We start from the raw sequence: 115343 nt of genomic DNA, 5'->3' as shown, positions 1-115343 counted from the left end.
TGCTGACCATTATTCCAATTCCAACCTAGGGGGAAGCCATGGCCGAGCAGATCGAATTTGACCAAGCTCACCTCACCCTCCAAGAAATCACTGAAGCCTTAGATAATGGCCGCTTTGTCCATGTCCGTCGCCAACTGCAGGACATGGAGCCAGAAGATATTGCTCATCTGCTGGAAGCCTCACCACGTAAAGCGCGTGAGGTATTGTGGCAACTGACTGACCCGGAAGATTACGGTGAAATCCTTGACGAGCTGAATGAAGACGTTAAGGATGCGCTGGTGTCGAAAATGGCACCGGAGAAGCTCGCCGAAGCGACCGAAGGTATGGACATCGATGATGTCGCCTACGTATTGCGTAGCTTGCCGGATGATGTGTCACGCGAAGTTCTGTCCCAAATGGATGCCGCGGATCGAATGCGGGTCGAGACCGCTCTCTCCTATCCGGAAGATACCGCCGGCGGTCTGATGAACACCGACGTGATCACCATTCGTGCCGATGTAGATGTCGACGTAGTGCTGCGTTATCTGCGTATGAAAGGCGAACTACCAGAAGCCACCGATGCGCTGTATGTAATTGATGATGAAAGCAAACTGATTGGCCATCTTTCCCTTGTCTCTCTGCTCACTACCCAACCGGATGTGCCGGTCAGTGAAGTGATGGACGATGCGGACGAAGCGATCAAAGTCGATATGAAAGACTCGGACATCGCCAATCTGTTCGAACGGCGTAACTGGGTTTCTGCCCCTGTGGTGGATGAAAATCAGCATCTGGTTGGCCGTATAACCATCGATGACGTGGTCGATATTATCCGTGAAGACGCCGAACACTCGATGATGAGTATGGCGGGTATGGATGATGATGAAGATACCTTCGCGCCTGTCGTCAAATCGGCGCGCAAACGCAGTATTTGGCTCGGTGCCAACGTACTGGCCGCCCTTGCTGCGGCTTCGGTTTCGAACATGTTTGAAGCGACTCTCGAACAAATGGCAGCGGTTGCTGTGTTGATGACCATAGTGCCATCCATGGGCGGCGTGGCCGGTAACCAAACCGTGGCACTGGTGATTCGGGGGCTGGCACTCGGTCACATCGGTGACAGTAACAAACGCGAATTGCTGATGAAAGAAGCTGCAATCGGCCTACTGAATGGCATTACGTGGGCATTGATCATCGGAGCCATCGTCGTGGTGTGGAAAGGAGAATGGATGCTTGGCGGGATCATTTCCGCGGCGATGATGACCAACCTCATCGTGGCCGGCATTGCTGGAGTAAGCATTCCTATTTTGCTGAAAAAGATGAATATCGATCCTGCTCTCGCTGGCGGGATGGCGCTCACCACTGTCACGGATGTGATTGGATTATCCGTCTTTCTCGGTTTAGCGACGTTGCTGCTTGCCAGTTAGTTTCCGATTTCCAAATCTTTAATCCACAAAAAAGCCGACTTTCTGTCGGCTTTTTCATTCAATAGCTCAGAGCTTACTCGCCCGCGACCTTCATTGATTCAATCAAAATAGAACCGGTTTGGATCTGGGAGCGCGTTTCGATATCACTGCCCACTGCGACAATCTGCTGCAACATCTGCTTGAGGTTGCCCGCAATGGTGATTTCAGAAACAGGGTATTTGATTTCACCATTTTCTACCCAGAAACCAGCCGCACCACGTGAGTAATCCCCCGTCACCACATTCACCCCTTGTCCCATCACTTCGGTCACCAGCAAGCCGGTACCCAGCTCTTTGAGCATCTGTTGGTAGTTTTGACCGGTCGATTTCACATACCAGTTGTGAATACCACCCGCATGACCGGTTGGAGTCATGTTCATTTTACGCGCGGCGTAGCTGGTCAGTAAGTAAGTTGCCAACACACCATCCGTGATAATTTCCAGATCTTGGGTACAAACCCCTTCACTATCAAATGGGCTGGAAGCCAAACCACGCATCACATGCGGACGCTCACTGATATTGAACCACGTTGGCAGAATGGTTTTGCCAAGATGATCGAGTAAGAAACTCGATTTGCGATATAAGTTGCCACCGCTGATCGCCATCACCAGATGACCGATTAAGCCCGTCGCCACATCTGCCGCAAACATCACGGGGAACTGACCCGTTTTCAGCTTTTGCGGATCCAGACGGCTCACCGTATTTTCCGCCGCTTGCAAGCCAACGCTTTCTGGCGTCCATAAATCGTCACGGTGACGCGCCACGGTGTAGCTGTAATCACGCTCCATTTCACCGTTGCGACCTTCACCAATCACACTACAGCTAATGCTGTGGCGACTGGAGGCATAGCTAGCCAGCAAACCGTGGCTGTTGCCGTAAACACGAATGCCGAAATGGCTATCGTAACTACCGCCATCGCTTTGCTTAATTTTCTTGCTGTAGCCTAAGGCCGCACGTTCTGCCGCAATAGCAATTTGCGCCGCGACATCAGGATTTGGCTCATCAGGATGGAAGAGGTCAAGATCAGGAATATCCTGCACCATCAATTCTTTCGGCGCAGGGCCGGCATAAGGATCGGCCGAAGTGTACTGAGCAATATCCAGCGCAGCTAATACGGTTTGTCGAATCGCTTTTTCACTCAAATCCGATGTTGAAGCGCTGCCTTTACGCTGAGCGCGGTACACAGTGATACCCAAAGCACCATCGCTGTTGAATTCAACATTCTCAACTTCACACATGCGGGTCGAAACACTTAACCCCGTGCTTTTGGTGATCGCCACTTCAGCCGCATCCGAACTCGCCGCCGCCATCTCTAATGCTTTGGCAACCGCAGCTTCCAGCTCTTGACGCTGCAGCGCAACTCGCTCTTTTACATCCATATTTCATTCAACCATTGGTTATTGATGTTATTAGGATAACAAGAATTTCGCTTTCTCCCCACGATTCTTGCTAAAATAGCCGACATAAGTAACTCATCATGATGAAGAATATGGCACGTAAAAACCAAAAAGCCCCTTGGGAAGAGGAAGAAGAGATCATTTGGGTCAGCAGAACCGAATTGAAAAATGACATGCTGGCTCTACAAAAACTCGGCGAAGAGCTGGTTGAATTAAAACCTTCCGCGTTAGCCAAATTCCCACTGCCAGAAGATCTGGCCGAAGCGATCAAAGATGCGCAGCGTTTTAAAAACGAAGCTCGTCGTCGCCAGTTGCAATACATTGGCAAACTGATGCGCCATATCGACCCGGAGCCGCTACAAACGGCGTTGGATAAACTGCGTAACAAACATTCACAAACTACTGCATTGCTGCACAAACTGGAGCAACTGCGTGATCGCATCGTTGCCGAAGGGGATAGCGCGATTGAAGTGGCGATGGAGCAATATCCAGAAGCGGATCGTCAACGTCTGCGTCTGTTAGCGCGTCAAGCCAGCAAAGAAAAAGCGGGCAACAAGCCGCCAAAATCGTCTCGCGAGATCTTCCAACTGCTCAAAGAAGCGATGTTGGCAAAACAAGAGATCGAAGAAGAGAGTGAAGACGATCTGGATTCAGCGGAATAAAACGCGAGGCCGCAAGCCATCTCGTTTTAACCAACAGCATCAAAAAAGGTTAGCGCAAGCTAACCTTTTTCTTTACGGTCGATGTATATCCGTTCACTCAGCGTCATTTCGGCTCACTCAGTGCCGCCGCCACAAACTGAGCCAGTTCAGGATGAGGATGCTGCGCTGTCACTGCCTGACAATCACTCACCACTTGCACTTTACCTTGGCTCAAAAATGCGATTTTGCTGGCGATGGCACGCGCATCACTAAGATGGTGGGTCACCATCACTACAGTGCGCTGCCGCTCACTGGCTAATTGTTTCACCAAAGCAAGCATCTCTTCACGCAGCAAAGGATCGAGCGCCGAAAATGGCTCATCAAGCAACCAAATCGGATTCGGCTGCACAAAACAGCGCGCGAGTGCCACCCGCTGGCGTTGCCCGCCGGAAAGTTGCTCAGGTAAACGATCTAGGTAGTCGGCAATTCCTACTTGCTGAGCGGCAGCAACCACTTGCTGTTTCTGCTCAGCGTTCAATTTGAGGCCTGGATGTAAACCTAAGCCGATGTTTTCACGCACGGTAAGATGGGCAAACAGGTTGTGCTCCTGAAAGAGCATTGAAAACGGACGTTGATAAGGCGCTAAACCGAGTACCGACTGATCATTGACCTTGATGCTGCCGCTGACGGGTTCGATAAAACCCGCGACCAGACTCAACAAGGTAGATTTACCCGCGCCACTGGGTCCCATCAGCGCAACAATGTCGCCATCAGCCACGTTCAGATCAAACTCGAACCATTCGTGCTCATATTCGTAACGCACTTTTTCTAGAGCTAACATGCTTTTCCTCATTAGCGCTTGGTAAGCGGACGCTGGGCAAACAGCCGCTCAATCACATAAAACCAACCCACACTCATGATCAGCATAGCCAACGCCACTACCGCCGCAGTATCCATCTGATAGCTGCCGAGCAGTTGATACAGATAGAGCGGCAGAGTGCGAAAATCTTGGCTGCCAAACAGGGCAATTGCGCTTAAATCCCCCATCGAGAGCAGAAAACCGATCGCAAACGCATGGGAGAGAGGCTTACGCAGCGCGCGCCACTCCACTAAACGAAATCGACGCCAACCAGACATGCCTAAACTGGCGCACAGCAATTCATATTGCTGTGCCAAGTGCCACATAGGTTGGCTCAAGGTTTTTACTACATAAGGCAGCGCCATTAGCGCGTTGACTGCGACCACAATCCAGTAAGCTAAACTAAACACATCGGTGATATTACGCAGCAGTAAAAAGAGTCCGGTACTCACCACTAATCCCGGCGTCACCAGAATTAAAGTCGCGATCCACTCCACGCCATTCGCGCGGCGATGGGCCGCTTTCAACCGCAAGGCTCGGCTGGTGAGTAACATCGCAACGCCACTGGCCAAAGCCAAGCTACTGGCTAAGCTCGCCACTTGCAAAGAGTGGCTGACTGCAGACCAAAAATCACCGCTCGTCAGTACCTTGCCTAGCTTTGAATTGAGACCTGCCAGCACAACCATCACTAATGGTGGCAATACCAAGGCACATGCAGCGACAATCCAGCTCGCATCCCAAACTTTGGCGCGCCATGAATCACGTATCCAACGCTCAGTCACCTTGCTCGCAGCACTGTTCATGGGTCGGGAATGGGAAAAACGCTGCAGGGTAAAAGTCAGTAAGGTACACAGCAACATCTGCCAAATCGCCAATAACGCGCCAATTTGCAGATCGAAATCGAATTTGATCGCTTGGTAGATCGCGAGCTCAATGGTGGTTGCTTTAGGCCCGCCGCCGAGCGCCATCACGGTTGCAAAGCTAGTAAAGCAGAGCATAAACACTAAGCCCGCCACGTGCGGCAGTTGCTGACGCAGGCGCGGCCACTCGACCCACTTAAACTTCTGCCAACGGCTCATGCCGAGATGGGCACACAGCTTATGCTGCTCACTGGGGATCGCTTCTAAACTTTGCAGCAGCAAACGACTGGCATAAGGCAAATTAAACAGCACATGGGCGAGCAAAATACCGTTAAAACCATAAATGGAAAACGGCAGCGAGAGCCCGACACTGTGCAGCGTTTTGGCCAAAAAACCACTATTACCGTAAATCGCGATTAAACCAAAAATCGCCACCAGTACGGGCAAAACCAGCGTCATCGCGAACAGTTTCAGTAGTAAATCACGACCGGGGAAACGGCGCTGACTGAGGGCATGAGCAACCGGAATTGCCAACCCCACACTGAGCACGGTTGACCAGAAGGCTTGATAAAAGCTGAACTGGGTAACATGCCGATAATAGGCATCTTGCCAGATCAGATTCAGATTGAGCGGTGGCGCTTGCCAGAGCAGCGCCGCTAATGCTGCGAGGACAAAAGTCGCGACACCAGCCGCGACCCAGAAGCCTAATTGAGGAGTTCGATTCAACGCTTAACCTTAAAAGCTCAGCGCTTGCTGCCACTCACGAATCCATGGCTTACGCATTTGCGCGACTTCCTGTGCGCTGAAGGAAAGAGATTGTGTTGGTACCGCCAAAGTATCAAACCCTTTGGGCAGTTCAACCGCCGTCACTGGATACATCCAGTTACCCGTTGGGATCACGCTTTGGAACTCATTACTCAGGATAAATTGCAGGAACTTGTCCGCCAGCTCGCCATTTTTAGTGCTTTTGACTTTGGCGGCGACTTCAACTTGGAGGTAATGCCCCTCGCTGAAATTCGCCGTGGCAAAACGTGCATCATTTTCTGCAATCAAATGATAGGCTGGCGATGTGGTGTAAGAGAGCACCAGATCCGCCTCTCCACCGAGAAACATCGAGTAAGCTTCTGACCAACCTTTGGTCACGGTGACCGTTTTGCTCGCCAGCTGCTTCCACGCTTGTGGCGCTTGGTCGCCATAGACAGATTTCATCCACAGCAGTAAACCCTGCCCGGGCGTTGAAGTGCGCGGGTCTTGGTAGATCACTTTCAGATCATCACGTTTTTCCACCAGCTCTTTTAAGCTGGTCGGTGGGTTAGTCAGCTTCTCTTTGTTGTACACAAAAGCGAAATAACCATAATCATAAGGCACAAACGTGTTGTCACTCCAACCGTTGGGTAGAGTCACCTTGCTGGTATCCACACTGTGAGTCGCCAATAAACCGGTTTGCTTGGCTTCTTCGATAAGGTTGTTATCCAGCCCCAATACCACATCCGCTTTGCTGTTGCTGCCTTCCAAACGCAGACGGTTAAGAATCGACACGCCATCATCCAAAGCGACAAATTGCAGATCGCAGCCACATTGTGCTTCAAACGCTTTTTCAATCGCAGGTGCAGGCCCCCATTCGGCGGCAAAAGAGTCGTAAGTGTAAACGGTGAGGGTTGGTGCAGCAGACGCTGCTGAGGCAACACATAAGGTTGCTAACGCAACCGCAGTCAGTTGAAATTTCAAGGCTCGCTCTCCTTAATGAGCGGCACAGGCTTGAGGGAGGCAGAGAATCGTCCATTATTCCATTCTGCAAACCTAGCTCAATTCCTACGCCAGCATTATCTGGTTCAGGTTCAACCGCGAACATCGCAGTCATTGCGGGTCCCAAGCAGTGCTTGATCTCAGCGCCATTCGGATGAATGGGTGGCCCCCCGTGAGTGGGTTGGATTGTAATGGGAAATCTTGTAATTAGCCAGTGGCGGAAAATCGCGACTGGCCATGTCATGACTCGCCGCGCGCGCGTTGATCATAACCCCAACGCGGCACGAGCGCTTGTTCGATACCAAGATGATCGAGAATGCGCGCCACCATAAAATCGACCAGATCGTCAATCGATTGTGGCTGATGATAATAGCCCGGCGCAGCAGGCATGATAGTAACGCCCATGTGCGAGAGCTTAAGCATATTTTCCAGATGCAAAGTGGAGAATGGCGTTTCACGTACCACCAACAGCAGTTGTCCACGCTCTTTCAGCACCACATCAGCGGCGCGTTCAATCAGATTATCTGACATGCCATGGGCAATTGCGGCCACACTGCCAGCCGAGCATGGACACACCACCATCTGCCTGGGGGCGGCCGATCCCGAAGCCACTGGCGAAAACCAATCTTCTTTTCCGCACACCACCAACTTATCACTGGCGCAGCCCAGATGCTCCACCAAAGCCGCTTGCGCCGCTTCAGGGTTGGCGGGCAGTTTCAAGCCATGCTCGGTCGCCAGCACGACTCGCGCCGCCGAAGAGATCAGTAGGTACACCTGATAATCCGCTGCCAACAAGCATTGCAATAAGCGCAGCCCGTAAGGCGCTCCGGAAGCGCCAGTCCAAGCCAAAGTAATGGTTCGATTGTTGTTCATGCTCACCTTAAATTATTTCTGTTGCAGTGCTGCGAGCAGCTTGCCATGAATGCCTTCAAAGCCGCCGTTACTCATTACCAAAATCTGGTCACCGGCTTGGGCTTCTTTGGCAATCATAGCCACAAATTCATCCATATTGGTGCTCACTTGCGCAGGCTGTTGACACTGTTTAGCGACCTCTTCCACCGACCAAGGAATGTTAGACGGTTGGTAAAGGTAAACGGAATCGGCGCTGTGCAGCGAAGCGGCCAAGGTTTCTTTATGCACGCCCAGCTTCATGGTGGCAGAGCGCGGCTCGAGTACGGCGATGATTTTCTTATCGCCCACCTTGTTACGTAAACCGCCGAGCGTAAGTTCAATCGCCGTTGGGTGATGAGCAAAATCGTCGTATACGGCTATTCCGTTGATTTCGCCTTTCAGCTCTAAGCGGCGCTTGGTGTTGACAAACAGCCCCAGCGCTTCACAAGCCAGCTCTGGCGCAACCCCGACATGACGCGCCGCGGCAATCGCCATCAGTGCATTACTGACGTTGTGATCGCCAACTAAGCTCCAATTCACTTGGCCTACACGTTCCCCTTTCAGCAAAACATGGAATTGAGAACCATCGGCGGTGATTTTTTCCGCTTGCCACTCACCTTGCTCACCACTGAACTCGGTTTCGCTCCAACAGCCACGCTGTAAAACATCGGCTAAAGCGGCATCTTGTTTGGGCGCAAGAATCCGACCATTACCCGGCACAGTACGCACTAAATGGTGAAATTGACGCTTGATCGCCTCTAAGTTATCGAAAATATCGGCATGATCGAACTCTAGGTTGTTCATCACTAACGTGCGCGGATGGTAATGCACGAACTTAGAACGCTTATCGAAAAAAGCACTGTCGTATTCGTCGGCTTCGACCACAAAAAACATGCTCTCCCCCAAACGCGCTGAAATACCGAAATTACCCAACACACCACCGACTAGGAAACCCGGTTGATAGCCGCAGTGCTCTAATACCCATGCCACCATACTCGATGTGGTGGTTTTGCCATGCGTTCCCGATACCGCAATCACCCAGCGATCATGCAGCAGAAAATCTTGTAGCCACTGCGGGCCTGAGGTGTAGCGCAGGTTGTGGTTGAGCACGTATTCCACACAAGGGTTACCACGACTCATTGCGTTGCCAATCACCACCAGATCAGGCTTGGGCTCAAGTTGAGCTGGGTCAAAACCTTCAATGATCTCGATGCCTTGCGCCTCTAACATGGTACTCATTGGCGGGTAAACATTGGCATCGCTGCCGGTAACTTTATGGCCCAATTGACGCGCTAACATCGCGACGCCACCCATGAAAGTGCCACAAATTCCCAAGATATGAATGTGCATAAAAACCCAGCCTTTTTACTGTGCAATTGGAATGACTCCATTATCCCGATCCGCTCGGCAAAAGCGAGTGCGTCATTTCAGCATGATGTAAATACAAAATTGTCGACAATCAAAGTGAGATCTCCGTCGCTTAGTTCAATACCCGTAAAAAGATCTAAGTTTTACAATCCACACCAGACAAGATGCATAGTGCAATCGATTCCACCAGAGGATCCCATCATCTTGTTCAGCCCGTTCGTTGCATTAAAGCAAAGAGAACGCAACAAACTGGTATACCCCCGACCAAAAATAGTGTTAAGGAACCAACATGCAGAAAATGCGCACCCTCGGTGAATTTATTGTTGAAAAACAACATGACTTCCCCCACGCCAGCGGTGAACTTTCCTCTCTTTTAGCCTCGATTCGTTTGGCCGCCAAAATCGTCAACCGCGAAATCAATAAAGCGGGATTGGCAGATATCATTGGCGCGTCAGGCAATGACAACATTCAAGGGGAAGAGCAACAAAAGCTCGACCTGTATGCCAACGAAAAATTCAAAGCCGCACTGGAAGCACGCGATCAGGTGTGTGGTGTGGCGAGTGAAGAAGAAGATGAAGCGGTCGCATTCAACAAAGAGCTCAACAAAAATGCCAAATACGTGGTGTTGATGGATCCACTCGATGGCTCTTCTAATATCGACGTCAACGTCTCTGTCGGTACGATTTTCTCAATTTACCGCCGCGTTTCGCCAGTCGGCACACCGCCGACTCAGGAAGATTTTCTGCAACCGGGCAATAAACAAGTCGCTGCCGGCTATGTGATTTACGGCTCATCGACCATGTTGGTGTACACCACAGGCAATGGCGTGAACGGTTTTACTTACGATCCTTCGCTCGGTACTTTCTACCTATCCCATGAAAGTATGCGCATTCCGGCAAACGGTAAGATTTACTCTATCAATGAAGGTAACTACATCCGCTTCCCGACAGGCGTGAAAAAATACATCAAATTCTGCCAAGAAAATGTGCCAGAAGATGGCCGCCCCTACACCTCGCGCTACATTGGGTCATTGGTGGCCGATTTCCATCGCAACCTGCTTAAAGGCGGTATCTACTTGTACCCAAGCACACAAAGCCACCCGAACGGTAAGCTGCGTCTGCTTTATGAATGCAACCCGATGGCGTTTTTGATTGAACAAGCGGGCGGTTTGGCTTCTGATGGTGTGCATCGCATCATGGACATCAAACCGACTGAATTGCATCAACGCGTTCCTTTCTTTGTCGGTTCTAAGAACATGGTGCATAAAGTCCAAGAATTTTTAGAAACTTACCCTGATTAAGCCAATTCGCGCCGCTCAATGCGGCGCTTTTTCTCGTTGTCAGCTTGGGGATCCTTTATTTTGAGAGTAAACTCACCCCTTCGCTGACCGGTGCATTTTGCGCCTTCGGCAAACTTGAATAATAATAAATCCCGAATTTGAAGTCCGGCCAACAGAAAAGGAAACCGTTAATGAGCTTAAACAATGTGCCAGCGGGCAAATCACTGCCTGATGATATCTATGTAGTGATCGAAATCCCTGCCAATGCTGACCCAATCAAATACGAAGTCGACAAAGAGTCTGGCGCAGTATTCGTAGACCGCTTTATGTCAGCGCCTATGTTCTACCCATGTAACTACGGTTACGTGAACCACACGCTGTCACTCGATGGTGACCCTGTAGACGTTTTGGTCCCAACTCCATACCCTCTGATCCCAGGTTCTGTGATCCGTTGCCGTCCTGTTGGCGTGCTGAAGATGACAGACGAATCGGGTGAAGATGCGAAAGTGGTTGCGGTACCGCACACCAAGATCTCTAAAGAATACGATCACATTCAAGATGTGAACGATCTGCCAGCGCTGCTGAAAGCCCAGATCACTCACTTCTTTGAGCGTTACAAAGAGCTGGAATCAGGCAAATGGGTAAAAGTCGATGGCTGGGAAGATGCCGCTTCTGCTCGCGCTGAAATCCTGAGCTCTTACGAGCGTGCGCAAAACAAATAAGCCCACATTTTGAGCATAAAAAAGCCAGCGTAAGCTGGCTTTTTCTCTGTATGTCAGAACTAGACACGCTGACACCAATCTCCGGAATCAATCAGCGAATGTAAGCGATGGGTTTCTTGATAAATATAGATCCAAGCCGTCCCAAACGGCGTCTCAATGGTGTCACGTCGATACTCAACGGGCACGTCTTCCAAAATATCCAGTTGCGCGAGCGTATGCTCATCCACCAGATAGACTTCACCATGCACCGATTGGTGCCCTTCCACCAACCCCGGATACGCGCCTAAATCATACAGGGCGTATTCAGGTTTGGTTTCAAACTGGCCAAGTAACTGACTCTGCTGTAAGTAAGTATGGTTGCTCTCTCCGTGACGCAAAGTGCCATACACAAAAACGAGGTGCTGCACATCTCTCTCCTTAGTTGAATTCGAACTGATAGAGCAAGTCCACGGCGCTGTCGACACCAGAGACGGCCTCCAGATACAGATCCTGCATCAAACGATAACGAATGGTAAATTCGCCGACTGAATTAAAAATACCTACACCATATTTCACTTGCAAGCCGGGCAGAATATAACCACTTACGGTAACTTGTGAATCATCCCCCGATCCTGCCGTATCTAATTGTAAATCCTGCACCCCAAATGCTTGACCAATTTCGCCGACCAGCTTACCGCTCTGCGCTAAGCTCAGACCAATCAAGGTAGTGGTCATGGCGTTGCCACCCGCTTCGCCATCAATATCTTGTCCACGCAACAAATACGACAGCGCATTCGCTTGTGGCATTGCAGGCTCAGAGAAGATCACCAGCGATGGCTCATCTGAAGGGCCACTCACTCGCACCCCTGCAATCACATCATCTTGGGTATTTTCCGGATTACGGATCGCGGTGATCGCTAAATAGGGCTGATCAACCGGGCCATTCATCAGGATCTTACCCTCTTTGATCTGTAGATCCTGCCCAAACGAGCGGTATTGACCATTGCGAATGTTCACCTCACCTAAAATAAACGGGCCTTTGTCCTTTTGCGTCACATTGAGTCGCCCAACTAAATTGCCTTGCAAACCAAAGGCATTGAGTTGGAAATCATCGCCAATTTGCACATTCACATCCGTTTCCACGGTAAACGGTATCCGCTCTTTATCGGTTAGTGGCTCGAAATCCGTATTCAGCAAAATTTGATCTTTCGATACCCCAATTGCGCTCGGAGGTAGCTCTTCCACCACAATTCGCCCCCACGGCAGTGCCACATTACCTGTCACTCTTGCTAGTTGAGGTTGCATGGTCAAGGTTAAATCAGGGATTACCTTGACTCTCACCATAGGTGGCAGCTCAACCATCATTGAGGGCGCATGCACTCGCGCTTTGAGTCGCCAATCCTCTATCTGCTGCCAATCGGCATCACCATCGACTTCCAGTAAACCATCAGTAGTCTGGATATCTGCATTTAACACTGCCTGATAACCATTAAATTTGAGTGACACTTGACCTGATTGCACATCCACCGGTGAGATCTCACCTTTCACACGAATATCGTTAATCGCAATTTCACCGTTCAATTGCGGATGCAACATTGGGCCATGGAATTGCACATCGGCATTAATGTTCGATTTCGCTTCATTGAGCTCACCAATCAACGGCTGCAAGAAATCCAAATTAAACGTGGTTAATTTGAATGAACCGAGCATGGTTTTCTGCTCGGCGCGCACATCAGCAATCTTGATATTGCCAGAGAGATCGCCGTTATCCGTTGCGTCTAATAACCAATTCGCTTGCAGCTGATTTTTCGCTAGCTGGGCAGAAAATTGTGCTTTATCCCAGCCAAATGTCACGCTTTTATCCAGTTTTTGCGTCACCTGACCTTGGATTAACTCAAGATTGGCTTGCAGCTGTGGCGCAGCTTTCGGAGCCCATTTGGCCCACACTTGTCCGTTTAATCCGCCGCTAAGTTTGGTTCCTTTGGGTAAGACACTGGCGAGCTGCTTAAAATCAAATTGCTTGATCGCCAAACGCGCTTCACCACGCTCACCTAACTCTGCCTCTTCTTCTAAACAGAGTGAGGCCTCTCCTTGTCCCCAGCAGTGAGCAGCCACTTTCACGCGTCCCGTTCGCTGATCAAAAGAGAGCGCTGTCGCCTGTTGTAATAACCATTGCCCTTGCGGTGAATTTAACCACATACGCTCCAGCTCACCTTGCCAGCGCAGTGTTGGCTCGGTACGTAACTGGCCATTCATCGCCAAGCTGGTCGAAGCAATTTCAGAAGCGACATCAAGTGTCACCCCGTGTTTTTTCTGAGAGCCTTGCACCTTTAACTCCACAGAATCAATCCGTTGATCTTGATACTGAATATCGCGCACTTGTAAGGTGAGCTCACCTTGAGGCTCTGGAAGTGGAACGAGATTCCCTTGCAAAGTAACATGCCCAATCGAGCCTAACTCTTGCCACTGCAAGCTATCGGCATCCAGCACCAGCTTGATCCGCGGCTGTTTGAGATCACCTCGCAGCAGCACATCGCCAATCACCTTTCCTTTGGCATCGGGCAGAGATTTACTCAAATCTGGCACATCCAGCTCCACCGACATTCGCCACTGCTTACTCAATTGGCCTTTGGCGGTGAGGGAGTTCGGGCCATGCACTAAAGAGAGCTTCTTAGTTTGTAACGCGATATCCCCTTGCCCTTTAACATCTGAAGCGCTGAGTTCACCTAACACTTTGAGCGGGTAATCACGCAATATGCCATTGATCGCCAAACGCGATACATCCACTTGCCAGCCACCTTGCTCTGTCAAAGAGCCTGAGGTATCGAGCTCACCACTGATCTTGCCTTCTGCTTCAGGCCATTGTAGACCCGGCTGAATATTTTTTAGATTTAATCGCGCCGCCCAATTGAGCGGATTTTTCCAATTCGCCACCGCATTGCCCGTCACTAAGCCGCCAAGTGTATCGACTTTGAGTGATTGCAACGCGACTTCATCCAGATTGCCGTGACCTTGCAGGTCTAAACTCACATTCGGTAAATCTTTGCCCTGTAGCGCACCTTGTAAGGCAAACTGATACTTCGACAATGAACCATTGATGCTCAACTCAGGGAGATCAACTTGATAATCACCTTGCCCCAGCATTGGCCATTGTGCTTTCACCTTGCTCAGCTGCAGATCAAACGGCATATCGCTATCCAGCAGGTTAAAGTGGCCGTTCAACTGCGCTTGAGCTAACGAGTCTAGGCTGGCTTGCAAAGTGAGATCCGCTAAATTACCTTGCGCGGAAAGAGAAAGTGTTTGGCCTTTGAAATCGGCGAGATTCACCTGACTATTCAGATCCAACTGAAGCGGATAATCACCCGCAAGAGTTACCTCCGCATTCAGTTGAGCGTCCAGCTCTGGCATGCTCAACTCAAGGCGAGAGATCGAGACTTGATGTTCCTCCGCACTGGCTTCTAAAACGAGATGATTGACGATGATTGGCGTCTCTTGCTCTAAACGAAAATCGCGAATATCGAAACGCGCCAGCTCAATGTGCAGCGGGATCACCACATCTGGCAATTGCAAAGGTTCCGCTTTATCAGGGGTTGCCGCTTGAGCCGCCACAGGTTCGGTTGAGGCTTCACTCTCAGCTAAAGCAAGACGAATCCCCTGCCACTCGGTTTGCCCGATACGCAGTCGATTTCCTTGCCAAGAGGCACGAGTGGTCAATTGCTGCCACGCCACTCGGTTACCCAGAATATTCAATTCGATATCTTGCAGCGCTAATTGACCTAGGCGAATTGGAAATGGGGTTGATATTTCATCTAACGGCTCAGAGTTCGGTTCGTCCGGTGTTTCTTCACTCTCAGCTAACGACGGGAGCTCAAACTTCACGCCAGAGATGGCCAGCTCATTGATACAGATACTGGGTTCCAATAAGCAGTTGGGGTTAATCGCCAAACTCAGCTTTTGCGCAGAAAAGGCAAGGTTGAGCTCGCTATCTGCATAATTCACTCCATGCAAAGTAAAGCGTGGAAACAACGCGCCCTGCGCTTGCTCGACTTTCAACTGCGGCAGCGCTTGCTGCGCGCCCCACAATACAGCTTGTAAGCCTGAGTTGGTAAACAGCGCACCCGCCAACGCAAGCACCAGCAAGATCACCAACACCAATAGCAACATGGTGAACCATTTGGTCCACTTTAACGCCCGTTTGATCATAACTCTGGCCCTAAAGTGAAGTGGATTTTGAACTCATCGCCCGGCGCAGCATCCAGCCCCCATGCGAAATCGAGCCGAATAGGGCCGACGGGAGATACCCAACGCACACCAACACCCGCTCCTTTTTTCCATTCAGGCGTATCGTTAAACGCATCACCGACATCCATAAACATTGCCGCCCACCAGTTACCCGTTAAACGGTATTGATATTCGATCGAGCTGGTGGCGATGTATTTCGCACCCGTCAAAGCACCACTGGCATCTTTGGGAGAGATAGATTCGTAACCATATCCACGCAAGTTGTTATCACCACCCGCGAAGAAACGTAATGAAGGAGAAAGCTGATCAAATTGATCCGCGAAGTTGGCACCGCCATCAACTCGAATGAGTCCACGGTGATTGCGCGCATAGGTCCGTAACCAAGAAGACCCTGCTTGCACACGCGTAACACGAGTTGAAGAGATCAGCGCCGGGTCACCATATTCAAGCGTGATGGTTTGTTTGTCGCCCCAAGTAAGCAAGCTACCGCTGTTTCGAGTACGAGTGCGTGTGTAAGTCACCCCGGGCAATAAGAATTGGCTGTTATCATCTTGTAAACCCTGGCGATAATTTTCTAATAGATAACGCAAATAAATTGTGCGATGCCAACCGCCATCCAGCTGCCAATGGCGTTCAAGTGATAAGTTAGATTCCAAGCTCTCCGTATCACGCTTATCCAAACGCTTCATCCCGTATTGGATTCGATAGTACTCATTCAACACATCATCAAGTGGGATCTTGTAGCCTGCGGTAATGGTTTGCTCTGGTGCTGAAAGGGAAAAGCTACTATCAAAACTGTGGCCTAAGCTATTAACCCAAGGCTTTTTCCATTTTAGTGATCCTCGCACCCCAACGTCCGTGGAATAGCCTAAACCAGTTTCCAACTGATTACGCGCTTGCGGCGCTAAAGTTACCTTCATCGGCAGCTCTCGCCCCTGCTCCAACTGCGATAAATCTGGCTCCACAAATACCGAAGAGAACCAATCCGTATTGGAAAGATTTTGATTAAACTCACCGACTTGTGACACTAAATACGGATCGCCTTGCTTGAAAGGGCGCAGTGACATCACTCGATTTTCATCGATTTGACTGCCTTCGACCGTGGTTGCTCCAAACAGGTAACGGATCCCGCTATCAAAATGCAAAATAACCCGAGCTTGATTCAGCTCTGGAACCACTTCCAGTCGGCTAGCCTGAAAATCACCATTAAAGTAGCCTTTTTGCAACGCCAAGTTACGAATGCCCGATTTGAGATTGTCATACAAGCTGTGATTGAGCGGTGCATCAACCTGCAAACCACTGCGACGGATCAAACGTTGAAAATCGCGATCGCCTTCGGCTTCACCGCGGATCACAATATCAACCTCGCTCAAACGGGTCACTTCACCCAAAGTTACCGCGGCGCGTAAACGTTGATTATCTTCAGAGACGGTAAAATCAATGCTGGGATGGTAGTAACCGAGCGCATTCAGCGCTTCGGTCATGCTTCTTTCCAATTGAGATTGAAAACGCAGGCTGGTGGAATAGTCTTGCGCCGCGATTGATGAGAGATACGCATCCACGTTATCTTTCTCTGCGCCACTAATTCCAGTGATCTCGAGCTTCACATCGGCGTAAGATACGGCTGAAAACAGCCATAACGAGATTAAAGTGGGGAGTGATTTTCGTCTCATGCTTGATTTAGACTCGTTATACAACGGTGACATTTTTGCTACAGACGCATCATAACGTCAATGCAACCCTTCGTCTGTATGAAAACCGTTAAATCTCCGGTCTGTATCGAAGATAATCAGGGCGTTGCTGCTTGCGATATTCAAAGAGACAGCGCCACCACTTCAGTAAGGAAACATCATGCTCGACAAACAAACCATGGTTACGGCACACAACGCCTTACCCGGTCGTACTACTGCGATGTCGATTGACGATACGCATTTCGTCAATGGCAGCTCACTCACTGCCGCGCCACAATCCGGTCAACAACAAATCTTGATTGGTATGGGCTGCTTTTGGGGCGCTGAACGCCTGTTTTGGCAACTGGATGGAGTGATCTCCACCTCCGTTGGCTACTCAGGCGGTTTTACGCCCAATCCAACCTATGAAGAAGTGTGCAGTGGAAAAACTGGTCATACCGAGGTCGTGCGCGTCATTTTTGATCCAGATCGCCTGCCACTGACCGAACTGCTCCGCGCATTTTGGGAGCGTCACGACCCCACGCAAGGCATGCGTCAAGGCAACGATCGCGGAACGCAATATCGCTCAGCTATTTACACTTTCAGTGAAGATCAGCGCGAAATCGCAGAAGCCTCAAAAGCGGCTTATCAAGCCCTGCTGACAGCGCAACATCGTCCCTCGATTACCACTGAGATTCTGCCCGCAGGAGAGTATTACTTCGCGGAGACGTACCATCAGCAATATCTAGCCAAAAATCCTAATGGTTATTGTGGGCTCGGCGGTACAGGAGTCTGTTTCCCGCCACACACCACACTCTAAACACACCTCAATGAGGGGGATTTCTCTTTCCCCTCATTTGTGTGCTATACCTTTGTTTGCTCAACTTGAGGAAACAAAACCATGAAAAGTAAAACACTTATCGCCTTACTCTTGACATGCTCTCCCACTTTGGCTTTCGCGCACAACCTGACTATCGGCTCACCGATACCTGCGGTTGGTGTCGAAAAGCACGGTGAAATCGTCCTACAAGACAATAACATCAACTATCAAAAATGGCGCTCTGCGGATCTACTTGGCAAGGTACGCGTCATTCAAGCGATTGCGGGCCGTAGCAGTTCAAAAGAGATGAATGCGCCACTGATGGCCGCGATCACCGCCGCGAAATTCCCAGCCGAGAGTTACCAAACCACCACCATCATCAATCAAGACGATGCCATTTGGGGCACCAGCTCTTTTGTGAAATCGTCCGCGCAAGACAGCAAAAAAGAGTTTCCTTGGTCATCTATGGTGCTTGATGAGTTTGGTCTCGTTGCCCAAGCCTGGCAGCTACAAGCGGAATCCTCTGCGATCATAGTTCAAGACAAACAAGGTAACGTGCTGTTTGTGAAAGAAGGGGCGCTCAACGAAGCGGACATTCAAACCGTACTGGGTTTGATTCAGCAAAATCTGTAATCGCCCCAAACGACTTGACGTTGCAGCTCACACTGCTGCAGCTTCAAGCAGGAAGAGGATGCCTTCATCCATCAATCACATCGGGTGAGTAAGGACTAACTTGCTCACCCGTTGACTGAGAGACATCTGCATACAAACTCATCAGAATCATCGCTTGCCTGATTTGTGACTTGTTATATTATAACAAGCCTCAATCACTGTCGGTTTTCAATCACTCTTGGTCGCACACGCTATGTCGTTACCTCAGCTACGCCCAACTCGCTTATCCATAGTGGCTATGCTCTCTGTGGTGCTGGCGCTTTGGTTTAACGTGGCCGTGATTGATCACCAACTTGATCTGCATCCTGAACATCACTTACAGCATGATTGTCAGTTGTTTGCCAGCGCGGCACATGGCCTCAAAACCAGTCAGTGGATATTGCCCAGTTGGCGTCAAAATCCACCACAAGCGAGGGTTGAACAACCGATCCAACGCACTCAAGTGCTGCACTCCTATTTTGCTCGTTCACCACCTGCGGCATAAAACAAATCAAACCGATTATTTCTTTTTTTGTTTTATTAGGAGTTTTTCATGCATTACCCAACAATGATTGCGCTGATGGTTGGCGCGACACTTTCTGGCAACGTATTGGCCGATCATCACACTGACCATCAACATCGTCAGCACGAGGCTCATGTACATGGCCAAGTTGAACTGAACATTGCTCAAGATGGCCATGACCTGCTGCTGGAAATCACCGCACCGGGAGCCGATGTGGTCGGTTTTGAACACGCCCCTCAAGATGACGCGCAAAAACAAGCGCTCGAAAAAGCCTTAGAGACCTTGCATCACCCAGAGAAGCTATTTGCACTCACTGATAAAGCACAGTGCGAAAAACGTGAAGTGTTGATTAAACACACTTTAGGTGGCGAAGAGTACCAACACAGCCACGCTTATGGTGAAGGTGAAGAACACGAGCATCAGCACGGTGAAGGCGAGCATGATCATAAGGCGCACGATCATAAAGACCACGATCATAAGGGTCATGATCATGCCGCTGATGAACATGCGGACCATGATCACAAAGAACACGACCATAAAGGACATGACCACGAAGGGCATGACCATGATGAGCATCAACACGGCTCATTCACCGCTCAATATCAGTTCCACTGTGATGCCGTCGATCAGCTCAAACAGATCGATACCCAATGGTTCCAATATTTCCCAAGCACAGAGAAAATCCAAGCCAACGTGTTAACGGAAAAGCAGCAAAGTGCGCTACAACTGAACGCTAAGCAAACGCTGATCAAACTGTAATGCCACCGCTCGGGATAGGTGACTCTCACCTATCCCTCATTGGAGATGCTTTGATTTTCCCTGCACACATGAGGAGCCATGATGCCTGCTCACCGTTCTGATCCTACTTCATCCGTGATTGAGTTGAATGATGTGGTGTTCTGTTGGCCGGGAGCCAGCTCACCCACCTTGGATATTGCCCATTTACAGATTGCTCGGGGTGAACACCTGTTTGTCAAAGGCCCCAGTGGCTGCGGCAAGTCCACGTTACTTAGCCTTTTAACCGGCATTAATACCGCAACACAAGGTGTCGTCTCTTTACTTGGCAGTGACTTAAGCCGCTTGAGTGCCAGTCAGCGCGATCGCTTCCGCGCCGACCATATAGGCTATATTTTCCAACAATTTAATCTGCTGCCTTATCTGTCGGTGTTAGATAACGTGACCTTACCATGCCACTTTTCCGCGTTGCGTAAACAGCAAGTGGATGGTCCCTTATCGCACAAAGCGCAATCACTGTTGGAAAGATTGCATCTGCCAAGCGCTTTACTGAATAAATCCGTGACCGAACTCAGTATCGGCCAGCAGCAACGCGTCGCCGCGGCGCGAGCACTGATGGGTGAGCCGCAACTCATCATCGCCGACGAACCCACGTCTGCCCTCGATTACGATAACCGTGAAGCTTTTATTGCTCTGCTGCGTGAAGAAGCGGAGCGAGTCGGTTCCACTTTAGTTTTTGTTAGCCATGACCCAACACTGGAAAAGCTTTTTGAGCGAAGTGTTCACTTACCTACTCTCAATCGTGCAGGAGGTTGGCAATGAAAGTTATCCTGAATTTAGCGTGGAAAAGCCTACTCAACCGCAAAGCAACGGCTCTGCTCACCGTGTTAACCGTTGCTATCGCCGTGGTGTTACTGCTCGGGGTAGAGCGCATCCGCACTCAAGCGAAAGAGAGTTTTGCCAATACCATTTCCGGTACCGATTTGATCGTCGGCGGACGCTCAGGGCAGGTTAATTTACTGCTCTATTCCGTGTTTCGGATTGGCAATGCCACCAACAATATTGATTGGAAAAGTTACCAAGAATTTAGCCAGCACCCGGCGGTGAAATGGGCTATTCCGATCTCTTTAGGTGATTCACATAAAGGATTTCGCGTACTTGGCACCAATCACAACTATTTTGAACATTATCGTTACGGAAGTAAGCAACCACTGACTTTTTCCCAAGGGCGAGAGTTCAATGGGTTATTTGAAACCGTGATTGGCGCCGATGTCGCCCAAACGCTTGGCTATCAAGTCGGCAGCCAAATTATCATCGCCCATGGCATCAGTGATGTCGGCTTTAGCCGCCACGATAACCTGCCCTTTACTGTGGTCGGCATTTTGGCTCCCACGGGCACCCCAGTTGATAAAACTGTGCATGTTTCCTTAGAAGCGATAGAGGCGATCCATGTCGGTTGGGAGTCCGGTGCCAATCTTGGCCATCAACCCAGCGCCGAACAACTGGCACAGCGTGATTTCACGCCTAAGCAGATCACCGCCATGCTGGTTGGACTCAAATCAAAAATCCAAACTTTTGCCCTGCAGCGGCAGATCAATGACTATCCGCAAGAGCCGCTCAGCGCTATCATGCCCGGCGTAGCACTGCATGAACTGTGGGGTATGATGTCCGTCGCTGAACAAGCACTGATGGCTGTCTCCGTTTTTGTGGTGGTAGCAGGGTTGCTCGGCATGCTCAGTAGCTTGCTGACCAGCTTACAAGAGCGGCGCAGAGAGATGTCGATCTTACGTGCAATGGGCGCAAGGCCACAGCATGTGTTTGCTTTGCTGGTCAGCGAAGCAAGTGTACTGACACTCGTGGGCATCCTGCTTGGCGTGAGTGTGCTTTATCTGCTACTGGCGCTCGCCGCGCCACTGATTGCAAGCCAGTACGGCATTCAAATTGCGCTGGCTGGGTTAACCGCTTATGAATGGCAGTTGCTCGGCTGCGTACAACTGGCAGGTATAGTGATTGGCTTTATTCCCGCACTGCGCGCTTATCGACAATCGCTCAGTGATGGCATGACCATTCGCTTATAGGAATAAAATAGGTGACTGACTCACAACGAGAAGGATCACAAGGAAGCATTCGATGAAACGTTTTATGTTGATAGCGAGCCTCATCATGGCGCCGCTGTTCTCAACGCCACTATTGGCTAATCAAGACACCACTGCCAGTGAGCAGGATGTGTTACAACTCGACTGGCTCGATCTCATTCCAGAAAATGAGCGCAACTTGTTTGATCAACAAGGTATGCCGATGCCGGATCATAACGGTAATGAACCAGCCAAGCAGCAACAGATTGGCACGGTCCGTAAGGAGCTGAACGGCAGTCGGGTCAAAATCCCCGGCTTTGTGATCCCGCTTGAAGGCGATGATAAAAAGGTCACCGAGTTTTTATTGGTGCCTTACTTTGGTGCGTGTATTCACGTGCCACCACCGCCACCTAACCAGATTATTTACGTCAAGTTTCCTAAAGGTGCTCCGATCCAAGAGCTGTGGGATGTGATTTATGTGATTGGGGAATTGAAAACCGAAGCACTCAGTCATGATCTAGCGGAAACGGCTTATACCATTATCGGTACCGAGATCGCCGAATACGACGATATGTAACCGCAGAGAGAAAACGCTGCGCCCTCCCTGCGCTTGCGCGGGGAGGTTACACCAAATATTTTGATAGATACGCCAGTACCGAGAAATAGCCGATAAATAAGATTAATAGCGATAGGTACTTGGCCAATTTGCGCTCTTTCCAATACTTCATAGCCACCCCACAAAGAACAATAACAACTTTAACAATTTATTATCATTTGTGATAGCACAAAATTGTGCGCTAAGTCAGAGAGTTTCACTGGCTGGTCAGCGGCGAACAGAGTAAATTTTACAGCAGACTAAAAACGCAGCAGAGGCTTTCAGGTAGCGCATGGCGGACAATATGACGCCTGTTGTGATCGAGCATGACTCTCAACAGAGCCAAGAGAAACGAACCCACTCCCATTACGTCAAAGACAGTGGTAGCCGCATTTTGGTTATCGCCCGTCATCACGGCTTAGATGCCCAGCTATTAACAGAATCGCCGGAAAACAGCGCATTAGAACGAGCAGTACATCGTGAGCGACAACGTAAAGAGCAGCGCCAGAAAAACTTAGAGCAGATCATTAAGCTTGCGCACAGCTCTTGTCGTAATGAAAGCGCTGGCGACCCAGACCAAGATTGGCTATATCGCTTTTTTGATATGGCGCAGGACATTCACAATAGCTCCATGCAGCGCCTGTGGGCGCAAGTGCTGAAACGTGAAGTGACCAATCCCGGCTTTACCTCCATGAAAGCGCTGAAGGTACTGCAGGATATGACGCCCAAAGAAGCGCAGATTTTACAACGCGCCGCCGCGCTGGCGTGCAGTTTTGGCTCAGACACCAGCTTGAAATTGCTGATTGGCTACAAAGCGCAAAATAGCTTGTTTAGTCTCGGCAAGCGCATTACCACCCAAGCCATCAATATAGGCAATCATCAACTGCCTTATTCCAGCTTGTTGGTATTGATTGAGCTGGGTCTTTTGCACGCAACGGAATTGGAATCGGGCGAGATTGAAGCCGAACCCGCCCTACTCCTTAGCTATCAGGGTAAAAATCTGCATCTGCAGCCAACCAGCAAAGGCGTGCGCCTGATCTATTATCGTTTTAGCCCAACCGGCAATGAACTGTGTCGACTGCTCGGTAACAAACCCAACATGACTTACTACGATCAACTGGTCGCGCTGCTGACTCAGAAATTCACCGTACAGACCGAAGTGAGCAGCAGCTCGATTCACCACACCGTCTGATGACATGCCGTAAATCAAGCGATCAAAAAAAAGCGACCGGATGGTCGCTTTTTGCTTGTATTGGCTTTGAATCTAAATAGTTAGCCTTGATGCTGAATGATATTACGTTTGGCTAACTCAGTAAGGCACTGAGCCACCAACTCATCCACGCTTTTTTCACCCGCCGGTAAATCGATATCCGGATTGAGCGGCGCTTCATAGGCTGAATCAATCCCGGTAAATTGGCGAATTTCTCCGGCGCGCGCCTTTTTGTACAAGCCTTTCGGGTCACGCGCTTCGCACACATCGAGTGATGTATTGACGTACACTTCAAGAAACTCGCCATTTGGCAACAAGTCACGCACCATTTGGCGCTCAGCGCGATGAGGTGAAATAAACGCGGTCAGCACAATCAACCCCGCATCCGCCATCAGCTTGGCAAGCTCACCAATACGGCGAATGTTTTCCCGCCTATCCTGCTCAGAAAAACCGAGATCACTACACAAACCGTGACGCACGTTATCGCCATCCAGCAGATAGGTGTGATACCCAAGCGCCGCTAAACGGTTCTCAAGCGCTCCTGCCACGGTCGATTTGCCCGCCCCCGATAAACCGGTAAACCAGAGTACCGCAGGGTGCTGCTGTTTCAGCGCCGCACGTTGCGCTTTATCCACCGCATGACGATGCCACACCACATTCTCTGGCTTGGCATCTTGTTCAAAGCGCAGGCTGTCTGCTTGCTTACTCATCCATCCTCACTCACGCTTTATCTAAGCGGCTTAAATCAATCGCTTGCCAATGTGGGAAGTGCTTACGCACCAAGGCATTGAGCTCAAGTTCAAAGGGTGAAAATTGCTCGGTTTGACCCGCAATATTTTGCAAACTGTCACGCACTAAACCCGCGCCAACGGTCACGTTTGTCAGGCGGTCGATAATGATGAAACCACCGGTATCGGCACAATCCAGATACTTATCAAGCGCGACAGTTTGGGTAAACGTCCATTCGCACAACCCAATCCCATTAAGAGGTAAACTCTCGGCATGGTAGGTCGACAAGTTATTGATGTCGTATTGATGACGCACAGCTTTTACTTGACCGACGGTTTTCTTGCCCGCGATTTTAATATCGTAATCACGGCCCACTTGCAGCGGCTGTTCTGTCATCCACACTACATCGGCCAGCAAATGGTTAGTGCTGTCGACTTGCGCACTTTCCAGCACAATCAAATCACCACGGCTGATATCAATTTCATCAGCCAGTGTCAAAGTGACCGCCAAACCAGCTTGTGCTTGAGGCAAATCGCCATCAAAAGTCACAATCCTTGTCACGGTTGAGGTTTTCCCCGATGGCAGCGCTTTGATTTTATCGCCGACTTTCACCACTCCAGAAGCAATCGTACCCGCGAAACCGCGAAAATCGAGGTTAGGGCGATTCACATACTGTACTGGGAAACGAAACGCACCGCTGCTCTTGTCGCGATCAATATCGACATTTTCCAGTAGCTCAAGCAGAGATGGGCCTTGATACCAATCCATCAAACGGCTTTTTTCGACCACGTTATCGCCTTCCAACGCCGAAAGCGGGATGATCTGAATCTCGGTTTCACCTTGCAAGTGCTTAGAGAACTCAAGATATTCTGCGCGGATCTGTTCAAAACGATCTTGCGAATAATCGACCAGATCCATTTTGTTGACCGCCACAATAAAGTGTTTCAATCCAAGTAAGTTGGAGATAAATGAGTGACGACGCGTTTGATCCAGCACGCCTTTACGCGCGTCAATCAAGATCACCGCCAGATCACAAGTCGATGCACCGGTGGCCATATTACGGGTGTACTGCTCATGCCCTGGGGTATCGGAAATGATGAATTTGCGTTTCTGGGTTGAGAAATAACGATACGCCACATCAATCGTGATGCCTTGTTCACGCTCAGCTTGCAAGCCATCCACCAACAGCGCTAAGTCTGGGCGACTGCCCGTGGTGCCAACCCGCTGGCTATCGTTATGGACGGCGGCCAGTTGATCTTCATAAATCTGTTTTGAGTCGTGAAGCAAACGACCAATCAGAGTGCTTTTACCATCATCGACCGAGCCACAAGTTAAGAATCTCAGTAACGATTTGTGTTGATGCTGATTGAGGTAACCTTCAATACCGAGCTCAGCGAGCTGTTCTTTCACTGCATTGTTCATACGCTTCCCTTCGATCCTTAGAAGTAACCTTGACGTTTTTTCAGTTCCATTGATCCCGACTGATCGTGGTCGATCGCGCGGCCTTGACGCTCACTCGACGTCGCCACCAACATCTCTTCAATAATTTCGGTCAGTGTGTTGGCCTGTGACTCAATGGCCCCAGTCAGTGGGTAACAACCTAAAGTGCGGAAACGCACGCTTTTGTGTTCAATCTGCTCACCTTCACGCAGTTCCATGCGCTCATCATCCACCATGATCAGCATGCCATCACGCTGTACAACCGGGCGTACATCAGCCAAATACAGAGGCACTATTTCAATATTTTCCAAATAGATGTATTGCCAAATATCCAGTTCAGTCCAGTTAGAGAGTGGGAACACGCGAATGCTTTCGCCTTTGTTGATTTGGCCGTTATAGGTTCGCCATAGCTCTGGGCGCTGATTTTTCGGATCCCAAGTGTGGTTTTTATCGCGGAAAGAGTAGACACGCTCTTTGGCACGCGATTTCTCTTCATCACGACGCGCCCCACCAAAAGCTGCATCAAAGCCATATTTGTTCAATGCTTGCTTCAAGCCTTGGGTTTTCATGATGTCGGTGTGTTTGGAAGAACCATGCACGAACGGGTTAATTCCTGCAGCGATTCCTTCCGGATTTTTATGCACCAACAGCTCAAAGCCGTATTTTTTTGCCGTTGCATCGCGAAACGCGATCATGTCGCGAAACTTCCAGTCGGTATCAACATGCAGCAAAGGAAACGGAATTTTGCCCGGATAGAACGCTTTACGCGCCAAATGCAACATCACCGATGAGTCCTTACCAATCGAGTACATCATCACCGGATTATCAAATTCTGCCGCCACTTCACGAATGATGTGGATACTTTCTGCTTCCAACTGTTTTAAATGGGTTAAACGTTGTTGATCCATTTTACCTGCTTCCTTTTCGCTTGCCTGACGGCTGGGCGCTGCCCTTAAGCAGCGCCGTAGTGTGAAATTTTAAGTAGTGACCAAGAAGATGAGTGCTGCACCTTACGCTGACTGCGCCGCATCAAGCTGCTGTGTTGCGCCTTGTTCGCCAAACCAGTGCAGCTTGGCGGCAAGCGCGACCACTTCCCCCACCACAATCAGCGCTGGAGATTGCGCTTGGCTGGCTAAACTGGGCAAAGTTTGCAATGTGCCAATCAGCACCTGCTGATTGACTTGAGTGCCACGTTCAATGATTGCCACGGGCGTGCTCGCTTGGCGGCCATGCAACTGGAGCTGTTCAGCGATTGCCGCAGCGTTGCTCAAGCCCATGTAAATCACTAAGGTTTGCTTACCACGCGCCAGCGTTGACCAATCCAAATCCTCGGCTTGCGCTTTTAAATGGCCGGTGACAAACAGCGCTGATTGGGCGTAATCACGATGAGTGAGCGGAATGCCAGCATACGCCGTTGCACCAGCAGCTGCGGTGATGCCGGGGACAACCTGAAATTTCACGCCAGCTTCAAACAGCACTTCTAGCTCTTCACCACCGCGGCCAAACATAAAAGGGTCGCCGCCTTTGATGCGCACCACGCGATAACCTTGACGGGCAAAATCGACCAAGAGTTGATTGGTTTTCTCCTGCGGTACACTGTGATGGCCTGCGCGTTTCCCCACACAGACTAAAATCGTCTCGCTTGGGATGAGCGCCATGATTTCATCGGACACTAAGTAGTCGTAGAGCACCACATCCGCTTGTTGGAGATAACTGAGTGCTTTGACTGTGAGTAGCTCAGGATCGCCTGGGCCTGCGCCCACCAGCGCCACTTCTCCTGCTTGCAGTTGGCTGCGCGCGGCACGCACATAACCTGAGCCTTCTACAACGGCTAAGCGGGGGGTTTTACGAAGGGGAGTTACCGCATCCTGCGCCATAATCTTGATCCTTAATTGGTCTGTTGCAGGCATTATGAGCAGTTACGGTTATTACCTGAAATTCTATAATTTCATTTTTTATTCCAAAAGCTGATATAAGCGGAGCGAAATGGGCATAAAAGCCTAAGCTCAGCAGATTACTCGACGCAGTCAGGACAACGGCAGCATGCCAACTGGGATCCACCGGGCAATTTCAGATAAAGGTATCGCGCTACATCACAATTTAGTTATGAGTGAAACCTTTGTTTCATCGACTTTTGTTACATTTATCGAGTTGTTTTTATTTCCCCTTCTTCACTCATTCTGGAGTCTGTGATGACCATGATGATCAAACCTGTTTCTTTAGCGGTACTTGGCGGCCTGTTAGCTATGGCGGGCCCTGTAATGGCCGATACGATCAAACTACGTATTGTTGAAACCACGGATATTCATACCAATTTGATGGATTATGACTACTACAAAGATAAAGCCTCCAATCAAATTGGCCTGACGCGCGCCGCCACGCTTGTCAAACAAGCTCGCGCCGAAGTCGAAAACAGTGTGCTCGTCGATAACGGTGATTTGATCCAAGGTAGCCCAATGGGTGACTACATAGCAGCGAAAGGCATCAAGGCTGGCGAAGTACACCCCGTTTATAAAGCCATGAATCCGCTAGGTTATGATGTGGGTAACATAGGTAACCACGAATTTAACTACGGCCTTGAGTTTTTAAAAGAGACCATCAACGATGCCGCCTTCCCCTACATCAACGCCAACGTGTTTGATGCCAAAACAGGTCAGCACTTATTCACGCCTTATGTGATTAAAGAGCACAGCTTTAAAGATACCGATGGAGAGGCACATACCATCAAGGTCGGTTATATCGGATTTGTTCCGCCACAAATCATGGTGTGGGATAAGAAAAATCTCGAAGGTAAAGTGACCGCAGCCGATATCAAACAGACCGCAGAAAAACTTATCCCTGAGATGAAAGCCAAAGGTGCGGATGTGATTGTCGCCATCCCCCACTCTGGGATCAGCACCGATGAATACCAAGCTGGCGCAGAAAACTCGGTTTACTATCTGACCCAAGTCAAAGGCATTGATGCGATTGCTTTTGGCCACTCTCACGCAGTATTCCCAGGGAAAGATTTTGCTAATGTACCGGGCGCAGACATCGATAAAGGCACCATTAATGGCGTGACTGCTGTGATGCCGGGCCGTTGGGGTAGCCATGTTGGGGTGATGGATCTGACCTTAGAAAAGCAGCAAGGTCGCTGGGCAGTGACTTCCGGTCAATCCGAAGCTCGCCCAATCTTTGACAAAGCCAATAAGAAAGCGCTTGTCGAAGCCGATGCCACTATGGTGCAAGCGCTGCAACACGATCATCAAGGTACACGCGACTTTGTTAACCAGCCAATCGGCAAAGCGAACGACGTGATGTACAGCTTCTTATCACTGGTGCAAGATGACCCAACGGTACAAATCGTCAACCTCGCGCAGAAAGATTATGTCGAGCGTTTTATCCAAGGCGATCCAAACCTTGATGGTTTGCCAGTGCTTTCTGCTGCTGCGCCTTTCAAAGCCGGTGGCCGTAAAGACGATCCTAACGGTTTCACTGAAGTGGAAGCGGGTGAGCTGACTTTCCGTAATGCCGCCGACCTTTACCTGTACCCGAACACCTTAGTCACCATGAAAGTGAGCGGTCAGCAGCTTAAAGAGTGGTTAGAGTGCTCAGCAGGCCAGTTTAACCAGATTGATGTGACGTCTAGCGCACCGCAATCGCTCATCAACTGGGATGGTTTCCGCACTTACAACTTTGATGTGATTGATGGCGTCAATTACCAGATCGATGTGACTCAGCCTGCGCGCTACGATGGTGACTGCAAACTGATCAACCCAAATTCACAGCGCATCGTGCAACTGACTTATCAAGGTAAGCCGATTGATAACCAACAAACCTTCTTGATCGCCACCAACAACTATCGTGCCTACAGCAACAAATTCCCCGGCACAGGCGCTGAGTTTGTCGCGTTTGATTCACCCGATGAAAACCGCACAGTAGTGGCCGATTACATTGCTCGCGTGAGTAAGGACAAAGGCGAAGTGACGCCAAGTGCGGACAACAACTGGTCATTTGCTCCGATCAGCAGCAAAACCAAGCTGGATATTCGCTTTGAAACCTCACCAAGCGATAAAGCCACCCAGTTTATTAAACAAAAAGGTCAATATCCGATGACCCAAGTCGCCAGTGATGATGTTGGCTTCGCGGTGTATCGCATCGACTTACAAAAATAAGTACCAATAACCCCCTATTGAAACGGCAACCAATACAGCAGCCGCTTCAAGTCACTAGGGTTATCACGTAAAGTAGACAGCCACCTAGAGTGGCTGTTTTCTTTTCTATGAGGCTTTTATGCAAGCACAGTTTCACGCTTATCTAAAACAGCATGGTTTTTCCGATGCCGAATGCACGCAATTGCAAAGTGTCGCTCAGCCACTCGAGCTGCCAACACGACATGTCTTGGTCGCACAAGGAGAAACCACTCCCTTTGCCTATTGGGTGCTCGCAGGGCTATGCCACGCTTGCTATCTCACCGAAGAGGGCAAAAGTTTCAGTAAAGAGTTTTATTGGGAGCAAGACTGGGCGATTGGTTTTGAAAGTTTGCTGCGTGAGCAAGCCTCACCCTTCATGCTGGAAACCTTATCTCCAGTACAACTGATGGGCGTACCGATTGAGGTGTTACGTGAATGGCGCTCTAGCGGTCACCCGCTCTATCAACGCTTACTTGAGACGCAACTGCTGTACAAGGAACAAAAAGAGCGCTTTATGTTGCTCTATCGCCCAGAACAGCGTTACCAAGTGATGTGTGCTCAGTTTCCAGATTTGATGGCACGGCTTTGTGATCATCACATCGCCGCGTATTTGGGGATAACGCCAATTAGCCTCAGCCGCATTAAAGCGCGGCTGAGATAGGACGCGTAATATTATTTGAGTAAGCGAGCGCGGAACTGGCGTCCCTTCATCTTACCGTTGGCAATTTTATTCAGCGCTTTGTGGGCGATTTTCTTGTGCACGGCCACATAAGCACGCATCGGGAACAGGTTAATCTTGCCAATATGCTCCGCGGTCAGTTCGCCATCACTGGTCAGTGCGCCAAGAATATCACCGGGACGCACCTTATCTTTCTTACCACCGTCAATCTGAATGGTCACCATGTTAGCGGCGTAAGGACGCGCGCCTGCAGCAGGTTGCGGCAAGGTTGAAGGTTCAATCGCGATGTCCATGTACTCATCAATTTGCGCTACACGGTAGCTCTCGTTGTCACTAAAGAAGCTAAACGCTAAGCCTTTACTTCCCGCACGACCAGTACGCCCGATGCGATGTACATGCACTTCAGGATCGCGTGACAAATCGTAGTTAAACACCGCATCAAGGTTATCCACATCCAGACCGCGAGCCGCGACATCAGTCGCGACCAGAATAGAAATACTCTTATTAGCAAACTGCACTAGAGCTTGGTCACGCTCACGCTGCTCCATATCACCATGCAGTTCAATCACGCTAAAACCGCTTTGATGCAGGGCATCGGCAACATTTTGTACTTCACGTTTAGTGTTACAGAACACCACCGAAGAAGTCGGTTGATGGTGCAAGAGCAACGTTTCCAGAGCCTCATCACGCGCAGCACTGCCTTCTACTTTGTAGAAGTATTGACGAATGCTTGAAGTATCGTGGGTCGCCTCGACTTTAATCATCAGCGCATTGCGAGTCACGCTTTGCGCAATCTGCTCAATGCTCGCGGGGTAAGTGGCACTAAACAGCAAGGTTTGACGCTCGGCTGGCGCGGCAGCAATGATCGCCTCCAGCGCTTCTTGGAAACCCATTTCTAACATGCGATCCGCTTCATCCAACACCAAGGTATTGAGCTCACTCAGATCGATACGATCCTTACTCAAATGATCCAAAATCCGTCCCGGCGTTCCAACCAAGATATGTGCGCCATGCTCAAGGGATCCGATCTGCGGCCCCATTGGCATACCGCCACACAGCGTCAACACTTTGATATTGTGGATAGCACGCCCTAGCGTACGAATATCGGTCGCGACTTGATCGGCCAACTCACGTGTTGGACACAGCACCAAGGCTTGTACACGAAAGCGCTTCACATTGAGGTTGGATAGTACCCCAAGACCAAACGCAGCGGTTTTACCGGAGCCTGTTTTGCCTTGGCCAATCACATCCTGCCCTTTAAGGATCGCAGGAAGAGATTGCGCCTGAATCGGAGTCATTGTGGCAAACCCCATGGTTTCAAGGTTAGCGAGAAGTTCAGGCTTCAGATTCAAAGCAGCAAAAGAGTTGGCGTTCAAGGGGTGTCCTCAGAGTGACGAAAAAAGAAGCGCTATTATCGTTATTTTGCGCCCGAGCTCCAGTGAATATTGATTTAAATTTTCTTGTTTGCCCTTAACCTTTGTTAACGCTGGTTTTTGCGCAGCCTGCTACAGTACTGCTATTCCTATCCGCCCATACCCAAATGACTTGCCGTTTCAGCTTCTCATAGGAAGTGGATAGATTTCATATTTAAGGAGATAAAGATGATCAACTGGCAATGTATCCCTTTTTGCCAATTAACCACCCAACAGCTGTACGAACTACTCAAACTGCGTGTCGATGTTTTTGTGGTCGAGCAGACCTGCCCCTACCCGGAATTGGATAACAAAGATACACTCAACGAAGTGCATCACCTGCTGGGTTATCAAGATGGAGAGCTCGTCGCTTGCGCACGTCTACTGCCTGCCGGGGTGAGCTATCCTAGTGTTAGCCTTGGCCGTGTGGCGACTAAGGCCAGTGCACGTGGCAATGGCTTAGGACACCAACTATTGCAAACGGCACTTGAGCAGTGTCAAAACTTATGGCCACAACAATCGATTGAAATTGGTGCACAGGAGCATCTGCGCGAGTTTTATGCTCGCTATGGCTTTGTCGCAACCTCAGAAACCTATCTAGAAGATGGCATTCCTCACATTGATATGAAAAGAGCCTAACCATGAACCCTGTAGCGTTAGCTGTTTGGCTACTGGTTCTGGGCAATTTGGCGGCTTCGCTCTCTGATGTGGCAGTCAAAATGCTGCAAGGTGAAGTCGTACCTTTTCAATATATGTTCTTGCGCCAACTCTTTGCTTTTGCTCTCATCTGGCCCGTGTGGCGAAAACAGCCCAAAGTCTTACGTCAACTGCATGATCCTAAAGTCACCCTAATCCGCGCTCATTTAGTGCTACTGGGCGCTGGCTGTATGGTGGTCGCGATTTCGTATTTACCCTTAGCCACCGCCAATGCCGTGTTTTACGCCGCGCCACTATTGATGCTGCCTCTCTCAATTCTGTTTCTGAAAGAGAGACCAAGCCGCGGCAAGATTATCGCAACCGTCACCGGCTTTCTTGGGGTACTGATTGTCTTGCGCCCATCGCAATTTCATTGGGCAGCCCTGTTTGCCTTGGGTACGGCATGTTCGTTGGCACTCTTTAACCTACTCGCTCGCACCATTCCTGAGCGCCAACCTGTCGTGACCACACTCATGTGGACCACACTTTTTTCACTGCCCATTTCCGGCTTACTGGCGGCCGCCTATTGGCAGCCGCTCAGCTTATCTCAGTGGTTATGGATTGCTGCAAGTTCTGGATTGATTTTGCTCTACAACGGTTTAGCCGTCACCGCGTATCAGAAAGCGCCAGCCAGTCAAATCGCACTGGCTGAGTATTCAGGATTGATCTTTGTTGCGGCTTTTGGCGCATTCTGGTTTGCTGAAATGCTGGACGCACTAACTTGGCTTGGGATCGGAATGATTATTCTGCCTCTGTTGCCTAGCGCATGGCTGGCAAAGTGGTGGGGATTACTTACTGCGCCCAAAGCCACCATCAGAGAGACGGAAGAACATCACTGATTGGTTATTACGTTCAAGCTGCAAAATGTCTAATTGACCGTTTTCCGCCAATTTAAAGCGGATCAGTTGACCGGCTTGGATTTGGCTCAGCGGTTTATCAGAACCTTCCACCTTAACCAGCGCATTAATGTCGGTGAGTGGTAGCTCGTTGTTACGAAACACCTGGGACAAAGTATCCCCCTGACGCACCACGTACTCTTGCCATGCCGAAGATTTAAGGGCAGTTTGCGCTTGCGTGCGTTGTTCACTCAAGCTTTGCGTATTGATCCCAACCTCAATCCGCTTTGACGTGGCAGGAGTTTCAGCTGCCACTTCTTGCTTGTCCGGCAAAGGGATCACCATCAATACCAACACAGTTGGCGTGAGCACCATCAAGCCACGACGATGAAAAGGAGGCAAGCGCAACCATAACGCATGCAGTTGTTGGCGATAGCGTGGCCAATCCAATTGCTGCCAATAATTCTGCACTTTGGCCAGATAATCAGTTTGCTGCGGCTTCTTGTGGCGGCGGTTCATGTTCAAAGTCCTTTAATTACTTGCCCACAGTATAAAAATTCATGAGGTTAGAGTATAGAGTCGAGTGACATGAAAGCCAAAGCTTGACACAAACTTGAAGTTTTTCGCTGAACTTTCTGCGACAAGTCACACCGAACGGATAGCAACGATTGGGCGCTAAACGTTTCATCACTCTACCTAACCTGCTATTCTGTCGCCTTTATTGAACGACCAAGAGTGACTTTTATGTCTGAAGTAAAATTTGAAACCGTAGAACAGAAAGCAAGCTACGGCATTGGCCTACAAATGGGTCAACAGTTGGCAGGTAGTGGCCTTGAAGGCCTAAACGTAGCGGCGATTGCTGCGGGTATCGCCACCGCTCTTGTTGGCGAGCAGCCAGCGATTTCTGTTGATGAGATCAACCAAGCTCTACATGCGATTCATATGCGTGCAGAAGAAGCCCGCCAAGAAGCCGCTAAAGTGGCCGCTTCTGAAGGTGAAGCTTTCCTGAAAGATAATGCTCTACGTCCAGAAGTGACGGTTCTTGAGTCAGGCCTGCAGTACGAAGTACTGGTTGAAGGTAATGGCGCAATCCCAACATCCGATAAGTCTGTTCGCGTACACTACCACGGCCAACTGGTTGATGGCACTGTGTTTGATAGCTCAGTATCACGCGGCCAACCTGCTGAATTCCCGGTGACTGGCGTGATCCGCGGTTGGGTTGAAGCTCTGCAACTGATGCCTGTTGGCTCGAAGTGGAAACTCTACATTCCACACAACCTTGCTTATGGCGAGCGTGGCGCAGGCGCAGCGATTCCTCCATTTGCAGCGTTAGTGTTTGAAGTCGAACTGCTGGATATCCTGTAAGTTTCTCTTTCGCAATTATGTGACAAAGAGCGACCCACTGGGTCGCTCTTTTTTCATTAAACTATCTCACATCCAAGGTTTCGATCTGAACCTTTGAACCGAATAAGAAAATACGTTATGCGCCATTTATGGAGAGTGATCATGCACTATCGTTTTACTGCCTTACTTATTTCGACGCTCGCCAGCACATCCGCTCTGGCTTTCCCTGACCTCAAATCTTTAGGTTCAAACGACCTCGCTGGATTAGTTGGTGAAACCCTCTCCCAATCCAAAGCAACACAAGAGTTATTGACTCAATTTACCAGTCAATTTCCTCTTTCACCGCAACAAGCGGGAGGTGGCGTAGCGACCTTGCTTGCGCAGGCTCAAAACAACCTAAATGCCGATCAAAAAAGCGAGTTGCTCCAATTAATCCCAAACCTTAATGATTTGAATGGTCTTATCCCAAATCAAAACCTCAGCACGATTTTGCAACGCAAAGAAGTGAACCAAGCCTTTAATACATTAGGACTGGATGCCAGCATGGTTGAACAGTTCGTACCTGTTTTGATGCAATACCTGACTCAGCAAGGTGCGAGTCAAGACCTATTGGCGTCATTAGGTAAGCTATGGCAGTAATGCCATGCCCACTATCGATATACAGTGTGAAATCGAGATACAGTGAGAAAAAGCACAACACCTACGCTTCACACCCAGATAAAGCAGAAAATAGAAATAAAAAAGCCGGGCTAGCCCGGCTCTTTTATTGCATGACGAACTGATTACTCAGCAGCAGCTTCAACAGCAGCTTCTGGGCGATCAACCAGCTCAATGTATGCCATTGGAGCTTTGTCACCTGCACGGAAACCACACTTCAGAATACGAGTGTAGCCGCCTTGACGTGCAGCGAAACGTGGACCTAGTTCGTTAAACAGTTTTGCTACCACTTCGTTATCACGAGTGCGAGCAAATGCTAGACGACGGTTAGCAACACTGTCAGTCTTAGCTAGTGTAATCAAAGGCTCAACGACGCGACGCAGCTCTTTCGCTTTTGGCAAAGTAGTCTTGATAACTTCATGACGTACTAGAGAGCTAGCCATGTTGCTGAACATCGCTTTGCGATGACTGCTGTTGCGGTTGAGTTGACGACCACTCTTACGATGGCGCATGACCTAATCCTTCTAACTAATATCGATTAATCTTCAGCGATTGACGCTGGTGGCCAGTTTTCTAGACGCATGCCCAGAGACAGACCACGTGATGCAAGCACGTCTTTAATCTCTGTAAGAGACTTCTTACCGAGGTTTGGCGTTTTAAGAAGCTCAACCTCAGTGCGCTGTACCAGATCACCGATGTAGTGAATCGCTTCTGCTTTCAGACAGTTAGCAGAGCGAACTGTTAGTTCAAGATCGTCTACAGGACGCAGTAGGATCGGATCGAATTCTGGCTTCTCTTCCTTCTCCTCAGGTACACGTACATCACGAAGATCTACGAACGCATCCAATTGCTCAGCAAGAATTGTTGCTGCGCGACGGATTGCTTCCTCAGGCTCAAGAGTACCGTTAGTTTCCATATCGATAACAAGCTTGTCCAAGTCAGTACGCTGTTCAACACGAGCTGCTTCAACAGAGTAGGCAATTTTGTCTACTGGGCTGAAAGTCGCGTCAACAAGCAAACGACCAATTGGACGCTCATCTTCTTCAGTATGGATACGGGCAGAAGCTGGAACATAACCACGACCACGTTCTACTTTGATACGCATAGCGATCGCAGCATTGTCAGAGGTTAAATGACAAATAACGTGTTCAGGGTTTACGATCTCTACATCACCGTCATGGGTGATGTCACCTGCAACCACAGGGCCCGAGCCTGATTTGTTCAGTGTAATGAACACTTCATCTTTGCCTTCGGCAACGCGAACAGCCAGACCTTTCAGGTTCAAGAGAATCTCAAGGATATCTTCCTGAACACCTTCTTTGGTGCTGTACTCGTGAAGAACGCCTTCAATCTCTACTTCAGTCACAGCACAACCTGGCATTGAAGATAGAAGAATACGGCGAAGTGCATTACCCAGAGTATGGCCGAAACCACGCTCTAACGGCTCAAGAGTTACTTTTGCGTGTGTCGTGCTGATTTGTTCGATATCAACAAGACGTGGCTTAAGAAATTCTGTTACAGAACCCTGCATTGTGTCCTCTCTTTAGTTTAAACCTTACTTAGAGTAAAGCTCGACGATCAATTGTTCGTTGATGTCAGCAGACAGATCGGAACGCTCAGGCATACGCTTGAAAGTACCTTCCATCGTGTTTACATCGACTTCAATCCAAGTTGGTTTTTCGCGTTGTTCAGCAACTTCTAGAGCTGCTTTGATGCGAGATTGCTTTTTCGCTTTCTCACGAACTGCAACAACGTCGTTTGCCGCAACATTGAAAGAAGGAACGTTTACTACTTTACCGTTTACTAGGATAGCTTTGTGGCTAACCAGCTGACGTGCTTCAGCGCGAGTTGCACCAAAACCCATACGGTAAACTACGTTATCCAGACGACCTTCCAGAAGCTGAAGCAGGTTTTCACCTGTGTTGCCTTTCAGGCGAGCAGCTTCTTTGTAGTAGTTACGGAATTGTTTTTCTAAAACGCCATAAATACGACGAACTTTTTGCTTCTCACGAAGCTGAACGCCATACTCAGACAGACGACCGCGACGAGCGCCGTGTACGCCTGGTGCGTTATCAATTTTACACTTGGTATCAATCGCACGAACGCCTGACTTAAGGAACAAGTCAGTACCTTCGCGGCGGCTAAGCTTCAGCTTAGGACCCAAATATCTTGCCATGATCTTTCTCCAATCTTCCTAGAAACGTTAAACGCGACGTTTCTTCGGTGGACGACAACCGTTATGAGGGATTGGTGTAGCATCAACGATGTTCGTGATACGGAAACCAGCTGCATTCAGAGCGCGAACAGTAGATTCACGACCTGGACCAGGACCCTTAACCATAACCTCTAGGTTCTTTAGGCCGTATTCTTTAGCCATTTCAGCACAACGCTCAGCAGCAACCTGTGCAGCGAACGGAGTAGACTTACGAGAACCGCGGAAACCAGAACCACCAGCAGTTGCCCAAGCAAGAGCATTACCTTGACGGTCCGTAATGGTTACGATTGTGTTGTTGAAAGATGCGTGGATATGCGCTACGCCATCAGCAACTTGCTTGCGTACACGCTTACGTGCGCGAGTTGGTTGTTTAGCCATTGTACTCTACCCTTCCCGATTATTTCTTGATCGGCTTACGCGGACCCTTACGGGTGCGAGCGTTGGTTTTAGTACGCTGTCCACGTAGTGGTAGACTGCGACGATGACGAAGACCACGGTAACAACCAAGATCCATTAGGCGCTTGATGTTCATGGAAACTTCACGACGTAGATCACCCTCTACAGTGTACTTAGCTACACCATCACGCAGTTGATCGATCTGCTCTTCAGTTAGTTCACTGATCTTAACACTTTCAGCAATACCCAAGTCAGCTAGAATAGCTTTTGAACGAGTTTTACCGATACCGTAGATCGCAGTTAAAGCGATTACAGCGTGTTTATGATCAGGAATGTTAATGCCTGCTATACGGGCCACTATGCACTCCTAGTACTTTCATCAAAGAATTACCCGCAACAAAGCCCGTCGAGGATACGTTGCGGTATACTACTTCTTTTGCACGCAAAAGGTAGGCCGAGGAATATACTCGACACTACCTTAATTTTCAAGTAAAAAATTTCTGCTAATTAGCCTTGGCGCTGCTTGTGCTTTGGCTCACTGCAAATCACGCGAACGACACCGTTACGCTTGATAACTTTACAGTTACGGCAGATTTTTTTAACGGAAGCACGAACTTTCATTGCTAAACTCCGTAAATCTATCTGAACTGCCTGCCGTATTAACGGCCGTAGCCTTTCAGATTTGCTTTTTTCAACACAGACTCATATTGATGAGACATCAAATGGGTCTGTACCTGTGCCATAAAGTCCATGATCACGACAACTACAATCAGTAGTGATGTGCCGCCAAAGTAGAAACGTACGTTCCACGCGACCATCATGAACTCAGGGATCAGACAGATAAAAGTAATATACAGTGCACCAGCAAGGGTTAAACGTGTCATTACTTTATCGATATATTTCGCTGTCTGTTCACCTGGGCGGATACCGGGTACGAATGCACCAGACTTCTTCAAGTTATCTGCCGTTTCACGCGGGTTAAACACCAACGCGGTATAGAAGAAACAGAAGAAGATAATCGCCGCTGCATAAAGCATTACATACAGGGGCTGGCCTGGGCTCAAAGCTAAAGACACATCAGTTAGCCAACCGAATGTGCTGCTTTCACCGTTCTGACCAAACCACTGCGCCAATGTTCCTGGGAACAGGATAATGCTTGACGCAAAAATCGCAGGAATCACACCAGCCATGTTGATTTTCAACGGCAAGTGAGTGCTTTGAGCTGCGAACACTTTACGACCTTGTTGACGCTTCGCGTAGTTAACAACGATGCGACGTTGACCACGCTCCATGAAAACAACGAAGTAAATCACAGCAAAAGCGAGCACTGCGATTAACAGCAGAAGAAGTACATGCAGTTCACCTTGACGCGCTTGCTCGATTGTTTGACCGATTGCTGAAGGCAACCCAGCAACAATACCTGCGAAAATCAGTATCGAAATACCGTTTCCAATTCCACGCTCTGTAATTTGTTCACCTAACCACATTAGGAACATGGTACCAGTTACTAAACTCACGGTCGCAATCAGGGTAAACATGGTTTGGTCGATAACAACCAGATTGTTGACCATGCTTGGTAAGCCTGTTGCAATACCAATTGCTTGGAATGTTGCAAGTACAAGCGTGCCGTAGCGCGTATATTGGCTGATCTTACGACGGCCTGCTTCACCCTCTTTCTTGAGTTCCGCTAACGCTGGATGAACTACTGTTAGCAACTGGACAACAATTGACGCCGAAATATACGGCATGATGCCCAGTGCTAAAATAGATGCACGCTCAAGAGCACCACCGGAGAACATGTTAAACATTTCTACGATGGTACCTTTTTGCTGTTCGAACAATTCGGCAAGTACAGCAGCGTCAATACCAGGAATCGGCACAAAAGAGCCGGCTCGGAATACTAAAAGTGCACCAATTACGAAGAATAAGCGCGACTTCAGTTCACTTAAGCCGCTCTGAGCACTACGAAAATCTTGTCCTGGTTTTCTAGCCATCTGTACCTCAATCCTCGAGATTATTCCTCGATTTTACCGCCTGCAGCTTCGATTGCAGCTTTAGCGCCTTTAGTCACGCGCAGACCTTTTACAGTCACTGCTTTGTTGATCTCGCCAGAAAGAACGATTTTTGCAAACTCGATGTTTTTAGTAACGAGGTTTGCGGCTTTCAGAGCATTAAGATCAACTACGTCACCGGTTACTTTCGCCAATTCAGACAGACGAACTTCAGCAGACACAAAGCTCTTACGAGAAGTGAAGCCGAATTTTGGTAGACGTTGTTTCAGAGGCATTTGACCGCCTTCAAAACCTGGACGTACTTTGCCGCCAGAACGTGACTTTTGACCTTTGTGACCACGGCCACCTGTTTTACCAAGGCCTGAACCGACACCACGACCTAAACGCTTTGGAGCATGTTTAGAACCCGCAGCCGGTGATAGAGTATTCAATAGCATTATGATTACTCCTCAACTTTAACCATGTAGTAAACCTTGTTGATCATGCCACGAACACATGGCGTATCTTCAAGTTCTACTGTGTGGTTGATTTTACGAAGACCTAAACCGCGCAGTGTAGCTTTGTGCTTTGGCAGGCGACCAATTGAGCTTTTAGTTTGAGTTACTTTAATAGTTGCCATGTGTTCTTACTCCGAAATCGCTTCAACAGTTAGACCACGTTTAGCAGCAACCATTTCTGGTGACTTAACGTCTACTAGCGCATCAATCGTTGCACGAACGATGTTGATTGGGTTAGTAGAACCGTACGCTTTAGACAAAACGTTGTGTACACCAGCAACTTCAAGTACTGCACGCATCGCACCACCTGCGATTACACCAGTACCTTCTGCAGCAGGCTGCATGTAAACTTTAGAGCCCGAATGGCGACCTTTCACTGGGTGGTGAAGAGTTCCTTCGTTCAGCGCGATCGTAACCATGCTACGACGTGCTTTTTCCATTGCTTTTTGGATCGCAGCAGGTACTTCACGGGCTTTACCGTAACCGAAACCTACACGACCGTTACCGTCACCAACTACAGTCAGTGCAGTAAAGCTCATGATTCGACCACCTTTAACCGTTTTAGAAACACGGTTAACTGCGATTAATTTTTCTTGCAAATCATTCGCTTGAACTTGTTGTTCTTTAGCCATCTTCCAACCCTACCTTAGAATTTCAGACCAGCTTCGCGAGCAGAATCTGCTAGCGCTGCTACTCGACCGTGGTATTGGAAACCAGAACGATCAAACGCAACTACAGTTACGCCTTTTTCAAGTGCGCGCTCTGCAACAGCTTTACCCACTGCTTTCGCTGCATCGATGTTACCGGTGTATTTCACTTGCTCACGGATCGCTTTTTCTACAGTAGAAGCGGCGGCGATAACCTCAGAGCCATTAGCTGCAATCACTTGTGCGTACACGTGACGAGGAGTACGGTGTACTACTAGGCGAGTTGCACCCAGTTCTGCAATCTTACGACGTGCACGTGTAGCACGACGGATGCGAGATGCTTTCTTATCCATAGTGTTACCTTACTTCTTCTTAGCTTCTTTACTACGCACATTTTCATCTGCGTAACGAATACCTTTGCCTTTGTATGGCTCAGGCGCGCGGTAAGAACGAATGTCAGCCGCAACCTGACCAACAAGTTGTTTGTCACAACCAGTCAGTACGATTTCAGTTTGGCTTGGACATTCAGCTTTAATACCCTCTGGCAGTTCATGCTCAACAGGGTGGGAGAAACCCAGAGTCAGGCCAACAGCGTTGCCTTTCATAGCAGCACGGTAACCAACACCCTTCAGAACGAGTTTCTTAGTAAAGCCTTCAGTAACACCAACAACCATGTTCTTAACTAGAGCACGTGCAGTACCTGCTTGTGCCCATGCATTGGCTACGCCTTCACGTGGGCCAAAAGTCAGTTGGTTGTCTTCTTGTGCGATCACTACGCCTTTGTGGAAAACGCGAGAAAGTTCGCCTTTAGCACCTTTGATAGTGATCTCTTGGCCGTTCAGTTTCACCTCTACGCCAGCTGGAATAGCGACAGGTGCTTTAGCAACACGAGACATGTTCTACTCCTTAATTATGCTACGTAGCAAATGATTTCACCGCCAAGACCTGCTTTGCGAGCAGCGCGATCTGACATCAGACCCTTGGAAGTGGAAACGACAGCAACGCCTAGACCACCCATTACAGATGGCAGCTCACCTTTCTTCTTGTAAACACGAAGACCTGGACGAGATACGCGTTTGATTTGCTCGATTACTGGTTTTGCTTGGAAATACTTAAGAGTGATTTCCAGTTCTGCTTTCACTTCGCCTTCAACAGCGAAATCAGCGATATAACCTTCTGCTTTCAGAAGTGCAGCAATTGCAACTTTCAGCTTTGAAGAAGGCATTTTTACAGCAACTTTGTTTGCTGCCTGACCGTTACGAATGCGGGTCAGCATATCCGAAATCGGATCTTGCATGCTCATAAACTTTACTCCAAATGATTAAGTGGCAATTACCAGCTAGCCTTACGAAGTCCTGGAATCTCGCCTTTCATGCAAGCTTCACGAACTTTAATACGGCTTAGACCGAACTTACGTAGGAAACCGTGTGGGCGACCAGTTTGGTTGCAACGGTTACGCTGACGAGAACGACTTGAATCACGTGGAAGAGATTGCAGTTTAAGAACCGCGTTCCAACGATCTTCTTCAGATGCGTTTACATCGCTGATGATAGCTTTCAGAGTTGCACGCTTTTCAGCGAACTGAGCTACCAGCTTCGCACGTTTTTCTTCACGTGCTTTCATTGATTGTTTAGCCATAACAGTAACCCTTCACCTTACTTACGGAATGGGAAGTTAAAGGCAGCCAGCAGAGCACGGCCTTCCTCATCGGTACCAGCGGTAGTCGTGATAGTGATATCAAGACCGCGTACACGATCGACTTTATCGTAGTCGATTTCCGGAAAGATGATTTGCTCGCGAACGCCCATGCTGTAGTTACCGCGACCGTCAAAAGACTTGCCGTTAACACCGCGGAAGTCACGTACACGTGGTAGAGCGATAGAAATCAAACGCTCCAAGAAATCCCACATGCGCTCGCCACGCAAGGTTACTTTACAACCAATTGGGTAGCCTTCACGAATTTTGAAACCAGCTACAGATTTGCGCGCTTTAGTGATCAGTGGCTTTTGGCCAGAGATGATCGCCATATCAGACGCTGCATTTTCAAGTAGTTTCTTATCGTTGATTGCTTCACCAACGCCCATATTGAGGGTGATTTTCTCAATTCTAGGGACTTGCATGACGCTTGTGTAACTGAACTGTTTGGTCAGCTCAGCGACTACAGACGACTTGTAGTAATCATGCAGTTTCGCCATAGTAGAACTCCAAATTACTTCTAATTAGTTAGAAACGATTTCGTTGTTAGATTTAAAGAAACGAACTTTCTTACCATCTTCGAAACGGAAACCGATGCGGTCTGCTTTACCAGTTTTTGCGTTGAAAATCGCAATGTTAGAAACGTCGATCGCTGCTTCTTGCTCAACGATGCCACCTTGGACACCCATTGCAGGAACAGGTTTCTGATGTTTCTTAACTAGATTGATACCTTCAACGATAACTTTACCAGTTGCCAGAACCTTAGTTACTTTACCTTTCTTGCCTTTGTCTTTCCCAGCAAGAACGATTACTTCGTCATTTTGACGGATTTTAGCTGCCATTGTTGCCGCTCCTTACAGAACTTCTGGAGCCAGTGATACAATCTTCATGAATTTCGCATTACGAAGTTCACGAGTCACTGGACCAAAGATACGTGTACCGATAGGTTGCTCACTGTTGTTGTTCAACAGAACGCAAGCATTACGGTCGAAGCGAATGACAGAACCGTCTGGACGACGTACGCCTTTACGGGTGCGAACTACCACCGCCTTTAATACATCACCTTTCTTTACTTTACCGCGAGGAATTGCTTCCTTAACGGTAACTTTGATGATGTCGCCAACGTGGGCGTAACGACGGTGAGAGCCACCCAGAACCTTAATACACATTACGCTGCGAGCGCCTGAGTTATCAGCTGCATCCAGCATAGTTTGCATTTGGATCATGTTAGTGCTCCGCTAAATATTAAAAAAACTAGACCCATCTCGGGTCGGGCTGCCTCTTTAAAGGGACGCGAATTGTACCACCCTTTTTTTTGATTGGGTAGTCAAAAAACAAGCGGCTCCAAAAATAATTGGAGCCGCCTGATTTGCGAGAAAAAGTGGAGATTAGATCTTCGCTTTTTCTACAATTTTCACCAGAGTCCAAGACTTAGTCTTAGACAATGGACGACATTCACGAATTTCAACGGTGTCGCCAATGCCACACTCGTTGTTTTCGTCATGTGCGTGTACTTTAGTCGTGCGCTTAACGAATTTACCGTAGATAGGGTGCTTCACCATGCGCTCGATAGCAACAACGATAGACTTGTCCATCTTGTCGCTAACAACACGACCTAGTTGAGTACGAATTTTGTCGCTCATTATGCGCCTGCCTTCTCAGTCAAAACAGTTTTCACACGTGCGATATCACGGCGTACAGCTTTCAGAGTATGAGTCTGCTGTAGTTGACCAGTTGCAGCTTGCATGCGCAAGTTGAACTGCTCTTTCAGCAAATTCAGTAGCTCAGAGTTCAGCTCTTCAACGCTCTTTTCGCGTAGATCTTGTGCTTTCATCACATCACCTGCTTAGTTACAAATGTAGTCTTGAATGGCAGTTTGCGAGCCGCTAGGCGGAACGCTTCACGTGCCAATTCTTCAGGTACACCATCAACTTCGTACATAACCTTACCAGGTTGGATCAGGGCTACCCAGTACTCAACGTTACCTTTACCCTTACCTTGACGAACTTCTAGTGGTTTTTCAGTGATTGGTTTGTCTGGGAACACACGGATCCAGATTTTACCTTGACGCTTGATATGACGCGTCATAGCACGACGTGCTGCTTCGATTTGACGAGCAGTCAGACGACCACGGCCAATAGCTTTAAGACCAAAAGAGCCGAAGCTTACTTCAGTGCCTTTCGCGAGACCACGGTTACGACCAGTCTGAACCTTACGGAACTTAGTACGTTTAGGTTGTAGCATCTGTCGACTCCTTACTTACGGCCTTTACGCTGCTTCTTCGGCTTGTCAGCCTTTGGCTCTGCAGCTTCAGTTGCTGCTGGCATACCGCCCAGGATCTCACCTTTGAAGATCCAGACTTTAACGCCGATTACACCGTAGGTGGTGTGAGCCGAAGAAGTTGCGTAATCAATGTCAGCACGCAGAGTGTGTAGAGGTACGCGACCTTCACGGTACCACTCTGAACGAGCGATTTCAGCGCCGCCTAAACGACCGCTTACTTCCACTTTGATACCTTTAGCGCCTAGGCGCATTGCGTTTTGTACTGCGCGCTTCATAGCACGACGGAACATTACGCGACGCTCTAGTTGAGACGCGATGCTATCAGCCACAAGCTGACCATCCAGCTCAGGCTTACGTACTTCAGCGATGTTGATTTGCGCTGGTACGCCAGCAATTTTTGCTACTGCTGCACGCAGTTTTTCAACGTCTTCGCCTTTCTTACCGATAACAACGCCTGGACGAGCAGTGTGAATAGTCACACGGATGCTTTTCGCAGGACGCTCGATAACGATGCGTGACAGAGACGCGTTTGCCAATTCCTTAGACAGGTATTGACGTACCTTGAAGTCGCCGTCTAGGTTGTCAGCGAAATCTTTGGTGTTAGCAAACCATGTAGCATTCCAAGGCTTAACGATGCCTAGACGAATACCATTTGGATGTACTTTCTGACCCATTGCTTACTCTCCTAGTCTCTTAGCGATCTGCGACAACCACAGTAATGTGGCTTGAACGCTTCAAGATACGATCCGCACGGCCTTTAGCACGAGGCATAATACGCTTCATGACTGGGCCCTCATCTACGAAGATTTTAGCGACACGTAGATCGTCGATGTCTGCACCTTCGTTGTGCTCTGCGTTCGCGATTGCAGATTCCAGAACTTTCTTAACCAGTTCAGCCGCTTTTTTGTTGCTGAAAGTCAGAAGTTCTAGCGCTTGATCCACAGATTTACCGCGGATTTGGTCTGCAACTAAGCGAGCTTTCTGAGGAGAAATACGAGCAAAGTTATGTTTAGCGATAGCTTCCATTATTTACCCCTTATTTCTTCTTAGCTTTCTTATCCGCAGCGTGACCGCGGTAAGTACGAGTAGGTGCAAATTCGCCCAATTTGTGACCGATCATCTCGTCAGTTACGAAAACTGGAACGTGTTGACGACCATTATGGACAGCGATGGTCAAACCGATCATTGTTGGAATGATCATTGAACGACGGGACCAAGTCTTAATAGGCTTTTTGTCTCCGCTTTCCACCGCTTTCTCTACCTTCTTCAGCAAGTGTAGGTCAATAAATGGACCTTTCTTGAGAGAACGTGGCATGGCTTATCCTCTTAAATAGATTACTTATTACGACGACGTACGATGTACTTGTCAGTGCGTTTGTTACTACGTGTCTTGTAGCCTTTGGTTGGAACGCCCCAAGGAGATACTGGGTGACGACCACCAGAAGTACGGCCTTCACCACCACCGTGTGGGTGATCAACCGGGTTCATTACCACACCGCGAACGGTTGGACGAACACCACGCCAGCGCGCTGCACCAGCTTTGCCTAGTTCACGCAGCATGTGCTCAGCATTGCCTACTTCACCGATAGTTGCACGGCCTTCAGACAGCACTTTACGCATTTCACCAGAACGTAGACGGATAGTTACATATGAACCGTCACGAGCTACTAGTTGCGCGTACGCACCAGCAGAACGAGCCAGCTGTGCACCTTTTCCTGGAGTCAATTCAACGTTGTGGATAGTTGAACCAACTGGGATGTTGCGCATCGGCATTGCGTTACCCGCTTTGATCGGCGCATCTGGGCCAGATTGGATAACGTCACCAGCACGCAGGCCTTTCGGTGCAATGATGTAACGACGCTCACCGTCTGCGTACAGAACGAGAGCGATGTTTGCGCTACGGTTTGGATCGTATTCTAGACGCTCAACTTTCGCTGGGATACCGTCTTTAGTACGTTTGAAGTCAACCAAACGGTAGTGTTGCTTGTGGCCACCACCGATGTGACGTACTGTGATACGACCGTTGTTGTTACGACCACCGTTCTTAGAGTTTTTCTCTAGAAGAGGTGCGTATGGCTTACCCTTGTGCAGGTCAGCGTTAACAACTTTAACAACGTGACGACGACCAGCCGAAGTCGGCTTACATTTAACAATAGCCATTTTTCAACTACTCCTGTTATTCCGCGCCGCCAACGAAGTCAAGATCTTGACCTTCATTCAAAGTCACGTACGCTTTTTTCACGTCTGAACGACGGCCTTGGCGCAGACCTTGACGCTTGGTCTTACCCTTGATGATCAGGGTATTTACAGACTTAACTTCAACTTCAAATAGCTTTTCTACAGCTGCTTTGATCTCTTTCTTAGTGGCATCTTTTGCTACTTTGAAAACGATAGTGTTCGATTTCTCAGCAGACATAGTTGCTTTTTCAGAGATGTGCGGAGCACGTAGAACTTTTAGTAGACGCTCTTCACGGATCATGCCAGCATCTCCTCAACTTGCTTAACTGCAGCAGCAGTCATTAGAACCTTGTCAAATGCGATCAGGCTTACTGGGTCGATACCAGTTACGTCACGCACGTCAACTTTGTACAGGTTACGCGCAGCTAAGAACAGATTTTCGTCTACTTCGCCAGTAACGATGAGAACATCGTTCAGCTCAAGTTCTTTTAGCTTAGCTACCAGAGCTTTGGTCTTTGGAGCTTCAACTGAGAAGTTTTCAACAACGATCAAACGCTCTTGACGAACTAGCTCAGACAGAATGCTCTTCATAGCACCACGGTACATTTTCTTGTTTACTTTTTGGCTGTGATCTTGTGGTTTCGCAGCAAAAGTAACACCACCTGTACGCCAGATTGGGCTACGGATTGTACCAGCACGTGCACGGCCAGTACCTTTTTGACGCCATGGCTTAGCGCCACCGCCAGAAACTTCTGAACGTGTCTTTTGAGCACGAGTACCTTGACGAGCACCTGCTGCATAAGCAACAACTACTTGGTGTACAAGAGCTTCGTTGAACTCACGTCCGAAAGTAGTTTCGGAAACAGTTAGTGCGTTAGCACCTTTAACCATCAATTCCATTACTTACTCCTAGACGTTACGCTTTAACAGCTGGTTTGACGATCACGTTACCGCCAGTTGCGCCTGGGACTGCACCTTTAATCAGAAGCAGATTGCGCTCAGCGTCAACACGTACGATCTCTAGGTTTTGAGTCGTTACACGCTCAGCACCCATGTGACCTGCCATTTTTTTGCCTTTGAACACGCGACCTGGAGTTTGACATTGGCCAATTGAACCAGGAGCACGGTGAGACAATGAGTTACCGTGAGTCATATCTTGAGTGCGGAAGTTCCAGCGCTTAACAGCACCTTGGAAACCTTTACCCTTAGATGTACCAGTAACGTCTACTTTTTTTACTTCGTTGAACAGTTCAACAGTCAGTTCTGAACCTACTGCAAACTCTTCACCGTTTTCCAAACGGAATTCCCAAAGACCACGACCAGCTTCTACACCCGCTTTCGCGAAGTGACCAGCTTCTGGCTTAGTAACACGGTTAGCTTTCTTAGTACCAGTAGTGACTTGGATTGCAGCGTAGCCATCAGTTTCAAGAGTTTTCACTTGAGAAACGCGGTTTGCTTCAACTTCAACAACAGTTACTGGGATAGAAACGCCGTCTTCAGTAAATACGCGGGTCATGCCCACTTTACGACCGATTAGACCAATCATTCTTCTAATCTCCCTTAACCTAGGCTAATTTGTACGTCAACGCCCGCAGCAAGGTCTAGACGCATCAGAGCATCAACAGTTTTGTCTGTTGGTTCAACGATGTCGATTAGACGTTTGTGAGTACGGATTTCGTACTGATCACGAGCATCTTTGTTAACGTGTGGAGAGATAAGAACAGTGAAACGCTCTTTACGAGTTGGCAGTGGGATTGGACCACGAACCTGTGCGCCAGTGCGCTTAGCTGTTTCAACGATTTCCGCTGTAGAAGCATCGATCAGTTTGTAATCGAAAGCTTTCAGGCGGATACGGATACGTTGGTTCTGCATGAGACAGAGCTCCAATATTAAAAAATTACACAAACAATATCGCCACTCAAACTCGATAAGACGAGAGAATGCCGATTGATTTATGTGAAACCGTAGCATCCAAGATTAGGACGCATTGTCAGCTAATAGGTGATTAACCTGAACTATCGCAAGATAGTAGAAAGCTAAATTTTTATTAACTGCGAACATAAGCTGAGTATACATTACCTGACCTATCAATAAGATGGGACAGCTCCTCACTGCTCATTGGTTCACAACTGGCTAAACCAGTGCCGGGCATTATACCGATCACAGTTTCAGTTGCAAGGTATGTTTGAAAAATAAACGGAATTAAATCTCTGTTAACGATAACGTCACTGGAGTGTTTATACATGCGCCAAACAATCACGACCGCTAAATGCAGTGGTTTAGGGATGACAAGAAAAACGGGCACTCTCAAGTGCCCGTTTACTATGATGGAATGATTGAGCTTACCGATTCGCCATACGCTGGCGTACTGCTTCAAATAAACAGACCCCACAAGCTACAGACACGTTTAGACTTGATACGCTGCCTGCCATCGGGATTTTAATCAAATCATCACAGGTTTCACGCGTTAAACGACGCATGCCATCGCCTTCTGCGCCCATTACAATCGCCAGCGGCCCGGTCAGTTTGCTTTGGTAAATGTCGTGAGTCGCTTCGCCTGCTGTCCCTACAAACCAGACACCTTTTTCTTGTAGTGCGCGCATGGTACGCGCCAAGTTAGTGACGCGCACGAGCGGTACCGTTTCCGCCGCGCCACACGCCACTTTACTGACAGTTGCGGTCAGTGGTGCTGATTTGTCTTTGGGAACAATGACTGCCGCCACACCTGCCGCATCGGCATTACGCAGGCAAGCCCCGAGGTTGTGCGGATCAGTTACTCCATCTAGCACCAACAGCAATGGCTGTTCATGCTGAGCGAGAATATCGTCAAGATCATTTTCATTGAGTTGACGAGCGGGTTTAACACGGGCAATCAGTCCTTGATGGTTTGCGCCTTCCGCTTTGTCATCCAGCGCTTTACGGCTCATCTCTTGAATTGAAACACCAAGGCGCATCAGTTCGTTGAGCACAGGTAGCAGGCGATCATCCTGACGACCTTTTAGCACATACGCTTCGACAAAACGCGCGGGATCGCGTTGCAATACCGCGTTCACTGCGTGGATGCCATAAATCAATTCGTTACTCATGTTTTACCTATTTGGTTTTGTCTCGTGCTTTGCTGGTTTTCTTACGAGCTTGGTCTTTACGTTTTTTCGGCGCTTTGGTCTTTTTCGGCTTAGCCCGACCTTCACCCTCTGGGTGACGTGTTGCTTCTGCCTGTGGTTTAGCCTGTAATTTCACCGGTGCTTTACCGCGGCCGCCTTTGGTTGCAGCCTCTTTTTTACCTTGCGCTTTCGCTCTGGCTTCTTCGGCTCGTTTCTTCGCCGTTTTACCTTGGCCGCGTAGCTTACGACTTGTTTCAACCAATTCAAAGTCAATTTGACGATCGTCCAAGTTTACCGCTAGCACTTTTACTTTCACCGCATCGCCAAGGCGGTAGATGGCACCAAAGCTTTCACCAACCAGACGTTGACCAATTGGGTCATAATGGTAGTAATCGTTGGCCAGAGTGGAAATGTGCACCAGACCGTCGATATGCAGCTCAGTGAGACGGACAAAGAAGCCGAAACTGGTGACGTTCGCGACGACGCCTTCTAATTCTTCACCCACATGATCTTGCATGTACTCGCATTTGAGCCAGTCTGCGACTTCGCGTGTGGCATCATCAGCGCGGCGCTCAGTCATGGAGCACTGCTCACCGTAGAAGTCCATGTCATCGAAGGAGTAGTGATAGCCACCGGTTGGAGTCCAACGGTCTTGGTTGCGCCCTTCTTGCTTCGCGATCAAATACTTGATCGCGCGATGCAGCAGCAAATCCGGGTAACGACGGATTGGCGACGTAAAGTGTGCGTAACGTTTCAACGCCAAGCCAAAGTGACCCGCGTTATTCGCGTTATACACCGCTTGTTTCATCGAGCGCAGCAACATGGTTTGGATAAGCTCTTTATCTGGACGTTCACCAATTTGCTTCATTAAATTGGCGTAGTCGGTCGGTGATGGCTCAAGGCCACCGGAGAGATCGAGCCCCAATTCACCGAGGAAATCACGGAAGCCAGTGAGACGCTCTTCACCTGGTGGCTCATGGACACGGTACAACGCCGCTTCTTTGGCTTTTTCGACCAAAGAGGCTGAGGCGATGTTGGCGAGGATCATACACTCTTCAATTAGCTTATGTGCATCGTTACGTACAACAGGCTCAATGCTTTCAATCTTGCGCTGAGCATTGAAGATGAATTTGGTTTCAACGGTTTCAAACTCAATCGCGCCACGCTCATCGCGTGCACTTTTCAGCACCTGATACATTTTGTGCAACTCTTCAAGATGAGGAACCAGCGCTTTATAACGCTCACGCAGTTCTTCATCTCCTTCGAGGATTTCATGCACTTTGGTGTAAGTCAGGCGAGCGTGCGAGTTCATTACCGCTTCGTAATGCTTGTAGCCCGAGAGCTTACCCGTTTCCGATACGGTCATTTCACACACCATGCACAAGCGATCCACTTGTGGGTTGAGTGAACAGAGGCCGTTCGACAGCACTTCCGGCAACATTGGGACAACTTGCGATGGGAAATAGACCGAGTTACCGCGGTTGATCGCTTCTTTATCCAGCGCGGTATCGGGACGTACGTAATAGCTCACGTCGGCAATCGCGACCCATAAACGCCAGCCACCGCCTTTTTTCGCTTCACAATAGACAGCGTCATCGAAATCTCGAGCATCCTCGCCATCGATCGTGACTAATGGCAAAGCACGTAGATCGACACGACCTTGCTTGGCTTCTTCAGGCACTTCCTCGGTCAATCCCGCTACTTGCTGCTCAACTTCTGCGGGCCATTCATGGGGAATTTGGTGAGTACGAATCGCAATTTGCGTTTCCATACCCGGGGCCATGTTTTCACCCAACACTTCAACGACTTTACCCATCATGCCGCGGTTACGCGTGCCACGGTCGGTAATTTCAATCACGACCACGTTGCCCATGCGAGCGCCAGCACGTAAGTCATTGGGGATCAGAATGTCATGGTGAATGCGTGAGTCATCCGGCACCACGTACGAATAGCCGTATTCAAAGAAGAAACGCCCGACAATTTGGCCATTACGCTCTTCGAGAATGCGTACTAAGCGCCCTTCTTTACGGCCACGTTTATCAGTACCGCTCGGCTGCACTAAGACAAAATCACCATGGATCAGCGTACGCATCTGGTGGTGGGGCAATAAAATATCGCCTTCTTTGTTTAAGCTTCCTTCTGGACGAACCCAGCCGTGGCCGTCTTTGTGGCCAATCACATAGCCTTTCACCATTTCCAGCTTTTCTGGCAAGGCATAGCATTGACGGCGCGTGAACACCAGTTGGCCATCTCGTTCCATTGCCCGCAGGCGACGACGCAACCCTTCATATTGCTCTTCGCCTTCTAGTTTGAGGGCTTCGAACAGATCGTTGCGATTCATGGGAACATTGGCTTGGGTTAAAAATTCGAGAATGTACTCACGACTCGGAATTGGATTGTCATAATTGTCGGCTTCGCGATCAGCGAAAGGATCAAGATGTGTGGTATCAGACATAGGCAGACCTGCTTATCTAGGAAGGTGTTAGTTATATCCTACTGCTTTGTCACTACGAACAACTAATGACAACGCACAGAACTCTTTCATCATTCTAGGTAATGTGACATAGGTCAATTTTTAAGTTATTATTTGCATCAATTTTGCTGTCCAACCAATCCCATCTGCTGCGGGGATTCCACATGTTATTGATGATAAAAAAGAATATAGAATGGCTTTTTAGTCACTTTATTTTGAATGCTGTTTTATTGGCTGTATTGGGCCTCCCTTATTTGCAATGGATAGAGGTCAGCAGCAGTAATAGGATAGCGTACGCTTATCTTTCGGCCACCCAGTTTGGCTGGTTTGGGTTATTTGCCTTTGCCATCACGCTGGTTTCACTCGCTCTGGTTTGGCTCCCGAGTCGCCTACTGCACAGTGCTGTGTTTGTAGCCTCTTGGGCCGTGAGCATTTTGTTGATGGTCGATATTGAAGTGTATCAACAGTACCGATTCCATCTTAGTGGCTTTGTGTGGGATTTGCTGTTGCATGGTGGACAGCAAGTGATCAGCGTGTCGTGGTATACCCTTGCGATGGCAGGCTTTATTGTCTTCGTGGTCGGCTTTGCCCAATGGCTTATCATGAAACTGGCGCAACGCATTCAACATTCACGTGGAGTTCGCTGGGTATCGGCGGTTTGGTTACTTTCATTGCTGAGTAGCCAGTTTATCCACGCTTGGAAAGATGCCACTTATGACAGTGAGATCCCAAGCTACAGCTATCACTGGCCGCTCTATTATCCGTTGACCGCAAAGCGCTTTTTCGACCAGCTCGGTGTTGTTGATGCGCAATCCGCCCGCCGTCAGCAGGTGGATTTTCATGCACCAACCAGCAGTACTCTCAACTATCCGCTACGGCCACTGCACATTGAACCGCCTACAGAGCGCCCAAACATTTTATTGATTGGGATTGATGCTTGGCGTTTTGATGATGCCAATCGCGATGTGACACCCAATATTGCTCACTTTGGTCAACAAGCCACGCGCTTTACTCATCACTTAAGTGGTGGAAATTCAACCCAAGCTGGCTTATTCAGTCTCTTTTACGGCTTACCCGCTACCTATTGGGAGGAGTTTCAAACCAGCCAAACTCGCCCACTGCTGATGCAAACTCTCGCGGATTTGAACTATCAGTTTGCTATTTACGGCTCGGCACCACTGAATAGCCCACCGTTTGACCGAACGATATTCAGCAAAGTTGCACAGCTACGTACAGTCACGCCCGGAGAAAACTCACCACAGCGTGATGAACGTATTACTGAGGATTTTTTGCACTTTTTAGAGCAACGGGATCGTAGCAAGCCCTACTTCGGTTTTCTGTTTTACGATTCAGCGCATGCGGCAGATTTCCCAACCTCGATGACACCGCCTTTCACCCCTTATTGGGAGCGAGTCGATCACATCAAACTCAACAACGACTTTGATCCCGAGCCGTACCATAACCGCTATCGCAATGCCCTCTATTACGCTGATAGTTTGATTGGCAAAGTTCTTGAGCAGTTGCAAGCCCGCGATGAGCTGCGCAATACCATAGTGATCATCACATCCGATCATGGTGAAGAGTTTAATGACAATCGACAAAATTATTGGGGACATGGCAGTAACTACAGCATGGCGCAGATCCATGTACCACTTTACATCTACATTCCTGACAAAGAAGGAAGCGTATTAACGCACAAAACCACCCACCTCGATATTGCGCCTATGTTGATGCAAGAAGTGTTAGGGGTACAAAATCCACTCAATGAATTTGCGTTAGGCTACCCGCTTTGGCAAGAGAGACCACAACGGGAATGGACGATTATCGGTAGTTACTTTAACTATGCGTTAGTGAGTGATAAAGAGATGTTGGTGAGCTACCCCACCGGGCGAGTCGAGACTCTCAATTCAGAGCTTGCCCCAGAGAAAGAGCGTCAAATTTCGACTCAGCAGATCATGCAAGCGCTTGAAGAGATGCGGCAATTCTTGCGCTAAAGGGAACCAGTTCTGGTAAAGCGGCTTTACCAGAACGTTTCTCGGCGTTTGGCTCGCGCGATGATATTTTCCGGCATCCTACGCTCTAAACCTTGACGCAGCAGAGCGATACGGTTGTGAGTACGCTGATCGGCGGTGACCGAGTTATATAACCAGCGGTAGGCATCTTCATAATCGAGGGGACTGCCGTAATCACGCAGTAACAGTTCAGCGAGCTGAATACGCGCATTAAGATTGCCCATTGCCGCCGCTTCACGCAGATAGGGGATCGCACGTTCTTTGTCTTGTTGAACTAAGGTGCCGCGTGAGTAGTAACGCCCAAGCTGCTCCAGAGCAGCAGGCAAACCTTGATGCGCCGCATTCTCCATATAGTAGAGACCCAGCTCAACATCCTGATCCACACACACGCCCCAAGCCAGCATATCGCCATACAAAAACTCATAAGAGGGCAGACTGATACGTGTCGCACGTGCGACAATATCTTCCACGATCTGGCAATTATCCGCTTTTACGCGCTCAAGATGCTTATTTTCTTCAATCAGTTTGATTAGCTCAGCTTCCGAATAGATAGGCACTGGCTCTCCTAAATCCGCTGCATAAGCAGGATTGTAAGAGGAGTGCCATGCAAGCAATAAGGAAGCGGCTACCGTTCGTAGCTTCATACCCGCACTCTTATAAACACCGGCAGTCACCACGCGCCGCATTGCACGTTGACCCGGATTGCTTTCTATATCGGCATTGAATGCAATCGCTTTAGCCCCGTTTACCGTTTTGCGGCAACTTTTTGCCACAGGCGCACAAAATACCACCAAGAGTATGGCAAAAAAAAGCCGACTCGGTGAGTCGGCTTACTGTTTTTTATCTCAAGATCACGCGCTGAATGGGTGAACTTTGATGATGGTTTCGTTGCGGTCTGGGCCAGTAGAAATGATGTCTACCGGAACGCCAGTCAGCTCTTCGATGCGCTTGATGTAATCCAGCGCTGTCTGTGGCAGTTCAGCCAGAGTTTTTGCACCGAAAGTCGTTTCAGACCAACCAGGCATAGTTTCGAAAATTGGCGTCACGTTTTCAAATGCGTCAGCGGCCATAGGTGAAACTTCAGCAATAGAACCGTCAGGCATTTGGTAACCCGTACAGATCTTGATCTCTTTCAGACCATCTAGAACGTCCAGTTTGGTCAGGCAGAAGCCGGTGACTGAGTTGATTTGGATCGCGCGGCGCATTGCCACTGCATCAAACCAACCACAACGACGCTTACGACCTGTGGTTGCACCAAACTCATGGCCTTTAGTGCCTAAGTGATCGCCCACTTCGTCAAACAATTCTGTTGGGAACGGACCGGCACCAACACGAGTGCAGTACGCTTTCGCGATACCAAGGATGTAACCTAGGTGACGAGGACCAAAACCAGAGCCCGCAGCAACACCACCAGCAGTGGTGTTTGAAGACGTTACGTATGGGTAAGTACCGTGGTCGATATCCAGTAGTGTACCTTGCGCGCCTTCGAACATGATTTTATCGCCACGCTTACGCGCTGCATCCAGTTCGTTGGTTACGTCGATAACCATAGAAGTCAGCAGTTCTGCATAACCCTTCGCCTGCTCCAGTACCGCTTCGTAGCTTACTGGTTCTACTTTGTAGAAGTGCTCAAGTTGGAAGTTATGGAATGCCATCACTTCTTGCAGTTTCTCAGCAAAAGAGGCCATATCGAACAGGTCGCCAACACGCAGACCACGACGAGCTACTTTATCTTCGTACGCAGGACCAATACCACGACCAGTAGTACCGATTGCTTTCTTGCCACGAGCGGCTTCGCGCGCTTGGTCAAGAGCAACGTGGTATGGCAGGATCAGAGGACAAGCTTCAGAAATGAAAAGACGCTCGCGAACAGGAACACCACGCTCTTCGAGACCAGACATTTCTTTGATCAATGCTTCTGGTGAAAGTACTACACCGTTACCGATGATGCATTTCACGTTATTGCGAAGAATACCGGATGGAATTAAGTGGAGAACGGTTTTTTGACCGTCGATTACTAGTGTGTGACCTGCGTTGTGTCCGCCTTGGTAGCGAACCACGTATTTTGCATCTTCAGTTAAAAGGTCTACGATTTTACCTTTACCTTCGTCACCCCATTGGGTGCCAAGAACGACAACGTTATTACCCATCTTTCCAAGTCTGATTGCTAGTTAAAAAAGGATTCTAGCACCGAATTTGAATCCTTGCAGTCATTTTTTAAGCATGAAAAATTCATATAAAACGGCTTTGAAAATCCATTCAGTTATTAAGAAAAGGTTATTCGTCAGCGTAAATTTTCACACTGAATTGACCATGGCGATCAATCTCCGCGCGATACATGCCAGAACTGTTCATGGCAAAGTGAAGTTCACCCTGCGCATCAATCGCAATTAATCCCCCTTCACCACCTACGCTTTTCAGTTCACCTTGCACCACGGTTTCACAGGCGGTATGGACATCTTCTTTGAGATAACGCATGCGTGCCGCAATATCGCCTGCGACCGCATAACGGATAAAGTACTCGCCCATTCCGGTGCATGAAATGGCGACATTGCCATTTTCAGCGATGGTTCCAGCTCCGATCACTGGGGAATCCCCCACCCGTCCAAAACGCTTGTTGGTGATCCCGCCGGTGCTGGTCGCCGCCGCCAAATTGCCCTGTTGATCCAACGCCACCGCGCCTACCGTGCCAAATTTCTTATCATCGGGATATTCACTTGGCGGCTCTTGTTCAGCAGACTCTGATTGATAGGAAGCTTCTGAAAGTGCAAAACGATCTTGCTGCTTCATGTTTTGCAGCTGTTCATAACGGCGCTCAGTGAAAAAATAGTCTTGCTCGGTATAAACATGCCCTTGCTGGAAAGCAAATTGCTCTGCCCCATCACCAATCAAAAACACATGATCACTATGACGCAGCACATCGCGCGCGAGTTGAATCGGGTTGCGAATATGACGCACGCCAGCAATCGCCCCAGCCTCTCGCGCTGCGCCATGCATCACCGAGGCATCCATCTCCACCATTTCATTGTGCGTCAGTACTGAGCCTTTGCCGGCATTAAACAGTGGCGAGTCTTCCAATACTGTCACCGCGGCCACCACCGCATCTAAGGCATCGGCTCCTTCAACCAGTAGCTGATGCCCGGCTCGCACGGCTTGCTCTAAAGTCGCGAGGATCTCCATGCGCAATGCATCACTCATCTGCTCACGCAAAATCGTGCCGGCACCGCCATGGATGGCAATCGCAAAAGGCTGTGTCATGACTTGTGTTCTCCAATAAGGTTAACCGTTTTATTTCGGCGTTTAGAATGGGCGTATAGTGCCAAAGTCCGCAATAAAAAAGCGCTAACCGGATCGCGGTTAGCGCTTTCAAATCTGTCGTACTACGAAAATAACGTACTACTTAGCGAGATGGGCTCACTATTAGTGAGAACCACAACCGCCGCCGCCACAGCAGCCGCCTTCTTTCTTACCGTGACCATGGTGATCGTGACCGTGGCCTTCGCCACCGCAGCAACCGCCTTCATGATCATGGTCGTGATCGTGACCACAGCCACCCGCTTGGTGGATATGACCGTGAGCAATCTCATCTTCCGTCGCTGCGCGCACGGCAACCACTTCTACGGTGAAAGTCAGTGACTGGCCAGCCAGCATGTGGTTACCATCAACCACGACTTCATCGCCATCCACTTCAGTGATTTCAACTGGGATTTGACCTTGGTCTGTATCGGCTAGGAAACGCATACCGACTTCCAGCTCATCCACTCCTTGGAACACGTCTGCAGGAACACGCTGTACCAGATCTTCGTTGTGTTCGCCGTATGCATCTTCTGGTGCGATAGTAACGGTGAATTTATCACCAGCCACTTTGCCTTCCAATTCACGCTCAAGACCTGTAATCAGGTTATTGTGACCGTGCAGGTAATCCAGCGGCGCATCAACAGTAGACTGATCCACCACCACGCCATCTTCGATAGTCAATTGGTAAGCAAGACTTGCTACCGTGTTTTTTTCAATTTTCATAACTGCTCCAGGGAGGTTGTCTCTTGACTGCCAAATGCAGGCCAAGAGAAGAATGTTGCCGATATTATGAAGATCACACGCAGAAACTCAATTACTCCGGCTTAAAAATCCCGATCATCAGCTCATTCGCATGCTCACTCTGCTCGACGGATTTGGGTTTACGCTGTTCATGGAACCCACATTCGACGCACTCAACCAGCTCAATGCTGTTCTCTACCCACCATTGCAACGTATCGGCGGTCCGGCATTGTGGGCAGTTTGCGCCAGCGATAAAACGTTTTTTCTGTTTCACGAGATTGTACTACTCCTTTTCCCAATATCGGCGTGAGAGCTGGTCACTGTCCATCTCACGGCTAAATATTTCTTCAAGTTCAGTACGCGCTTCTTTGGCGCGCAGTTCGAGTTGTTTATCTTCATTATGTTGCGGTAGCAATTCTTTGAGCATGGCTTTATCGAGACGATGAAAATGCTCTTCGGCACGTTTCGCTTGATAAGGATGCATGCCAAGTTGAACCAAGGCTTTGCGCCCCAAGTCGAGTGCGCTCAAGAAGGTTTCTCGGGTGTAATTTTGTACACCGAGACTCATCAGTTGATAAGCTTCGACCCGACTGCGTGCTCGCGCCAACAATTTCAGATTCGGAAAATGCTGCTGACACAGCTCCACTATGGTGATCACTTGCTCAGGGTCATCGGTACAAACCACCAAGGCCTCTGCTTGCTCAACACCCGCGGCGCGTAATAGTTCCAGATTGGTGGCATCCCCATAAAAGACTTTGTAGCCGTATTTACGCAGTAAACGCACTTGGCTGGCGTCACTTTCCAAAATAGTGACTTTGATTTTGTTGGCGTACAGCAGACGCCCCACTATCTGACCAAAGCGGCCAAAACCGACAATGATCACTCGCGGCTCTTTATTTTCGACATCCGGCGTCAGTGGGTTTTCTTCAATATTGAGCTGGCGGACAAACCAGTATTTTTGGGCAGAGAGTAATAACGGCGTGGTCACCATAGAAAGGCTCACCACCACCAGAAGGAAGGAGACTTGCGAGGCCGTCAGCAAGCCCTCCGCACTGGCGGCGGTAAAAATCACGAAGGCGAATTCCCCCCCTTGGCTTAAAATCGCCGCCATTTTGCTGCGCGCTTTGGCAACCGTACCCGACAGGCGTGCCAGCAGATAGAGCACTAGACCTTTGACAATCACTAAGCCCAACACGGCCAGCATAATCTGCAGAGGCTTGACGAGTAACAAACCCACATCCACTGCCATACCCACCGAAATAAAAAACAGACCAAGCAATAAGCCTTTAAAAGGATCGATAGCGATTTCTAGCTCATGACGAAACTCGCTTTCTGCGAGGATCACCCCAGCTAAAAAAGTACCTAGCGCCATCGAAAGACCAACCTTCTGCATCAGCAACGCGATGCCAACCACCAAGAGCAAAGCCGCGACAGTAAACAGTTCGCGCACGCCACTTAATGCGATGTATCGAAACAACGGGTTAAGCAGAAAATGTCCGCCCAGCAACAAAGCGGCAATTCCTCCCGTCATCCACAGGGCATTCAGCCAATCGCCACTGCTGTTTCCAGCGAGGATTGGCAGCAGTGCCAACATGGGGATCACCGCAATGTCTTGAAATAGCAGCACCGCAAATCCCGATTGTCCCGCTTCAGTACGCGTTAAGCCGTGCTCTTCAATCACGCGCAGAGCGATCGCGGTCGATGAAAGCGCCAGTGCCATACCAATGACTAACGCACTTTGCCAACTGACACCCAGTAAATACGCGACACTGGAAAGCGCCGCAGTGGTCACCACCACTTGCGCGCCGCCTAGCCCTAAAATGGGGCCGCGTAGATTCCACAGTTTTTTCGGGTTGAGCTCTAAGCCAATCAGAAACAGTAGTAGCACCACGCCAAACTCAGCAAAATGCATAATGGCTTGCACATCGCGGATCAAGCCCAGTCCCCATGGACCAATCGCAATCCCCGCCAGCAAATAGCCAAGCACAGAGCCTAATCCCGCGCGCTGCGCAAGGGGGACGGCAATCACTGCAGCGCTCAGAAAGACGACACTGCTACTGAGAAAATCACTGGTCAGTGGCGTCATACGGCTCTCCTTGCCAGTGGGCGATCTCTTGTAGCCATTGCCGATAACGCTCTGCATGCTGCGCACGCTCTTGATCACTGATGTTGCGTGACCAATACAGCACCAAAGGCTCAATCCAGTGCATCTGACACAAAGCCGCACTGAGCTCGAACGGCTGCAGGATTTCATTCAGCGGATAACGGTTATAACCACGTTGATCGTAGGCGGTGTGGTTGCCGCCGGTGGTGATCACACTGCGCCAAAGTTTCCCTTTCAGCTCACTCTGTTTACCGAAGGCGAAACCTTTGCTCAACACGCGATCAATCCACTCTTTTAAAAGCGCTGGGCAAGAATACATATAGAGGGGATGTTGCAACACCAGCACATCATGTTCCCGCAAGCGCTGCTGCTCGGCATGCACATCAATAAAGAAATTGGGGTAAGTGGCGTAGAGGTCGATAATCGAAACATGCTCTAAATCAGCAATCTTTTCCATCATCACCTGATTGGCAACGGAATGTTGTGGATCGGGGTGCGCATACACCACCAGCACTTTGGCTTTCGTTTGCTCTCGGTTGACCAAGTTGCGCACTCCGCTGATTTGTTACTAATCCGTTACTCAGCATCATAACCCAATTTGTATAATGATCGACATTTATCCTTATTCCACCTACTATTCCGAGCGAAAATTCAACGGGCGATAAACGATTTTTTATGATTACCTTTTCTGAGATTCAGCTACTGCGTGGCGGTAAACCACTCCTTGAGCAAGCTTCAGCCACCATTCATCCCGGCGACAAAGTCGGCTTAGTGGGCAAAAACGGCTGCGGCAAATCCACTCTCTTTGCACTGCTGAAAGATGAACTCACCATTGATGCGGGCTCCTTCAGTAAACCAGCGCACTGGGAGCTGGCTTGGGTTGCGCAAGAAACCCCGGCGCTGGATCGCACAGCATTGGAATACGTCATCGATGGCGATCGCGAATATCGCGAACTTGAGCGCCAATTGATGGACGCAGAAGCGGCCGACAACGGCACCAAAGTGGCCGAATTGCATGGCAAAATCGAGATGGTCGGTGGTTACAGCATTCGCGCTCGCGCCTCAGAACTGCTTGATGGCTTAGGCTTTACTCAAGAGCAGATGAGCTGGAGCCTGACCCAATTTTCTGGTGGCTGGCGGATGCGTTTAAACCTCGCGCAAGCGCTGATTTGCCGCTCAGATTTACTGCTGCTCGACGAACCGACCAACCACTTGGATTTGGATGCGGTGATGTGGCTGGAGCGTTGGCTGCAAAGCTACCCCGGCACGCTGATCCTGATTTCCCATGACCGCGATTTCCTCGACCCAATCATCAATCGCATTGTGCATATTGAAAATCAGACGCTGAATGAATACACGGGGAACTACTCGTCGTTTGAAACTCAGCGCGCACAGAAAATGCTTCAGCAACAAGCCATCTATCAAAAGCAACAAAAGCAGATGGCGCACATGCAAAGCTATATTGATCGCTTCCGCTATAAAGCGTCGAAAGCTCGCCAAGCCCAAAGCCGGATTAAAGCGCTGGAGCGGATGGAAAAAGTGCTGCCCGCCCAGTTTGATAACCCGTTCAGCTTTGAATTTCGTGAACCTGCCGCGCTGCCGAACCCGATACTAATGATGGATCAGGTCGCGGCGGGCTACGGCGATAACCTCATCCTCGAGAAGATCCGCCTCAATCTGGTGCCGGGCAGCCGCATCGGTCTGCTTGGTCGTAACGGCGCAGGTAAATCCACCTTGATCAAACTGCTCTCGGGTGAACTCAAACCGCAATCGGGTGATTGCACTTATTCGCAAGGGGTGAAAATTGGTTACTTTGCGCAGCATCAGTTGGAAACACTGCATCCAGAAGAGACGCCACTGCAACACATGATGCAAATCGCGCCAGACAAAAATGAGCTCGAACTGCGTAACTACTTAGGCAGCTTTGGTTTCCATGGTGAGAAAGCACTCGAAAAAGTCGCGCCCTTCTCGGGTGGTGAAAAGGCCCGTTTAGTGCTGGCGCTGATTGTGTGGCAAAAGCCCAACTTACTGCTGCTTGACGAACCCACCAACCATTTGGATTTGGACATGCGTCAGGCGCTAACCCTTGCGCTACAAAGCTATGAAGGCGCCATGGTCATTGTCAGCCATGATCGCTACTTGCTGCGTGCTACCACCGATGATCTCTATTTAGTGCATGATCACCAAGTCGGCCCGTTTGATGGTGACTTGAATGACTACTACAAATGGCTTACCGATCAGCAAAAAGCCGAGCGTAAAGAAACCCAACCGACCAATACTGCGAATAGCGCGAACAGTGCCGCTGCGAAAAAAGAGCAAAAGCGCCGTGAAGCCGATTTTCGTAAGCTCACTGCGCCAATTCGCAAAAAGCTGACACAGTTAGAAGAGAAACTCGATAAGTTGAACCACGTTGTCAGTGAGATGGAGGCACAATTGTCGGACACCTCACTGTACGAAGCACAGAATAAAGCGACACTGACTGAGGTGTTGGCTAAACAAGCCGCCGCCAAATCCGAGCTTGAGCAAGTCGAGCTAGAATGGATGGCCGAGCAAGAAACCTTGGAAGAGATGGAACGGGAGTTCAACGGATAAATGAGTGATGAGCACGCCAAACCAAGATTAACACTGGAAAGACTCTGGCAATTCAGTTTGCAGTATTACAGTGTGCGCGAGGTAAAAGAGGCGTGCTTACGATTGCAAAATAGCCATCACGGCAATGTCAATCTGCTGCTGTTACTCAAATGGCTAGATGAACAGCAGCTCACTTTTGCGGAAACTGACTGGCCGACGGTGCTGGAATGTTTGAGTCATTCGGAAACTCTGCTGCACGATTTTCGTGATTTGCGGCGGCGCTTGAAAAGCCATTTGCCAGACACGCTCTATCGCGAGGCTCTGCAGTTTGAGCTGCAATTAGAAAAGCAGCAACAAGCGGATTTGGTCCATTGTCTCAATCGAATGACACTTCATCCTGCGCAAGATCTATCGCTCACTCTGCAATACTGTAAAATGCTTGGCGCAGAATACTTAGCCGAGCTTTTTTCAGCTCCGTACCGAGAATCCGATACTCCAACATCATGACCACGTTTATTGCTGCCAAGGGGCTGAAAAATCCCCACTTACAAACTCTGCTGCCTCGCTTGCTGCGAAAACAGCCGCTGTTTAGTGCCGAATGGCAAACGCTATTCACGCCCGATGGTGATTTTCTCGATCTGGCTTGGAGCGAAGATTGGCGCACACCGCACGCGCAGCGTAAGCCGCTGTTTGTGTTGTTCCACGGCTTAGAAGGCAGCTTCAAAAGCCCTTACGCGAACGGCTTGATGCACGCCTTTGCACGGCAAGGCTGGCTCTCGGTGATGATGCATTTTCGCGGTTGCAGTGGTAAACCCAACCACTTAGCACGCGCTTACCACTCTGGCGAAACGGGTGATGCGCGTTTTGTGCTGGAGTACCTACGTAAACAATTACCAGAGCGTCCGATCGTTGCCGTCGGTGTTTCACTCGGCGGTAACATGCTCGCCAACTATCTTGCGCAGTATCGGGATGATCCTATCGTCACGGCCGCCACCTTGATTTCCGCGCCACTCGATTTAGCCGCCTGCTCACAACGTATCGAACAGGGCTTTTCCAAAGTATATCGAGCCTATCTGCTCTCTTCATTGAAGAAAAATGCCATTGCGAAATACCCACTGCTGGAAAACGCTTTGCCACTGAGCCCTGAGCGGATCCGCGCGATCGCTAAACTCGCCGAGTTTGATGATGTGATCACCGCGCCGCTGCACGGTTTTCATGATGCTGCCGATTATTACCAGCAGTGCTCTGGGATTAAACAGCTGACTCAGATCCGCGTCCCGACTCAGATCATCCACGCCAAAGACGATCCTTTTATGACTGAAGCGGTGATCCCCAATTTTCCGCTACCTGACAATATCCGCTATCGTCTCTTCGAGCATGGCGGCCATGTGGGTTTCCTGAGCGGTTCATGGCTTAAACCGTATTTTTGGTTAGAGCAAGCTCTACCCGAGTATTACGCACCGCTGCGAGATAATTTTCTACAGCCCAGCTAATCCACGATCCCTTCTCCACAGATGAAAGCGACATTCAAACGACTGAGCGTGGCGGCAACTCGTCGTTTCTTTCAGTCATACAAAAGAACCGTCATAAAAAAGCGCCATCATAAAATAAAGAGGTATTTATGATCATTCCATGGCAAGAGATTGCGCCAGACACACTCGACAATTTGATCCGTGAATTTGTGCTGCGTGAAGGCACCGACTATGGCGATATTGAAGTCTCGCTAGAAGAGAAAATTGCTCAGGTACGTACTCAATTACAATCTGGACAAGCTGTGATCGTCTATTCAGAATTGCATGAAACCGTGGATATTAAATGCCATCCGTTTTAGCCATGCCGTGACGACAGCATTTTCCGTGCTATAGTCATTTTTCGGAAGGTGTCTAAGTTAGCACCAAAATCAAGGACTTAAAGGACAAGGTTTGTCATGTCAGCCAAACATCCGATTATTGCGGTGACCGGTTCTTCCGGCGCCGGTACCACCACCACCTCAGAAGCCTTTCGCAAGATGTTCAATATGATGAACATCAAACCCGCTTGGGTGGAAGGAGACAGTTTCCACCGTTTTACTCGCCCAGAAATGGATGTGGAAATCCGCAAAGCGCGTGAGCAAGGCCGCCATATCAGCTACTTTGGCCCGCAAGCCAACGATTTCCCTACACTGGAAGAATTCTTCCGCCAATATGGAAAAGTAGGCACCGGCCAAGTACGCCGCTACTTGCACACCTTTGATGAAGCGGTGCCGTATAACCAGATGCCAGGTACATTTACCCCTTGGCAATCACTGCCTGAAAACTCCGATGTGCTGTTTTATGAAGGCTTGCACGGCGGCGTCGTTGATGGCGATGTTAATGTCGCGCAACACGTCGATTTTTTGATTGGCATGGTACCTATCGTTAACCTTGAGTGGATCCAAAAATACGTGCGCGACACGCGCGATCGCGGCCATTCACGCGAAGCGGTGATGGATTCGATTGTTCGCTCAATGGACGACTACCTTAAATTCATCACCCCGCAATTTTCGCGCACCCACATCAACTTTCAACGTGTGCCTACGGTCGATACTTCGAACCCACTCAATGCCAAAGGCATTCCAACGCTGGATGAGAGTTTTGTGGTGATCCGTTTTCGTGGCATCAAAAACGTCGATTTCCCGTACTTGCTGGCGATGATTGATGGCTCGTTTATGTCACGCCACAACACCATTGTCGTCCCCGGCGGTAAAATGAGTTTTGCGATGGATTTGATTGTGCGCCCGCTGCTGCAACAACTGATCGAAACGGGAAAAATTGGCTAGATCCGACCAGTGATGAATGCTTACTTTTCATACCGTGATCATGTGCACAGTTTTGCGTAGCAAATCGGACTACTGACACGATTAAAATCAAGAAATCGATTTCGAAAAAGGATACTATTCTTAACCGAAACACAAGATAGCTTGCAGCCTTGGGTAACACCTCTTATTCTAGTAAGCCCAATTGAGGCTTCGCTAAAATATGGATAGCGGCAAGCGTACCCTGCAGAGGAAGTGAGATTATTATGGTTCTAGGTAAACCTCAAACCGATCCAACACTAGAGTGGTTTCTTTCACATTGTCACATTCATAAGTACCCATCAAAAAGCACGCTGATCCACGCGGGTGAGAAGGCGGAAACGCTGTATTACATCGTAAAAGGTTCAGTTGCGGTACTGATCAAAGATGAAGAAGGTAAAGAGATGATTCTCTCTTACCTGAACCAAGGTGATTTCATCGGTGAACTCGGCCTGTTTGAAGAAGGTCAAGAGCGTACCGCTTGGGTTCGTGCCAAAACACCGTGTGAAGTGGCTGAAATCTCATTTAAGAAATTCCGTCAGTTAATCCAAGTTAACCCAGACATTTTGATGCGCCTTTCAGGTCAAATGGCTCGTCGTCTGCAAGTGACCAGCCAGAAAGTTGGCGACCTTGCGTTCCTAGACGTAACTGGCCGTATCGCACAGACTCTGCTGAATCTTGCACGTCAGCCAGATGCGATGACTCACCCTGATGGCATGCAAATCAAGATCACTCGCCAAGAGATCGGTCAAATTGTTGGCTGTTCTCGCGAAACCGTTGGCCGCATCCTGAAGATGCTGGAAGAGCAGAATCTGATCTCTGCCCACGGTAAAACCATCGTGGTTTACGGCACTCGCTAAGCATTTCCGATAAAAAATAGCCACCCTGCGGTGGCTATTTTTATTTGTACGATGCGCTAGATTTAACGGTTCGTGCTTTCAAAAATCTTATCCGCCGAAGCTTCGACAAATCCGGGATAGAGCTGACCATTGGCCATAGGGTAGCGTTTGGCAAACTCATAAAAGCCACCGGGGATCATCTCCGCGCCTTCGTTAAAACGCACTAACACTTTATCAGCCATGGTCGAAGACTGTTCGAGCAAGACTTCTGGTGAGCCTTTTACTTCCCCACCCGATTCATTGATGCTAAAGCCATGTTGGCGCAGATGGTCATTGACCTGTTTCACTTCATGCAGCGCATTGAGCTGATTCACGCTGACTGTAAAGTGGTTTGCACCATAACCATGCGCCGCAAGCCAAGCGGCATACTCACTCTCTTTCGCCAAAGTAAGATAGTCGGCATGGCTTAAGCTCCATAAGCGACCGCCATACAAAAAAGCCTCACTGGCTAATGCTTGCGGCTTAACTTGTGCCACCAGCTTTTCAACAATCGCTTGCAGCTCAGATGAACACTCTTCCACTTTCAGCTCACTAATGAAAACCTTAGGCTGCAAAGGATCGGGATGTTCAAAATGCTTAGCAAAGAGTTTTTTACTTTTGAACTCATACTCACCACACGCTTGGTAGCCGAGTGCCAGAAACGGTTTAGCCAGCGTCTCTAACCCCAGTGGCGCCAAATTAAATGTGCGCAGCGCAATATGGTCATTAATCAGCGGCTCATCTTCTTGCAGGAGTTGATGTACTCTGTCTGCCGATGGGCAGAGGCGCTCAATATAATCATTCCAGAGCGATTGAAATAAAGCTGTTGGCGTCATAACGCCTCCTTGTTGATCCTATGAAACGCAAACGGACTAGGGTTAGACGCCGTGTAATTTATCCAGCGCTAACACGATAAAGCTTTCAACCTGTGACGAAAAAAGTGCCTACTTGGCTGCGCAGGCACAAAATAAATTATGATTAGAGTTCAACTCCCGGGCTCAAGGTAGCAGGAAGCAGCGTTGTCTCCCCCTCCATTGAAGCCATCGGATAAGCGCAATAGTCGGCGGCATAGAAGGCACTAGGACGTAAGTTGCCCGATGCTCCTGGGCCACCAAATGGCGCATCTCCACTGGCTCCGGTTAATTGGCGGTTACGATTGACGATGCCCGCACGAATATGTTCGACAAAGTAATCCCACTCGCCATCATCCGTCGAGACGAGTCCGGCGGATAAGCCAAAGCGGGTATCATTGGCAAGCTCTACCGCTTGCGCCAAAGTCTGGTAACGCACCACTTGCAGCAAAGGCCCGAAATACTCATCATCCGGTAAGCGCTCAATCGCCGTCACATCGATGATGGCCGGAGTGATAAACGCCGCATGCAAGGCGCGAGCTTCAAGTAGACTTTTTCCGCCTAGCGCTTGTAGATCTGCTTGCGCCTTGAGGATCACTTGTGCTGCCGCTTCAGAAACTAACGGTCCCATAAAGGGTGCGGGCTCAGCAAAGGGCTGATCAATACGCAGCTTGGCCGTTACGGAAACCAGTTTATCGAGCAGTGCATCGCCTTTCGTCCCGATTGGCACATACAAGCGACGCGCACAGGTGCAGCGTTGACCACTGCTGATAAACGCCGATTGAATAATGGTATAAACCGTGGCATCCAGATCGCCATAGTGCTCTGAAATCACCATAGGGTTATTGCCGCCCATTTCCAGCGCCAGCATTTTGTCCGGCTGACCTGCAAATTGGCGATGCAGCAGATGTCCAGTATTGGCACTCCCCGTAAACAGCAAACCATCAATCCCGCGTGATTGCGCTAGCGCAATCCCCGTCTCTTTTGAGCCTTGAACCAGATTGATGACACCAGCAGGTAAGCCAGCCTGTTGCCATAACTGCATCAAAACTTCGCCAGTCCACGGAGTTTGCTCAGAAGGCTTAAACACCACGGTATTGCCCGCCAGCAGCGCAGGCACTATGTGTCCATTCGGTAAATGGCCGGGGAAGTTATACGGCCCAAACACCGCCATCACACCCAACGGTCGATGGCGCAATACCAGCTGATTGCCCGCAGCTTCACGCACCGTTTCACCAGTACGTTCATGATAAGCACGAATCGAAATTGCGATTTTTCCGGCAATTGAAGCCGCTTCCGTGCGCGTTTCCCACAAAGGCTTGCCCGTCTCTTTAGCAATCACTTGCGCAATCTGTTCGCTGTTGGCTTTCACCAATTCCGCAAAGGCCAACACCTTCTGTTCACGCTCAGCAAAGGGGCGTTTTTTCCAGTCGAGAAAAGCGCGGCGAGCGGCCTTCACCGCCGCGTCGACTTGCTCGCCACTAGCGCTGTAGCCTTGCCATAAAAGCTCATGGCTATAAGGCGTATGTGATTGTAGTTTTTCACCGGTCCCCGCAACCCATTCACCGGCTATCCAATGTGTCATGGCTATCCCCTACTGCGCCAAAATCCGTAAATAATCCCCCGTGCTCACTTCTAACGCCGCAGCCACTTTGGGGGAGATGATCACCGCGTTATCTTCTTGGCTGTATGCGGCTTTGGCCGCCGTAGCACGGAAGTTCTCAAACGAGGTGTTACACATAATGAAATTCTGCGAGCTCGAATGCTCTGCCACTTCAACAATGGCGCGTACTGAGTGGCGCACCGATTCGATGTTGTTCAGCTCACATTCCACGGTTGGGCCCGCATCAAAAATGTCGACGTAATTGCGACAGGTGAAACCCTCTTTCTCAAGCAATACCAAGGCAGGTCGCGTATTTTCATGAACCTGACCAATCACCGCTTGCGCTTCTTTGCTCAGCAAGTTGACGTAAATGGGCAGCTTTGGCATCAAGTCAGCGATAAAGCCTTTTTTGCCAATTCCAGTCAGATAATCGGCCAAAGTGAAATCAATCGAGAAAAAGTGCTCTTGTAGCCACTTCCAGAATGGTGAATTGCCATCGGCATCAGAAACGCCGCGCATCTCAGCGAAAATGGTTTTGGAAAAACGGTGTGAGTGTTCCGCCATCATCAAAAAACGGCATTTCGACATCAAACGACCATTTAAGCCTTGGCGATACTGTGGGCGCAAAAACAGAGTGCAGATTTCACTGCATCCGGTGTAGTTGTTACCAAACGTCAGCAACTTCACTACATTGTTGACACCCAATTTAGGCGAAGAGTGAACTATGGTGCTGATGTGATATGAATAAAACGGCACATCCCAACCAATTGAGGCTTCAATACCCGTGGTACCCGCCACTTGTCCGGTTTCGCTATCAATTCCCACCATCAAATAGCCTTCATCGCCGGGCGTGGTGACGTTCGGTTTGCTAAAGCTGTATTCTGAGTGGGTAATACGATTGGTCAGTAGCTCTTGATCTACTGGCAATGATGTGAAGCCATGGCCGGACTCGATAGCGCAGGTATGTAGCGCCTCATAGTCGGCCATGCTAATCGGACGAACAACTAGCATCTTTACTCCCTCCCGATGCGTAATCTCTGCATTGGACACGGGGCGATAACCTTTCGCCCCTCACGTCATCCTGCAGTCTGCGATAGCGTCGAACCTCCGTGGTTCGTCAATCAGGGCTTGCGATGCAAACCCTTCGCTATCACATCAGTGTGGCGATCGCTTTGTCTAAGCGGGCCATACCTTCTTCGATTTCTTGTTGGCTGATGATGAGAGATGGCGTAAAGCGAACCACGCTCGCCCCGGCCACCAACACCATCAAGCCTTGCTTACCCGCAGCGACCAGAATGTCACGCGCGCGGCCTTGCCATTCATCGTTGAGTGCCGCGCCAAGTAGCAAACCTTTACCGCGGATCTCTTTAAACAAGTGATATTTCTGATTGATTTTCTCTAGCTCAGCGCGCATCCACTGCTCACGCTGTTTCACACCAGCCAGTATTTCTGGTTGCGCGACGAAATCCACCACGGCTTCCGCTACGGCACACGCTAATGGGTTACCGCCATAAGTCGAACCGTGTACGCCCACTTTCATGTGCTCAGCAATTTTCGCCGTGGTCAGCATGGCACCGATTGGGAAACCGCCACCGAGAGATTTTGCGGTCGCCAGAATATCTGGCGTCACACCAATCCCTTGGTAGGCATAGAAATCACCAGTGCGGCCGTTACCCGTCTGCACTTCATCGAAAATCAGTAGTGCATTGTGTTTGTCACACAACTCGCGCACTGCTTGCACAAATTCAGCACTCGGAGAAACAATGCCACCTTCACCTTGCAGCGGCTCCATCATCACAGCACAAGTGCGATCGGAGATCTGCGCTTGCAGTGCAGCCAAATCGTTATAAGGCAAATGAACAATATCACCCGGTTTAGGGCCAAAACCATCCGAATAGGTCGCTTGACCACCGACCGATACGGTAAAGAAAGTACGACCGTGGAAGCCTTGGTTAAAGGCAATAATCTCGGATTTCTCAGGACCATACACATCGGCCGCATAACGACGCGCCAGTTTGAGTGCCGCTTCGTTAGCTTCCGCGCCGGAGTTGGCAAAAAAGACCTTTTCGGCAAAACTCACTTGAGTCAGTTTTTTCGCCAAGCGCAACGCCGGCTCATTGGTCATTACGTTACTTAAATGCCACAGCTTATTGGCTTGGGTGGTCAAGGCTTGCACCATCACTGGGTGGCAATGCCCTAAACAACTCACCGCAATCCCGCCAGCGAAGTCAATGTACTCATGACCCTGCTGATCCCAAATCCGTGAACCAAAACCTTTTACTGGGATAAACTCCATCGGGTTATAACAAGGCACCATCACCTCATCAAACGAACTCCGATCTACACTCATTTCCACCGTCATTACCCATTCCCTCTCGATACCGCATGCTCAGAGATAAGCGATTCTTCCACAAAATGGCTCTGTGTTAGATTATGTATTTCCTTAAAGCATTTGCAGCATTGTATTTACATTTATTTAACCGTTTCAATGGTGAAAGATCTCGTATGCACAGACAAGTGAGATAAACCCCACACCACGAACGACTATTTATGCAATAAAAAAGGTTATTTATGAAGTGATTTTTATGGAGCGATAGGAAATGAAGCAAAGAGGCAGCAAAATCAAGGCATGGCGCGGGCAGCACAATCCTCTATGAATAAGCTTAAAAAGTGACAACTTGCAGATAAATATTTGATAGAAAGCGAAAAAAGTGATCGCTGTCAGTACGATCGGCACCGTTCACACATCGCCCAGAGCATTAAGAGCGGTTTAAAAAATTGGCCAACAATTGGTGGCCTTGTTCTGTCTTTATCGACTCAGGGTGAAACTGCACCGCTTCAAGGGCTAGGGTTTTATGTTGAAAACCCATGATTTCATCAATGCGGCCATCACTGAGCTCAGTCCATGCGGTTAACTCAAAGCACTCGGGCAGAGTGTCATTTTTCACAACCAAGGAATGGTAACGCGTCACCGTTAGCGGGTTATTCAATCCGCTAAATAAGCCTTGCCCTGTATGACGAATGGGTGAGGTTTTGCCATGCATGACCTGACGAGCGCGTACCACTTGCCCACCAAACGCTTGCGCAATGGCTTGATGCCCTAAACAAACGCCAAGGATGGGCAACTTTCCTGCAAACGCTTCAATCGCCGCGAGTGAGATCCCTGCTTCATTAGGCGTGCATGGTCCCGGAGAAATCACCAAATGTGTCGGAGCCAGAGCACGGATCCCATCCAGATCGATCTCATCATTACGTACCACTTTGACCTGCGCCCCTAACTCGCAAAAGTATTGGTACAGATTGTAAGTAAACGAATCGTAGTTATCGATCATCAGTAGCATAAGCATCCTTCTTGGTGACGAGAAATCAATGGCATTCTACGAATCTCACCCACACTTTCAATCGAAACCTCCTCATCCCCCCCAACAGCCCTGCAGAAATTTCATTGATTACTAAAGAAAATTATGAAATCAATCACACATAAAACCCCAAATAGCCACCTACACTTTAAGTCACTTGATGCTGTCGAAATGACGGAACTCACTGATCTGCATTTTCTTTATGGCGACCTGACTAATATCGACTAGCATTAATTTAGTCTTAACTAATATAGATAAATCTTAAATCCATTAGGGGGCAACCATGAAAAGAACCATTGTGATCGGTGCAGGCTTAGGGGGGATGTCAGTCGTTTACGAGTTACGACAAAAACTCCCGAAAGATCATGAAGTCATATTGATCAATGAACACAACGAGTTTCACTTTATTCCTTCCAACCCTTGGGTTGCCTTGGGAGAAAGAACCAAAGAACAAGTCGTTTTGGATCTCACGCCTTACGCTAAAAAATTCAAAATCCCTTTTAACCCATCAGGGGTCACGCAAATCTTACCCGATGAAAAGACCCTACTCGCTGGTGATGGTACCCACTATAGTTATGATTACCTAGTCATCTGCACAGGCCCTAAACTGGCCTTTGAAACCGTTCCGGGAGCAGGACCAGAAACGGGATATACCCAATCAATCTGCACGGTGGATCATGCCGTAAAAGCCTATGAAGCTTATCAAGCGTTAATCGAAAACCCCGGTCCGGTATTGGTTGGGGCAATGCAAGGCGCGAGCTGCTTTGGTCCTGCGTACGAATATATTCTCACCTTAGAGAGTCAACTGCGTAAACTGAAAATCCGCGACAAAGTTCCGATCACCTTTGTCACGAGTGAACCGTATGTCGGCCATATGGGGTTGGGTGGCGTCGGTGACTCGAAAGCACTGATGGAACATGAGTTCCGTGACCGTGGTATCAAATGGATTTGCAACGCTCGAACCACCAGCTTCGATCCCGATATCGCGCATTTTGAGGAGCTAAACCGCAAAGGCGAAGTGGATTTTGAACATCATCTGCCCTTCAAAATGGCGATGTTCTTGCCGCCTTTCAAAGGCTCACCCGCGATTGCGGCGGTGCCGAAACTGTGTAACCCGAAAGGTTTTGTCTTCACTGATGAGTTCCAATGTAACCCTACCTACCGCGATATTTTTGCCGCAGGAGTTTGCGTTGCCATTCCTCCGTTAGAAGAAACGCCAGTCCCTGTCGGCGCGCCCAAAACCGGCTTTATGATTGAATCCATGACCACCAGTATTGTGGAGAATATTCTCAGCTTGGAAAGAGGCGAACCGATGGCCACCCGCCCAACCCTGAATGCGGTGTGTCTTGCCGATATGGGCGATAAAGGTGCTGCGTTTGTGGCGCTACCACAAAACCCTCCACGTAATACTAACTGGACCTCGATGGGGCAATGGGTACACATCGCGAAAATCGCCTTTGAAAAATACTTCATTTATAAGGTCAAACACGGGACTAGCGAGCCAATTTATGAAAAATACATCATGGGTGCGGTAGGAATTCATCGAACAAAATAGCAATGCGTTGTCCTCAACTTGAGGCGGCATTTCACCGCCTCCTTTTTTGTCCGTTTTTTGTTCATTTTTTCCACTTCGCCTCTATTCAATTTTTTCTCGTCAGTTATAATTCGCCGACTTTTTAGACCCCGCTCACGTTCTCTGTTGCCTACGTTTGCAACATCGAATCAGCGGGCGAATAAACATAATTAGGTAGCACACAGAGCAATGACAGTTCAGACTTTTACGCCAAATCAAACCACGACTCTGGAAACGGCGAAAAAAAACCATCGCAGAGCAAAGCCAAGGCAGCCAAACGACTGGCAATAAAATTGGTTTTGTTTCCTTAGGTTGCCCAAAAAACTTAGTGGACTCAGAACGCATTCTGACCCAACTGCGCACCGAAGGTTATGAGATCGTCAACAGCTACCACGATTCTGATGTGGTGATCGTCAACACCTGTGGTTTTATCGACAGTGCGGTACAAGAATCTCTGGATACCATTGGTGAAGCGTTGAAAGAAAATGGCAAAGTCATTGTGACCGGCTGCCTAGGCGCGCGTGAGGATGAAATTCGTCAAGTACACCCGAACGTACTCGGTATTACAGGCCCACACGCTTATCAAAACGTGTTGGAGCATGTACACCAATACGCGCCCAAACCAGCGCACAACCCGTTTACCAGCCTAGTGCCGGATCACGGGGTAAAACTGACACCCAAGCATTACGCCTACCTGAAAATTTCTGAAGGCTGCAACCATCGCTGTACTTTCTGCATCATCCCTTCAATGCGTGGTGACTTAGTCAGCCGCCCTGTGGGTGAAATTATTGGTGAAGCGGAACGCCTGAAAAACGCTGGCGTGAAAGAGCTGCTCGTAATCAGCCAAGACACCAGCGCTTACGGTGTGGACACCAAACACAGCTTAGGTTTTGCCAACGGTTCACCGGTGCGCCATAACATCAAAGCGCTCAGTGAAGAGCTTGGCAAAATGGGTATTTGGGTTCGTCTGCACTACGTTTACCCTTACCCACATGTGGATGAAATCATCCCATTGATGGCGGAAGGAAAAGTGTTGCCTTACTTGGATATTCCATTCCAACACGCCAGCCCACGTGTTCTGAAAATGATGAAGCGTCCGGGACAAGCGGAGCGCACTTTAGAGCGCATCAAAAAATGGCGTGAGATCTGCCCAGAGCTCGTGATCCGCTCCACCTTTATTGTGGGCTTCCCGGGCGAAACTGAAGAAGATTTCCAAATCCTGCTCGATTGGCTGAAAGAAGCACAACTCGATCGCGTTGGCTGCTTTAAGTACTCGCCTGTTGAAGGCGCAGCTGCAAACGAGATTGAAGATCAGATCCCAGAAGACGTGAAACAAGACCGTTTCGAACGCTTTATGTTAGTGCAGCAAGAGATCAGTGCCGCCAAACTGCAAAAACGCATCGGCAGCACCATGCAAGTGCTGATTGATGAAGTCGACGAAGAAGGCGCGATCGGCCGTACCTACGCGGATGCACCGGAGATCGATGGTTTAGTTTACCTCAACGGTGAAACCAACCTGAAACCGGGTGAGCTGGTTAACGTTGTCATCGAACACGCCGATGAATACGACCTATGGGGCAGCGTACTGCACGACGCGCAGTAAGTTCACGCCATCAACGTAAGAAACTAAAAAGGCTAGCGTACTACGCTAGCCTTTGGTTTATCAAAAATGCCACTTTCTAGCGACGGCGACGCCACATTCCAAGCCCCAATAGACCAAGCAGTGCGCCTAAACCGAATGAACCACCGTAGATGTTAAGTTCCAATACCGCAGGATCATGATCCGACGCGCGGAACTGATCCTTGTATTTCGGCAGGTTGCCTTTGAACTCATCGTTGTAGTCAAACAGCGTCGATTCTGCGCCATTGATGTGCCAATCGGTCGCATCCACGACTTTGTGTTTGAGGCTTGGGCTAACTAACAGATGATCCAGCGCGCCGACTTCATCATTAAATGAGTAGCTCCAACTATCTGGATGTTTGATGGCAACCGCGTTGAGATAACCGTAGCTGTGTTTGATCTCTGCGCCTGCATCTCCAAACTGCTCTACACCGGCAATGTAAGTATTGCGTGCTGCGCGAATGGTTTTGCCGTATTTCTCTGGCGTGTAGTCGGTCAGAACCAACATAGGGTCTTCCATGCCGTACGAGTTCATATCACCGAGAATCACTTTATGCCCATCGATTTTCGCTAGCGCATCACCCAACGCTACCGCGGCGGCGACACGGAAGTTTTCACATGCGCCTTGGTAATCGAGATCTTTGCCTGCCTGTCCGCCTTGCTCAACGGGCGCGGCATCTTCCCAACACGCAGATCCTTTCGATTTGAGGTGATTCACCGCGACGGTGATTTTCTCGTTACCGCCTTTCACTTTAAAGGTTGGGGCAAGCGTATCACGCTGGTAGTTCTTGCCATCTTCAATCACTTTACCATTGGCATCCACTACCTCTGGTGCTTGCTGGCTTGGCATTGGGATGACGCGGTTTTTCGCTAACTTCACCACTTTATCGCGGTAGATGACACCGGTGGTGATCACATCAGTACCGAGTGAGTCTGCAGCATCGGTTTTGCCATCGCCATTCGAATCAATCGCCACAAAGCGGTAGTGTTTTTTCTTATCCGCGATTTGGCTATTGATCTGATTAACCAATTGGGCAATCGCTGAACCTTCACCAAAACCGTTGTTCTCAATTTCCATCAAACCCACGATATCGGCATCCAAGCGCACAATCGCATTCACAATCTTGGCTTGCTGCACTTCAAATTCAGCCAGATTGTTGGCACCACGGTTATCACCATGTTGGTTAGCGTCACCACCAAACGGCGAGTTGAAGTAGTTGAGTACGTTGAAAGTTGCTATGCGCAAATCACCCTCATCCATATCTGGCTTAGCTTGACGCGGCGCGTTATGCACCAAGTTTTCCGCCGAAAGGGTATTGGTCGCAATCAGGCGATATTCGTTATAGCTGTAGCTCACAACCCCTTCGAGGCCCGAAACCGTATCATCAATTCGAATATAGTCTTCGGTTGAACCGTCTTGATCGACATCGGAGCGACCAAATGCTGGGTAATACGGAATTTGCCCATCAGGTGCTTTGGCATCCGATTCCACAAACAAGCGGCGCTGTGCGTTATCCAGCTTCTGTTGCGAAGCTTGCTCTGAACCGGCGGGATGCTGCTGGTTTGGCTGCATATTGATGCGACCTTGCGCCAACACCATGTTGTTACGACGCGAATCATAGTCATAACCAAAGGTGCGAGTCACACGCATATCCAATTCAGGCGTGGTTTTCACCAACATGCCTTCGTAGCGCTCTAGCGTCTGGGCAAAGTGTTCATCCGAAGGCAAGATCTCGATGGCTTGCGCTTGTGGCGCAGCTTGCTGGCCTTGTTTCACCCACTGATTGTTTTCCGCTTTGAGCTGCGTCAGGTTGTAATACTCCTGCACTTTGCCCTTCACGCACACCACATCGCCCAGCGCTAAGTCCGAACTGCTTTGGTTGGTAAACACAAACAGGCCTTCTGAGGTGTTCGGGTTGTAGTCATCTTCCAGCGCTTGCAGATAGAAGCCTTTAGTCAGTCCGGTCGTTACTGCACTCACCACACCTTTAACAAAGAAATCCTCATTGGTGATGTAGGGATAACCTTGGATAAAGGGAGAAGTACTGCCTTCACCCTGAATTTGTTGGATGGTGGTAAAGCTTGGCTCTGCCCCATCTAGCGTACAATTAAAGGCACTCGGTGGCGTGGTGGCATCCAGTGCGCCAAGCCCATCAATATTGTCTTTGCCTTGGGTCGCCCAATCGGAAGCTTGGTAAGTAGCGCTTGGGGTGAGTTTTGTTCTGGCGAGCGTGTTGTCTTTCGCAAAATTTGCGCCGCCCATATTGCCGACCACGTCATGCACCGAACCATCGCTATTGAGCAGCGCAATCGGATCATTGCCATTAAAGTTAACCACTGTGTTGTTGGTTAGGTCGGCTGTCGCCAGTATCGCACTGCTGGCGCTGCCGTGGGCAAGTACCAACACATCGTGCGCTGCAATCACTTGCCCATCTAACGGTAAGGTTTTATCCCAAGTGCCGCTGCCGTTGGTCGACATCGCCAGTTGGAAGCCATTCAAGCTCACTGCTTGATCGGACGTGTTAGCAATTTCAATCGCTTTATTGAAGCTGCTGCCTTCAACATATTGAGAAATCAATACGTCGGCATACGTTGGCGCAACTAAGCCAAAGCTGATAGCCAGAGCTAAAGTCGAACGAGTTAAATTCGGGGTTGATCTCATATCCATGATGCACCTTATCCTCCCTGCTTGATTGTCGATTGGCAAACAGGGTGTGTTGAGTCACTGTTTGTATTAAAGCAAAACCACTTTGCGCGATGAGTGTTGCTGTTTTTCATGCAACACGGAAACATTCAGCATTGATATCGAGATATTCATCTCATCAATAGAGCAAATACTTGAATGCATCGCAAAGTTTCAACAAGCAGAGTAAATGGGCTTTGCAACCATCCGATTTCAATAGGATTAACATTTCACTTCACGAGGAGAGGCAACTCTCATAGAGAAAAAATGACATTAGTGAGCGAGAGGTAAAGAGAGGTAACGGTCAAACACGGTTTGTGCATGTCCGGTTTTTTGGGCATTGAGAAAGTATTGGTTCAAGCCGTTAATCAAAGGTAAAGCATTCGGCAAGCTTCGCCGAACCTGTACATGGTACTGCTTATTTTTACCCAGCGAATGGTGGATAATTTGGCGCTGCAGCACATAAACCCCAAGCTGAATACCGCCATAAATCGGCTCAATTTCGCTGACAAACCAATCACAGCGCTCTTTTTGCAGCATATTCAGTGCTTGTTGAACCGAATTTAAGTACAACGAAGGTTCTCTTGATAAGGCAAAACCTTCATAGTTAAACCCGTTGACTCCACACAAAACTCCACTGTCCTTAGGCGACTGCAAATCCTTTTTTTGTTCGGGCAAGGTGAAATACCCAAGTTGTATGGTGTAAAGCGGCACAGAAAAATAGCTGTAAGCTTCTCGTTCCGCTCGATGGCTTGCATCCCAAGTCAGATCACAGCGGCCATTATCGTGAGCCAGCTCATGCTGAATACGCGCCCACGGCATAAAGTTTATTTGATAATCAATATGCTGATCTTGTAACGCTTCCAACACCAACGTGGTGGCAAACCCCGTCAAGGAGTCAGTTTGCTCTTGCTCAGAGGTTCCTTGCCAATAAGTGAATGGGGCCCAGACATTGACATCTCCAACACAGATACGCAATGGATTAGCGAAAGCGCCGCTAGCGATGAAAGTAAGCCCCAACAATAGAAATTGTCTCATACGCGATACTTATCGTTCTGACTGTGTTTTTACAGTGTAGCTTGTTGGCTACAAGTGGAGAGAAATAAGTTTAACTAATTGTTTTTAAAAACATAAAGCCAAGAAATCTGGCTTTATGTTTCTCTGATAACTTGGCTGATCACTCAGTTTAAGGACGAGCCACAAAACCAACGGCGGCGTACACTTTTTTCAGAGTTTGCAGCGCTTTTGCCGAGGCTTTTTCTGCGCCATCACGCATTACACTATTCAGGTATTCGCGATCGTTACGGATGCGTTGGTATTCTGCTTGCACGGGTTCAAGCATCGCCACCACAGCCTCACCCACATCTTTCTTAAATGGGCCGTACATTTCCACACCAGCGTACTGAGCTTCAATCTCAGCAAAGGTTTTGCCCGTTGCGGCCGAGTAAAGTCCCATCAGGTTAGCAATGCCGGCTTTGTTTTCAACATCGTAAGCGATACGCGGTGGAGTTTCAGCGTCAGTCTGCGCTTTATTGATCTTCTTGATGATCGATTTCGGATCTTCCAACAAGGTGATCACGTTTTTGCGGTTATCGTCTGATTTGGACATTTTCTTAGTCGCATCTTGCAGACTCATTACCCGCGCATTGACGGAAGGAATGTAAGGTTCAGGAATGGTGAAAATTGGCTGCTCTGGGCTGTAGATATTGTTGAAACGGGTTGCGATATCGCGCGCCAGTTCCAGATGTTGTTTCTGGTCACTGCCTACCGGCACTTGGTGCGCACCGTACAGCAGAATATCCGCGGCCATCAGCACCGGATAACCAAACAGACCGGTATTCACATCGTTGGCGTAACGTGCCGATTTGTCTTTAAACTGAGTCATGCGGCTCAGCTCACCCATCTGGGTGTAGCAGTTCAAAACCCAACCGAGTTGAGCATGCTCAGGTACGTGTGACTGAACAAATAGCGTGCTCTTTTTCGGATCAACGCCAACGGCGAGACAAATAGCCAAAGCATCCAATGTCGCTTCATGCAGTGCTTGCGGATCTTGGCGAACCGTAATTGCATGCAAATCCACAACACAGTACTGGCAGTCATAATCATCTTGCATCTGTTGCCATTGACGTAGAGCACCCAAGTAGTTACCGATACTTAGTTCACCTGACGGTTGAACACCACTCAATACAATGGGTTTGCTCATGGGTTTGATTTCCTTGTGACTGAAATTGAAATTACACAAAACAAAGGGACAAAAACCGCGCACGGAATCGGCGCGGTTCAAGCAGTGTACTCATTAACGAGTATTTTACTAGTGCGAACGGCAACTTTTACGCCGAAACGAGCACCACTTCAAGCAGCGTGCCAATGTCATCGGAGACGAAGTTTGGCTCCGCATTGGCAATCGGTTCGCCATGGTTATAACCGTAGGTTAAACCGAAGGAATAACATCCGGCATTTTTCGCCGCCAGAATGTCGTTTTTCGAATCCCCGACCATCAACATTTGCTCAGCGCTTAACTGATGCTTCTCTAATAACCAATTCAGCGCCATCGGATCCGGCTTTTTATTCGGGAAGGTATCGCCGCCAATCACATCACTAAAAAAGTGCGCGATGCCGTGTTGCTCTAGAACATCTGGCACAAATTTAGAAGGCTTATTGGTTACGAGCGCCAGAATAAAGCCCGCTTGGTGCAGCTCTAAAAGCGTGGTTTTAACATTAGGATACAGGTGGCTCAGCTTGTGCCCCGTTTGTTCATAAAACTCATCAAACAGGTGACGAGCTTGAGCACGTAGCTCTGGGCTTAATTCAGGATTGATCGTTAAGCTCTGACTGAGTGCGCGCGCAATTAACACATCCGCACCATTACCGACATAATCACGCACCTGCGCTTCGCTCACGGCTGGGTAACCCACCGCACGCGAGGCTTGATCCGCCGCTACCGCTAAATCCGGCACGCTGTCGAGCAGCGTACCATCCAAATCAAAAGCAATTAATTTTATGGATTTCAAAACACGATCCTAAATCAGATTAAATTTTGGCTTTCGCCAGTTCAGCACGCATCTGCTCAATCACCGCTTGGTAATCAGGCTGACCAAAAATCGCCGAGCCTGCCACAAACATATCTGCACCCGCTTCCGCGATTTCTCGGATATTCTCCACTTTCACGCCACCATCAATTTCCAAACGAATTTGACGCCCACTTTGCTTGATACGTTCACGCACCGCGCGCAGTTTATCTAAAGTATGTGGAATGAAAGATTGTCCGCCAAAGCCAGGGTTCACCGACATCAGCAGAATCAAATCGACTTTATCCATGATGTAGTCGAGGTGGTGCAGAGGTGTCGCAGGGTTCAGTACCACGCCCGCCTGACAGCCGCACTCTTTGATCAGTTGTAAAGTACGGTCAACGTGCTCTGATGCTTCAACGTGGAAAGTGATCATGGAAGCGCCAGCTTTGGCAAAGTCTGGAATGATGCGATCCACCGGTTTCACCATCAAATGCACATCAATCGGTGCCGTAATGCCGTAATCGCGCAGGGCTTTACAAATCGGTGCGCCAAACGTCAGGTTCGGTACGTAGTGATTGTCCATCACATCGAAATGCACCACATCCGCTCCTGCGGCGAGCACTTTGGCAACATCTTCGCCCAGACGGGCAAAATCAGCGGAGAGAATGGATGGTGCAATGAGAAAATCTTTCATACCGACCTCGTTAGGAATTGAATGCAAGCTGAACACAATGTGGCCGCCATTCTACCTAAGCTGGTGACGAGATCCTAGCGCGTGACTTGAGGCAGGGAGAGGAAATCCACCATTCAGCCCAAAAGATCACGCTTGCAATGAAAGATGAGGTGTGAAGAGTGCTAAAAGCTCATCCACTTTATTGCGCCCAGCACCATTACGACTGATGGTACGGTTAGCTTTGACCACATTGAGCTGCGCCCCTCGATACAAACGGCGAGTATGGGTGGTATCGTGATTGGAAATCAGCACCGAAATTCCACGCTCTTTGGCGGTTTTCTCGGCGATATCGGCTAACGCCGCTTGATCGTCTAAGGTAAAACCATTGCCCGCATAAGAGGTAAAATTGGCCGTAGTCGACAGCGGTGCGTAAGGTGGATCGCAATAAATCACGCTATCGCTTTGCGCGCGAGCGAAGGTTTCGCCATATGACGCGCAAATAAAGGTGGCACGCTGCGCTTTTTCAGCAAAAAATTCGAGTTCTTGCTCAGGGAAATAAGGCTTTTTGTACGAGCCAAACGGCACATTAAAGCCCCCTTTTTTGTTATAACGACATAGGCCGTTAAACCCAAAGCGGTTCATATACAAAAACGCCAACGAGCGAAACATCGCATCGTCACTCTGGTTAAACTGCTTACGAATATCGAGGTAGACTTCTTTGCGGTTATTTTCGGGCACAAACCAACGCTTAGCTTCGTGAATGTAAGCTTGAGGTTCGGTTTTGAGCAGATTGTAGAAATTGATCAGATCCGGATTGATGTCCGCCAGCAGATAGCGTTCAAAATCCGTATTCAGGAAGACCGAGCCTGCGCCAACGAAAGGCTCAACCAGCTCACGAGCTTCTGGTAGATGGCGTTGAATATCCTCGACTAGGCTATATTTACCCCCAGCCCATTTCAGAAAGGCGCGCTGCTTTTTCATCTACTGCTCTAATCGTTGGCCACAAAATAAGGCTGCGGAATGTAACATATTTTTCAGCGAAGCTCAGGTTTATTTCTTACGCTCGATTTCTCGCTGAACTTGGCTAAGTGATTTAGCCCAAGGACCTAACGCTTGTAGCGAAGCAGAGAGTTTTTCTGAGGCATCACGCGCCATTTGGATGGTGGGATAGTTGCCCATAGTGACAATAAACCACTCGACATCGTTACGCAGAGTTGGGTAAACGTAGACTTTCCCTTGTAGTTTGTGCTCATCAATAAAGCCTTGCACATCTTGCAGAGAATTCATCGCCGCCAACTGCAATGTGTAGCTGCGTGGTGACATGGCTTTCAGCTCATCACGCGCAAAAGAGAAACTCACCGATTTAGGCTGAGCATTCTGCACTTGTGTTTGCTCTAACGTTTGCGTTTTTAGCTCCGTCGCCGCTTGAGTAGACTCAACCAAGTTGTTGATCGCCGAAGTATCGGCGGTTTGAGCTGTGCCTTGCAGCAGAGCATCCACCACATCAGAGTTAATCACCACGCGCTTACCATCATCGGCAATGCCAACACTGGCCGTGGTATCCACCACATCAGGCGGCAACGCGGAGGTATCATCGTCGGCGCCAAAGTCACCGCCCTCAGCATCAGACATACCGTCGCTGTTGACGGTTGAAGTGCCATCTTGAGCGAGGGTATTCGATTCAGAATTGAGAGTAGGAATCGCGGTTTGCTCTGCGACCTCGCCTTCCGAAACGCTACCTTCTTGAGGAACGGGCTTGGATAGTAACCACCAATAGCCGCCGCCGAGCAATAACAAGAGAAGTAATACGACCAAGGCAATATTAAACGGAGAGCCAACAATCGAGCGGATCACCACCCGTTTTTCATTTTTCGTTTCTGCCAACGCCATAATTTCCCCCGGTAACGGATTGACCTTCTTATAAGCATTACGCACTTTACGCTCAAGTTGTGGATCAACATAGCGCATCACTCGATTTTCGAATAATCGATCTGCTTCATCTTCGGAAAGCATCTCAATTTCTAAATCGACAGGCTTATGTTCTTGTCCATAACTTAAACGTGTTAACAAGGCATCCAGACCATTGTCTTGAGCAAACAGAACCACATTGACATTCCAGCGTGGATTAGTTTGCGCTTCTAGCACCAACATCCACAATTCGGAAACTAAAGACTCAGAGAGTAAATGGGCATCATCGACCACAATCACGATATCGCAATTTTGATCTTCAAATAGACGCGCGAAGCTTTCCGCTAAGGCGTCTTTGGGATTGTAAAGTGGTTCAGAAAACAGCTGTGACAACATAGTCACGCGACGCTGCTCGTCATTTTGATTAGGATGGCACATAAGCAGAGACTGGTTTTTATCTTGCGCCCAACCTTCTAAAAATCGTTGTGCAAGCCAAGATTTTCCTGCCCCTTGGCGGCCACAAACATTCACCAAGTTAGAACCAAAGCGGGTCAGCAGTTGCAACCGCTCAAGTAACTCAGTTTGCGATTCTAAATCCAGTTCATGTGCCAAACTCATTGGGCCATCCTAATGACAATTGTCTGATATCAAAATATTCTGTAAGTCTCTCGATTACACCGTACGACAGCACTCTATCGCTTGTGCAATCACAGCTTCAGGCACCCCTTTTACCACCGCCGATGTTCCGATACTGGTCGGCAACACCAAACGTAGTTCCCCCGCCAACACTTTTTTATCTCGCATCATATGCTGCATAAAATCGGCAAAGGTCATGTTCTCTGGGGTTCGCACAGGTAAGTGCGCTTTTTTCAGTATAGCTAGGATACGTTCAAATTGAGATGCATCGATAAGACCTTGTAATTGCGCCGTTTTCGCGGCCATTACCGTACCCGCAGATACCGCTTCACCGTGCAGCCAATTGCCATATCCCATGTGTGCTTCAATCGCATGACCAAAGGTGTGACCAAGATTGAGTAACGCACGAATGCCTGACTCTTTCTCATCTTGCGCCACCACCTCAGCTTTGATTTGGCAGCAGCGCGCAATTGCGTAAGTGAGCGCTTGTTCATCCAACACATACAAAGCATCCATTTGCACTTCTAACCAGTCGAAAAATGCTTGGTCGTAGATGATGCCGTATTTGATGACTTCCGCCATACCAGCGGCAAATTCACGCGCGGGCAGTGTAGTCAAACAGTCCGTATCAATCACTACCGCTTTGGGCTGATAAAAAGCACCAATCATGTTTTTACCGAGCGGATGATTGACCGCGGTTTTCCCACCGACCGAAGAATCCACCTGTGACAGCAAGGTCGTTGGGATCTGGATAAAATCAACACCACGCTGATAACAAGCAGCTGCGAAACCGACCAGATCACCAATCACTCCCCCCCCTAAAGCAATGACAACCACATCACGGCTGTAGTTATGCTCAAGCAAAAAGCTCATCACGGTATTGAACGTTTCGAGAGTTTTGTACTGTTCGCCATCGGGCAGTTCTAGCAAAGCATGCTGACAACCGATGTGATCGAGTAATGAAATGATCGCAGACGCATAAAGCGGAGCGACGGTGTGGTTGGTAACAATCACCACTTTCTGCTTGGTAGAGAGGGAAAGAAGAGCCGGATTGGCAAACAATCCGGCACCGATTGAGATTGGGTAGCTACGTTCACCTAAGTTGACCGTAATCCGCTCCATGGTTTTGCACTCCAATTCGAAGAAACACTACATTATGTGTTCTTCTAGCATTTTTACGATCTGATTGGCTACCACTTTTGCACTTTGATCGTCGGTGCGTACCGTAATGTCCGCGATCTCTTCGTACAGAGGATTACGATCTTCGGCCAATTGCTCTAGCACTTCACGTGGGCAATCCGTTTGCAGTAGTGGGCGCTTTTTATCGCGATTGGTGCGTGCCAATTGTTTTTCAATAGTTGTTTCGAGGTATACAACGATACCGCGAGCAGACAGTCGGTTACGGTTCTCTTTACTAATTACTGAGCCACCACCCGTCGCTAGTACGATACCCTGTTGCTCGGTTAGATCATTAATAACGGCTTCTTCGCGCTTGCGGAAGCCTTCTTCACCTTCAACATCAAACACCCATGCGATATCCGCTCCGGTACGTTCTTCGATAACCGTATCGGAGTCGATAAACTCCATGTGCAGTTGTTGAGCTAGGTGTCTACCAATTGTGCTTTTGCCAGCACCCATAGGGCCAACAAGGAAAATATTGCGTTTCTCAGCCATGTTCAGCAGTAATTTACAACGTTAATTCAATGACATCGCCACAAGAGTTGCTGGACATACGCCAACTATAGGAATGCTTGTGGCACCTATTCCTCACCGATATTTCGTGATAAGACCCGAAATTATCTAGATATGGTGCCACTATTGCAACTTTAATTTTTGTTCGCTTGTTACGCACACGCTAAGTTATTGAATAACTACTTTCGGCGTGACGAAAATCAGCAGTTCACTTTTACCCATTTGCTCATAGGTTCGTCTAAATAACGCGCCCAAAACAGGCAGGTCACCCAACAATGGGATCTTATCTACCGAGTTATTGATGCTATGTTGGAAAATACCACCTAGCACTACGGTTTCCCCGTTATTCACCAACACTTGAGTACCAATTCGCTGAGTATCGATAGAGACAGCCTCTCCAGTGCCCGTTTTCACTGTTTCGCCGCGGCGGTCTTGGGTCACGCTCAAATCAAGCACCAAGCGGTTATCTGGCGTGATTTGTGGCGTCACTTTTAAACTCAGCACTGCTTTTTTAAACGATACAGTTGTTGCGCCGCTTGAAGAGGATTCCAGATAAGGGATCTCGGTACCTTGCTCAATATAGGCTGGCTGTTTGTTGGTAGTGATCAAACGAGGGCTAGAGATGATTTCTGCCTTCGATTCATTTTGTAATGCTGAAAGCTCCAGATCTAATAAAGTACCAGAGCCTAACTTAGCCACTTGGAAAGCAATTGAAGACGCATTTGCAGAGGTTGAAGCCAAGTTCACATTTAAGAATTCATCAACCGGAAATTCATCATCCGCCAATAACCCTTGTTGCCATAAGTTACTTTCAATGGTTCCCCCTACTGAATGGCTACCATTGGTCGACATCACGCCCCAACGTACACCAAGCTCATCAAGGTTACCTTCTTTTACGGTCACAATCCGCGCTTCGATTTGCACTTGTTTAACTGGTATATCCAGTGATTCAATGATCTCGCGGATCACTGCGATATTTTCTGGCAATTCACGAATCAACAGTGAGTTCGTCCGTTCATCGATGCTGATCGAACCTCGTTCAGACAACATGTTGACGTTACCTTCACCGCCGATCATCGCCGCAATGTCAGACGCTTTGGCAAAGTTAATCTTGATGATTTCCGATTTTAAATCACCCAGTTCTTCCGCTAAGCGGGCTTTTTCGAGCTCTTGTTTTTCGCGTAAATCGAGCTCCTCTTTCGGCGCAATCAAAATAACATTGCCATCTACCCGCTTATCCAACCCTTTGACTTGCAGAATAATATCTAACACTTGTTGCCAAGGAACGCCATCCAAGCGCAAGGTCAGATTTCCAGCAACAGAGTCCGACACTACTAAGTTGAAGCCGTTATAGTCGGCAATCAACTGCAACACATTACGTACTGGAATGTCTTGGAAGTTGATCGAGATAAGCTTGCCTTCTTTTTCCAAGATACTCTTTGGCTTAGGCTTTTCATCGGCTTTCAGTTTGCTGATCACCACCTCAAGATATTTTCCCTTTAAGGTGTAATCGTGCTTAAACTCACCATCAACCGTCACTACAAGTTGTGTACTCGGTTCTTTTCGAAATACTTCGACACTCTGCACTGCGGTGGAGAAATCTTTCACATCCAAAAGGTAGAGTTTGTCATCCGACACATCGGTTTTAAGTAGCTCAATGTTCAACCCTTCTTGGACTTTTTGTACATCTACCACCGCCGATGGAGAGGCCAATTCGACAATTAATACGGCCGCCTTATCTTTATTGACCCGAAAGTCGATGTTTTCCAACTGGTTGGCGGAGGCTGATTCAGCGCTAAACGCCATGGAAGAAGCACAAAGTGCCAAACCAACCCACAAGGTTAGCCAAGTCTGTGCGACATAAGTTTTCAATCCATTTTTCATCGTTATATCTCTATACTTCAACCGTTTATTTTAAAGCCAGCTTGACGTTACGCTGATTCCAACACCCTAAGCCATCAGGCAAAGTTTCATTAATTAACAAATAGTTATCATCAACTCTAGTGACTTTGCCATTATTAATCCCTACATATTGACCCGCTTTGACTTTGACGACATTCCCAGCAGGTGTTTGCACTAACGCAGAGATACTGCCGCCGCTACTCATCACTCCTTTTAAACGCAACTGATGCAATGGATAACGCTCTAACGGGCCATTTTTAGCCCGTGGTGCAGGCTGCCAACAATCCGCGTTAGCCACAGGCTGGTTTTGCACTAGGGCCTCTTTGGGCAATACAAAAGGCTCCCGAGCCTTGTGCTGTTGATAAGCCGTGACTTCAAACTCTAAAATCGGCTTCAACTTAGTGACATCCTTACGTGCTTCGCGCTCAACTTGTGCGACGAATGACGTTAAGTCTTCTTGATTGGCCTTACACCCAGCCAACACAATCAAACTAAGAAGCCATAATCCAACCCGATTATTTTTCATCTTCCACCTCCTGTTTAAACTGGTAGGTGTAAGCTCTGACTCGAAAGTGCAGTGTGCTACTCTCTTGGCTGACCCGCTGCCAATCCACGTCATCGAAGTTGATGATGCGCGGTAACTTGGCAATCGCTTCAGAAAAATCACCAATATCGTGATAGTTACCAGTCAGTTCGATATTGAGCGGTAGGCGGTAAAGAAACTCTTGGCTTTCACGTTCACCCCAATCAATCCGAGTGAAGGTCAAAGAATTATCAAGGCCAAGCTGGTTGACTGACGCCAGCATACTGGCTAGTTCTTTTTGCACCGGTAACTGGCGCAGTAAAAAATCGTAACGTTCTTTAAGTTCATCCAACTGAGCTTGAATCTGCGGTAGTACCGCCACTTTATTGGCTTTGATGCGTAGTGTGGCCTTGACGGTTTCCTCTTCCTGCTTTAACAACGCAATCTCGTCTTGTTTGGGCATTAGATAGAACCAATATCCAGCTCCTTGGATCAGCAACATGATGAGCAGAATTACTACCAATTGAGGTAGAAGCGGCCATTCGCTGATTTCATCCAGTTCTAGCTCTTGCAAACTAGCCATTGTGTGCACCTCCATCTTGTGGGTTAGAGGTTGGGTTTAAAATTTGGAATGAGACTTTAAAACTCTGAAATTGTTTACCAAAACGCTTATTTCCAGAGACGATCTCATGCATCTCAACATCGGTTAATTTGTCTGATTTCTCCAAGTTATCGAGCATGGTTGCCAAACGTGCAGTGGAGTCGCTGATCCCGGTTATTTCTATCTCATGACCATTCATTTTGATCTTGTCGACATACACGCCTTCAGGGATCAGGCTTGGCATTTGGTTCATAAATTCAGTGGTTTTATTGCGCTTTTGCTGCAGTTGCTCCACCACGGTTAAGCGAGTTAATAACGCCTTATGTTCTTCTTCAACGATCTTCAACTTAGCGATCTGCTGATCCAGCGCAAAAATATGCTGCTTCAAATAACCGATACGCTCTTGCTGCTTAGCGATTTGCCCACTCAAGTATTCGCCTGCGGCAAATTGCATCAACACCGCCAGCAAAACACCGAGTGTAACTAACCCTAAAAAGCGTCGTTTATGCGCTTCACGCCGAGCCTCACGCCACGGTAGTAAGTTAACCTTATGCAACATGGTCACTCTCCAACCAAGCTAAGCCTCGCAGCGCCAAACCTGCTGCAGTACTAAAACGCTGGCCATCAATCACTTGGCGTTTACGCTTTGCCACATTGTTTTTGAACAGCGAAAACGGGTTCAAAATTTCACAATGTAGTGATAAGCGTTGGTAGAGCGCCTCTTCTAGGCCAGGAAGTGTGGCACCACCACCCGATAGCCATAAACCACCAAGGCTTTGAGCACCATGCACCGAAGTAAAGAGCTGAATTTGTCGCGCAACTTTTTCGACAAATTCGTGAATGAAACGTTGTGTTGGGTCTTGTTGCAGTGGCGAATTCAATGAGATCACGCCACTTTCTTCCGATTCCAATTGACGAGTTCCTAGTGGCACGTCTTTGTAAAAGGGCATTTTTTCCGGAAAATCAAGGCACAATGAACTTTGGGTGTAGCCAATATCAATGAGCATCCAGTCTGGACGTCGATAAGCTCGGCTAGCGAGTTGCCATAGATGAAGCAAACTATGCACTTGCACATCCATCAACACAGGTTCAAAACCCGCTTTTTTAATAGCTTGTAAACGGCTGTCGACCACCTCTTTTTTGGTGGCATACACTTGGAATGTCGTGGTGCTACTGCGAGCGAGGCTTTTTTCCGTCGCTTTGACAAAATCGAGGCTAAGCTCCTCAACGGGAAACGGAGATTGATGGGAGAAGGCTTGATAGACAGCAAATTCCTGCTCGCGCGGCTCAAGATCGCTATCTATTTGTAATACTTTGCTAATCACGGCGCTATCCGGGATTGCTATCGCGACTTTATGACTAAATAGAGGCAACCCCTTTTTTAGTTCTTTTAGTTTCTTTACAATTTTCTGATAATCGAGCGTGTGATTATCGGTGAAAATATCAGCGGTAACGAGCAACTCCTCATACCCCACAAGCGCATAAGTGTCGCCCATAGGTTTGAGCACCGCAGCTTTAATACTGTGGTGGCCGATATCAATACCCGTAACTAATGTTTTACCCATGAGGCTAAGCTCCAGTAAATAGGTTCAGCTCGCTAATCCTATTTTCTCAATAAATAGGCAGATGATATTTTGCGAGCTAAGGTTTTAGCCTAGAGTACAAGGGTTTGCATTAGTGCAGCCTCAACTAAACAGGGATTCTCCGGTGAAGTTCATAAAGCGTTTATTAGTATTTTCATTGATTTGCATTATTTTTGGAGTCACAACAATCTTTGGTTTCTATTTTTATGTGAAATCAGATTTGCCAGATGTGGCCACTCTACGTGATGTCCAATTACAAACTCCGATGCAAGTCTTCAGTCAAGACGGCAAACTGATCGCCCAATTTGGTGAAAAGCGCCGTATCCCGCTCAAGCTGGAAGAGATGCCCAAAGAGTTGATCGAAGCGGTAATTGCCACAGAAGACTCTCGCTACTACGAGCACTACGGTTTTGACCCAATAGGCATCACGCGTGCCGCCTTTGCTGTACTCGCCTCGGGTAGTGCTTCACAAGGGGCGAGTACCATTACCCAGCAGCTTGCGCGTAACTTCTTCCTCTCTAACGAGAAGAAGGTGATGCGTAAAATCAAAGAGATCTTCATTGCTATCCATATTGAGCAACTGTTAAGCAAGCAAGAGATCTTAGAGCTGTATCTCAACAAAATTTACCTCGGCTACCGTTCTTATGGCGTCGGTGCTGCCGCGCAAGCGTATTTCGGCAAAGAGGTGAAAGATCTGACCTTAGGTGAAATTGCGCTGATTGCGGGTCTGCCGAAAGCCCCTTCAACCATGAACCCTATCTATTCCGTCGAGCGTGCGACTAACCGTCGTAATGTGGTGCTGCAGCGTATGCTGGATGAAAAATACATCACTAAAGCGGAATACGATGCTGCGCGTGCCGAACCTGTGCTGTCCAAATTCCATGGTGCAGAGATTGAGTTAAACGCACCGTATGTGGCTGAAATTGCTCGCGCATGGATGGTTGAACGCTACGGCGAAGAAGCTGCTTACACGTCAGGCATGAATGTCTACACGACTGTCGACTCTAAGCTGCAAAAAGCCGCCAACCAAGCCGCGATCAATAACTTGCTGGCTTATGATGAGCGTCACGGTTATCGCGGTGCAGAAAAAGAGTTGTGGCAAGCCAATCAACCGGCTTGGAGCAACGCTCAACTGTCTGAGTACCTGAGCAATGAGCCCACCTATGGCGATATGTTCCCTGCCGCAGTTCTCAGCGTTGAAGAAAAATCGGCTCAAGTGTGGGTAAAAAGCTATGGTGTGCAAACTATCGCTTGGGAAAACATGAATTGGGCGCGCCGTTTTATCAACGACGATCGCCAAGGTCCACTTCCGAAAAGTGCCAATGAATTTTTAGCCGCAGGACAGCAAATTTGGGTTCGTCCACGCACCCAAGATGGCGCGATTACCGCTTGGAAGCTAACTCAAGTTCCGAATGCCAACACCGCATTTGTCGCGATGAATCCAGAAAACGGTGCGGTCACTGCGTTGGTTGGTGGCTTTAACTTTGTGCACAACAAATTTAACCGAGCTACCCAGTCAGTGCGTCAAGTAGGTTCAAGTATCAAACCATTTATCTACTCTGCAGCACTGAATAAAGGGCTCACTTTAGCCACGCTGATTAATGATGCACCGATTAACCAATGGGATGAGAGTCAAGGCACGGCATGGCGTCCGAAGAACTCACCACCAACCTACACTGGCCCAACACGACTGAGAATTGGTTTAGCCCAATCGAAAAACGTCATGGCCGTGCGCGTTTTGCGTGAAGTGGGTTTGGATGAAACACGTGAATACCTGACTCGCTTTGGTTTCAAATTAGATCAGTTACCGCGCTCTGAGACGATTGCGCTCGGTGCGGGCAGCCTGACCCCTGTACAAATGGCACAAGGCTTCTCGGTTTTTGCCAACAATGGTTACTTCGTTGAGCCTTTCTACATCAGCCGCGTCGAAAATCCATTTGGCAACATTGAGTTTAGTGCAGAGCCGAAAGTCGTCTGCCACCGTGAATGCTCATCGGAACTTGATGAGTTTGCCGAGCAAGACGCAGCAAGCCCTTATGCCCCAAAAGTGATTTCAGAGCAAAACGCTTTCTTAACGCGTGAAATGCTGTACAGCAATATCTGGGGGGGCGGTGAGTGGAGCTCAGATACCGGTTGGAACGGTACAGGCTGGCGTGCACAGGCACTGAAACGTCGCGATATCGGTGGTAAAACCGGTACCACCAACGACTCAAAAGATGCCTGGTACAACGGTTATGCCCCCGGCATCGTTGGTGTGGCTTGGGTGGGCTTTGATGATCATAGCCGTAACCTAGGGAAAACAGCGCCGAATCGAAACATTGAAGATGATGTTTCCGGTGCGGAATCGGGTGGTAAAACCGCCTTGCCGGCTTGGGTTGAGTTTATGTCTCTCGCGCTACAAGATGTGCCCGTTCAACAGAAAGTGGTACCGAACAATATCGTTCGTGTCCGCATTGATCGCGATACGGGGTTACTGACCAACAAACTCGACTCCAGCTCGATGTTTGAGTATTTCGAAGCCGGCACTGAGCCGACAGAGTACGTCAGCGAACATGTCAATGAGTCCATCTATTCGACCAGCTCTGGTGAAGAGCTGTTCTAGTAACCTCTGGCACAGAAAACCGAATAAAAAAGAGGCTGAATCATCAGCCTCTTTTTTTGTATTCGATTCGCCGTCTTACTCGCTTTGCTGTAAGCGATGTTTAATCACTTCTGCCAACTGCTCAAACCGCTGGCGTAAAGGCGAGCCTGGGCGATAAGCCAAGACGAGTCGACGTGATGGAATCGGGTTAACCGCCCGCAGGTAACAAACCCCATCTTTGGTTTTATCTTCAGGTAAGGCTAGCTCAGGCAATAAAGTGATCCCTGCGCCTGCAGCCACCATATTGCGTAACGTTTCTAAACTGGTGGCTTTAAAGCGTTCATCATCTTTCGCTCCCGCAGCAAAGCAAAAACCTAATGCTTGATCGCGCAGGCAATGCCCATCTCCTAAAGCCAATACGGTCTTACCTTTCAGCTCCAGCATGTCCACTTCGTCACGCGCCGCCCAAGCATGATCGTAAGGCACTGCAATGCTCAGCACTTCGTTATACAGTTCAATTTCTTTAAAAGGTGCCGTCTCTTCCACCGAAGCGAGCACCAAGCAATCCAGTTTGCCCTCTTCGAGCTGACGCACTAACTGGCTAGTCTGCGCTTCATGCAGATACAGCTCCAATTCAGGGAAACGTTCTTTCAAAGTAGGAATGATCTTCGGCAGTAAATACGGCCCTAAGGTCGGAATAAAGCCAATGTGCAACGGCCCAGTCATGGCTCCGGTTTGCTGATTAGCCATATCTTTAAACGTTTTCACTTCCGAAAGGATTTTCTTTGCCTGATCAACCAGTTGTAGCCCAGCTTCGGTAAACAGAACTCGACGACTGCTGCGCTCAAGTAAAGTCGTTCCAATTTCATCTTCCAACTTACGGATCTGGCCACTCAAGGTGGGCTGGCTGACAAAGCACGCTTCTGCCGCTTTACGGAAATGCTTGTGGTCAGCTAATGCGACCAAGTATTCAAAATCACGAATGTTCATAGCTTCCCCAGATAGAATGCATCTATTAAAACCATAGCATTAAACGATTAGAGCTATCAAAGCTTTTCTTTAACAATAGCCACCAACAACGAAACACATCCTATTGATTTAAAATTAAATTTCACAAATGAGGAACACAATGTTTACATCTAAAGAAGGTCAAACCATTCCACAGGTTACTTTTCCTACTCGCCAAGGTGACGCTTGGGTCAATGTGACTACCGATGAGCTGTTCAAAGGCAAAACCGTTATCGTGTTTAGCTTGCCGGGTGCCTTTACTCCAACCTGTTCATCCACTCACCTGCCGCGCTACAACGAGCTGTTCCCAGTCTTTAAAGAGCACGGTGTCGACAGCATTCTGTGCGTATCGGTCAACGATACTTTCGTGATGAATGCTTGGAAAGATGACCAAAACGCCGACAACATCACCTTCATTCCTGATGGTAATGGTGAATTTACTGATGGTATGGGCATGTTGGTGGATAAAAATGATCTTGGCTTTGGTAAACGCTCATGGCGCTACAGCATGCTGGTTAAAAACGGCGTCGTAGAAAAAATGTTTATCGAACCGAATGAGCCGGGCGACCCGTTCAAAGTATCGGACGCAGACACCATGCTCAAATACATTGCCCCTCAATACAAGGTGCAAGAATCAGTGACCATTTTCACTAAGCCAGGTTGCCCTTATTGCGCCAAGGCGAAACAAGCATTGATTGATGCCGGTCTACAGTATGAAGAGCTGATTTTAGGTAAAGACGCCACCACAGTGAGCCTGCGCGCTGTTTCTGGCCGTACCACGGTGCCACAAGTGTTTATCGGTGGTAAGCACATTGGTGGTAGCGATGACTTAGAAGTCTACCTAAATCAATAAGCTCCGAAGGCTCCCGCAAGGGAGCCTCACTCTCCTGCAGACAAATAAAACCGATTGAGGAACCATAATGAAACAGATTCACGTTGACGTCGCCATTATCGGCGGTGGTACAGCTGGCCTTGGCGCTTATCGTGCAGCGAAAGCTTATACTCAAAATGTCGTCATGATTGAAGGTGGCCCTTACGGCACGACTTGTGCGCGTGTGGGTTGCATGCCTTCAAAACTGCTGATTGCGGCGGCAGAAAGCGTACACCAAATTGAAAAAGCGCCCGGCTTTGGGGTTTACCCGCAAGGTGAAATTGTGATTAATGGTCGTGAAGTGATGGATCGCGTCAAACGCGAACGAGATCGCTTTGTCGGTTTTGTGCTGGAAGGGGTGGATTCCATTCCTGAACAAGACAAGATTGCAGGCTACGCCAAGTTTATTGATAACCATACACTGCAAGTAGATGATCACACACGTATTCATGCCAAACGTATCGTGATTGCGACGGGTTCTCGCCCTGCTTATCCTGCAGTATGGGATGAGCTCGGCGATCGCCTTGTGGTCAACGATGACGTATTTGAGTGGGATGACCTTCCACAAGCCGTCGCTGTGTTTGGTCCGGGTGTGATCGGTTTAGAGCTTGGCCAATCCCTGCATCGTTTAGGGGTGAAAGTGAAAGTGTTTGGCTTAGGCGGTCAAGTAGGACCACTCACTGATCCTGACGTCATGGCTTACGCGAATCGTGCTTTCCAACAAGAGTTTTATCTTGATGCAGACGTGAAAGTCGAAAGCATGGAACGTATTGCTGGCGATAAAGTGGAAATCCAATTTATCAACCAACAAGGTGAGCTAGAAACCTTCATCGTGGATTATGTGCTTGCCGCAACAGGTCGTCGTCCAAACGTTGATAAGCTAGCACTGGACAATACCGATGTGGCGCTGGATGAGCGTGGTGTACCCAAAGCAGATCACTACACATTGCAAACCTCGGTACCTTCGATTTTTATCGCAGGCGATGCCAGCAACCAAATCCCGCTGCTGCATGAAGCCGCAGATCAAGGACGCATTGCCGGCGATAACGCTGGCCGCTTCCCTGACATTCGCGCGGGTTTACGCCGCTCGCCAATTTCTGCGGTGTTTTCTGACCCACAAATTGCCATGGTTGGAGAAACCTATAAGCACCTGACTCAGCGTCTGGGTAACTGTGGCTGCTTTGCCGTAGGTGAAGTGTCGTTTGAAAACCAAGGCCGCTCACGAGTGATGCTGCGCAATAAAGGTTTGCTGCATGTGTATGGTGAACAAGGCACTGGCCGTTTCCTTGGCGCGGAGATGATGGGACCGAATGCTGAGCATTTAGCACACTTGCTGGCTTGGGCGCATCAAAACCAGATGACCATTTCGCAGATGCTCGATATGCCTTTCTACCATCCAGTAATTGAGGAAGGGGTACGCACTGCTCTGCGTGACCTGAATGCGAAACTGCACTTAGGTCCTGAGATGATCAAACATTGTTTGGATTGTGGTCCGGGCTGTTAATTTCCCGCGCACTCAGAATCGATTCTTTCGGTAAAAATGCCAAAGCCTGAGGTCAACCTCGGGCTTTTTGTATTGGATTGCATTTGCCGTTGAATTCATTCACTTCTAACTTTCCTTAACTCTGCACTCAGGCTTCGGCATCATACTTGCGCTGAGTTATACTCCTTGATGTTTTAGCAACTCGGTGTTCACCGACTGACAATCACATCTTTTGGCTTAAGGTGAAGCGTATGGCTTGTGGAGAGTGCAGCGAACATTGGTTTTGGAAAAAAATTGGCCGCTGTCAACGCTGTATGGATCAACTCACGGTGTTATCCGTGCTTGCCTGGATCGTTTGGTTTTGGGGGTTTAAGGATGATCCAACGAGCATTGAATCGATCACTCTGATCTTCGCCGGTTTTGCTTTTAACGGTTTACTGTTTCTGCATTTATGGATGAAGTACGTGATCTTACCTTGGCGAAAACGGCAAGGAAAAGAGGACTAAAGCAGCACCAAGCGTCTTTGCTAAGGCTTCTGTACTACATCAATGCTATAGGAAAGAAAAAAGCCCTAAACCTAGTACAGATTTAGGGCCTTCTTAGAGTCTTCTAAGAAAAAGCAGTGGTATTGTAATAGACCGAGCTTTCACTGAAAGGTTCACAAAAAAATGATCTTTTTTACGATCTTTTTCCTTAAGTGATTTTTCACTTATTCATCAATCTGTTAACACACTACTTTTTGTTTATGACTCACCGGTATTGAATGCGTCATTCACACTCTGCTTAAGATTTTACTCGCGTCTGAGCTTGTTGTACCGCATGCGCCACTTGCTTTGGCGATACCCCACCCAGTGCGCAGCGTTTCTCTAAACAAGACTCAATAGTCAGGATCGGATAGACATCTTGCTCAATCAAAGGCGAAAACTGTTGTAGTTCAACCAGAGACAACTCTTCCAACGCCACACCCTTGCCGATAGCTGCAACCACCGCCACACCAACAATATGGTGCGCCTCACGAAATGGAATGCCTTTCGCAACCAGATAATCTGCCAATTCAGTCGCGTTCGAGTAGCCTTGCTTGGCCGCTTCTAACGTACGCGCCGCATTCACTTTAATGCCATCAAAGCAGAGTCCCGCCATTTGCAAGCAATCAAACCAAGTGTCGAGCGCATCAAACAGCCCTTCTTTGTCTTCTTGCATGTCTTTGTTGTACGCGAGAGGCAGAGCTTTGACTGTCATCATCATCCCCGCCAATGCACCATAGACGCGTCCGGTTTTGCCGCGGATCAATTCAAGTGCATCGGGGTTTTTCTTTTGTGGCATCAGTGAAGAACCAGAGGTCACCGTATCGGCCAATTCAATAAAGCCCGCTTCACCTGTGGTGTAGAAGATCATATCTTCCGCCAGACGCGACAAATGCAGCATAGAGATCGATGCGACTGACATCAGCTCCATCACATGATCGCGATCGGAGACCGCATCCAGCGAGTTACGTGTTGCGCGAGTGAAACCAAGATCCGCCGCTAACACCTCACGATCAATCGCGTAAGCGGTTCCTGCTAATGCACCAGAACCGAGCGGTGATGTGTTTAAACGAGCTAGAGCATCAGTCAAACGGGACTCATCACGCTCAAACATTTCCAAATAAGCTAAACACCAATGGGCAAACGTCACCGGTTGCGCGCGTTGTAAATGGGTGTAGCCCGGTAAAACTGTCGATTGATGTTCAGCCGCCACTGCCACCAACTGTTGTTGCAGCGTTTTCAGAGCAAGCAGCAGATGAACGCCCTGATCGCGACACCAGAGCTTAAGATCGGTCGCGACTTGATCGTTACGCGAACGCCCTGTGTGCAGTTTTTTACCGAGATCACCGACTTGCTCAATCAGCTTCTGCTCGACCCAAGAGTGAATATCTTCTGCATCAGAGGCTAAGATTTGCTCAGGATCTTGCTGAACCGATTGTAATAGTTGGTTTAACGCCTGCTCTAACTGTTGTTGCTCCTGCACGCTCAAGACATTGACGGAGACCAAGGCTTTTGACCAAGCGATTGATCCAACAATATCTTGCTCAGCCAATCGATAATCAAAACGTAAGGAATCGTTGAATGATTTGAACCGACTGTCTGCCGCTTGGGTAAATCTTCCGCCCCATAATGCCATGCTTAATCTCCTGCTTTCCTCTCACCGCAACCGCCGTCGAGGATGTGATAACTGAAAATGACCCCAAACTGATTGGAGTGGCAGGTAGGCGGCAAGTGAGTGAATCCCCATGAGCATAGATAAACTATGTGATTGGGGTGAATGAACGTAGCCAACACCGCTGCAACTTCAATGAGGAAGGGGATAAGGATCGCAGTGCGATCCTTATTATATAAACCGATGACTGCGCTGATTACTGCTTGTTTTGGCTCAAAGCGCGGATACGACTCGACAGCGAGTAAAGACGGATGAAGCCGCCTGCGTGGCTGTGGTCATACACTTCATCGGCACCAAAGGTCGCGAAATCTTCTGAGTAGAGGCTGTTAGCCGAACGTTTTTGCGTTGCAACGGCTTGGCCTTTATACAGTTTAATCACCACTTCACCGTTGACATCTTTCGCTAGCTCATCGGCTGCCGCAAATACCGCCTGACGTAGTGGCGTGAACCAACGACCATCATAAACCAGGTGTGATGCTTTAATACCCAGCTCTTCACGAAATTCGAATGAGGTTTTATCCAGCACCAGTTGCTCAACCGCACGCAGCGCTTCCATGATGATGGTGCCTCCCGGAGTTTCATAACAGCCGCGAGATTTCATGCCCACCAGACGGTTTTCCACGATGTCGATACGACCCACACCATGCTTCGCGCCTTTTTGGTTGAGGTACAGCAGCGCGTTGTAAGGGGTCATGGCTTCACCATCAACAGCGACCACTTCGCCATGCGCAACTTGCAGCGTGACATATTCGGCTTCGTTAGGCGCTTGCTCAGGATCGACGGTCCACACCCAGCAATCTTCGTTTGGCGCATTCCATGTGCTTTCCAAAACGCCACCTTCGGTAGAAACGTGCCATGCGTTGGCATCACGCGAGTAGATCTTGGTCAATGACGCCGCACAAGGAATGTTGCGCTCGGCAAGGTAATCCAAACACGCTTCACGGCTACGCAGATCCCACTCACGCCAAGGCGCAATCACATGCAGATCTGGAGCCAGTGCCGCAAAAGCCCCTTCAAAACGCACTTGGTCGTTACCTTTACCAGTACAACCGTGCGCCAGTGCATCCGCTCCCACTTTACGCGCGATCTCAACTTGCGCTTTAGCAATCACCGGACGCGCCATGGAAGTACCAAGCAAGTATTTACCTTCATAGTAAGCGCCGGTTTTCAGCGTTGGGTAGATGTACTCTTTAACAAACTCTTCTTTCAGGTCAACGATGTAACATTCCGAGGCACCCGATGAGAGCGCTTTGGCTTCAACGCCTTTCAGCTCTTCATCACCTTGGCCTACGTCAGCCACAAACGCCACCACTTCACAGTCATAATTTTCTTTTAACCATGGAATGATCACCGACGTGTCCAGACCGCCAGAATATGCCACAACTACTTTTTTAACTTGTACTTTACTCATTGATGTATCTCCATATTCCTGGCTCTGCGCTTGGCGGTCAGTGCTCAGGTTTAATCAAATTAGTGACTTAAAATCTTAAGGTAGAAAACGGGTGCCGATGCTTTCGCCGCCAAATAACTTGGCGAGCTTCTCTGGGTAACGCCAGGTAGCCACTTCAATCGGACGTCCTAAATCTTGCGCCGCTTCCAAGGCTGCTTTCACTTTGACGATCATGCCGTCGGTAATGACTTTGCCAGCAATCAGTGCATCCGCTTGTTTAGCATCTAAGGTGGCGATAAGGTGGCCCTTGCCATCCAACACACCACTGACATCCGAGAGCAGAACCAATTCCGCATCCAGAGCACCCGCCACAGCCACCGCCGCTTGGTCAGCGTTGACGTTCATCATCTGCCCCTGCGCAGTTAGGCCTATCGAGCTAATGATGGGCATCGCACCGGTTGCCAAAATCGCTTGCAGCAAAGTGGAATCGCCCGGCGTGGCTTTGCCGACCGCGCCCAGTTCAGGATCTAACTCCTCGACATGGCACAAACCGCCATCCGCCAGTGACAAACCCACAGCATTGATGCCATCTTTGATCGCTTGTCCTTGCAGCATCTTGTTCGCTGTACCTGCGAGAGCTCCAGCAATGATCGGAATTTGATCATACGGAGTGACGCGCAAACCATCTTTCTTGACCGATTTGAGTTGCAGCTTCGCCATCAACTCATCGACCAGATAACCACCACCATGCACGATCACGATGCGTCGTTGGGCTTGGTTCTGATATTGGGCAATCGCACCAAACAGTTTGCTAAGTGTTTCTGCGCAATCGAGCGCCGCACCGCCTAACTTAATCACTAAAGGACTGAGCTTAAGATCTGACATGTTGAACCCTTACACCAACGCGGTTAATTCATCGAAACCGTAGTGAATATTTAAACACTGCATCGCTTGACTCGATGCGCCTTTCAATAAATTGTCGATAGCAGACACCACTATGATGTGGCGTCCTTGTACCTTCCAGCCGAGGTCACAAAATGGGGTGAACTCGACATCTTGAATCCGTGGCAAACCATTGCTGAAACGCACCAACGGCTTATCTTGATACGCCTTGCTAAAAGCTTCTGCGACTTGCTGCTCGGTGACACCATCCGCCAGTTTCATGGTGATGGTGGCCAGAATGCCGCGCTTAAAGTTGCCAAGATGCGGGGTGAAGATCACTTCACAGCCTAGGTGAGTCGCAATTTCTGGTTGATGACGGTGATTAAACACACCGTAGGGCTGCAAGCTCACTTCACAGAAGCTGTTGGTCATGGTGGCTTTACGCCCCGCACCTGAGACACCACTCACCGCGTTAATCACTGGCCATTGGGTCGTGTCGAGTAACCCTTCCACCAACAGAGGCTTAATCGCCAGTTGCGATGCCGTTGGGTAGCAACCCGCAACGGCAATCATTGGACTGGCTTTGATCGCTTCCGCATTCCACTCAGCAAGGCCATACACCGCTTTTTCTAACCATTCAGAATGCTGATGCGCAAAGCCATAGAAGGTTGGATAAAACGATTCGCTCTGCACCCGAAATGCACCCGACAAATCAAACACCTGACAACCTTGAGCGAGAAATTGCGGCGCGAGGTCATGACTCACTTCATGCGCGGTGGCCAGAAAGACCACATCACACTCGGCCGCAACAGTATCCACATCAGTCAAGGCTTGCACTGGCATATCAATCAGCCCTGCCACTCGACCATGCAACTGCGCCAGCGATTTGCCCGCATCCACACTGTTGGCGGAAACGTATAAACCTGATAGCGTGAGTTGTGGGTGTTTGTGCACCATAAGAGCCAGTTCTGCTCCGGTGTAACCGCTTGCGCCGATGATGGTGGTTTTTAACATCAAAAACATCCGTATTTAGTGGTGAAAGAGAGCGGATAACGCTGATTATTCATCTTTCAAAATTGCAATTAATTGGTTTTTTATTCACTTAAAGTGATTTAATATGTGTTTTACCGTTTCACCGACACTCTGTCAATAGCAGGAGCAAAGATAAAATGCCGTTACCCAGTTTCCTTGAGGTCTATGAAGGCCTGATTTCAACCTCTTCAATCAGTTCGACCGATGTGCGCTGGGATGAAGGTAATGAGCAGGTGATCGCAAAATTAGCCGATTGGCTCAGCGCGCTCGGTTTTTCGATTCAAATTGAGCAAGTCGCACCGAATAAGCAGAACTTGATTGCCAAACTCGGTAGCGGTGAAGGCGGCTTATTATTAGCAGGACACAGTGATACTGTGCCGTTTGATGAGGGTCGCTGGAATTACAACCCGCATGCGCTCACGCAAGCCAATAATCGCTTCTATGGATTAGGAACCGCGGATATGAAAGGTTTCTTCGCCTTTATTTATGAAGCGGTGAAAAACGTCGATTGGAGCAAACAAACCAAGCCGCTGTATGTGCTGGCGACCTGCGATGAAGAAACTACCATGCTCGGTGCACGCCACTTTACCGAAAACGCCCCATTTAAACCGGATTACTGTATCATCGGTGAACCCACCAGCTTAGTGCCGATCCGCGCGCATAAAGGCCATGTGGCGAATGCCATTCGCGTGACCGGTAAATCTGGCCATTCATCCAATCCAGCGCTGGGGGTCAATGCGATTGAGATCATGCACGAAGTGCTGTTTGCTCTCATGCAGCTGCGCGATCGCTTAATTAAAGAATATCACCATCCGGGATTTGAAATTCCGACTCCGACGCTGAACCTTGGTCACATTCATGGTGGTGATAGCCCAAACCGAATTTGTGGTTGCTGCGAACTGCATTATGACGTTCGCCCTCTACCCGGCATTAGCTTAGATGGTTTAGATAACCTGATGCGTGACGCTCTACGTGAGGTACAGCAAAAGTGGCCAGGGCGCATTGAACTCGTCCCGCTGCATGACCCGATCCCCGGTTATGAGTGCGCGCATGATCACCCGTTTATTCATGGCATTAGCGAAATCTGTGAGCAAGAAGCGCAGACCGTAAACTACTGCACCGAAGCGCCCTTCTTGCAGCAAATCTGCCCGACCTTAGTACTAGGCCCAGGCTCGATCGATCAAGCTCATCAACCGGATGAGTTTTTGGCGTTTGAATTTATTGACCCAACGGTACGCGTGCTATCACGAGCCATGCAGAAATATTGTTTCTAAATTGATCGCCCTGAGTTCAACCTCAGGGCTTTTTTGTAAGAAATTTTCAATAATTTGGTGTTTTTAGTTAAACAATCTCTGCACCAATGCGGATGACAATAAATGGAATCTTAGTCTTAACCGCAAGTCCACTGGACAAAATAGTCAAGATTGTGTAATTAACTGAACCCACATTGGATGTAATTTTTTTTCAAGGCAGGATGACAATGAACGAAAAATACGCTGCGCTCAAAAGTAACGTAAGCATGTTAGGACGACTACTCGGCCAGACAATTCAAGCCGCCGATGGTGACGTTATTTTAGCGAAAGTGGAAACCATCCGAAAACTTTCCAAATCTGCCCGAGCGGGCAACCAAGCAGACCGTGAGCTGCTGATCGAAGAGATCAAAAATCTTCCTAACCATCAACTGACTCCCGTAGCTCGCGCCTTTAACCAATTCCTGAACCTGACCAATATTGCCGAGCAGTATCACACCATCTCACGCCACTGTGAAAGCCACGTGAATGAGTTGGATGCGATCGGTAGCTTATTTGCTAAACTCGCGCAAAACTCGGTCAGTAAATTCGACACCGCACAAGCCATTCGCGATCTCAACATTGAGCTGGTATTAACCGCTCACCCAACGGAGATCACTCGTCGTACCATGATCAACAAACTGGTCAAAATCAACGAGTGTCTATCCAAACTTGAGCTCAGCGACCTCTCTTCAAAAGAGCGCCATAAAACCGAGCGCCGCCTTGAGCAATTAATTGCCCAAAGTTGGCATTCAGATGTGATTCGTCAGCAGCGTCCAACGCCATTAGATGAAGCCAAATGGGGGTTCGCAGTCGTAGAAAACTCATTGTGGCACGCCGTCCCTGAGTTTTTGCGTGAGTTAGATGAACAGGTGAAATCTTACCTAGGCGAAGGCCTACCGATTGATGCACGCCCTGTGCATTTCTCATCTTGGATGGGTGGAGATCGCGATGGTAACCCCTTTGTGACCCACACTATCACTCGCGAAGTGCTGTTACTGTCACGCTGGAAAGCAGCCGATTTGTATCTCACCGATATCAATGAACTGGTCAGCGAACTTTCGATGACCAAGTGTAATGAAGCCGTACGCGCTTTAGCGGGTGAGGAGCACGAACCGTATCGCGCGATCCTCAAGCAGCTGCGCGGTTTGCTGCAAGAGACGATTGATATTCTTGAAGCGAAACTGAATGGTCAAAAACTGGCAGTGAAAGCGCCGCTGCAAAATGTCGCTCAGCTGTGGGAACCACTATACGCGTGTTACCAATCACTGCATGAGTGTGGCATGGGCGTGATTGCGGATGGTTCTCTACTTGATACTCTGCGTCGCATCAAAGCGTTTGGCGTGCATCTGGTTCGTCTCGATATTCGTCAAGAAAGTTCACGCCATGCAGAAGTGATTTCGGAACTGACCCGTCATCTCGGCATTGGTGATTACAATCAGTGGAGCGAACAAGACAAGATCGCTTTCCTGACCACTGAACTGAATTCTAAACGTCCGCTGCTACCGCGCGACTGGCAACCGTCTGCACAAGTCAAAGAAGTGCTGGATACCTGTAAGATCATTGCTGCGCAATCCAAAGATGCGTTTGGTGCGTATGTGATTTCGATGGCGCGTACTGCATCGGATGTCCTCGCCGTTCATCTGCTGCTGCAAGAAGCGGGATGCCCTTATCGCATGGATGTCTGCCCGCTGTTTGAAACCTTAGATGACTTGAACAACGCCGAATCGGTGATCCGTCAGTTGATGAGCATCGATCTGTATCGCGGCTTTATTCAGAACCACCAAATGGTGATGATTGGTTACTCCGACTCCGCCAAAGATGCAGGTGTCATGGCGGCAGGCTGGGCGCAGTATCGCGCGATGGATGCCTTAGTCAAAGTTAGTGAAGAAGCCGGCATTGAGCTGACGCTGTTTCATGGCCGCGGCGGTACAATTGGCCGTGGCGGCGCTCCTGCGCATGCGGCACTGCTGTCTCAGCCACCTAAGAGCTTAAAGGGCGGTCTGCGTGTAACTGAACAAGGTGAGATGATCCGCTTCAAACTGGGTCTGCCTGAAGTGGCAGTCAACAGCTTCAACATGTACGCCAGTGCCATCTTGGAAGCGAATCTTCTGCCACCACCAGAGCCAAAGCAAGAGTGGCGCGATCTGATGGATGTGCTGTCTGAAGTGTCTTGTGAAGCTTATCGCCATGTGGTACGTGGCGAGCCAGACTTTGTGCCTTATTTCCGACAAGCCACACCTGAATTGGAATTGGGTAAATTGCCTCTCGGTTCACGTCCATCAAAACGTAATCCTAACGGTGGCGTAGAAAGCTTACGTGCGATCCCATGGATTTTCTCATGGAGCCAAAACCGCTTGGTATTGCCAGCATGGCTAGGGGCAGGTGAAGCGATTCAATTCTCGATTGATAAAGGCCACCAAGCGCTACTTGAAGAGATGTGCCGCGAATGGCCATTCTTCTCAACTCGCCTCGGTATGCTTGAGATGGTGTACACCAAGTGCAGCGCGGAAATTGCCCGTTACTACGATGAGCGTTTAGTCGAACCTGCTTTGCGTCCACTGGGTGAAAAGCTACGTACGCAACTGCAAAAAGACATCAAAACGGTGCTTAATGTAGAAAACAACGAGAACTTGATGCAAAGCGATCCTTGGGGACAAGAATCGATTCGCCTGCGCAATATCTACGTAGAGCCACTCAATATGCTGCAAGCAGAACTGCTGTATCGCACTCGTCAATCAGAACTTCCTACTCCAGAGCTGGAAGAAGCTTTGATGGTGACTATTGCAGGCATTGCTGCGGGAATGCGCAATACTGGTTAGTAAATTGAAAAATATCAGTATAAAAAACCAAAAGGTCACAACTTAGTGGCCTTTTGTTTTACATTTTTGCATTATTGAGAATAATGTCAGTTTTTCAGCTAATCAGCATATTTGTATTCCACTTTATGCTTATTATTTAGATATACTACGTTCCCTCTGTGATAAGTAATGTAAAGCAATCTCACAGTCAAAGTATGCAGAGACATACGCCACTCTAGGTGATAACCGGCTTTATAAGGTGACATAAGCAGCCAGAACTTTGCGCTGCAGGTATTTAAATGCGTTGATATGCGTGCCATTAGAAGCACAACAACCGTTTAGATAGATGTTTATGTTGACTTAATTTTTGGATTGAAGACATGTCATTACCACACGTTATCCTTACTGTTCTTAGCACACGCGATGCAACCGGGTACGATATAACTAAAGAATTTTCTGCCAGTATTGGCTACTTCTGGAAAGCCAGCCATCAGCAGGTATATCGTGAACTCAATAAAATGGGGGAACAGGGTTTAGTGACTTGTGTTCTGGAACCACAGGAAGGCAAACCAGATCGCAAGGTTTATTCTATAACCCAAGCTGGCCGCAGCGCTTTAGGTGAGTGGTTTGATCAACCGACTGCACACCCAACCGTGCGTGATGAGTTTAGTGCGAAATTGATGGCTTGTTCAGTACAATCGGCAGAACCTTACCGTCTGCAACTGGCTGAACTGGTTGAAGAATCGCGCAAACTGGTCGCTCATTATCAGGAAATCGAAGCCGCTTACTACGCTAACCCAGCCGTGTTAGACAAGCAGCAACGTTTAGAGCGTTTAACGCTACGTCGTAATTTACTGGTTCGCCAAGCATGGATTCAATGGGCGGACGAAGTGTTGGCAGAATTGAACGCGATGGCATAAGCCAAACCAAACCTGTCGATGTAAAAAAGGATGATGTCACCATCATCCTTTTTATTTTTTGCTCAAGCGCGGAATGAGCACTTAAATACCGAGAGAGCTGAGATAGAGAGAGCCTCTAGATACCATCACCGCCGATAAACGTCTGTGAACGGCCATTAAACTGCTGATCCATATCCAAAGAAGGCTTATCTGATTGTGGCCGCCCCACAATACGAGCAGGTACTCCAGCGACTGTGGTATGGGGCGGTACAGCTTGCAACACGACCGATCCCGAGCCAATTTTCGCCCCTTCTCCAACTTCGATGTTGCCTAAGATTTTCGCACCCGCACCAATCATCACCCCTTCACGAATTTTCGGGTGACGATCGCCGCACTCTTTACCTGTACCGCCAAGCGTGACGTCCTGCAAAATCGACACATCGTCTTCTACCACGGCAGTTTCTCCAATTACAATCCCCGTCGCGTGATCGAGCATGATGCCTCGACCAATGCGTGCTGCAGGATGAATATCAACCTGACAAGCGACAGAAATCTGATTTTGGAAATAGGTCGCAAGAGCCTTACGCCCTTGTCGCCATAACCAGTTTGCAACCCGATAGCCTTGCAAAGCGTGATAGCCTTTTAAGTACAGCAGCGGCATCGAGTACATAGAGACAGCGGGATCGCGGTTCACTGTCGCGCAAATATCGCACGCCGCCGCTTCCGTAATACTCGGGTCAGCAGCAAAGGCTTCTTCAATCACTTCTCGCACCGCCATCGCAGGCATGGAGGCGGTATTCAAACGGTTGGCCAGAATATAACTCAAGGCTGCTTTTAAACTGTCATGCTTGATAATAGTGGCGTGGTAAAAACTGGCGAGCATCGGCTCTTGCTCAGATTGCTCGCGAGCTTCAGCGACAATGGTTTGCCAAACCTTGGTGTGTGCGCACTGTTTCATTACTTACTCAGTCCTAATCAAGATAGGGCAAGCTATACCCTATCGATTCAATTCCATCTCTTGCGCTGCGGATTAACGCTCCATCTTCTTATCTCGTGCCAGCAAATCCTGAGCGGCGAGTCGCGCATCTTTTCCTTGATACAATACTTGGTAAATTTGTTCAACTATCGGCATCTCAACGCCCATGCGTTTCGCTAGCATCCACACTTCTTTGGTGTTGCGATAGCCTTCAACCACCTGGCCGATATCCGCTTGCGCCGTATCGACATCTTTACCTTGGCCCAGCGCCAAGCCAAAACGGCGGTTACGCGATTGGTTGTCAGTACAAGTCAGCACTAAATCACCTAACCCAGCCATACCCATAAAGGTTTCCGGCTGCGCGCCTAAAGCAGCTCCTAGACGAGTCATTTCAGCCAAGCCACGAGTGATAAGAGCCGTACGCGCATTCGCACCAAAGCCAATACCATCGGACATCCCCGCACCAATCGCAATCACGTTTTTTACCGCGCCGCCAAGCTGCATACCGATAAAGTCACTGTTGGCGTAAACACGGAAGGTTTTGCTGCAGTGAATTTTCTCTTGCAGGTCACGTACAAATTGCGCATCCGGCGAAGCCACTGAAATCGCGGTTGGCATCCCCATCGCCAGCTCTTTGGCAAAAGTAGGACCAGAAAGCACCGCAAGGGGGTAGCTATCGCCAAGTACATCATGGGCAACATCTTGGAGTAGCCGTCCAGTCTCAGGCTCTAGCCCTTTGGTTGCCCAGCAAATGCGGCTATCCGCACGCAGGTGTGGCTGTAAACTTTTCAACACGATACCAAACACATGGCTAGGCACTACCACCAGCAGATCACGGCTCGCTTGCACCGCTTTTTGCAAGTCAGTTTCCACAATCAGGGTGTCAGGAAAAGCAATTCCGGGCAAAAATTCATGGTTAGCGCGGTCAGCTTCAAGGCGCGCCATATGCTCTGCATCATGTCCCCACAGGACGATATTCGCGCCATTACGCGCTAAAGAGATCGCCAGTGAGGTACCGTAGGAGCCCGCACCTATCACGGTCATTTCAACAGGTTTTCCGTAGCTATTGTGGTTCTGTGTTTCGCTCATTGTTCCGCCTATCGATAACGAAGTTGTGCTCTATTCTATACCCAAACATAGGCTATTGCAGTCTGCACCTTCTTCGCCAAGGCTGTCTTAGATAAAGAGTGCAAAAACCAATGCTCGTGTGATAAACAAAAAATGCACATCGCGGTTGCGCTGTGCATTTTACTGTAGCTTGAAACTCAATAGCGCGAATTAAGCGTTCGCTGGAGTTGCTGCGCCTTCTTGAGCTTGCTGTTGCAGATAGTTCATGAACAGTGCGTCAAAGTTTACAGGAGCTAGGTTCAGTTGTGGGAAAGTACCTTTTACCACTAGGCTTGAAATGGTTTCACGTGCGTATGGGAACAGGATGTTCGGGCAGAAAGCACCCAAGCAATGTGCCAATTGGCCTGCTTCCATCTGCTCGGCACTGAAGATACCTGCTTGTTGTACTTCACACAGGAATGCGGTTTCTTCTGCGTTTTTCACAGTAACAGTCAGACGCAGAACCACTTCGTAAACACCTTCACCCAGTTCACGGCTTTGCGTGTCGAGATCCAGTTTGACATCTGGGTTCCACTCTTTTTGGAACATCACTGGTGAGCTTGGCGCTTCAAAAGAGACATCTTTTAGATAGATACGTTGGATAGCAAACTGTTGTTGTGGGGCTTGTGCTGCTTCAGCCATGATTTCATCCTTAATTCAGATAATTCGGTTCAAAGGTCAATGTGTCCTGAGACTAACTGAGAGTGTGTGCGATCACTAGGTGGGCAAGCCATTACGTGGTAGATATCACAACTCTGAGCGTCAAGCGCTGATCTTTTCACCAGCGCCGACGGGGTGCTCTAAGGATTTAGCGTTTACCGCGTACCAAAGGCAGGTTAGCTTCATTCCAAGCAATCAAGCCATTTTTAAGAAGATTGACCTTCTCAAAACCGGCTTTGGTCAGTAAATCTGCACTTTCACGTGCGGTTTGACCTGTTTTGCATACCACAATAATGGGGTTCGATTTATGGCTTTCAAGGCCAGCCAAGTTACCCGCCTTGATGTCTGACGGCAAAATGTGAATTGCGTCGGTAATGTGGCCCTGTTTGAATTCATCTTTACTACGGATGTCGACCACGATGCCGTTTTCACGGTTAATCAACAGAGTGGCTTGGGTGGCCGTGACTTCTTGATAAGCCGCGGTGGCCGATTTGTAGATGCTGGCGATTAACGCGACCAAAATACCGATCCAAGCCAGTGAAAGGATCATATTTTGCTGAAAAAACTCAATGTACTCTTGCATATCCTGTGCTCTTGCAATGGGGATTCAAATCAGACAAGGAGTATAACGAGGTTGGCAGCATGACGCGAGCGCTTACCTCGTTAAAACTGGGTCTGAACAGGGTGAATATGTTGCAAACTGAGAATCCGATCAGGCTCGAGGGAACGGAAAGGCAGTGACCTTATCAATATGATCTTCACCCAGCGCCAGCATGATTAGACGATCAATACCCAAAGCCACCCCAGCACATTCTGGCAAACCGGCCTCCAGCGCCGCAATCAGATGGTAATCAATCGGTTGCTCTGTCAGTCCCATCTCTAAACGCTTGGCATTATCCGCTTTAAAACGGGCTAACTGCTCGGCAGGGTTATCCAATTCATGAAAGCCATTCGCGAGCTCAATCCCTTTAGAATAGACTTCGAAGCGATCAGCCACGCGCGGATCAGCCGGATTAATTTTGGCCAGCGCCGCTTGTGAAGCCGGAAAATCATACACAAATGCTGGTGTGATTTGGCCGATTTTCGGCTCAATGCCAATGCTAAACAGCAGTTGTAATAAGGTGTCACGATCCTCTTCAGGCTCTGCGATATCACTTAAACCCAGCGTTGCAGCCACTTGCTTTAACTCACGCATCTCCCCTTCGAGTGGGCAAACGCCAAGCACATTCAAAAACGCTGCTTGGTAAGTCATTCGCTCTGCACTACCACAGCGCAGTACCAGTTGTAGCAAAGCGTCCATCTCATCCATCAAAGCATGGTGATCAAAGCCAATGCGGTACCATTCCAACATGGTGAATTCTGGATTGTGGTAACGGCCATTTTCTTCGTTACGAAAGGCTTTACCAAGCTGATAAATACAACCACTGCCCGCCGCTAACAAACGCTTCATATGAAATTCAGGGCTAGTCATTAGGTGCAGTGAACTTCCCTTGGCATAACCCGGCCCAACGAATTCCGTTTTAAAGGTATGTAAGTGGATATCCGTCACCGTTGCGTGACTCATGGCTGGGGTTTCCACTTCCAGCACATCACGTTCAGCAAAGAATTCTCGGATCTGGCGCAATAAGGTAGCGCGTTGTTTTAATTGGCTTATTGATGCAGTAGGCATCCAATCGGAATTAGTCATGGTTGGCTCATCACAAGAAACAGAGATAGCAAATTGTACTCCTTCAGATCAAAAAGCCAAACTCAATTGTGACACTAGTCACATATAGGGCAATTAGTATGCTTAAGTTTGCAATACCGAAGCAAAAGCCCAACAGAATCAATTTTTCATTCTTCAAGCTCTCCTACACTACCCCTACCACTTAATGGGTGGTCAGGTGTTGAGTCAGTGAGTTCCATCTCAGTAACTTCCAAATCAATACTTTGAAAACTCTAGGTACTGAAACGAACTCAGTCCATAAAATAAAATAATCACACTGGAGGATAACTGTGCAAATTATCACCACAGATATCGCAGTCATCGGCGCTGGCGGCGCTGGTCTTCGTACTGCTATTGCAGCGGCAGAAGCAAACCCTCATTTAGAAGTTGCTCTGATTTCTAAAGTTTATCCAATGCGTTCTCACACAGTCGCAGCCGAGGGTGGCTCCGCAGCAGTTATCAAGGATGAAGATAGTCTAGATAACCACTTCAACGATACCGTTGGCGGTGGAGACTGGCTATGTGAACAGGATGTTGTTGAATACTTTGTTGCCAATGCAACCCGCGAAATGATCCAGATGGAACAATGGGGTTGTCCTTGGAGCCGTAAAGAGAATGGTGAAGTCAACGTACGTCGCTTCGGCGGTATGAAAGTTGAGCGCACATGGTTTGCTGCCGATAAAACCGGCTTCCACATGCTGCACACCCTGTTCCAAACTTCAATGAAGTACCCACAAATCAAGCGATTGGATGAGTACTTTGTGGTGGATTTGCTGGTTGATGAAGGTGAAATCCAAGGTTTGATTGCGATTCATATGTCGGAAGGCGAGCTGGTCACCATCAAAGCGAAATCTGTGGTACTGGCTACTGGCGGTGCGGGTCGCGTTTACCACTGCAACACCAACGGCGGTATTGTGACTGGTGATGGCATGGCCATGGCTTTCCGTCACGGCGTTCCTCTGCGTGATATGGAATTCGTTCAATACCACCCAACTGGCCTACCAGGCACTGGCATTCTGATGACCGAAGGCTGTCGTGGTGAAGGTGGCATTATCGTCAACAAACATGGCTACCGTTACCTGCAAGACTACGGTATGGGCCCTGAAACTCCAGTGGGTCAACCCAAGAACAAATACATGGAACTGGGTCCGCGTGACAAAGTTTCTCAAGCCTTCTGGCATGAGCAGCAAAAAGGCAACACCATCAAACACCCACTGGGTGATGTGGTACTGCTTGACCTGCGCCACTTAGGTGAAGAATACCTGCAAGAACGTCTGCCATTTATCTGTGAGCTGGCCAAAGCGTATGTGAACGTTGACCCAGCAAAAGAGCCGATTCCAATTCGTCCAACCGTGCACTACACCATGGGTGGTATCGAAACCAATGGCGAATGTGAAACCCGCATTAAAGGTCTGTTCGCCGTGGGTGAATGTGCGTCTGTTGGTCTGCATGGCGCGAACCGTTTAGGTTCTAACTCGCTAGCGGAATTTGTGGTGTTTGGCCGCGTTGCCGGTGAAAAAGCGGTTGAGCGCGCTGCAGAGTTTAAAGGCTGGAATGAAAAAGCCATCGCCGCACAAGTCAAAGCGGTTGAAGATCGCATCGCAGCACTGATGCAGCAAGAAGGTGATGAAAACTGGGCAACCATCCGTACAGAAATGGGGCACACCATGGAAGCGGGTTGTGGTATCTACCGTCAGGAAGATCTGATGCAAGAAACCATCGACAAACTGGCCGAGTTGAAAGAGCGTTACAAGCGCATCAGCATCAAAGACAAAGGCAAAGTGTTCAACACTGACCTGCTGTACGCGATTGAAGTGGGTTACGGTCTGGATGTGGCAGAAGCCATGGTTCACTCCGCTATCTTGCGTAAAGAATCGCGCGGCGCACACCAACGTCTTGATGAAGGTTGCACCGAGCGTGATGACGTGCAATTCCTCAAACACTCTTTGGCATTCTATCAAGAAGGTCAAACACCGAAGATCGATTACAGCCCAGTGAAAATCACCAAGTCGCAGCCAAAAGCGCGTCTGTACGGTGAAGCAGCCGAAAAAGCTGCCGCAGCTGAAGCGGCCGGAAAAAGCGTAGAGGAGCAAAAATAATGTCAGCACAACGTATTCAAAAAGTGGACATTCTGCGCTACGACCCAGCCAAAGATGCAGAGCCACATATGCAACGCTTCGAAGTTCCGTTTGATGAAACCATGTCGGTACTGGATGCGATTGGCTATGTGAAAGATCACTTAGATAAAGATCTTTCTTACCGCTGGTCATGCCGTATGGCGATTTGTGGCTCTTGCGGCATCATGGTCAACGGAGTGCCAAAACTGGCGTGTAAGAGCTTCTTACGTGATTACCCAGAAGGCGTAAAAATCGAGCCACTGGCCAACTTCCCCATCGAGAAAGACCTGATCGTAGACATGACGCCGTTCATCGAACGCTTAGAAGCAATCAAGCCTTACATCATAGGTAACGATCGTAAACCTGAAGACGGCACTAACCTGCAAACACCAGAGCAAATGGCACGCTACAAGCAGTTTGCTGGCTGTATCAACTGTGGTTTGTGTTATGCAGCTTGTCCACAGTTTGGTCTAAACCCTGAGTTCTTAGGCCCTGCAGCGCTCACTCTAGCACACCGCTACAACCTCGATAGCCGTGACAATGGTA

Annotated in this window: 116 protein-coding genes and 1 pseudogene (1 of these 117 only partly in view); 36 read left to right on the top strand and 81 right to left on the bottom strand. The window is 48.8% G+C overall.

What is annotated here, in order from left to right:
- The first annotated feature begins 38 nt into the window (after positions 1-38).
- Complete coding sequence (mgtE, locus tag CEQ48_RS06340) at positions 39-1400, top strand: magnesium transporter (protein ID WP_089070661.1); 1362 nt, start codon at positions 39-41, stop codon at positions 1398-1400.
- 73 nt (positions 1401-1473) lie between these two features.
- On the opposite strand, the gene pmbA is transcribed toward mgtE, so the two are convergent.
- A complete protein-coding gene (gene pmbA / locus CEQ48_RS06335) occupies positions 1474-2817 on the bottom strand; it encodes a metalloprotease PmbA (RefSeq protein ID WP_089070660.1) in 1344 nt (447 codons plus the stop codon).
- Positions 2818-2927: 110 nt separating this feature from the next.
- On the opposite strand from pmbA, the gene yjgA reads away from it, so the two are divergent.
- Positions 2928-3497 (top strand): ribosome biogenesis factor YjgA, encoded by a 570-nt coding sequence (gene yjgA, locus CEQ48_RS06330; protein WP_000101582.1) that lies wholly within the window; start codon positions 2928-2930, stop codon positions 3495-3497.
- Between the two features lie 103 nt (positions 3498-3600).
- Here the strand turns inward: yjgA and thiQ are convergent, their stop codons facing one another.
- The 5 genes from thiQ to mpl all read right to left on the bottom strand — a co-directional run bounded on the left by thiQ (position 3601) and on the right by mpl (position 9182).
- Complete coding sequence (gene thiQ, locus CEQ48_RS06325; RefSeq protein WP_089070659.1) at positions 3601-4317, bottom strand: thiamine ABC transporter ATP-binding protein; 717 nt, start codon at positions 4315-4317, stop codon at positions 3601-3603.
- A gap of 11 nt (positions 4318-4328) precedes the next feature.
- Positions 4329-5921, bottom strand: coding sequence for a thiamine/thiamine pyrophosphate ABC transporter permease ThiP (gene thiP, locus CEQ48_RS06320; RefSeq protein WP_089070658.1), 1593 nt, complete (start codon positions 5919-5921; stop codon positions 4329-4331).
- A 9-nt stretch (positions 5922-5930) separates the two neighbouring features.
- Positions 5931-6923: a thiamine ABC transporter substrate binding subunit gene (gene thiB, locus CEQ48_RS06315; RefSeq protein WP_000671912.1), complete on the bottom strand. Its 993-nt coding sequence runs from the start codon at positions 6921-6923 to the stop codon at positions 5931-5933.
- A 258-nt stretch (positions 6924-7181) separates the two neighbouring features.
- A complete protein-coding gene (locus CEQ48_RS06310) occupies positions 7182-7814 on the bottom strand; it encodes a flavin prenyltransferase UbiX (RefSeq protein WP_181713427.1) in 633 nt (210 codons plus the stop codon).
- A gap of 12 nt (positions 7815-7826) precedes the next feature.
- Entirely contained in the window at positions 7827-9182 is a 1356-nt protein-coding gene (gene mpl, locus CEQ48_RS06305) for a UDP-N-acetylmuramate:L-alanyl-gamma-D-glutamyl-meso-diaminopimelate ligase (RefSeq protein WP_089070656.1), read from the bottom strand.
- Between the two features lie 307 nt (positions 9183-9489).
- On the opposite strand from mpl, the gene fbp reads away from it, so the two are divergent.
- Entirely contained in the window at positions 9490-10500 is a 1011-nt protein-coding gene (gene fbp, locus CEQ48_RS06295) for a class 1 fructose-bisphosphatase (protein WP_089070655.1), read from the top strand.
- Positions 10501-10670: 170 nt separating this feature from the next.
- Positions 10671-11201, top strand: a complete 531-nt coding sequence (ppa, locus tag CEQ48_RS06290) for an inorganic diphosphatase (protein ID WP_000056163.1) — start codon at positions 10671-10673, stop codon at positions 11199-11201.
- A gap of 59 nt (positions 11202-11260) precedes the next feature.
- Here ppa and CEQ48_RS06285 read toward each other — a convergent pair whose 3' ends face one another.
- The 3 genes from CEQ48_RS06285 to tamA are packed head-to-tail and all read right to left on the bottom strand — an operon-like array spanning position 11261 to position 17095.
- Positions 11261-11608 (bottom strand): gamma-glutamylcyclotransferase family protein, encoded by a 348-nt coding sequence (locus CEQ48_RS06285; RefSeq protein ID WP_001164261.1) that lies wholly within the window; start codon positions 11606-11608, stop codon positions 11261-11263.
- A gap of 10 nt (positions 11609-11618) precedes the next feature.
- The gene (gene tamB / locus CEQ48_RS06280) at positions 11619-15383 is read right to left on the bottom strand and encodes an autotransporter assembly complex protein TamB (RefSeq protein ID WP_089070654.1); all 3765 of its coding nucleotides are present in this window, start codon (positions 15381-15383) and stop codon (positions 11619-11621) included.
- On the bottom strand, positions 15380-17095 hold the full coding sequence (tamA, locus tag CEQ48_RS06275) for an autotransporter assembly complex protein TamA (RefSeq protein ID WP_181710725.1): 1716 nt from the start codon (positions 17093-17095) through the stop codon (positions 15380-15382). The genes tamB and tamA overlap by 4 nt, the downstream gene beginning before the upstream one ends.
- Before the next feature lie 178 nt (positions 17096-17273).
- On the opposite strand from tamA, the gene msrA reads away from it, so the two are divergent.
- From msrA to CEQ48_RS06235, 8 genes are all read left to right on the top strand, one after another.
- Positions 17274-17912 (top strand): peptide-methionine (S)-S-oxide reductase MsrA, encoded by a 639-nt coding sequence (msrA, locus tag CEQ48_RS06270; protein ID WP_089070652.1) that lies wholly within the window; start codon positions 17274-17276, stop codon positions 17910-17912.
- A gap of 81 nt (positions 17913-17993) precedes the next feature.
- Positions 17994-18545, top strand: coding sequence for a YtfJ family protein (locus CEQ48_RS06265; protein WP_089070651.1), 552 nt, complete (start codon positions 17994-17996; stop codon positions 18543-18545).
- Between the two features lie 232 nt (positions 18546-18777).
- Positions 18778-19068: a DUF2607 domain-containing protein gene (locus CEQ48_RS06260; RefSeq protein ID WP_001912068.1), complete on the top strand. Its 291-nt coding sequence runs from the start codon at positions 18778-18780 to the stop codon at positions 19066-19068.
- Between the two features lie 48 nt (positions 19069-19116).
- Positions 19117-19845, top strand: coding sequence for a zinc uptake protein ZrgA (gene zrgA, locus CEQ48_RS06255; RefSeq protein ID WP_089070650.1), 729 nt, complete (start codon positions 19117-19119; stop codon positions 19843-19845).
- 81 nt (positions 19846-19926) lie between these two features.
- Positions 19927-20643 (top strand): ABC transporter ATP-binding protein, encoded by a 717-nt coding sequence (locus CEQ48_RS06250; protein ID WP_001110875.1) that lies wholly within the window; start codon positions 19927-19929, stop codon positions 20641-20643.
- Positions 20640-21899: an ABC transporter permease gene (locus CEQ48_RS06245; protein WP_089070649.1), complete on the top strand. Its 1260-nt coding sequence runs from the start codon at positions 20640-20642 to the stop codon at positions 21897-21899. Before CEQ48_RS06250 ends, CEQ48_RS06245 begins: the two co-directional genes overlap by 4 nt.
- Before the next feature lie 52 nt (positions 21900-21951).
- Entirely contained in the window at positions 21952-22473 is a 522-nt protein-coding gene (locus CEQ48_RS06240) for a DUF3299 domain-containing protein (RefSeq protein ID WP_089070648.1), read from the top strand.
- 310 nt (positions 22474-22783) lie between these two features.
- Complete coding sequence (locus CEQ48_RS06235; RefSeq protein WP_000774796.1) at positions 22784-23683, top strand: TIGR03899 family protein; 900 nt, start codon at positions 22784-22786, stop codon at positions 23681-23683.
- Between the two features lie 80 nt (positions 23684-23763).
- Here the strand turns inward: CEQ48_RS06235 and cysC are convergent, their stop codons facing one another.
- The 4 genes from cysC to cobA all read right to left on the bottom strand — a co-directional run bounded on the left by cysC (position 23764) and on the right by cobA (position 27747).
- Positions 23764-24411: an adenylyl-sulfate kinase gene (gene cysC / locus CEQ48_RS06230; RefSeq protein WP_071186313.1), complete on the bottom strand. Its 648-nt coding sequence runs from the start codon at positions 24409-24411 to the stop codon at positions 23764-23766.
- Between the two features lie 10 nt (positions 24412-24421).
- On the bottom strand, positions 24422-25852 hold the full coding sequence (cysN, locus tag CEQ48_RS06225; RefSeq protein WP_089070647.1) for a sulfate adenylyltransferase subunit CysN: 1431 nt from the start codon (positions 25850-25852) through the stop codon (positions 24422-24424).
- 17 nt (positions 25853-25869) lie between these two features.
- Positions 25870-26778 carry a sulfate adenylyltransferase subunit CysD gene (cysD, locus tag CEQ48_RS06220; protein WP_000372745.1) on the bottom strand — a complete coding sequence of 303 codons (909 nt, stop codon included), beginning with the start codon at positions 26776-26778 and terminating at the stop codon, positions 25870-25872.
- Between the two features lie 102 nt (positions 26779-26880).
- Positions 26881-27747, bottom strand: a complete 867-nt coding sequence (cobA, locus tag CEQ48_RS06215; protein ID WP_000046002.1) for a uroporphyrinogen-III C-methyltransferase — start codon at positions 27745-27747, stop codon at positions 26881-26883.
- A 315-nt stretch (positions 27748-28062) separates the two neighbouring features.
- Between cobA and cpdB the strand changes: the two genes are divergently transcribed.
- Positions 28063-30024: a 2',3'-cyclic-nucleotide 2'-phosphodiesterase gene (gene cpdB, locus CEQ48_RS06210; protein WP_089070646.1), complete on the top strand. Its 1962-nt coding sequence runs from the start codon at positions 28063-28065 to the stop codon at positions 30022-30024.
- A gap of 118 nt (positions 30025-30142) precedes the next feature.
- Positions 30143-30703 carry a Crp/Fnr family transcriptional regulator gene (locus CEQ48_RS06205; RefSeq protein WP_001148835.1) on the top strand — a complete coding sequence of 187 codons (561 nt, stop codon included), beginning with the start codon at positions 30143-30145 and terminating at the stop codon, positions 30701-30703.
- An 11-nt stretch (positions 30704-30714) separates the two neighbouring features.
- On the opposite strand, the gene dbpA is transcribed toward CEQ48_RS06205, so the two are convergent.
- Complete coding sequence (dbpA, locus tag CEQ48_RS06200; RefSeq protein ID WP_000993354.1) at positions 30715-32097, bottom strand: ATP-dependent RNA helicase DbpA; 1383 nt, start codon at positions 32095-32097, stop codon at positions 30715-30717.
- A 225-nt stretch (positions 32098-32322) separates the two neighbouring features.
- Between dbpA and CEQ48_RS06195 the strand changes: the two genes are divergently transcribed.
- Complete coding sequence (locus CEQ48_RS06195) at positions 32323-32772, top strand: GNAT family N-acetyltransferase (protein WP_000611535.1); 450 nt, start codon at positions 32323-32325, stop codon at positions 32770-32772.
- A gap of 2 nt (positions 32773-32774) precedes the next feature.
- Complete coding sequence (locus tag CEQ48_RS06190; protein WP_089070645.1) at positions 32775-33668, top strand: DMT family transporter; 894 nt, start codon at positions 32775-32777, stop codon at positions 33666-33668.
- Here CEQ48_RS06190 and CEQ48_RS06185 read toward each other — a convergent pair.
- A complete protein-coding gene (locus tag CEQ48_RS06185) occupies positions 33618-34184 on the bottom strand; it encodes an OapA family protein (protein WP_181715079.1) in 567 nt (188 codons plus the stop codon). The genes CEQ48_RS06190 and CEQ48_RS06185 overlap by 51 nt on opposite strands.
- Before the next feature lie 225 nt (positions 34185-34409).
- On the opposite strand from CEQ48_RS06185, the gene bamJ reads away from it, so the two are divergent.
- On the top strand, positions 34410-35030 hold the full coding sequence (bamJ, locus tag CEQ48_RS06180; protein ID WP_000005601.1) for a BamJ family beta-barrel-assembly machinery protein: 621 nt from the start codon (positions 34410-34412) through the stop codon (positions 35028-35030).
- Positions 35031-35171: 141 nt separating this feature from the next.
- A complete protein-coding gene (locus tag CEQ48_RS06175) occupies positions 35172-35648 on the top strand; it encodes a DUF2780 domain-containing protein (protein ID WP_000559325.1) in 477 nt (158 codons plus the stop codon).
- 143 nt (positions 35649-35791) lie between these two features.
- On the opposite strand, the gene rplQ is transcribed toward CEQ48_RS06175, so the two are convergent.
- From rplQ to rnr, 30 genes are all read right to left on the bottom strand, one after another.
- Positions 35792-36178, bottom strand: coding sequence for a 50S ribosomal protein L17 (gene rplQ / locus CEQ48_RS06170; protein WP_001216360.1), 387 nt, complete (start codon positions 36176-36178; stop codon positions 35792-35794).
- A gap of 26 nt (positions 36179-36204) precedes the next feature.
- Positions 36205-37197, bottom strand: coding sequence for a DNA-directed RNA polymerase subunit alpha (locus CEQ48_RS06165; protein WP_001162087.1), 993 nt, complete (start codon positions 37195-37197; stop codon positions 36205-36207).
- A 24-nt stretch (positions 37198-37221) separates the two neighbouring features.
- Positions 37222-37842 carry a 30S ribosomal protein S4 gene (gene rpsD, locus CEQ48_RS06160; RefSeq protein WP_000135216.1) on the bottom strand — a complete coding sequence of 207 codons (621 nt, stop codon included), beginning with the start codon at positions 37840-37842 and terminating at the stop codon, positions 37222-37224.
- A gap of 27 nt (positions 37843-37869) precedes the next feature.
- Positions 37870-38259: a 30S ribosomal protein S11 gene (gene rpsK / locus CEQ48_RS06155; protein WP_001118870.1), complete on the bottom strand. Its 390-nt coding sequence runs from the start codon at positions 38257-38259 to the stop codon at positions 37870-37872.
- 19 nt (positions 38260-38278) lie between these two features.
- Positions 38279-38635 carry a 30S ribosomal protein S13 gene (rpsM, locus tag CEQ48_RS06150; RefSeq protein WP_000090771.1) on the bottom strand — a complete coding sequence of 119 codons (357 nt, stop codon included), beginning with the start codon at positions 38633-38635 and terminating at the stop codon, positions 38279-38281.
- A gap of 149 nt (positions 38636-38784) precedes the next feature.
- Positions 38785-38898 (bottom strand): 50S ribosomal protein L36, encoded by a 114-nt coding sequence (gene rpmJ / locus CEQ48_RS06145; RefSeq protein ID WP_000868186.1) that lies wholly within the window; start codon positions 38896-38898, stop codon positions 38785-38787.
- 38 nt (positions 38899-38936) lie between these two features.
- Positions 38937-40271 (bottom strand): preprotein translocase subunit SecY, encoded by a 1335-nt coding sequence (gene secY, locus CEQ48_RS06140; protein WP_089070643.1) that lies wholly within the window; start codon positions 40269-40271, stop codon positions 38937-38939.
- Positions 40272-40291: 20 nt separating this feature from the next.
- The gene (gene rplO, locus CEQ48_RS06135; protein ID WP_000926115.1) at positions 40292-40726 is read right to left on the bottom strand and encodes a 50S ribosomal protein L15; all 435 of its coding nucleotides are present in this window, start codon (positions 40724-40726) and stop codon (positions 40292-40294) included.
- A 5-nt stretch (positions 40727-40731) separates the two neighbouring features.
- Positions 40732-40908, bottom strand: a complete 177-nt coding sequence (gene rpmD / locus CEQ48_RS06130; protein WP_000201159.1) for a 50S ribosomal protein L30 — start codon at positions 40906-40908, stop codon at positions 40732-40734.
- 6 nt (positions 40909-40914) lie between these two features.
- Positions 40915-41418: a 30S ribosomal protein S5 gene (gene rpsE / locus CEQ48_RS06125; protein WP_001040926.1), complete on the bottom strand. Its 504-nt coding sequence runs from the start codon at positions 41416-41418 to the stop codon at positions 40915-40917.
- 14 nt (positions 41419-41432) lie between these two features.
- Complete coding sequence (gene rplR / locus CEQ48_RS06120) at positions 41433-41786, bottom strand: 50S ribosomal protein L18 (RefSeq protein ID WP_000358092.1); 354 nt, start codon at positions 41784-41786, stop codon at positions 41433-41435.
- Between the two features lie 9 nt (positions 41787-41795).
- Positions 41796-42329: a 50S ribosomal protein L6 gene (rplF, locus tag CEQ48_RS06115; protein ID WP_000091926.1), complete on the bottom strand. Its 534-nt coding sequence runs from the start codon at positions 42327-42329 to the stop codon at positions 41796-41798.
- 14 nt (positions 42330-42343) lie between these two features.
- A complete protein-coding gene (gene rpsH / locus CEQ48_RS06110) occupies positions 42344-42736 on the bottom strand; it encodes a 30S ribosomal protein S8 (RefSeq protein WP_089070642.1) in 393 nt (130 codons plus the stop codon).
- A gap of 29 nt (positions 42737-42765) precedes the next feature.
- On the bottom strand, positions 42766-43071 hold the full coding sequence (gene rpsN, locus CEQ48_RS06105) for a 30S ribosomal protein S14 (protein ID WP_001118926.1): 306 nt from the start codon (positions 43069-43071) through the stop codon (positions 42766-42768).
- A gap of 17 nt (positions 43072-43088) precedes the next feature.
- Positions 43089-43628 carry a 50S ribosomal protein L5 gene (gene rplE, locus CEQ48_RS06100; protein ID WP_001096208.1) on the bottom strand — a complete coding sequence of 180 codons (540 nt, stop codon included), beginning with the start codon at positions 43626-43628 and terminating at the stop codon, positions 43089-43091.
- Positions 43629-43652: 24 nt separating this feature from the next.
- Complete coding sequence (gene rplX / locus CEQ48_RS06095) at positions 43653-43970, bottom strand: 50S ribosomal protein L24 (RefSeq protein ID WP_000729178.1); 318 nt, start codon at positions 43968-43970, stop codon at positions 43653-43655.
- Between the two features lie 12 nt (positions 43971-43982).
- Positions 43983-44354: a 50S ribosomal protein L14 gene (gene rplN / locus CEQ48_RS06090; RefSeq protein ID WP_000615540.1), complete on the bottom strand. Its 372-nt coding sequence runs from the start codon at positions 44352-44354 to the stop codon at positions 43983-43985.
- 162 nt (positions 44355-44516) lie between these two features.
- Complete coding sequence (rpsQ, locus tag CEQ48_RS06085; protein WP_001280802.1) at positions 44517-44771, bottom strand: 30S ribosomal protein S17; 255 nt, start codon at positions 44769-44771, stop codon at positions 44517-44519.
- Entirely contained in the window at positions 44771-44962 is a 192-nt protein-coding gene (rpmC, locus tag CEQ48_RS06080) for a 50S ribosomal protein L29 (RefSeq protein ID WP_000647192.1), read from the bottom strand. Before rpmC ends, rpsQ begins: the two co-directional genes overlap by 1 nt.
- Positions 44962-45372 (bottom strand): 50S ribosomal protein L16, encoded by a 411-nt coding sequence (gene rplP / locus CEQ48_RS06075; protein ID WP_089070641.1) that lies wholly within the window; start codon positions 45370-45372, stop codon positions 44962-44964. Before rplP ends, rpmC begins: the two co-directional genes overlap by 1 nt.
- Before the next feature lie 11 nt (positions 45373-45383).
- Positions 45384-46085 carry a 30S ribosomal protein S3 gene (gene rpsC / locus CEQ48_RS06070; protein WP_000529940.1) on the bottom strand — a complete coding sequence of 234 codons (702 nt, stop codon included), beginning with the start codon at positions 46083-46085 and terminating at the stop codon, positions 45384-45386.
- A 19-nt stretch (positions 46086-46104) separates the two neighbouring features.
- Positions 46105-46437 (bottom strand): 50S ribosomal protein L22, encoded by a 333-nt coding sequence (gene rplV, locus CEQ48_RS06065; protein WP_000387269.1) that lies wholly within the window; start codon positions 46435-46437, stop codon positions 46105-46107.
- A gap of 10 nt (positions 46438-46447) precedes the next feature.
- Positions 46448-46726, bottom strand: a complete 279-nt coding sequence (gene rpsS / locus CEQ48_RS06060; RefSeq protein WP_001138114.1) for a 30S ribosomal protein S19 — start codon at positions 46724-46726, stop codon at positions 46448-46450.
- Between the two features lie 20 nt (positions 46727-46746).
- Positions 46747-47571, bottom strand: coding sequence for a 50S ribosomal protein L2 (rplB, locus tag CEQ48_RS06055; protein WP_055029222.1), 825 nt, complete (start codon positions 47569-47571; stop codon positions 46747-46749).
- Positions 47572-47587: 16 nt separating this feature from the next.
- Complete coding sequence (gene rplW / locus CEQ48_RS06050) at positions 47588-47890, bottom strand: 50S ribosomal protein L23 (RefSeq protein ID WP_000617542.1); 303 nt, start codon at positions 47888-47890, stop codon at positions 47588-47590.
- Entirely contained in the window at positions 47887-48489 is a 603-nt protein-coding gene (gene rplD / locus CEQ48_RS06045) for a 50S ribosomal protein L4 (RefSeq protein ID WP_000422344.1), read from the bottom strand. Before rplD ends, rplW begins: the two co-directional genes overlap by 4 nt.
- Before the next feature lie 16 nt (positions 48490-48505).
- Positions 48506-49135: a 50S ribosomal protein L3 gene (gene rplC, locus CEQ48_RS06040; protein WP_000579664.1), complete on the bottom strand. Its 630-nt coding sequence runs from the start codon at positions 49133-49135 to the stop codon at positions 48506-48508.
- 14 nt (positions 49136-49149) lie between these two features.
- Positions 49150-49461 (bottom strand): 30S ribosomal protein S10, encoded by a 312-nt coding sequence (rpsJ, locus tag CEQ48_RS06035; protein ID WP_001181007.1) that lies wholly within the window; start codon positions 49459-49461, stop codon positions 49150-49152.
- A gap of 470 nt (positions 49462-49931) precedes the next feature.
- A complete protein-coding gene (rlmB, locus tag CEQ48_RS06030) occupies positions 49932-50675 on the bottom strand; it encodes a 23S rRNA (guanosine(2251)-2'-O)-methyltransferase RlmB (RefSeq protein WP_000064142.1) in 744 nt (247 codons plus the stop codon).
- 7 nt (positions 50676-50682) lie between these two features.
- On the bottom strand, positions 50683-53148 hold the full coding sequence (gene rnr / locus CEQ48_RS06025) for a ribonuclease R (protein ID WP_089070640.1): 2466 nt from the start codon (positions 53146-53148) through the stop codon (positions 50683-50685).
- Between the two features lie 182 nt (positions 53149-53330).
- Here rnr and CEQ48_RS06020 point away from each other — a divergent pair, with 182 nt between their 5' ends.
- Positions 53331-55160, top strand: a complete 1830-nt coding sequence (locus CEQ48_RS06020; protein WP_198301218.1) for a DUF3413 domain-containing protein — start codon at positions 53331-53333, stop codon at positions 55158-55160.
- A gap of 26 nt (positions 55161-55186) precedes the next feature.
- Here CEQ48_RS06020 and motX read toward each other — a convergent pair whose 3' ends face one another.
- The 7 genes from motX to kefG all read right to left on the bottom strand — a co-directional run bounded on the left by motX (position 55187) and on the right by kefG (position 61873).
- Positions 55187-55822 carry a flagellar protein MotX gene (gene motX, locus CEQ48_RS06015; protein WP_001883957.1) on the bottom strand — a complete coding sequence of 212 codons (636 nt, stop codon included), beginning with the start codon at positions 55820-55822 and terminating at the stop codon, positions 55187-55189.
- A 207-nt stretch (positions 55823-56029) separates the two neighbouring features.
- Positions 56030-57328: an adenylosuccinate synthase gene (locus CEQ48_RS06005; protein ID WP_000527934.1), complete on the bottom strand. Its 1299-nt coding sequence runs from the start codon at positions 57326-57328 to the stop codon at positions 56030-56032.
- Positions 57329-57455: 127 nt separating this feature from the next.
- Positions 57456-58436, bottom strand: coding sequence for an isoaspartyl peptidase/L-asparaginase family protein (locus CEQ48_RS06000; RefSeq protein WP_089070638.1), 981 nt, complete (start codon positions 58434-58436; stop codon positions 57456-57458).
- 162 nt (positions 58437-58598) lie between these two features.
- The gene (slyD, locus tag CEQ48_RS05995) at positions 58599-59198 is read right to left on the bottom strand and encodes a peptidylprolyl isomerase (RefSeq protein WP_089070637.1); all 600 of its coding nucleotides are present in this window, start codon (positions 59196-59198) and stop codon (positions 58599-58601) included.
- Between the two features lie 91 nt (positions 59199-59289).
- Complete coding sequence (locus CEQ48_RS05990; RefSeq protein ID WP_089070636.1) at positions 59290-59490, bottom strand: YheV family putative zinc ribbon protein; 201 nt, start codon at positions 59488-59490, stop codon at positions 59290-59292.
- Between the two features lie 9 nt (positions 59491-59499).
- Positions 59500-61302, bottom strand: coding sequence for a glutathione-regulated potassium-efflux system protein KefB (gene kefB / locus CEQ48_RS05985; RefSeq protein WP_089070635.1), 1803 nt, complete (start codon positions 61300-61302; stop codon positions 59500-59502).
- Positions 61283-61873, bottom strand: a complete 591-nt coding sequence (gene kefG, locus CEQ48_RS05980; protein WP_001245312.1) for a glutathione-regulated potassium-efflux system ancillary protein KefG — start codon at positions 61871-61873, stop codon at positions 61283-61285. Before kefG ends, kefB begins: the two co-directional genes overlap by 20 nt.
- A 122-nt stretch (positions 61874-61995) precedes the next feature.
- Between kefG and CEQ48_RS05975 the strand changes: the two genes are divergently transcribed.
- From CEQ48_RS05975 to crp, 6 genes are all read left to right on the top strand, one after another.
- A complete protein-coding gene (locus CEQ48_RS05975) occupies positions 61996-63912 on the top strand; it encodes an ABC transporter ATP-binding protein (protein WP_089070634.1) in 1917 nt (638 codons plus the stop codon).
- Entirely contained in the window at positions 63913-64398 is a 486-nt protein-coding gene (locus CEQ48_RS05970) for a TIGR02444 family protein (protein WP_001278735.1), read from the top strand.
- Complete coding sequence (locus CEQ48_RS05965; RefSeq protein ID WP_089070633.1) at positions 64395-65384, top strand: hydrolase; 990 nt, start codon at positions 64395-64397, stop codon at positions 65382-65384. Before CEQ48_RS05970 ends, CEQ48_RS05965 begins: the two co-directional genes overlap by 4 nt.
- 128 nt (positions 65385-65512) lie before the next feature.
- Positions 65513-65722, top strand: a complete 210-nt coding sequence (locus CEQ48_RS05960; RefSeq protein WP_000586561.1) for a YheU family protein — start codon at positions 65513-65515, stop codon at positions 65720-65722.
- Positions 65723-65818: 96 nt separating this feature from the next.
- The gene (locus tag CEQ48_RS05955) at positions 65819-66688 is read left to right on the top strand and encodes a phosphoribulokinase (protein ID WP_001274667.1); all 870 of its coding nucleotides are present in this window, start codon (positions 65819-65821) and stop codon (positions 66686-66688) included.
- A 242-nt stretch (positions 66689-66930) separates the two neighbouring features.
- The gene (crp, locus tag CEQ48_RS05950; RefSeq protein WP_000242749.1) at positions 66931-67563 is read left to right on the top strand and encodes a cAMP-activated global transcriptional regulator CRP; all 633 of its coding nucleotides are present in this window, start codon (positions 66931-66933) and stop codon (positions 67561-67563) included.
- Positions 67564-67625: 62 nt separating this feature from the next.
- Here crp and CEQ48_RS05945 read toward each other — a convergent pair whose 3' ends face one another.
- The 5 genes from CEQ48_RS05945 to CEQ48_RS05925 form a co-directional block, all read right to left on the bottom strand.
- The gene (locus CEQ48_RS05945) at positions 67626-68417 is read right to left on the bottom strand and encodes a DUF1338 domain-containing protein (protein WP_089070632.1); all 792 of its coding nucleotides are present in this window, start codon (positions 68415-68417) and stop codon (positions 67626-67628) included.
- Positions 68418-68559: 142 nt separating this feature from the next.
- Entirely contained in the window at positions 68560-70017 is a 1458-nt protein-coding gene (astD, locus tag CEQ48_RS05940) for a succinylglutamate-semialdehyde dehydrogenase (protein WP_089070631.1), read from the bottom strand.
- A gap of 9 nt (positions 70018-70026) precedes the next feature.
- Entirely contained in the window at positions 70027-71046 is a 1020-nt protein-coding gene (astA, locus tag CEQ48_RS05935; protein WP_089070630.1) for an arginine N-succinyltransferase, read from the bottom strand.
- Between the two features lie 139 nt (positions 71047-71185).
- Positions 71186-72397, bottom strand: a complete 1212-nt coding sequence (locus CEQ48_RS05930; protein WP_000215480.1) for an aspartate aminotransferase family protein — start codon at positions 72395-72397, stop codon at positions 71186-71188.
- A gap of 397 nt (positions 72398-72794) precedes the next feature.
- A complete protein-coding gene (locus CEQ48_RS05925) occupies positions 72795-73376 on the bottom strand; it encodes an aminodeoxychorismate/anthranilate synthase component II (protein ID WP_089070629.1) in 582 nt (193 codons plus the stop codon).
- Between the two features lie 301 nt (positions 73377-73677).
- Here CEQ48_RS05925 and CEQ48_RS05920 point away from each other — a divergent pair, with 301 nt between their 5' ends.
- Together CEQ48_RS05920 and rimO are read left to right on the top strand one after the other, a co-directional pair.
- Positions 73678-74949, top strand: coding sequence for an NAD(P)/FAD-dependent oxidoreductase (locus CEQ48_RS05920; protein ID WP_089070628.1), 1272 nt, complete (start codon positions 73678-73680; stop codon positions 74947-74949).
- Between the two features lie 207 nt (positions 74950-75156).
- A pseudogene (gene rimO, locus CEQ48_RS05915) lies at positions 75157-76570 on the top strand (30S ribosomal protein S12 methylthiotransferase RimO).
- A gap of 76 nt (positions 76571-76646) precedes the next feature.
- Here rimO and xds read toward each other — a convergent pair.
- The 14 genes from xds to pilM form a co-directional block, all read right to left on the bottom strand.
- Positions 76647-79256, bottom strand: a complete 2610-nt coding sequence (gene xds / locus CEQ48_RS05910; RefSeq protein WP_089070627.1) for a GlyGly-anchored extracellular endonuclease Xds — start codon at positions 79254-79256, stop codon at positions 76647-76649.
- Positions 79257-79544: 288 nt separating this feature from the next.
- Complete coding sequence (locus tag CEQ48_RS05905) at positions 79545-80309, bottom strand: substrate-binding periplasmic protein (protein ID WP_089070626.1); 765 nt, start codon at positions 80307-80309, stop codon at positions 79545-79547.
- A 148-nt stretch (positions 80310-80457) separates the two neighbouring features.
- Positions 80458-81474 carry a tryptophan--tRNA ligase gene (gene trpS, locus CEQ48_RS05900; RefSeq protein WP_089070625.1) on the bottom strand — a complete coding sequence of 339 codons (1017 nt, stop codon included), beginning with the start codon at positions 81472-81474 and terminating at the stop codon, positions 80458-80460.
- A 127-nt stretch (positions 81475-81601) separates the two neighbouring features.
- Positions 81602-82282, bottom strand: coding sequence for a phosphoglycolate phosphatase (locus CEQ48_RS05895; RefSeq protein WP_089070624.1), 681 nt, complete (start codon positions 82280-82282; stop codon positions 81602-81604).
- 19 nt (positions 82283-82301) lie between these two features.
- Positions 82302-82976 carry a ribulose-phosphate 3-epimerase gene (rpe, locus tag CEQ48_RS05890; RefSeq protein ID WP_000651339.1) on the bottom strand — a complete coding sequence of 225 codons (675 nt, stop codon included), beginning with the start codon at positions 82974-82976 and terminating at the stop codon, positions 82302-82304.
- Between the two features lie 126 nt (positions 82977-83102).
- Positions 83103-83936 carry a Dam family site-specific DNA-(adenine-N6)-methyltransferase gene (locus CEQ48_RS05885; protein ID WP_089070623.1) on the bottom strand — a complete coding sequence of 278 codons (834 nt, stop codon included), beginning with the start codon at positions 83934-83936 and terminating at the stop codon, positions 83103-83105.
- A gap of 69 nt (positions 83937-84005) precedes the next feature.
- Positions 84006-85481: an AAA family ATPase gene (locus CEQ48_RS05880; protein ID WP_089070622.1), complete on the bottom strand. Its 1476-nt coding sequence runs from the start codon at positions 85479-85481 to the stop codon at positions 84006-84008.
- Between the two features lie 54 nt (positions 85482-85535).
- Complete coding sequence (aroB, locus tag CEQ48_RS05875; RefSeq protein ID WP_198301217.1) at positions 85536-86621, bottom strand: 3-dehydroquinate synthase; 1086 nt, start codon at positions 86619-86621, stop codon at positions 85536-85538.
- A gap of 27 nt (positions 86622-86648) precedes the next feature.
- Positions 86649-87173 carry a shikimate kinase AroK gene (aroK, locus tag CEQ48_RS05870; protein ID WP_000818616.1) on the bottom strand — a complete coding sequence of 175 codons (525 nt, stop codon included), beginning with the start codon at positions 87171-87173 and terminating at the stop codon, positions 86649-86651.
- A gap of 186 nt (positions 87174-87359) precedes the next feature.
- Positions 87360-89075, bottom strand: coding sequence for a type IV pilus secretin PilQ (locus tag CEQ48_RS05865; protein ID WP_181710721.1), 1716 nt, complete (start codon positions 89073-89075; stop codon positions 87360-87362).
- A gap of 25 nt (positions 89076-89100) precedes the next feature.
- Positions 89101-89619 (bottom strand): pilus assembly protein PilP, encoded by a 519-nt coding sequence (locus tag CEQ48_RS05860; RefSeq protein WP_089070619.1) that lies wholly within the window; start codon positions 89617-89619, stop codon positions 89101-89103.
- A complete protein-coding gene (locus CEQ48_RS05855; protein ID WP_181710720.1) occupies positions 89609-90199 on the bottom strand; it encodes a type IV pilus inner membrane component PilO in 591 nt (196 codons plus the stop codon). The genes CEQ48_RS05860 and CEQ48_RS05855 overlap by 11 nt, the downstream gene beginning before the upstream one ends.
- On the bottom strand, positions 90192-90776 hold the full coding sequence (locus tag CEQ48_RS05850) for a PilN domain-containing protein (RefSeq protein ID WP_181710719.1): 585 nt from the start codon (positions 90774-90776) through the stop codon (positions 90192-90194). Before CEQ48_RS05850 ends, CEQ48_RS05855 begins: the two co-directional genes overlap by 8 nt.
- Positions 90766-91782 (bottom strand): type IV pilus assembly protein PilM, encoded by a 1017-nt coding sequence (gene pilM / locus CEQ48_RS05845; protein ID WP_089070616.1) that lies wholly within the window; start codon positions 91780-91782, stop codon positions 90766-90768. The genes CEQ48_RS05850 and pilM overlap by 11 nt, the downstream gene beginning before the upstream one ends.
- Before the next feature lie 142 nt (positions 91783-91924).
- On the opposite strand from pilM, the gene CEQ48_RS05840 reads away from it, so the two are divergent.
- The gene (locus tag CEQ48_RS05840; protein WP_198301216.1) at positions 91925-94402 is read left to right on the top strand and encodes a penicillin-binding protein 1A; all 2478 of its coding nucleotides are present in this window, start codon (positions 91925-91927) and stop codon (positions 94400-94402) included.
- Between the two features lie 75 nt (positions 94403-94477).
- On the opposite strand, the gene oxyR is transcribed toward CEQ48_RS05840, so the two are convergent.
- The gene (gene oxyR / locus CEQ48_RS05835) at positions 94478-95371 is read right to left on the bottom strand and encodes a DNA-binding transcriptional regulator OxyR (protein ID WP_085603459.1); all 894 of its coding nucleotides are present in this window, start codon (positions 95369-95371) and stop codon (positions 94478-94480) included.
- 139 nt (positions 95372-95510) lie between these two features.
- Here oxyR and CEQ48_RS05830 point away from each other — a divergent pair, with 139 nt between their 5' ends.
- The 3 genes from CEQ48_RS05830 to CEQ48_RS05820 all read left to right on the top strand — a co-directional run bounded on the left by CEQ48_RS05830 (position 95511) and on the right by CEQ48_RS05820 (position 98249).
- The gene (locus CEQ48_RS05830; protein ID WP_198301215.1) at positions 95511-96242 is read left to right on the top strand and encodes a glutathione peroxidase; all 732 of its coding nucleotides are present in this window, start codon (positions 95511-95513) and stop codon (positions 96240-96242) included.
- A gap of 67 nt (positions 96243-96309) precedes the next feature.
- Positions 96310-97764 (top strand): dihydrolipoyl dehydrogenase, encoded by a 1455-nt coding sequence (locus CEQ48_RS05825; RefSeq protein WP_089070613.1) that lies wholly within the window; start codon positions 96310-96312, stop codon positions 97762-97764.
- A 230-nt stretch (positions 97765-97994) separates the two neighbouring features.
- Positions 97995-98249: a DUF3624 domain-containing protein gene (locus CEQ48_RS05820; RefSeq protein WP_000742073.1), complete on the top strand. Its 255-nt coding sequence runs from the start codon at positions 97995-97997 to the stop codon at positions 98247-98249.
- Between the two features lie 277 nt (positions 98250-98526).
- Here CEQ48_RS05820 and argH read toward each other — a convergent pair whose 3' ends face one another.
- The 4 genes from argH to argC form a co-directional block, all read right to left on the bottom strand.
- Positions 98527-99903, bottom strand: a complete 1377-nt coding sequence (gene argH / locus CEQ48_RS05815; protein WP_089070611.1) for an argininosuccinate lyase — start codon at positions 99901-99903, stop codon at positions 98527-98529.
- 232 nt (positions 99904-100135) lie between these two features.
- Positions 100136-101350: an argininosuccinate synthase gene (locus tag CEQ48_RS05805; protein ID WP_000049171.1), complete on the bottom strand. Its 1215-nt coding sequence runs from the start codon at positions 101348-101350 to the stop codon at positions 100136-100138.
- Between the two features lie 75 nt (positions 101351-101425).
- Positions 101426-102214: an acetylglutamate kinase gene (argB, locus tag CEQ48_RS05800; protein ID WP_001281564.1), complete on the bottom strand. Its 789-nt coding sequence runs from the start codon at positions 102212-102214 to the stop codon at positions 101426-101428.
- Between the two features lie 9 nt (positions 102215-102223).
- Positions 102224-103225 (bottom strand): N-acetyl-gamma-glutamyl-phosphate reductase, encoded by a 1002-nt coding sequence (argC, locus tag CEQ48_RS05795; protein WP_089070609.1) that lies wholly within the window; start codon positions 103223-103225, stop codon positions 102224-102226.
- A gap of 155 nt (positions 103226-103380) precedes the next feature.
- On the opposite strand from argC, the gene argE reads away from it, so the two are divergent.
- From argE to CEQ48_RS05780, 3 genes are all read left to right on the top strand, one after another.
- Positions 103381-104517, top strand: a complete 1137-nt coding sequence (gene argE / locus CEQ48_RS05790) for an acetylornithine deacetylase (RefSeq protein WP_089070608.1) — start codon at positions 103381-103383, stop codon at positions 104515-104517.
- A 206-nt stretch (positions 104518-104723) separates the two neighbouring features.
- Positions 104724-107354 (top strand): phosphoenolpyruvate carboxylase, encoded by a 2631-nt coding sequence (ppc, locus tag CEQ48_RS05785; protein ID WP_089070607.1) that lies wholly within the window; start codon positions 104724-104726, stop codon positions 107352-107354.
- A 359-nt stretch (positions 107355-107713) separates the two neighbouring features.
- Positions 107714-108253: a PadR family transcriptional regulator gene (locus CEQ48_RS05780; RefSeq protein WP_000056565.1), complete on the top strand. Its 540-nt coding sequence runs from the start codon at positions 107714-107716 to the stop codon at positions 108251-108253.
- A gap of 115 nt (positions 108254-108368) precedes the next feature.
- Here CEQ48_RS05780 and cysE read toward each other — a convergent pair whose 3' ends face one another.
- The 5 genes from cysE to epmA all read right to left on the bottom strand — a co-directional run bounded on the left by cysE (position 108369) and on the right by epmA (position 112662).
- Positions 108369-109190 carry a serine O-acetyltransferase gene (gene cysE, locus CEQ48_RS05775; protein WP_089070606.1) on the bottom strand — a complete coding sequence of 274 codons (822 nt, stop codon included), beginning with the start codon at positions 109188-109190 and terminating at the stop codon, positions 108369-108371.
- A gap of 72 nt (positions 109191-109262) precedes the next feature.
- The gene (gpsA, locus tag CEQ48_RS05770; RefSeq protein WP_089070605.1) at positions 109263-110297 is read right to left on the bottom strand and encodes an NAD(P)H-dependent glycerol-3-phosphate dehydrogenase; all 1035 of its coding nucleotides are present in this window, start codon (positions 110295-110297) and stop codon (positions 109263-109265) included.
- A gap of 189 nt (positions 110298-110486) precedes the next feature.
- Positions 110487-110957 carry a protein-export chaperone SecB gene (gene secB / locus CEQ48_RS05765; RefSeq protein WP_000796510.1) on the bottom strand — a complete coding sequence of 157 codons (471 nt, stop codon included), beginning with the start codon at positions 110955-110957 and terminating at the stop codon, positions 110487-110489.
- A gap of 166 nt (positions 110958-111123) precedes the next feature.
- Positions 111124-111558, bottom strand: coding sequence for a rhodanese-like domain-containing protein (locus CEQ48_RS05760; protein ID WP_001158897.1), 435 nt, complete (start codon positions 111556-111558; stop codon positions 111124-111126).
- Positions 111559-111687: 129 nt separating this feature from the next.
- Positions 111688-112662: an elongation factor P--(R)-beta-lysine ligase gene (gene epmA / locus CEQ48_RS05755; RefSeq protein WP_089070604.1), complete on the bottom strand. Its 975-nt coding sequence runs from the start codon at positions 112660-112662 to the stop codon at positions 111688-111690.
- A 308-nt stretch (positions 112663-112970) separates the two neighbouring features.
- Here epmA and frdA point away from each other — a divergent pair, with 308 nt between their 5' ends.
- Positions 112971-114779 carry a fumarate reductase (quinol) flavoprotein subunit gene (gene frdA / locus CEQ48_RS05750; RefSeq protein WP_033929916.1) on the top strand — a complete coding sequence of 603 codons (1809 nt, stop codon included), beginning with the start codon at positions 112971-112973 and terminating at the stop codon, positions 114777-114779.
- Positions 114779-115343 carry the 5' portion of a succinate dehydrogenase/fumarate reductase iron-sulfur subunit gene (locus CEQ48_RS05745; RefSeq protein WP_089070603.1) on the top strand. The gene runs 194 nt beyond the window's last position, so the window shows 565 of its 759 coding nt (coding positions 1-565); its start codon is at positions 114779-114781; its stop codon lies off the right edge, out of view. Before frdA ends, CEQ48_RS05745 begins: the two co-directional genes overlap by 1 nt.

It is taken from the genome of Vibrio tarriae (genome assembly GCF_002216685.1).
Classification (GTDB): domain Bacteria; phylum Pseudomonadota; class Gammaproteobacteria; order Enterobacterales; family Vibrionaceae; genus Vibrio; species Vibrio tarriae.
The sequence above is the reverse complement of the archived record's forward strand: the minus strand, read 5'-3'. Positions and strand labels throughout refer to the sequence as shown.

Excerpts from the sequence above, each read along its gene's own strand:
- rpmJ (WP_000868186.1), bottom strand. The coding sequence starts at position 38,898 with ATGAAAGTTCGTGCTTCCGTTAAAAAAATCTGCCGTAACTGTAAAGTT.
- rplF (WP_000091926.1), bottom strand. The coding sequence starts at position 42,329 with ATGTCTCGTGTTGCTAAAGCACCTGTCGCTATTCCAGCTGGCGTAGAG.
- rpsQ (WP_001280802.1), bottom strand. The coding sequence starts at position 44,771 with ATGAGCGACAAAATTCGTACTCAACTAGGTCGTGTTGTTAGCGACAAG.
- secY (WP_089070643.1), bottom strand. The coding sequence starts at position 40,271 with ATGGCTAGAAAACCAGGACAAGATTTTCGTAGTGCTCAGAGCGGCTTA.
- CEQ48_RS05780 (WP_000056565.1), top strand. The coding sequence starts at position 107,714 with ATGTCATTACCACACGTTATCCTTACTGTTCTTAGCACACGCGATGCA.
- pmbA (WP_089070660.1), bottom strand. The coding sequence starts at position 2,817 with ATGGATGTAAAAGAGCGAGTTGCGCTGCAGCGTCAAGAGCTGGAAGCT.
- kefB (WP_089070635.1), bottom strand. The coding sequence starts at position 61,302 with ATGACGCCACTGACCAGTGATTTTCTCAGTAGCAGTGTCGTCTTTCTG.
- CEQ48_RS06250 (WP_001110875.1), top strand. The coding sequence starts at position 19,927 with ATGCCTGCTCACCGTTCTGATCCTACTTCATCCGTGATTGAGTTGAAT.
- CEQ48_RS05825 (WP_089070613.1), top strand. The coding sequence starts at position 96,310 with ATGAAACAGATTCACGTTGACGTCGCCATTATCGGCGGTGGTACAGCT.
- gpsA (WP_089070605.1), bottom strand. The coding sequence starts at position 110,297 with ATGAGCGAAACACAGAACCACAATAGCTACGGAAAACCTGTTGAAATG.
- rpsN (WP_001118926.1), bottom strand. The coding sequence starts at position 43,071 with ATGGCTAAACAATCAATGAAAGCACGTGAAGAAAAACGTGCGAAGCTG.
- cobA (WP_000046002.1), bottom strand. The coding sequence starts at position 27,747 with ATGGCGCAGGATGCGGTAACTCCCCTTCGTAAAACCCCCCGCTTAGCC.
- CEQ48_RS06195 (WP_000611535.1), top strand. The coding sequence starts at position 32,323 with ATGATCAACTGGCAATGTATCCCTTTTTGCCAATTAACCACCCAACAG.
- trpS (WP_089070625.1), bottom strand. The coding sequence starts at position 81,474 with ATGAGCAAACCCATTGTATTGAGTGGTGTTCAACCGTCAGGTGAACTA.
- epmA (WP_089070604.1), bottom strand. The coding sequence starts at position 112,662 with ATGACTAATTCCGATTGGATGCCTACTGCATCAATAAGCCAATTAAAA.
- tamA (WP_181710725.1), bottom strand. The coding sequence starts at position 17,095 with ATGAGACGAAAATCACTCCCCACTTTAATCTCGTTATGGCTGTTTTCA.
- CEQ48_RS05930 (WP_000215480.1), bottom strand. The coding sequence starts at position 72,397 with ATGACGGTGGAAATGAGTGTAGATCGGAGTTCGTTTGATGAGGTGATG.
- fbp (WP_089070655.1), top strand. The coding sequence starts at position 9,490 with ATGCAGAAAATGCGCACCCTCGGTGAATTTATTGTTGAAAAACAACAT.
- CEQ48_RS05955 (WP_001274667.1), top strand. The coding sequence starts at position 65,819 with ATGTCAGCCAAACATCCGATTATTGCGGTGACCGGTTCTTCCGGCGCC.
- rplQ (WP_001216360.1), bottom strand. The coding sequence starts at position 36,178 with ATGCGCCATCGTAAGAGTGGTCGTCAACTCAACCGCAACAGCAGTCAT.
- CEQ48_RS06260 (WP_001912068.1), top strand. The coding sequence starts at position 18,778 with ATGTCGTTACCTCAGCTACGCCCAACTCGCTTATCCATAGTGGCTATG.
- CEQ48_RS05905 (WP_089070626.1), bottom strand. The coding sequence starts at position 80,309 with ATGAGACAATTTCTATTGTTGGGGCTTACTTTCATCGCTAGCGGCGCT.
- rplV (WP_000387269.1), bottom strand. The coding sequence starts at position 46,437 with ATGGAAGCTATCGCTAAACATAACTTTGCTCGTATTTCTCCTCAGAAA.
- CEQ48_RS06245 (WP_089070649.1), top strand. The coding sequence starts at position 20,640 with ATGAAAGTTATCCTGAATTTAGCGTGGAAAAGCCTACTCAACCGCAAA.
- CEQ48_RS05805 (WP_000049171.1), bottom strand. The coding sequence starts at position 101,350 with ATGAGTAAAGTACAAGTTAAAAAAGTAGTTGTGGCATATTCTGGCGGT.
- cysD (WP_000372745.1), bottom strand. The coding sequence starts at position 26,778 with ATGGATCAACAACGTTTAACCCATTTAAAACAGTTGGAAGCAGAAAGT.
- rplO (WP_000926115.1), bottom strand. The coding sequence starts at position 40,726 with ATGCTATTGAATACTCTATCACCGGCTGCGGGTTCTAAACATGCTCCA.
- CEQ48_RS05970 (WP_001278735.1), top strand. The coding sequence starts at position 63,913 with ATGAGTGATGAGCACGCCAAACCAAGATTAACACTGGAAAGACTCTGG.
- bamJ (WP_000005601.1), top strand. The coding sequence starts at position 34,410 with ATGTCTGAAGTAAAATTTGAAACCGTAGAACAGAAAGCAAGCTACGGC.
- CEQ48_RS06205 (WP_001148835.1), top strand. The coding sequence starts at position 30,143 with ATGCAAGCACAGTTTCACGCTTATCTAAAACAGCATGGTTTTTCCGAT.
- CEQ48_RS06240 (WP_089070648.1), top strand. The coding sequence starts at position 21,952 with ATGAAACGTTTTATGTTGATAGCGAGCCTCATCATGGCGCCGCTGTTC.
- secB (WP_000796510.1), bottom strand. The coding sequence starts at position 110,957 with ATGGCTGAAGCAGCACAAGCCCCACAACAACAGTTTGCTATCCAACGT.
- crp (WP_000242749.1), top strand. The coding sequence starts at position 66,931 with ATGGTTCTAGGTAAACCTCAAACCGATCCAACACTAGAGTGGTTTCTT.
- motX (WP_001883957.1), bottom strand. The coding sequence starts at position 55,822 with ATGAAGCTACGAACGGTAGCCGCTTCCTTATTGCTTGCATGGCACTCC.
- msrA (WP_089070652.1), top strand. The coding sequence starts at position 17,274 with ATGCTCGACAAACAAACCATGGTTACGGCACACAACGCCTTACCCGGT.
- rnr (WP_089070640.1), bottom strand. The coding sequence starts at position 53,148 with ATGTCTGATACCACACATCTTGATCCTTTCGCTGATCGCGAAGCCGAC.
- CEQ48_RS05830 (WP_198301215.1), top strand. The coding sequence starts at position 95,511 with ATGTTTACATCTAAAGAAGGTCAAACCATTCCACAGGTTACTTTTCCT.
- zrgA (WP_089070650.1), top strand. The coding sequence starts at position 19,117 with ATGCATTACCCAACAATGATTGCGCTGATGGTTGGCGCGACACTTTCT.
- rplR (WP_000358092.1), bottom strand. The coding sequence starts at position 41,786 with ATGGATAAGAAAGCATCTCGCATCCGTCGTGCTACACGTGCACGTCGT.
- rpsS (WP_001138114.1), bottom strand. The coding sequence starts at position 46,726 with ATGCCACGTTCTCTCAAGAAAGGTCCATTTATTGACCTACACTTGCTG.
- slyD (WP_089070637.1), bottom strand. The coding sequence starts at position 59,198 with ATGAAAATTGAAAAAAACACGGTAGCAAGTCTTGCTTACCAATTGACT.
- cpdB (WP_089070646.1), top strand. The coding sequence starts at position 28,063 with ATGACCATGATGATCAAACCTGTTTCTTTAGCGGTACTTGGCGGCCTG.
- CEQ48_RS06235 (WP_000774796.1), top strand. The coding sequence starts at position 22,784 with ATGGCGGACAATATGACGCCTGTTGTGATCGAGCATGACTCTCAACAG.
- rplD (WP_000422344.1), bottom strand. The coding sequence starts at position 48,489 with ATGGAATTGATGGTTAAAGGTGCTAACGCACTAACTGTTTCCGAAACT.
- rplW (WP_000617542.1), bottom strand. The coding sequence starts at position 47,890 with ATGATCCGTGAAGAGCGTCTACTAAAAGTTCTACGTGCTCCGCACATC.
- argE (WP_089070608.1), top strand. The coding sequence starts at position 103,381 with ATGCCGTTACCCAGTTTCCTTGAGGTCTATGAAGGCCTGATTTCAACC.
- CEQ48_RS05855 (WP_181710720.1), bottom strand. The coding sequence starts at position 90,199 with ATGGCTAGTTTGCAAGAGCTAGAACTGGATGAAATCAGCGAATGGCCG.
- rplX (WP_000729178.1), bottom strand. The coding sequence starts at position 43,970 with ATGGCAGCTAAAATCCGTCAAAATGACGAAGTAATCGTTCTTGCTGGG.
- rpe (WP_000651339.1), bottom strand. The coding sequence starts at position 82,976 with ATGAAAGATTTTCTCATTGCACCATCCATTCTCTCCGCTGATTTTGCC.
- cysN (WP_089070647.1), bottom strand. The coding sequence starts at position 25,852 with ATGAACAATGCAGTGAAAGAACAGCTCGCTGAGCTCGGTATTGAAGGT.
- rpsJ (WP_001181007.1), bottom strand. The coding sequence starts at position 49,461 with ATGCAGAACCAACGTATCCGTATCCGCCTGAAAGCTTTCGATTACAAA.
- rpsH (WP_089070642.1), bottom strand. The coding sequence starts at position 42,736 with ATGAGCATGCAAGATCCGATTTCGGATATGCTGACCCGCATTCGTAAC.
- CEQ48_RS05860 (WP_089070619.1), bottom strand. The coding sequence starts at position 89,619 with ATGAAAAATAATCGGGTTGGATTATGGCTTCTTAGTTTGATTGTGTTG.
- yjgA (WP_000101582.1), top strand. The coding sequence starts at position 2,928 with ATGGCACGTAAAAACCAAAAAGCCCCTTGGGAAGAGGAAGAAGAGATC.
- argB (WP_001281564.1), bottom strand. The coding sequence starts at position 102,214 with ATGTCAGATCTTAAGCTCAGTCCTTTAGTGATTAAGTTAGGCGGTGCG.
- CEQ48_RS06265 (WP_089070651.1), top strand. The coding sequence starts at position 17,994 with ATGAAAAGTAAAACACTTATCGCCTTACTCTTGACATGCTCTCCCACT.
- rpmC (WP_000647192.1), bottom strand. The coding sequence starts at position 44,962 with ATGAAAGCACAAGATCTACGCGAAAAGAGCGTTGAAGAGCTGAACTCT.
- rlmB (WP_000064142.1), bottom strand. The coding sequence starts at position 50,675 with ATGAGTAACGAATTGATTTATGGCATCCACGCAGTGAACGCGGTATTG.
- argH (WP_089070611.1), bottom strand. The coding sequence starts at position 99,903 with ATGGCATTATGGGGCGGAAGATTTACCCAAGCGGCAGACAGTCGGTTC.
- CEQ48_RS05820 (WP_000742073.1), top strand. The coding sequence starts at position 97,995 with ATGGCTTGTGGAGAGTGCAGCGAACATTGGTTTTGGAAAAAAATTGGC.
- cysE (WP_089070606.1), bottom strand. The coding sequence starts at position 109,190 with ATGAAACAGTGCGCACACACCAAGGTTTGGCAAACCATTGTCGCTGAA.
- ppc (WP_089070607.1), top strand. The coding sequence starts at position 104,724 with ATGAACGAAAAATACGCTGCGCTCAAAAGTAACGTAAGCATGTTAGGA.
- mgtE (WP_089070661.1), top strand. The coding sequence starts at position 39 with ATGGCCGAGCAGATCGAATTTGACCAAGCTCACCTCACCCTCCAAGAA.
- CEQ48_RS05945 (WP_089070632.1), bottom strand. The coding sequence starts at position 68,417 with ATGACGCCAACAGCTTTATTTCAATCGCTCTGGAATGATTATATTGAG.
- rpsK (WP_001118870.1), bottom strand. The coding sequence starts at position 38,259 with ATGGCTAAACAACCAACTCGCGCACGTAAGCGTGTACGCAAGCAAGTT.
- CEQ48_RS06310 (WP_181713427.1), bottom strand. The coding sequence starts at position 7,814 with ATGAACAACAATCGAACCATTACTTTGGCTTGGACTGGCGCTTCCGGA.
- rplE (WP_001096208.1), bottom strand. The coding sequence starts at position 43,628 with ATGGCGAAACTGCATGATTACTACAAGTCGTCTGTAGTCGCTGAGCTG.
- tamB (WP_089070654.1), bottom strand. The coding sequence starts at position 15,383 with ATGATCAAACGGGCGTTAAAGTGGACCAAATGGTTCACCATGTTGCTA.
- CEQ48_RS06005 (WP_000527934.1), bottom strand. The coding sequence starts at position 57,328 with ATGGGTAATAACGTTGTCGTTCTTGGCACCCAATGGGGTGACGAAGGT.
- CEQ48_RS05885 (WP_089070623.1), bottom strand. The coding sequence starts at position 83,936 with ATGAAAAAGCAGCGCGCCTTTCTGAAATGGGCTGGGGGTAAATATAGC.
- xds (WP_089070627.1), bottom strand. The coding sequence starts at position 79,256 with ATGGATATGAGATCAACCCCGAATTTAACTCGTTCGACTTTAGCTCTG.
- CEQ48_RS05850 (WP_181710719.1), bottom strand. The coding sequence starts at position 90,776 with ATGTTGCATAAGGTTAACTTACTACCGTGGCGTGAGGCTCGGCGTGAA.
- rplC (WP_000579664.1), bottom strand. The coding sequence starts at position 49,135 with ATGATTGGTCTAATCGGTCGTAAAGTGGGCATGACCCGCGTATTTACT.
- aroB (WP_198301217.1), bottom strand. The coding sequence starts at position 86,621 with ATGGAGCGGATTACGGTCAACTTAGGTGAACGTAGCTACCCAATCTCA.
- CEQ48_RS05925 (WP_089070629.1), bottom strand. The coding sequence starts at position 73,376 with ATGCTACTGATGATCGATAACTACGATTCGTTTACTTACAATCTGTAC.
- rplP (WP_089070641.1), bottom strand. The coding sequence starts at position 45,372 with ATGCTACAACCTAAACGTACTAAGTTCCGTAAGGTTCAGACTGGTCGT.
- CEQ48_RS05960 (WP_000586561.1), top strand. The coding sequence starts at position 65,513 with ATGATCATTCCATGGCAAGAGATTGCGCCAGACACACTCGACAATTTG.
- CEQ48_RS06185 (WP_181715079.1), bottom strand. The coding sequence starts at position 34,184 with ATGAACCGCCGCCACAAGAAGCCGCAGCAAACTGATTATCTGGCCAAA.
- CEQ48_RS05975 (WP_089070634.1), top strand. The coding sequence starts at position 61,996 with ATGATTACCTTTTCTGAGATTCAGCTACTGCGTGGCGGTAAACCACTC.
- rplB (WP_055029222.1), bottom strand. The coding sequence starts at position 47,571 with ATGGCTATTGTTAAATGTAAGCCGACTTCGGCTGGTCGTCGTCACGTT.
- CEQ48_RS05965 (WP_089070633.1), top strand. The coding sequence starts at position 64,395 with ATGACCACGTTTATTGCTGCCAAGGGGCTGAAAAATCCCCACTTACAA.
- CEQ48_RS05865 (WP_181710721.1), bottom strand. The coding sequence starts at position 89,075 with ATGAAAAATGGATTGAAAACTTATGTCGCACAGACTTGGCTAACCTTG.
- rpsE (WP_001040926.1), bottom strand. The coding sequence starts at position 41,418 with ATGGCTAAAGAACAACAAGTTCAAGCGAATGATTTGCAAGAAAAATTA.
- oxyR (WP_085603459.1), bottom strand. The coding sequence starts at position 95,371 with ATGAACATTCGTGATTTTGAATACTTGGTCGCATTAGCTGACCACAAG.
- CEQ48_RS05760 (WP_001158897.1), bottom strand. The coding sequence starts at position 111,558 with ATGCAAGAGTACATTGAGTTTTTTCAGCAAAATATGATCCTTTCACTG.
- CEQ48_RS06000 (WP_089070638.1), bottom strand. The coding sequence starts at position 58,436 with ATGACACAGCCTTTTGCGATTGCCATCCATGGCGGTGCCGGCACGATT.
- astA (WP_089070630.1), bottom strand. The coding sequence starts at position 71,046 with ATGCTAGTTGTTCGTCCGATTAGCATGGCCGACTATGAGGCGCTACAT.
- CEQ48_RS05880 (WP_089070622.1), bottom strand. The coding sequence starts at position 85,481 with ATGAGTTTGGCACATGAACTGGATTTAGAATCGCAAACTGAGTTACTT.
- thiQ (WP_089070659.1), bottom strand. The coding sequence starts at position 4,317 with ATGTTAGCTCTAGAAAAAGTGCGTTACGAATATGAGCACGAATGGTTC.
- mpl (WP_089070656.1), bottom strand. The coding sequence starts at position 9,182 with ATGCACATTCATATCTTGGGAATTTGTGGCACTTTCATGGGTGGCGTC.
- rpsC (WP_000529940.1), bottom strand. The coding sequence starts at position 46,085 with ATGGGTCAGAAAGTACATCCAAATGGTATTCGTCTAGGCATCGTTAAG.
- CEQ48_RS06020 (WP_198301218.1), top strand. The coding sequence starts at position 53,331 with ATGTTATTGATGATAAAAAAGAATATAGAATGGCTTTTTAGTCACTTT.
- rplN (WP_000615540.1), bottom strand. The coding sequence starts at position 44,354 with ATGATCCAAATGCAAACTATGCTGGATGCAGCTGATAACTCAGGCGCT.
- rpsD (WP_000135216.1), bottom strand. The coding sequence starts at position 37,842 with ATGGCAAGATATTTGGGTCCTAAGCTGAAGCTTAGCCGCCGCGAAGGT.
- aroK (WP_000818616.1), bottom strand. The coding sequence starts at position 87,173 with ATGGCTGAGAAACGCAATATTTTCCTTGTTGGCCCTATGGGTGCTGGC.
- ppa (WP_000056163.1), top strand. The coding sequence starts at position 10,671 with ATGAGCTTAAACAATGTGCCAGCGGGCAAATCACTGCCTGATGATATC.
- pilM (WP_089070616.1), bottom strand. The coding sequence starts at position 91,782 with ATGGGTAAAACATTAGTTACGGGTATTGATATCGGCCACCACAGTATT.
- CEQ48_RS06190 (WP_089070645.1), top strand. The coding sequence starts at position 32,775 with ATGAACCCTGTAGCGTTAGCTGTTTGGCTACTGGTTCTGGGCAATTTG.
- astD (WP_089070631.1), bottom strand. The coding sequence starts at position 70,017 with ATGACACATTGGATAGCCGGTGAATGGGTTGCGGGGACCGGTGAAAAA.
- argC (WP_089070609.1), bottom strand. The coding sequence starts at position 103,225 with ATGTTAAAAACCACCATCATCGGCGCAAGCGGTTACACCGGAGCAGAA.
- CEQ48_RS06165 (WP_001162087.1), bottom strand. The coding sequence starts at position 37,197 with ATGCAGGGTTCTGTAACAGAATTTCTTAAGCCACGTCTTGTTGATATC.
- CEQ48_RS06175 (WP_000559325.1), top strand. The coding sequence starts at position 35,172 with ATGCACTATCGTTTTACTGCCTTACTTATTTCGACGCTCGCCAGCACA.
- cysC (WP_071186313.1), bottom strand. The coding sequence starts at position 24,411 with ATGAGTAAGCAAGCAGACAGCCTGCGCTTTGAACAAGATGCCAAGCCA.
- rpmD (WP_000201159.1), bottom strand. The coding sequence starts at position 40,908 with ATGGCAACTATTAAAGTAACTCAAACTAAAAGCTCAATTGGTCGCCTG.
- CEQ48_RS05920 (WP_089070628.1), top strand. The coding sequence starts at position 73,678 with ATGAAAAGAACCATTGTGATCGGTGCAGGCTTAGGGGGGATGTCAGTC.